At 72.1% G+C, this 113,337-nt stretch carries 114 protein-coding genes, 1 tRNA gene and 1 other RNA gene (1 of these 116 only partly in view); 47 read left to right on the forward strand and 69 right to left on the reverse strand.

The features are described from left to right. Positions 1-122: 122 nt before the first annotated feature. The 19 genes from QUG92_RS07120 to zapE form a co-directional block, all read right to left on the reverse strand. The gene (locus tag QUG92_RS07120; protein ID WP_289458403.1) at positions 123-854 is read right to left on the reverse strand and encodes a hypothetical protein; all 732 of its coding nucleotides are present in this window, start codon (positions 852-854) and stop codon (positions 123-125) included. A 26-nt stretch (positions 855-880) separates the two neighbouring features. After that, positions 881-1,006, reverse strand: coding sequence for a hypothetical protein (locus tag QUG92_RS07125; RefSeq protein WP_289458405.1), 126 nt, complete (start codon positions 1,004-1,006; stop codon positions 881-883). 125 nt (positions 1,007-1,131) lie between these two features. Next, positions 1,132-1,629: a hypothetical protein gene (locus tag QUG92_RS07130; protein ID WP_289458406.1), complete on the reverse strand. Its 498-nt coding sequence runs from the start codon at positions 1,627-1,629 to the stop codon at positions 1,132-1,134. Positions 1,630-1,809: 180 nt separating this feature from the next. Continuing rightward, positions 1,810-2,166 carry a hypothetical protein gene (locus QUG92_RS07135; protein WP_289458408.1) on the reverse strand — a complete coding sequence of 119 codons (357 nt, stop codon included), beginning with the start codon at positions 2,164-2,166 and terminating at the stop codon, positions 1,810-1,812. 70 nt (positions 2,167-2,236) lie between these two features. Continuing rightward, positions 2,237-2,590: a hypothetical protein gene (locus tag QUG92_RS07140; RefSeq protein ID WP_289458410.1), complete on the reverse strand. Its 354-nt coding sequence runs from the start codon at positions 2,588-2,590 to the stop codon at positions 2,237-2,239. A 26-nt stretch (positions 2,591-2,616) separates the two neighbouring features. Further along, positions 2,617-3,132: a hypothetical protein gene (locus QUG92_RS07145; protein ID WP_289458412.1), complete on the reverse strand. Its 516-nt coding sequence runs from the start codon at positions 3,130-3,132 to the stop codon at positions 2,617-2,619. 24 nt (positions 3,133-3,156) lie between these two features. Continuing rightward, the gene (locus QUG92_RS07150) at positions 3,157-3,630 is read right to left on the reverse strand and encodes a hypothetical protein (RefSeq protein WP_289458414.1); all 474 of its coding nucleotides are present in this window, start codon (positions 3,628-3,630) and stop codon (positions 3,157-3,159) included. Further along, a complete protein-coding gene (locus QUG92_RS07155) occupies positions 3,627-3,755 on the reverse strand; it encodes a hypothetical protein (protein ID WP_259346158.1) in 129 nt (42 codons plus the stop codon). Before QUG92_RS07155 ends, QUG92_RS07150 begins: the two co-directional genes overlap by 4 nt. A 246-nt stretch (positions 3,756-4,001) precedes the next feature. Then, the gene (locus tag QUG92_RS07160; RefSeq protein WP_182046747.1) at positions 4,002-4,490 is read right to left on the reverse strand and encodes a hypothetical protein; all 489 of its coding nucleotides are present in this window, start codon (positions 4,488-4,490) and stop codon (positions 4,002-4,004) included. A gap of 249 nt (positions 4,491-4,739) precedes the next feature. After that, on the reverse strand, positions 4,740-5,489 hold the full coding sequence (locus tag QUG92_RS07165; RefSeq protein ID WP_182046748.1) for a hypothetical protein: 750 nt from the start codon (positions 5,487-5,489) through the stop codon (positions 4,740-4,742). Between the two features lie 499 nt (positions 5,490-5,988). Then, complete coding sequence (locus QUG92_RS07170; RefSeq protein ID WP_289458418.1) at positions 5,989-6,846, reverse strand: hypothetical protein; 858 nt, start codon at positions 6,844-6,846, stop codon at positions 5,989-5,991. 89 nt (positions 6,847-6,935) lie between these two features. After that, positions 6,936-7,283: a hypothetical protein gene (locus QUG92_RS07175; protein ID WP_182046750.1), complete on the reverse strand. Its 348-nt coding sequence runs from the start codon at positions 7,281-7,283 to the stop codon at positions 6,936-6,938. A 160-nt stretch (positions 7,284-7,443) separates the two neighbouring features. Further along, positions 7,444-7,962 carry a hypothetical protein gene (locus QUG92_RS07180; RefSeq protein ID WP_289458420.1) on the reverse strand — a complete coding sequence of 173 codons (519 nt, stop codon included), beginning with the start codon at positions 7,960-7,962 and terminating at the stop codon, positions 7,444-7,446. Continuing rightward, positions 7,959-10,169 (reverse strand): hypothetical protein, encoded by a 2,211-nt coding sequence (locus QUG92_RS07185; protein ID WP_289458422.1) that lies wholly within the window; start codon positions 10,167-10,169, stop codon positions 7,959-7,961. The genes QUG92_RS07180 and QUG92_RS07185 overlap by 4 nt, the downstream gene beginning before the upstream one ends. Beyond that, on the reverse strand, positions 10,166-10,525 hold the full coding sequence (locus tag QUG92_RS07190; RefSeq protein WP_289458423.1) for a DUF6507 family protein: 360 nt from the start codon (positions 10,523-10,525) through the stop codon (positions 10,166-10,168). Before QUG92_RS07190 ends, QUG92_RS07185 begins: the two co-directional genes overlap by 4 nt. Before the next feature lie 55 nt (positions 10,526-10,580). Continuing rightward, complete coding sequence (locus QUG92_RS07195; protein WP_289458425.1) at positions 10,581-10,958, reverse strand: hypothetical protein; 378 nt, start codon at positions 10,956-10,958, stop codon at positions 10,581-10,583. Further along, a complete protein-coding gene (locus tag QUG92_RS07200; protein ID WP_289458427.1) occupies positions 10,955-12,010 on the reverse strand; it encodes a DUF6177 family protein in 1,056 nt (351 codons plus the stop codon). The genes QUG92_RS07195 and QUG92_RS07200 overlap by 4 nt, the downstream gene beginning before the upstream one ends. Positions 12,011-12,106: 96 nt before the next feature. Continuing rightward, positions 12,107-13,381, reverse strand: coding sequence for an ammonium transporter (locus QUG92_RS07205; protein WP_289458429.1), 1,275 nt, complete (start codon positions 13,379-13,381; stop codon positions 12,107-12,109). A 210-nt stretch (positions 13,382-13,591) separates the two neighbouring features. After that, complete coding sequence (gene zapE, locus QUG92_RS07210; protein WP_182046767.1) at positions 13,592-14,542, reverse strand: cell division protein ZapE; 951 nt, start codon at positions 14,540-14,542, stop codon at positions 13,592-13,594. A 182-nt stretch (positions 14,543-14,724) separates the two neighbouring features. Between zapE and QUG92_RS07215 the strand changes: the two genes are divergently transcribed. After that, on the forward strand, positions 14,725-15,636 hold the full coding sequence (locus tag QUG92_RS07215) for a sulfurtransferase (RefSeq protein ID WP_289458431.1): 912 nt from the start codon (positions 14,725-14,727) through the stop codon (positions 15,634-15,636). Further along, positions 15,633-16,082 carry a SufE family protein gene (locus QUG92_RS07220; protein WP_289458433.1) on the forward strand — a complete coding sequence of 150 codons (450 nt, stop codon included), beginning with the start codon at positions 15,633-15,635 and terminating at the stop codon, positions 16,080-16,082. Before QUG92_RS07215 ends, QUG92_RS07220 begins: the two co-directional genes overlap by 4 nt. 67 nt (positions 16,083-16,149) lie before the next feature. Here QUG92_RS07220 and QUG92_RS07225 read toward each other — a convergent pair whose 3' ends face one another. Then, on the reverse strand, positions 16,150-17,373 hold the full coding sequence (locus tag QUG92_RS07225; protein WP_289458435.1) for an alpha/beta fold hydrolase: 1,224 nt from the start codon (positions 17,371-17,373) through the stop codon (positions 16,150-16,152). Positions 17,374-17,396: 23 nt separating this feature from the next. Here QUG92_RS07225 and QUG92_RS07230 point away from each other — a divergent pair, with 23 nt between their 5' ends. The 4 genes from QUG92_RS07230 to QUG92_RS07245 all read left to right on the forward strand — a co-directional run bounded on the left by QUG92_RS07230 (position 17,397) and on the right by QUG92_RS07245 (position 22,689). Then, positions 17,397-17,978: a DUF3000 domain-containing protein gene (locus QUG92_RS07230; RefSeq protein WP_069711016.1), complete on the forward strand. Its 582-nt coding sequence runs from the start codon at positions 17,397-17,399 to the stop codon at positions 17,976-17,978. Beyond that, positions 17,975-19,210: an HRDC domain-containing protein gene (locus tag QUG92_RS07235; RefSeq protein WP_069711017.1), complete on the forward strand. Its 1,236-nt coding sequence runs from the start codon at positions 17,975-17,977 to the stop codon at positions 19,208-19,210. Before QUG92_RS07230 ends, QUG92_RS07235 begins: the two co-directional genes overlap by 4 nt. 126 nt (positions 19,211-19,336) lie before the next feature. Further along, the gene (locus QUG92_RS07240) at positions 19,337-20,548 is read left to right on the forward strand and encodes a thiolase family protein (RefSeq protein WP_289458442.1); all 1,212 of its coding nucleotides are present in this window, start codon (positions 19,337-19,339) and stop codon (positions 20,546-20,548) included. A 2-nt stretch (positions 20,549-20,550) separates the two neighbouring features. Further along, positions 20,551-22,689: a 3-hydroxyacyl-CoA dehydrogenase NAD-binding domain-containing protein gene (locus QUG92_RS07245; RefSeq protein WP_289458445.1), complete on the forward strand. Its 2,139-nt coding sequence runs from the start codon at positions 20,551-20,553 to the stop codon at positions 22,687-22,689. Between the two features lie 127 nt (positions 22,690-22,816). Here the strand turns inward: QUG92_RS07245 and dxs are convergent, their stop codons facing one another. The 5 genes from dxs to dut form a co-directional block, all read right to left on the reverse strand. Then, positions 22,817-24,751, reverse strand: a complete 1,935-nt coding sequence (gene dxs, locus QUG92_RS07250) for a 1-deoxy-D-xylulose-5-phosphate synthase (RefSeq protein WP_289458446.1) — start codon at positions 24,749-24,751, stop codon at positions 22,817-22,819. Positions 24,752-24,882: 131 nt separating this feature from the next. After that, the gene (locus QUG92_RS07255) at positions 24,883-27,738 is read right to left on the reverse strand and encodes an aconitate hydratase (RefSeq protein ID WP_289458449.1); all 2,856 of its coding nucleotides are present in this window, start codon (positions 27,736-27,738) and stop codon (positions 24,883-24,885) included. 128 nt (positions 27,739-27,866) lie between these two features. Continuing rightward, on the reverse strand, positions 27,867-28,670 hold the full coding sequence (locus tag QUG92_RS07260) for a DUF3159 domain-containing protein (RefSeq protein ID WP_259346159.1): 804 nt from the start codon (positions 28,668-28,670) through the stop codon (positions 27,867-27,869). Between the two features lie 44 nt (positions 28,671-28,714). Then, entirely contained in the window at positions 28,715-29,437 is a 723-nt protein-coding gene (locus QUG92_RS07265) for a DUF3710 domain-containing protein (RefSeq protein ID WP_289458452.1), read from the reverse strand. Next, positions 29,434-29,925: a dUTP diphosphatase gene (gene dut, locus QUG92_RS07270; RefSeq protein ID WP_069711023.1), complete on the reverse strand. Its 492-nt coding sequence runs from the start codon at positions 29,923-29,925 to the stop codon at positions 29,434-29,436. The genes QUG92_RS07265 and dut overlap by 4 nt, the downstream gene beginning before the upstream one ends. A 79-nt stretch (positions 29,926-30,004) precedes the next feature. Here dut and QUG92_RS07275 point away from each other — a divergent pair, with 79 nt between their 5' ends. Continuing rightward, positions 30,005-30,436: a DUF3093 domain-containing protein gene (locus QUG92_RS07275; protein ID WP_289458455.1), complete on the forward strand. Its 432-nt coding sequence runs from the start codon at positions 30,005-30,007 to the stop codon at positions 30,434-30,436. 144 nt (positions 30,437-30,580) lie between these two features. Here QUG92_RS07275 and QUG92_RS07280 read toward each other — a convergent pair whose 3' ends face one another. After that, complete coding sequence (locus tag QUG92_RS07280; protein ID WP_069711407.1) at positions 30,581-30,883, reverse strand: DUF4193 domain-containing protein; 303 nt, start codon at positions 30,881-30,883, stop codon at positions 30,581-30,583. 312 nt (positions 30,884-31,195) lie between these two features. On the opposite strand from QUG92_RS07280, the gene sepH reads away from it, so the two are divergent. Continuing rightward, positions 31,196-32,215, forward strand: a complete 1,020-nt coding sequence (sepH, locus tag QUG92_RS07285) for a septation protein SepH (protein ID WP_069711025.1) — start codon at positions 31,196-31,198, stop codon at positions 32,213-32,215. A gap of 96 nt (positions 32,216-32,311) precedes the next feature. Here the strand turns inward: sepH and QUG92_RS07290 are convergent, their stop codons facing one another. Further along, positions 32,312-33,478, reverse strand: a complete 1,167-nt coding sequence (locus tag QUG92_RS07290; protein WP_289458461.1) for an alkaline phosphatase family protein — start codon at positions 33,476-33,478, stop codon at positions 32,312-32,314. A 25-nt stretch (positions 33,479-33,503) separates the two neighbouring features. On the opposite strand from QUG92_RS07290, the gene QUG92_RS07295 reads away from it, so the two are divergent. After that, entirely contained in the window at positions 33,504-35,990 is a 2,487-nt protein-coding gene (locus QUG92_RS07295) for a DNA gyrase/topoisomerase IV subunit A (protein WP_182047543.1), read from the forward strand. 136 nt (positions 35,991-36,126) lie between these two features. Here the strand turns inward: QUG92_RS07295 and QUG92_RS07300 are convergent, their stop codons facing one another. Further along, positions 36,127-38,244 carry a DNA gyrase/topoisomerase IV subunit B gene (locus tag QUG92_RS07300; RefSeq protein WP_289458464.1) on the reverse strand — a complete coding sequence of 706 codons (2,118 nt, stop codon included), beginning with the start codon at positions 38,242-38,244 and terminating at the stop codon, positions 36,127-36,129. A gap of 179 nt (positions 38,245-38,423) precedes the next feature. Between QUG92_RS07300 and QUG92_RS07305 the strand changes: the two genes are divergently transcribed. Beyond that, positions 38,424-38,648: a DUF7455 domain-containing protein gene (locus QUG92_RS07305; protein ID WP_069711029.1), complete on the forward strand. Its 225-nt coding sequence runs from the start codon at positions 38,424-38,426 to the stop codon at positions 38,646-38,648. An 85-nt stretch (positions 38,649-38,733) separates the two neighbouring features. Here QUG92_RS07305 and QUG92_RS07310 read toward each other — a convergent pair whose 3' ends face one another. From QUG92_RS07310 to QUG92_RS07330, 5 genes are all read right to left on the reverse strand, one after another. Next, on the reverse strand, positions 38,734-39,507 hold the full coding sequence (locus QUG92_RS07310; protein ID WP_289458466.1) for a type 1 glutamine amidotransferase: 774 nt from the start codon (positions 39,505-39,507) through the stop codon (positions 38,734-38,736). Next, complete coding sequence (locus QUG92_RS07315; RefSeq protein WP_289458468.1) at positions 39,504-40,763, reverse strand: MurT ligase domain-containing protein; 1,260 nt, start codon at positions 40,761-40,763, stop codon at positions 39,504-39,506. The genes QUG92_RS07310 and QUG92_RS07315 overlap by 4 nt, the downstream gene beginning before the upstream one ends. A 6-nt stretch (positions 40,764-40,769) precedes the next feature. Beyond that, on the reverse strand, positions 40,770-42,077 hold the full coding sequence (locus tag QUG92_RS07320) for an RNA polymerase sigma factor (protein ID WP_182047539.1): 1,308 nt from the start codon (positions 42,075-42,077) through the stop codon (positions 40,770-40,772). A 191-nt stretch (positions 42,078-42,268) separates the two neighbouring features. Then, on the reverse strand, positions 42,269-43,594 hold the full coding sequence (locus tag QUG92_RS07325) for an MFS transporter (RefSeq protein ID WP_289458470.1): 1,326 nt from the start codon (positions 43,592-43,594) through the stop codon (positions 42,269-42,271). Positions 43,595-43,707: 113 nt separating this feature from the next. Continuing rightward, positions 43,708-44,631 (reverse strand): proteasome assembly chaperone family protein, encoded by a 924-nt coding sequence (locus QUG92_RS07330; protein ID WP_069711034.1) that lies wholly within the window; start codon positions 44,629-44,631, stop codon positions 43,708-43,710. A gap of 83 nt (positions 44,632-44,714) precedes the next feature. Here QUG92_RS07330 and QUG92_RS07335 point away from each other — a divergent pair, with 83 nt between their 5' ends. The 3 genes from QUG92_RS07335 (at position 44,715) to sucB (ending at position 49,322) form a co-directional block, all read left to right on the forward strand. After that, entirely contained in the window at positions 44,715-46,196 is a 1,482-nt protein-coding gene (locus QUG92_RS07335; protein WP_289458474.1) for a leucyl aminopeptidase, read from the forward strand. 152 nt (positions 46,197-46,348) lie between these two features. Next, entirely contained in the window at positions 46,349-47,722 is a 1,374-nt protein-coding gene (gene lpdA, locus QUG92_RS07340; protein WP_289458479.1) for a dihydrolipoyl dehydrogenase, read from the forward strand. Positions 47,723-47,795: 73 nt separating this feature from the next. Next, positions 47,796-49,322, forward strand: coding sequence for a 2-oxoglutarate dehydrogenase, E2 component, dihydrolipoamide succinyltransferase (sucB, locus tag QUG92_RS07345; RefSeq protein ID WP_289458481.1), 1,527 nt, complete (start codon positions 47,796-47,798; stop codon positions 49,320-49,322). Positions 49,323-49,424: 102 nt separating this feature from the next. Here sucB and QUG92_RS07350 read toward each other — a convergent pair whose 3' ends face one another. Next, a complete protein-coding gene (locus QUG92_RS07350; RefSeq protein ID WP_289458483.1) occupies positions 49,425-50,324 on the reverse strand; it encodes a hypothetical protein in 900 nt (299 codons plus the stop codon). 127 nt (positions 50,325-50,451) lie between these two features. On the opposite strand from QUG92_RS07350, the gene QUG92_RS07355 reads away from it, so the two are divergent. Beyond that, complete coding sequence (locus QUG92_RS07355; protein WP_289458484.1) at positions 50,452-51,165, forward strand: DUF4191 family protein; 714 nt, start codon at positions 50,452-50,454, stop codon at positions 51,163-51,165. A 308-nt stretch (positions 51,166-51,473) separates the two neighbouring features. Here the strand turns inward: QUG92_RS07355 and QUG92_RS07360 are convergent, their stop codons facing one another. Then, a complete protein-coding gene (locus QUG92_RS07360) occupies positions 51,474-51,944 on the reverse strand; it encodes an RDD family protein (protein ID WP_182047532.1) in 471 nt (156 codons plus the stop codon). A gap of 141 nt (positions 51,945-52,085) precedes the next feature. Here QUG92_RS07360 and glnA (QUG92_RS07365) point away from each other — a divergent pair, with 141 nt between their 5' ends. Next, positions 52,086-53,510: a type I glutamate--ammonia ligase gene (gene glnA, locus QUG92_RS07365; RefSeq protein WP_069711041.1), complete on the forward strand. Its 1,425-nt coding sequence runs from the start codon at positions 52,086-52,088 to the stop codon at positions 53,508-53,510. Between the two features lie 401 nt (positions 53,511-53,911). Here the strand turns inward: glnA (QUG92_RS07365) and QUG92_RS07370 are convergent, their stop codons facing one another. The 6 genes from QUG92_RS07370 to QUG92_RS07395 all read right to left on the reverse strand — a co-directional run bounded on the left by QUG92_RS07370 (position 53,912) and on the right by QUG92_RS07395 (position 63,549). Continuing rightward, on the reverse strand, positions 53,912-55,333 hold the full coding sequence (locus QUG92_RS07370; RefSeq protein ID WP_289458485.1) for a UDP-glucose dehydrogenase family protein: 1,422 nt from the start codon (positions 55,331-55,333) through the stop codon (positions 53,912-53,914). Beyond that, positions 55,330-56,910, reverse strand: coding sequence for a glycoside hydrolase family 26 protein (locus QUG92_RS07375; RefSeq protein WP_289458486.1), 1,581 nt, complete (start codon positions 56,908-56,910; stop codon positions 55,330-55,332). Before QUG92_RS07375 ends, QUG92_RS07370 begins: the two co-directional genes overlap by 4 nt. Continuing rightward, positions 56,903-58,474, reverse strand: coding sequence for a glycosyltransferase family 2 protein (locus QUG92_RS07380; protein ID WP_182047663.1), 1,572 nt, complete (start codon positions 58,472-58,474; stop codon positions 56,903-56,905). Before QUG92_RS07380 ends, QUG92_RS07375 begins: the two co-directional genes overlap by 8 nt. A 526-nt stretch (positions 58,475-59,000) precedes the next feature. Next, positions 59,001-61,973 (reverse strand): bifunctional [glutamine synthetase] adenylyltransferase/[glutamine synthetase]-adenylyl-L-tyrosine phosphorylase, encoded by a 2,973-nt coding sequence (locus QUG92_RS07385; protein ID WP_289458487.1) that lies wholly within the window; start codon positions 61,971-61,973, stop codon positions 59,001-59,003. A 22-nt stretch (positions 61,974-61,995) separates the two neighbouring features. Continuing rightward, positions 61,996-63,333, reverse strand: a complete 1,338-nt coding sequence (gene glnA / locus QUG92_RS07390) for a type I glutamate--ammonia ligase (RefSeq protein ID WP_182047659.1) — start codon at positions 63,331-63,333, stop codon at positions 61,996-61,998. A gap of 36 nt (positions 63,334-63,369) precedes the next feature. After that, positions 63,370-63,549: an SPOR domain-containing protein gene (locus tag QUG92_RS07395; protein ID WP_069711047.1), complete on the reverse strand. Its 180-nt coding sequence runs from the start codon at positions 63,547-63,549 to the stop codon at positions 63,370-63,372. Positions 63,550-63,830: 281 nt separating this feature from the next. On the opposite strand from QUG92_RS07395, the gene map reads away from it, so the two are divergent. The 3 genes from map (at position 63,831) to rnpB (ending at position 66,039) form a co-directional block, all read left to right on the forward strand. After that, positions 63,831-64,694 carry a type I methionyl aminopeptidase gene (gene map / locus QUG92_RS07400; RefSeq protein ID WP_289458488.1) on the forward strand — a complete coding sequence of 288 codons (864 nt, stop codon included), beginning with the start codon at positions 63,831-63,833 and terminating at the stop codon, positions 64,692-64,694. A gap of 29 nt (positions 64,695-64,723) precedes the next feature. Then, a complete protein-coding gene (gene ppgK / locus QUG92_RS07405; RefSeq protein ID WP_069711048.1) occupies positions 64,724-65,473 on the forward strand; it encodes a polyphosphate--glucose phosphotransferase in 750 nt (249 codons plus the stop codon). 211 nt (positions 65,474-65,684) lie between these two features. Then, positions 65,685-66,039, forward strand: an RNA gene (gene rnpB / locus QUG92_RS07410) — RNase P RNA component class A. A gap of 143 nt (positions 66,040-66,182) precedes the next feature. Here rnpB and QUG92_RS07415 read toward each other — a convergent pair. The 10 genes from QUG92_RS07415 to QUG92_RS07460 all read right to left on the reverse strand — a co-directional run bounded on the left by QUG92_RS07415 (position 66,183) and on the right by QUG92_RS07460 (position 76,399). Continuing rightward, complete coding sequence (locus QUG92_RS07415) at positions 66,183-66,917, reverse strand: zinc ribbon domain-containing protein (RefSeq protein ID WP_182047655.1); 735 nt, start codon at positions 66,915-66,917, stop codon at positions 66,183-66,185. Next, positions 66,914-67,801: a Nif3-like dinuclear metal center hexameric protein gene (locus tag QUG92_RS07420; protein WP_289458490.1), complete on the reverse strand. Its 888-nt coding sequence runs from the start codon at positions 67,799-67,801 to the stop codon at positions 66,914-66,916. Before QUG92_RS07420 ends, QUG92_RS07415 begins: the two co-directional genes overlap by 4 nt. A gap of 53 nt (positions 67,802-67,854) precedes the next feature. Further along, a complete protein-coding gene (locus QUG92_RS07425; protein WP_289458491.1) occupies positions 67,855-68,892 on the reverse strand; it encodes a hypothetical protein in 1,038 nt (345 codons plus the stop codon). A 106-nt stretch (positions 68,893-68,998) separates the two neighbouring features. Next, positions 68,999-69,577, reverse strand: coding sequence for an RBBP9/YdeN family alpha/beta hydrolase (locus QUG92_RS07430; RefSeq protein ID WP_289458492.1), 579 nt, complete (start codon positions 69,575-69,577; stop codon positions 68,999-69,001). A gap of 27 nt (positions 69,578-69,604) precedes the next feature. Beyond that, on the reverse strand, positions 69,605-70,570 hold the full coding sequence (locus QUG92_RS07435) for a helix-turn-helix transcriptional regulator (RefSeq protein ID WP_289458493.1): 966 nt from the start codon (positions 70,568-70,570) through the stop codon (positions 69,605-69,607). 126 nt (positions 70,571-70,696) lie between these two features. Continuing rightward, positions 70,697-71,110, reverse strand: a complete 414-nt coding sequence (locus QUG92_RS07440) for an ATP-binding protein (protein WP_083263638.1) — start codon at positions 71,108-71,110, stop codon at positions 70,697-70,699. After that, positions 71,107-71,445, reverse strand: a complete 339-nt coding sequence (locus tag QUG92_RS07445; RefSeq protein WP_069711054.1) for an STAS domain-containing protein — start codon at positions 71,443-71,445, stop codon at positions 71,107-71,109. The genes QUG92_RS07440 and QUG92_RS07445 overlap by 4 nt, the downstream gene beginning before the upstream one ends. A gap of 57 nt (positions 71,446-71,502) precedes the next feature. Further along, entirely contained in the window at positions 71,503-72,717 is a 1,215-nt protein-coding gene (locus QUG92_RS07450; RefSeq protein WP_289458499.1) for a multidrug effflux MFS transporter, read from the reverse strand. 143 nt (positions 72,718-72,860) lie between these two features. Further along, positions 72,861-75,512 carry a phosphoenolpyruvate carboxylase gene (locus QUG92_RS07455; RefSeq protein WP_289458501.1) on the reverse strand — a complete coding sequence of 884 codons (2,652 nt, stop codon included), beginning with the start codon at positions 75,510-75,512 and terminating at the stop codon, positions 72,861-72,863. A 188-nt stretch (positions 75,513-75,700) separates the two neighbouring features. After that, positions 75,701-76,399 carry a biliverdin-producing heme oxygenase gene (locus QUG92_RS07460; RefSeq protein ID WP_289458503.1) on the reverse strand — a complete coding sequence of 233 codons (699 nt, stop codon included), beginning with the start codon at positions 76,397-76,399 and terminating at the stop codon, positions 75,701-75,703. Positions 76,400-76,457: 58 nt separating this feature from the next. Between QUG92_RS07460 and QUG92_RS07465 the strand changes: the two genes are divergently transcribed. Beyond that, positions 76,458-77,303 (forward strand): siderophore-interacting protein, encoded by an 846-nt coding sequence (locus tag QUG92_RS07465; protein WP_289458504.1) that lies wholly within the window; start codon positions 76,458-76,460, stop codon positions 77,301-77,303. A gap of 50 nt (positions 77,304-77,353) precedes the next feature. Then, entirely contained in the window at positions 77,354-77,935 is a 582-nt protein-coding gene (locus tag QUG92_RS07470) for a GIY-YIG nuclease family protein (protein ID WP_411469377.1), read from the forward strand. Between the two features lie 57 nt (positions 77,936-77,992). Here QUG92_RS07470 and QUG92_RS07475 read toward each other — a convergent pair whose 3' ends face one another. The 5 genes from QUG92_RS07475 to QUG92_RS07495 form a co-directional block, all read right to left on the reverse strand. Further along, positions 77,993-79,582 (reverse strand): GMC family oxidoreductase, encoded by a 1,590-nt coding sequence (locus tag QUG92_RS07475; protein ID WP_289458506.1) that lies wholly within the window; start codon positions 79,580-79,582, stop codon positions 77,993-77,995. Beyond that, on the reverse strand, positions 79,579-80,919 hold the full coding sequence (locus QUG92_RS07480) for an alpha/beta fold hydrolase (RefSeq protein ID WP_289458508.1): 1,341 nt from the start codon (positions 80,917-80,919) through the stop codon (positions 79,579-79,581). Before QUG92_RS07480 ends, QUG92_RS07475 begins: the two co-directional genes overlap by 4 nt. Before the next feature lie 73 nt (positions 80,920-80,992). Then, positions 80,993-81,988, reverse strand: a complete 996-nt coding sequence (locus tag QUG92_RS07485; protein ID WP_289458510.1) for a putative endonuclease domain-containing protein — start codon at positions 81,986-81,988, stop codon at positions 80,993-80,995. 44 nt (positions 81,989-82,032) lie between these two features. Continuing rightward, positions 82,033-82,284, reverse strand: a complete 252-nt coding sequence (locus QUG92_RS07490; RefSeq protein ID WP_289458513.1) for a DUF4287 domain-containing protein — start codon at positions 82,282-82,284, stop codon at positions 82,033-82,035. Positions 82,285-82,311: 27 nt separating this feature from the next. After that, the gene (locus tag QUG92_RS07495) at positions 82,312-83,796 is read right to left on the reverse strand and encodes a reverse transcriptase family protein (RefSeq protein WP_289458516.1); all 1,485 of its coding nucleotides are present in this window, start codon (positions 83,794-83,796) and stop codon (positions 82,312-82,314) included. 282 nt (positions 83,797-84,078) lie between these two features. Between QUG92_RS07495 and QUG92_RS07500 the strand changes: the two genes are divergently transcribed. Next, entirely contained in the window at positions 84,079-84,603 is a 525-nt protein-coding gene (locus tag QUG92_RS07500; RefSeq protein WP_182047222.1) for a heme-degrading domain-containing protein, read from the forward strand. Between the two features lie 77 nt (positions 84,604-84,680). Here the strand turns inward: QUG92_RS07500 and QUG92_RS07505 are convergent, their stop codons facing one another. After that, on the reverse strand, positions 84,681-85,643 hold the full coding sequence (locus QUG92_RS07505) for an SDR family NAD(P)-dependent oxidoreductase (protein ID WP_182047223.1): 963 nt from the start codon (positions 85,641-85,643) through the stop codon (positions 84,681-84,683). Between the two features lie 153 nt (positions 85,644-85,796). Here QUG92_RS07505 and QUG92_RS07510 point away from each other — a divergent pair, with 153 nt between their 5' ends. The 3 genes from QUG92_RS07510 to QUG92_RS07520 all read left to right on the forward strand — a co-directional run bounded on the left by QUG92_RS07510 (position 85,797) and on the right by QUG92_RS07520 (position 88,499). Further along, entirely contained in the window at positions 85,797-86,060 is a 264-nt protein-coding gene (locus tag QUG92_RS07510) for a hypothetical protein (RefSeq protein ID WP_069711065.1), read from the forward strand. A 136-nt stretch (positions 86,061-86,196) separates the two neighbouring features. Further along, complete coding sequence (locus tag QUG92_RS07515) at positions 86,197-87,507, forward strand: PP2C family protein-serine/threonine phosphatase (RefSeq protein WP_289458520.1); 1,311 nt, start codon at positions 86,197-86,199, stop codon at positions 87,505-87,507. A gap of 104 nt (positions 87,508-87,611) precedes the next feature. After that, the gene (locus QUG92_RS07520; protein WP_182047225.1) at positions 87,612-88,499 is read left to right on the forward strand and encodes a glycoside hydrolase family 16 protein; all 888 of its coding nucleotides are present in this window, start codon (positions 87,612-87,614) and stop codon (positions 88,497-88,499) included. Positions 88,500-88,550: 51 nt separating this feature from the next. Here the strand turns inward: QUG92_RS07520 and QUG92_RS07525 are convergent, their stop codons facing one another. After that, positions 88,551-88,760 carry a hypothetical protein gene (locus QUG92_RS07525; RefSeq protein ID WP_182047226.1) on the reverse strand — a complete coding sequence of 70 codons (210 nt, stop codon included), beginning with the start codon at positions 88,758-88,760 and terminating at the stop codon, positions 88,551-88,553. 68 nt (positions 88,761-88,828) lie between these two features. Then, on the reverse strand, positions 88,829-89,170 hold the full coding sequence (locus tag QUG92_RS07530; RefSeq protein WP_289458525.1) for a DUF3140 domain-containing protein: 342 nt from the start codon (positions 89,168-89,170) through the stop codon (positions 88,829-88,831). A gap of 150 nt (positions 89,171-89,320) precedes the next feature. On the opposite strand from QUG92_RS07530, the gene QUG92_RS07535 reads away from it, so the two are divergent. From QUG92_RS07535 to QUG92_RS07545, 3 genes are all read left to right on the forward strand, one after another. Next, positions 89,321-90,544 carry a zinc-dependent alcohol dehydrogenase gene (locus QUG92_RS07535; RefSeq protein WP_289458526.1) on the forward strand — a complete coding sequence of 408 codons (1,224 nt, stop codon included), beginning with the start codon at positions 89,321-89,323 and terminating at the stop codon, positions 90,542-90,544. Further along, positions 90,541-91,449 carry an SDR family oxidoreductase gene (locus tag QUG92_RS07540; RefSeq protein ID WP_289458528.1) on the forward strand — a complete coding sequence of 303 codons (909 nt, stop codon included), beginning with the start codon at positions 90,541-90,543 and terminating at the stop codon, positions 91,447-91,449. The genes QUG92_RS07535 and QUG92_RS07540 overlap by 4 nt, the downstream gene beginning before the upstream one ends. Positions 91,450-91,510: 61 nt before the next feature. Then, the gene (locus tag QUG92_RS07545) at positions 91,511-91,651 is read left to right on the forward strand and encodes a hypothetical protein (protein ID WP_189319506.1); all 141 of its coding nucleotides are present in this window, start codon (positions 91,511-91,513) and stop codon (positions 91,649-91,651) included. Between the two features lie 89 nt (positions 91,652-91,740). On the opposite strand, the gene QUG92_RS07550 is transcribed toward QUG92_RS07545, so the two are convergent. After that, a complete protein-coding gene (locus QUG92_RS07550; RefSeq protein WP_289458533.1) occupies positions 91,741-92,157 on the reverse strand; it encodes a VOC family protein in 417 nt (138 codons plus the stop codon). A 229-nt stretch (positions 92,158-92,386) separates the two neighbouring features. On the opposite strand from QUG92_RS07550, the gene QUG92_RS07555 reads away from it, so the two are divergent. Beyond that, on the forward strand, positions 92,387-92,542 hold the full coding sequence (locus QUG92_RS07555; RefSeq protein ID WP_182047232.1) for a hypothetical protein: 156 nt from the start codon (positions 92,387-92,389) through the stop codon (positions 92,540-92,542). 10 nt (positions 92,543-92,552) lie between these two features. On the opposite strand, the gene QUG92_RS07560 is transcribed toward QUG92_RS07555, so the two are convergent. Then, positions 92,553-92,681 carry a hypothetical protein gene (locus QUG92_RS07560; protein WP_259346207.1) on the reverse strand — a complete coding sequence of 43 codons (129 nt, stop codon included), beginning with the start codon at positions 92,679-92,681 and terminating at the stop codon, positions 92,553-92,555. Positions 92,682-92,951: 270 nt separating this feature from the next. Here QUG92_RS07560 and QUG92_RS07565 point away from each other — a divergent pair, with 270 nt between their 5' ends. From QUG92_RS07565 to QUG92_RS07580, 4 genes are all read left to right on the forward strand, one after another. Next, on the forward strand, positions 92,952-93,509 hold the full coding sequence (locus QUG92_RS07565; RefSeq protein WP_182047233.1) for an RNA polymerase sigma factor: 558 nt from the start codon (positions 92,952-92,954) through the stop codon (positions 93,507-93,509). Beyond that, positions 93,506-94,084: an Asp23/Gls24 family envelope stress response protein gene (locus tag QUG92_RS07570; protein ID WP_289458535.1), complete on the forward strand. Its 579-nt coding sequence runs from the start codon at positions 93,506-93,508 to the stop codon at positions 94,082-94,084. Before QUG92_RS07565 ends, QUG92_RS07570 begins: the two co-directional genes overlap by 4 nt. Positions 94,085-94,143: 59 nt before the next feature. Beyond that, complete coding sequence (locus QUG92_RS07575; protein WP_289458537.1) at positions 94,144-94,497, forward strand: hypothetical protein; 354 nt, start codon at positions 94,144-94,146, stop codon at positions 94,495-94,497. 147 nt (positions 94,498-94,644) lie between these two features. Further along, positions 94,645-95,457 carry a phosphatase PAP2 family protein gene (locus QUG92_RS07580; protein WP_182047236.1) on the forward strand — a complete coding sequence of 271 codons (813 nt, stop codon included), beginning with the start codon at positions 94,645-94,647 and terminating at the stop codon, positions 95,455-95,457. 19 nt (positions 95,458-95,476) lie between these two features. On the opposite strand, the gene QUG92_RS07585 is transcribed toward QUG92_RS07580, so the two are convergent. Then, a complete protein-coding gene (locus QUG92_RS07585) occupies positions 95,477-95,863 on the reverse strand; it encodes an isochorismatase family protein (protein WP_289458539.1) in 387 nt (128 codons plus the stop codon). Between the two features lie 435 nt (positions 95,864-96,298). Here QUG92_RS07585 and QUG92_RS07590 point away from each other — a divergent pair, with 435 nt between their 5' ends. Further along, entirely contained in the window at positions 96,299-97,039 is a 741-nt protein-coding gene (locus tag QUG92_RS07590) for an SDR family oxidoreductase (protein WP_289458541.1), read from the forward strand. Between the two features lie 42 nt (positions 97,040-97,081). On the opposite strand, the gene QUG92_RS07595 is transcribed toward QUG92_RS07590, so the two are convergent. Both QUG92_RS07595 and QUG92_RS07600 read right to left on the reverse strand, forming a co-directional pair. Beyond that, positions 97,082-97,573, reverse strand: coding sequence for a hypothetical protein (locus QUG92_RS07595; protein WP_289458543.1), 492 nt, complete (start codon positions 97,571-97,573; stop codon positions 97,082-97,084). Continuing rightward, positions 97,573-98,286, reverse strand: a complete 714-nt coding sequence (locus QUG92_RS07600; protein ID WP_289458545.1) for a TetR/AcrR family transcriptional regulator — start codon at positions 98,284-98,286, stop codon at positions 97,573-97,575. The genes QUG92_RS07595 and QUG92_RS07600 overlap by 1 nt, the downstream gene beginning before the upstream one ends. Before the next feature lie 76 nt (positions 98,287-98,362). Between QUG92_RS07600 and QUG92_RS07605 the strand changes: the two genes are divergently transcribed. Next, positions 98,363-98,686 (forward strand): putative quinol monooxygenase, encoded by a 324-nt coding sequence (locus tag QUG92_RS07605; RefSeq protein ID WP_289458548.1) that lies wholly within the window; start codon positions 98,363-98,365, stop codon positions 98,684-98,686. 57 nt (positions 98,687-98,743) lie between these two features. On the opposite strand, the gene QUG92_RS07610 is transcribed toward QUG92_RS07605, so the two are convergent. Further along, a tRNA-Val gene (locus tag QUG92_RS07610) sits at positions 98,744-98,816 on the reverse strand. Between the two features lie 134 nt (positions 98,817-98,950). On the opposite strand from QUG92_RS07610, the gene QUG92_RS07615 reads away from it, so the two are divergent. After that, entirely contained in the window at positions 98,951-99,124 is a 174-nt protein-coding gene (locus QUG92_RS07615; RefSeq protein WP_289458550.1) for a hypothetical protein, read from the forward strand. 9 nt (positions 99,125-99,133) lie between these two features. Here the strand turns inward: QUG92_RS07615 and QUG92_RS07620 are convergent, their stop codons facing one another. Continuing rightward, positions 99,134-100,729, reverse strand: a complete 1,596-nt coding sequence (locus QUG92_RS07620) for a long-chain-fatty-acid--CoA ligase (protein ID WP_289458551.1) — start codon at positions 100,727-100,729, stop codon at positions 99,134-99,136. 462 nt (positions 100,730-101,191) lie between these two features. Between QUG92_RS07620 and QUG92_RS07625 the strand changes: the two genes are divergently transcribed. From QUG92_RS07625 to QUG92_RS07635, 3 genes are all read left to right on the forward strand, one after another. After that, a complete protein-coding gene (locus QUG92_RS07625) occupies positions 101,192-101,755 on the forward strand; it encodes a MarR family winged helix-turn-helix transcriptional regulator (RefSeq protein ID WP_289458553.1) in 564 nt (187 codons plus the stop codon). A gap of 80 nt (positions 101,756-101,835) precedes the next feature. Next, positions 101,836-101,985, forward strand: coding sequence for a hypothetical protein (locus QUG92_RS07630; RefSeq protein WP_182047243.1), 150 nt, complete (start codon positions 101,836-101,838; stop codon positions 101,983-101,985). Between the two features lie 5 nt (positions 101,986-101,990). Next, positions 101,991-102,149, forward strand: coding sequence for a hypothetical protein (locus tag QUG92_RS07635; RefSeq protein ID WP_182047244.1), 159 nt, complete (start codon positions 101,991-101,993; stop codon positions 102,147-102,149). A 65-nt stretch (positions 102,150-102,214) separates the two neighbouring features. Here QUG92_RS07635 and QUG92_RS07640 read toward each other — a convergent pair whose 3' ends face one another. Then, the gene (locus tag QUG92_RS07640) at positions 102,215-103,981 is read right to left on the reverse strand and encodes an AMP-binding protein (protein WP_289458557.1); all 1,767 of its coding nucleotides are present in this window, start codon (positions 103,979-103,981) and stop codon (positions 102,215-102,217) included. A 70-nt stretch (positions 103,982-104,051) separates the two neighbouring features. Between QUG92_RS07640 and QUG92_RS07645 the strand changes: the two genes are divergently transcribed. The 8 genes from QUG92_RS07645 (at position 104,052) to QUG92_RS07680 (ending at position 110,896) form a co-directional block, all read left to right on the forward strand. After that, entirely contained in the window at positions 104,052-104,624 is a 573-nt protein-coding gene (locus tag QUG92_RS07645) for a hypothetical protein (protein ID WP_289458559.1), read from the forward strand. 57 nt (positions 104,625-104,681) lie between these two features. Beyond that, positions 104,682-105,692, forward strand: a complete 1,011-nt coding sequence (locus tag QUG92_RS07650; RefSeq protein ID WP_289458561.1) for an aldo/keto reductase — start codon at positions 104,682-104,684, stop codon at positions 105,690-105,692. After that, the gene (locus QUG92_RS07655; RefSeq protein WP_182047248.1) at positions 105,689-106,282 is read left to right on the forward strand and encodes a hypothetical protein; all 594 of its coding nucleotides are present in this window, start codon (positions 105,689-105,691) and stop codon (positions 106,280-106,282) included. Before QUG92_RS07650 ends, QUG92_RS07655 begins: the two co-directional genes overlap by 4 nt. Positions 106,283-106,332: 50 nt before the next feature. Continuing rightward, complete coding sequence (locus tag QUG92_RS07660) at positions 106,333-106,710, forward strand: holo-ACP synthase (protein WP_182047249.1); 378 nt, start codon at positions 106,333-106,335, stop codon at positions 106,708-106,710. Between the two features lie 91 nt (positions 106,711-106,801). Next, positions 106,802-107,089, forward strand: a complete 288-nt coding sequence (locus QUG92_RS07665) for an acyl carrier protein (RefSeq protein ID WP_220456241.1) — start codon at positions 106,802-106,804, stop codon at positions 107,087-107,089. Continuing rightward, a complete protein-coding gene (locus QUG92_RS07670) occupies positions 107,086-108,360 on the forward strand; it encodes an acyl-CoA dehydrogenase family protein (RefSeq protein ID WP_289458565.1) in 1,275 nt (424 codons plus the stop codon). Before QUG92_RS07665 ends, QUG92_RS07670 begins: the two co-directional genes overlap by 4 nt. Next, positions 108,357-109,319 carry an amino acid--[acyl-carrier-protein] ligase gene (locus QUG92_RS07675; RefSeq protein WP_220456243.1) on the forward strand — a complete coding sequence of 321 codons (963 nt, stop codon included), beginning with the start codon at positions 108,357-108,359 and terminating at the stop codon, positions 109,317-109,319. The genes QUG92_RS07670 and QUG92_RS07675 overlap by 4 nt, the downstream gene beginning before the upstream one ends. After that, positions 109,316-110,896: an alpha/beta hydrolase gene (locus tag QUG92_RS07680; protein ID WP_289458568.1), complete on the forward strand. Its 1,581-nt coding sequence runs from the start codon at positions 109,316-109,318 to the stop codon at positions 110,894-110,896. The genes QUG92_RS07675 and QUG92_RS07680 overlap by 4 nt, the downstream gene beginning before the upstream one ends. Positions 110,897-110,945: 49 nt before the next feature. Here the strand turns inward: QUG92_RS07680 and QUG92_RS07685 are convergent, their stop codons facing one another. After that, positions 110,946-111,878, reverse strand: coding sequence for an alpha/beta fold hydrolase (locus QUG92_RS07685; RefSeq protein ID WP_289458570.1), 933 nt, complete (start codon positions 111,876-111,878; stop codon positions 110,946-110,948). Positions 111,879-111,955: 77 nt separating this feature from the next. Further along, positions 111,956-112,444 (reverse strand): peroxiredoxin, encoded by a 489-nt coding sequence (locus QUG92_RS07690; protein WP_069711086.1) that lies wholly within the window; start codon positions 112,442-112,444, stop codon positions 111,956-111,958. 239 nt (positions 112,445-112,683) lie between these two features. Here QUG92_RS07690 and aceE point away from each other — a divergent pair, with 239 nt between their 5' ends. Continuing rightward, positions 112,684-113,337: the start of a pyruvate dehydrogenase (acetyl-transferring), homodimeric type gene (aceE, locus tag QUG92_RS07695; protein ID WP_182047252.1), read on the forward strand. Its footprint extends 2,091 nt past the window's final position; only the first 654 of its 2,745 coding nucleotides appear in the window; its start codon is at positions 112,684-112,686; its stop codon lies beyond the right edge, outside the window.

The following is a 113,337-nucleotide window of genomic DNA, read 5'->3' on the forward strand; positions in this document are numbered from 1 at the left end:
CCGGGCCCCCCCCCCCCCGCGGGCGCCCCCCCCGGGGTGCGCCGGCCCCCCCCCGGGCGCCGGGGGGGGGGGGGGGGGGGCGCCCCCCCCCCCCGCCTCCCGTCCGTCCGGGCTCCGCGTCGTCATCGACGACGGGACCGGGTCACTTCTCCGGATGCTCTGACGATCATGGCGACGAGGTCGCGCAGGCCCGTCGCAGTCGCGGCACCGACCACCTCGACCCAGGTGCCCCCGTCCGACTCGGTGGTCCGCACGAGCTCCGACGTCGACACGTCACGCGCAGCGAGGTACGTCACGACCCCCAGTTCGATCGACAGCTCCAGATCGAGGAACACGTCCTCCGCCTCCGCCAGGAAGACACCCGCCGTGTCCGGCTCCCAGATGGCGACGAGTTCCCGGAGGACCGCGATCCCTCGGTCCTCGGCGAAGAAGCCGGTTCCGACCAGCTCGTCGGAGAACGTCTGCGACACCGAGACGCTGAGTCGGTTTCCGGCCGAGAACCGGGACCGAGTCGCAGCGAAGCGACCCACCACCCGTCCCGAGAGTGTGGCGCCAGGATCGGTCTCGAGTCGAACGGAGTACCCGTCATGCGGGAGCGGAGCGCCGTCCTCGTTCCGCGAGACACCCAGCTCGAGCGCCGAGACCAGTGCCGTGTCCGCCAGGTCCGGCACGGTCCCGAGCGCGTTCCCGTCGGGGTCGACGACCGCGAGTGATCGACCGAACGGCGCGTGCAACCTCCGGACGACGGCCTCCGTCGCCCGGAGCTTCGCACCGACGGCATCGAGTCCCTCACCCCTCGGTCCCCAGCTGAGCCGCAACAACAACTCCCCACCGAACGGGAGCGCCTCGGTCATGCTTCGTCCTTCCACGCGGTGGGTCGTCATCGAGCGATGCCGAGGCCACCGGCGTCTTCGATGGCGTCCGCGATCGCCACGATGTCGGCGGCGGCGGGCTCGAGTTCATCGCTGCCGACGTCGACGGTGAGCCACGTTCCACCGTCGGCCACGGCCGCTCTCGCCGATGTGCGGAGGTCGATCGAGGAGAGCAAGGAAGTGTGGTCACCGCGGAAGAAGTTGGTCAGCCCGACGAGGGTCGCGAACCCTCGCTGACTCCGGTTCGCGTTCCGGACGGTCACCTGCGCCAGGTCGGCACGCCAGAGCTCGACGAGTCGCCGAAGGACCTCGCCGTGGTGCTCACCGTAGCTCTGCCGGAGATCCATCGACGCCCCGGGCTGCACCGCCCGGAGCGCACGGCCACCTCGTTCACGATGTACTCGCTCACGGTCGCGCCGACGTGCAACCGCATCGAAGCGCCGACCGATCCGACGAGCTTCCCGACCAGGGACACGCTGTACCCGTCCCGCGGGAACGGCTGTCCGTCCGCGTTCCGAGTGACCCCGCGGTGGATCAGGAGGCTCACCTCGTCGTCGGTGAGATCCCCGACGAACGCCCCGTCCGCCTCCTCCGACGACGGGTCCAGGAGCTTCCACGGACCGGCGAACGGCGCGCCGCAGCACGCCAGGACCGCCAGCGTCTCCCGCAGGGCCCCGACCGCGTCGTTCGGCTCGGACGGTCGGGTTCCCCACTGCACGCGCATGGCAGGCTGCTGCGTGGTCCAGATCGAGGTCACGGCGCTCCAGGTGTGGTCGAGGTCGTCCGGTCGAACACGGAGGGTACTCGAGCTGGGCGACGCGACCCAGCGCTTCGGGTCGGCCCTGCGTCGGTCGAAGTGCTCCGGGACCGCGTCTCGTCGACGCCCGCCTCGCTCCTGCGACTTCGACCAGTCGGGACTCCCAGTGGACGGGACGGCTCAGACGGAACGATCTGGCGCGTCGAAGCGTCGCGTCAGGACCGCCTCCGACAGGCGTCGGAAGAATTCTCGGCCGCTCAGACCGAGGTGCCGCTCCGGGTCGAGGTTGACGCCGAGCTTCACGAGGATCGCAGAGAAGTCATCCTCACGCGCCCCCGGATGCAACACCGTGTCGACCTCATCCTGGATGGCCGTCGCCGTTCCTTGCGAGAGCCCCTCGAGTGCATCGTCGAGCGCCTCGACGGCATTGCTGTAGTCCGACTGCCAGCTCGAGTACAGGGCGCCCGGAAGCCACCCGGCGAGGGCGGGAAGGGCGCGCCGCAGTCCGGAGGCATCAAGATCCTTCACCGGTGCCACGGCTCTCCTCCTCGATCGATGGATACGCGGACCCGACGAAGAACACCTGTGGCGTGCCGGGGGTTCCGTGTCAGTCAACGTGCTTCAGCATCGCGCCGTGTTCCAGTTGCCCCACCCGTTCGCCGATCTGCGCAAGCATCTGCCGTCCGCCGCTCGGCCCCTGATCGGATCGGTAGTTCGCGTTCATCCGGTGGAGGAAGGAGTTGATGTCCTCGTCCTGAGCATCGTCGATGTCGAGCGAGCGGTACTCACTCGCCATGACGGCGAACTCGTCGCGTGAGAACCCGTCGAGGTAGAAGTCAAGGTAGTCAGCCACCGACGAGTAGTCGTCCCACCAGAACGGGAACAGATTCTCGATGAACCCACCGATCAAGGGGATGCGGTTGCCGTAGTTGGAAAAATTGATCTCGTTGAGTAGTCGCATGTGGACGCCGTTGCACCAATCGTTCGTCAGGCCGGCACAACGTTTGCAACCTCTTGAGTTGCAAGCTGGTCGACCAGATGCATCAGCACAAGGATGTTCTGTCGAAACACATCGTCTTCCTTGAGTACCGCGCTGGATGGTCGGCTCTCATCGGATCGTAGCGACGCCGGTTCCTCCACGAGGCCAGCGGCTGATGCATCACGCAGAAGTCGCATCAGTTGACTTGCTCGCGTCGAGCCGATGAGGTCGCTGCTGACGCCTTCTGCAACGACGTCACTCTCGAGAAGGGGCTGGCTGTCGTCGCCGATGACCTGGATCACGTCACGCACCATGTCGCGGACGATGTTCCAGTTCGGGCTCTCCGCCAGTGGCGCAAGGGTCTCAGTCCATCGGTCCCGGAAGCCGATCGGGGCTGATCCGAGTCGTTCGACGAGCCATGCGGGGGTGTGAGACGCAGCCCTTGGATGCATCGAGAGATCTTCGCGGAGCTCCGCCTTCTCGACCGGAAGTGACTCGAGGAGGTTCCCCTCGATGTCGATCAACAGCGGCCAACGCGGCTCGTCGTCCTAGACGAACTCGAACCGGTAGGCGCCGGTCGGTTCGAGTCGGAGGACACCGGTGAACCACGCGCCGCGCTCCTTCTCGGTCATTGCCTCACGCAGCGCGCTCCACGCCTCGAATTCGGCAAGGTCAGCCGGCGGGCCATGCATGACGGTTCCCGCGGTTTCGACCGCACGTTCGACCCGAGCGGTGACGCCGAGGCTGACGAACACGCTCGTCGCTCTCCTCCAACCCGTCTCCAACCGGTCGAATGTGAGGATCGCAAGCGTATTTTGCAATTCGTAGTAGTCCGCTGATGAACTCAATCGGCCAAACCTCCGGTGCGCGTCGCCGCCTCGCAGGAGCCCCGCGGGGTCCTCGGTCAGCAGCCGTCTCATCTCGTCCTCGATCCGACCAACCTCAACAGGTGGACAGTGTATGCGCGCTGAATGGTCAAGATGATCCCGGTGGCGAACCGCCGAAGCCGTCGAGACGATCAAGCGGTGTCTTCAGTCAGGTCGAAGATCAGCCGCGCGAACACGCGTCCACTCATGTGCAGCTCTGACTCGATCCAGAGGTCCGCTCCCGACGACTCGAGGAAGTGCTCGACCTGCGAGTCAGTCACATCGCTCGCGAGCAATTAAGCGGCTTCCTCGTGCACCAACTGCCTGTCTGAATCTCCGTATCGCGACAGGTCCGCTTCCAGAGCCTCGCGAGCGCTGTCGAAGTCGTCGCGCCAGTCAGTGTGGAAAACGGCGTTCAGGAGATTCCTCAGAGCGGGCGCTCCGCGCTTCACCTCCGCATTGGTCAATTCTCGAGGCTTCATGCTCATCCTCCTGCTCCCGACATCGGTCAAACGCTGGCCCGCGACTCATCCGTGTTCGACACGGAGGTCCCCAGCGGCCCAGATGCGCTGGATCTCAGCGCCGAGCTGTCCGAACCGTCGCCGGGCTCGCTCTGGCAGATCGACCTCGATCCGAGCGTTGAACGGATCCGCCACGAAGTCAAGAGCGAACTCATTCGGCTTGTGCAGCGTGGTCTGGAAGGTGGCACCAGCTGTGATGACCGCTCGAAGGAAAGTCCCACTCTCGAACTCGGAGACCAAGGAGAGGGCAGATCCACGAGCGGGTTCCGCCACGCCATCGACCCGGTAGGGCGAGGCGGCGATCACCCCTCCCCAGGATCGTGCATCCGCGCCGAGGATCGTTCGGTCGTGAACAGTCCAGGTGTTGTTGAAGGAGGGAAACGCCTCGAGCACCGCGGCCGAAGTCTGGACGATGCGAGCGGCTATGGCATCAGCTGATTCAGCTCGAGCATCCCATTCCGCGACGAGCAGCCAACCACTGACGTCGATCACCACAGTCACCTTCCTTCGACACTCAGCTGCCCCGGTCAGACTCCCCGAAGTGTTGAGTCAGGACCCGATTGCACGTCTTCGGAGGAACTCCTGCCAGTCATCCCGAACTTCCGCCTGGGAGCCCTCCCGATACCGAGCGAAGCACCTCAGTGAAGCACTTTTGCCCCCTCGCACCCCGAGCACCCGCAACTTCGACGTGAATCGAGGTCGATCCAACTCGGACGGTCCTCTTGGCGATACCGCCAGTCAAGGTCAGTGAGCCGGAACGACGTTCCCGAGCTCCTGAGCCGCTAGCGACAGAAGGGGCTGGAACAAGGCGTCGAACCGTTCTCGGAATGCTTCGTCAGCCAGGAGTGCGTTCCGTGTCTTCGTGGATGATTCGCTCGACGCCTCTGGGAGGTTCGGGACGAGCCCCAGACCAGTCGCGTCTCGGTACAGCCTCTCGATCTGGCCGACGGTCGTCGAGGCGGCCAACTCACTGGACACAACCTCCGCAACTTGATCCGCTCCGACCGCTACTCCGCGATCATCGGTGCCGGCTTGTACCGCATCTCGTAGCATGTCCCTCACGATCAGCCAGTTTGGGTGGTCCGCGAGTGCGCGGAACTCCTCGAGCCAGGTGTCAGCGAAGCGCAACCCGGTGGGCACCAGTCTTTCCCCGAGCCACGAGGGAATGAATTCGGCAGTGCGCGGATACCGCTGGAGATCCTCGCGAAACTGCGACGTTTCAACGCGCTCGCTCTTGACGATGTTGCCGTCGAGGTCGACTTCCACGGGCCAGGAAGGTTCCGAGTCCCAGTCGAACTCGAACCGGTAAGCGCCGGTCTGTTCGAGGTGAAGACGTCCACTGAACCAGGCTCCATGTGAATCGTCCGCCATGAGTTCACGGAGATCAATCCACGCCTGGTACTCCGTCAGGTCCGCAGGGGGCGAGTACACCAATGACGTCTCGCGAAGTACAGCACGCTGCAATCTGGAAGTGACACCGACGTCCACGAACACAGAAGTCGCTCTGGACCATCCAGGGTGTAGGCGGTCGAAGGTGATGATCGCAAGTCGATTCTGCAGATCGTGAAGTTCAGTGAACGAGCTCACTCCCAGCCCCCAGCCTTCCCCGACGCCTCGAACGAGGCAGGATTCTTGGTGATGACCTGCCGCCGACTGTCCGCGGCGTGGCGGCTTCAGCTCACCAAGAATACGGCGGCCCTCCCTGGCTGTGGCAGCGTCCGGTCGCGGTGCACCAGCCATCACGGCGGGTTCCCGGAGCTCACTGAAGGAACGCACCGCTGCGCGCTGAGAACGCGACTCAATCAAGTGCAACCCGATGCTCTACGGCGCTCGATCTGCGCTGAAGCCCCGCACCGAGTTGCTCGAAGCGCTCCCGCGCCTGCTCTTGTCGCCCATCTCGAGTGCGATGGCCTTCCTGATGAGGACCTGCTACGAAGGGTCACTGACTGTCACTGACCTGAGATCGAGGGCTCGGCGTCACGCCGCAACCTCCTCACGCGTGATCGGTCTCCGCCGAGACGACGACGCGTCGCTCGAAGGCCGTGAGGGCCTCGAGTGCATCACGAACCACCTCGACTTCGGCAGCGGTGTTCTGATTCTCGAACAGCATCTCGCGCGCGTTGCCGGAAAGCTCGATACCGGATGTGTCCGGTTCACGCTGATAGATGACGCTGGACCGAACCGCCGCTGCCATGGAGAGAAAGCGCCTCGCATCGACTCCGTTGAGGACATCCTGCAACAGACCATCTGCCAGCTCGTCATCCTCGAGGAGATCGAGTTCATCATCGAGAATTGCATCACTGATCAGACGCTTGACACCCTCGGCGACGACAAGCCAATCCTCGTTCTCCTGCATAGCGCGAAGCTCGTCCGGCCAGACGTCATCTCGGAACACGGGACGCGGCGCAGCCTGAAGGTTCGCCATCCACACCGGAGTCATGCGCGCTTCACGAGGATACCTGCGCAAGTCGTCGAGCAAAGCGGAACGCTCAACGTCTCGCCCGTTGTGGATCGTCCCCTCTGGGTCGACCGCAACCGGCCAAACGGGTCGTTCGTCCCAGTCGAAGTCCATGCTGTAATGCCCGTTGCTGGAAACACGCAGATGCCCGGTCATCCACGCGCCACGCTCCGGGCCTGACATCACCTCACGGAGATACCCCCATGCTCGGTACAGCTCGAACGCAGGTGCCGGCCGTCGCACGGACTGGCCGTCGGAGGTCAGGAGAATGCCGTTGAGTTGCTGCGTGTTCGCTACTTCCACGAAGACATCGCAGCACGACGACCATCCTTGGCCGAGCGTGCGAAGAGTGAGCGAAGCCACCGCGTTCTGTGCCGCGATTTCGGCTTCCAATTTCCCCAAAACCGCCTCCGTTCAACAACTCAAAAGTCGGTTGTTGCTGATCACGCTCACCTCGGGCTCATCCCCACGCCCACCCCAGGTCACCCGCGATGCAGCGGAGCGATGAGAACTGCCACCCAGATGACCGCGGTGTCCATGCGCAGGGGCAGGTCCGGCTCTGCCTGGAGCATTCGACGAATCGGGCGCTTGATGTTCGTAGATGACGTCAAGCTCACCGTGGATCCATGCTGAGCGACCAGATCCGCTCCGAACGGCGAACCGCCACCCGCGGTCGCAACGACGTATGCGCCGTGGTCGCCGAGCAGTCGATCTTCGCCTCCATCAATGAGCTCTTCCAACGGCGAACGCACGCGTTCGCTCCGAGGCACGACGTCACTGATGATCGATTCGGCATGGACGGTACGTCCCGAGTCCTCGGTATCGAGCACGGACGATCTGTTGAAGAGCACAACCGGCCAGACCTTCGTTGCGCATCGCCGTCTCGTGCGAGACGTGGGTGGAGATCCTGACCATCTGCGGTCCTCCGCCCCGTTGGTTCCCCGCTGGCACGGCTCTCCTCTCAGACCGCGTGTACGAGCGGGGCACAACTCAGGTCAGCAACTCTCCGCTGGCGCGATCAGTCAGCCGGACGTCCGTAGCGTTCCAGAAGTCGCTGATCGACCGAGCACACGAAGCGAAATTACTGTACTCGAACGGTTCCCCGTCGATGATCGGTGGCTCGCCGAGCGTCGCGGCCAAGAAGTCCATCGTCACGCTGTTCGTTGCACTTCTTCTACTTTCATGAGTAGCGCCAGCTCGCACGCGTATCATCGCATGGACGCCGCGAACGGTCGGCGAAATCAGCGCAAAGCTGATGCCTCTAGTTGGATCTGGCGCTCCACTGGTGCGGACGACGCTCGCGGTCACGAACGACGAGAACTCCGGAGAGAGCAGTTCGACCGTCCTCTGGGCACTACTTGCATGCCACGTGCCGCGGAATTCTCCGAAAGCGGAAATGAAGCGTTCACAGGTCTGGAAGGTTGCTTGCACGATGCTGTCGACGGAGTCACCTCGCGCTGCCCATCGAAGGCTCGCGTGCCAACCCGAAACATCAACCATGTCAGTCACCAGCCCTTGAATCCATCCGGGATCGGACGATATTCCACCATGATACCATCATATTCAGACGCCAAGCGAGCGAATTGCGTGGCAACGTCGCGGTCCCTGGTGAACACCCAGCGGAGAACCGCATCAGGTTCGGCCATTGCGTCGAGCTTGTTGGCCGCGGAATCCAGCCAATCTTCAATGATCTTGGCGCGCCGCTCCGGGTTCATCGACTCCAACCAGGAGTAATTACCCTTCACCTCGATGTACTGAGGTCGTCCATCGACGACCTCGAATCCGTCGAATTCCAGGTCTCTCGCGCCGGAAGGATTCGGGACCATGTACTCAGGAATGTGTCCATCCGGGAGCGGCTGTACGCCGGTTGCCCACTCCTGATCCAACGCGCCTGGGCCACCCGCGGTTCTCGTGCTTGCCGCCCAACGACCGTAGTTCGATCCTTCACCGGCGCCGATCACCGGTTGTTCGAGCCGCGCCGTATCCGGTGGGCGGAAGCCGGACCGTTCATAGATCGCGTCAGATCGCGCAGCCCGTTCTGCTGCTGTCAGAGATTGCTCCGTCGGGACGCCATGCGCCGAGTGAGCGGACGGCGGGCCATCCGAGGACACGTGCTGGTCGGGCAAAGCGTCACTGCCTGTGTCCGCGGATCCTCGAGCTGCTGCGCTTTCAGCCGTCGAGCCGACGACGTGGCCGGAGCCGCGGTCGTGGCCGAGCACCTCGTGGGCCTGCGCGTTCGAGTGCTCGCCGTGAGGCTCGTGTTCAGCGCCTCCCCCGCCCTCCACCCGATCCGCCACCGAGTGCAACCAGTGCGACCCCGGCTCCGGGTGCCCCACCTCGATGTGCGGCCGCCCGATCCCGACGCCGAACCCGTCCGGCGTCGCCATCGCGTGCTCCACGCTGACCTTCACCGTCGGGATGTTGTCCCCGAGCCCCCGGAGCGCGTCCGCGAAGCTCCCCTGCCCCCGCGACACCAGGTCGCCGAGGCCGTCGAGCGCCCGACCGGGGATCGCCGACAGGGCGTCCCCGACCCGGACCATCGTCGTCCCCGCCGCCGCGATCTTCGACCCGAAGGCCGCGAGTCGGCTGCCGTCCGCCGCCATGGCCGCGACGCGCGACCCCACCGCGGCGACCTTCGCGCCGGCACCGATCTCGCCGGCACCTGGGATGAACAGCGTCCCGATGTTGAACGCGGCACCACCGGCGGCGTGAGCGGGGTCGTCCCGCCAGTCCTCCGGCGAACCGACGAAGCCCTCGACGATCGCCTGCTGCTTCGCCGTGATGCCCTGCGCGGTCTCGCGCACCACGTCGGGCAGGACGCCCGGCGGCAGTGTGGCCGCGAGGATCAACGGCGGGCTGCCCATCAGCGCGAGCGCCCCGAGCGACTCGGCGAACCCGAGCCACGACTGCCCGGCCCACTCGCCGTCGCCCCACTCGCCGGTCTGCGAGTTGTAGCCGATCAGCCCACCGAGGCCCTCGACGGTCCCCACGGCAGCGTCACCGACGCCGGAGTTGAACGACTCCTGGCACGACTGGTCGCCGCGGCCGGTGCTCCCCCACGGCATCGGCTCGTTCGCCTTGACGGCCGCCGTGTAGTCGACGGCCTGCACCTCGGCGATGCACATGTCGGTCCGGAGCCCGTTGATCGCGTTGACGCAGTCGGTCGAGGCCTGCGAGAGCTTCGTCTCCTGCTCGGCGACCTTCGTGAGCAGTTCGTTGTTCTCGTCGACGTAGGGCGTGTACTCGTCCCAGCGCAGGTGCACGTCGTCGAGGATCTCGCCGAAGTGCTGCACCAGGCCGACGGGTCCCTGGTTCGCCGGGTGCTCGGGGTCCCACGGCCCGACCGTCTTGCCCTGCAGCGCCTTCGCCACGAAGGTCTCGGCCTCGGCCTTGAGCTCGACGAGCCGTCGCGCGATCGGGGCGACCACGGTGGCGTAGTCGCTGATCGCGGTCGACACCTTCTGCATGGTCCCGGCCAGCGCAGCGGTGTCGGTCTCGACGCCGTCCATGACGGCGAGGAGCTCGGCCGAGTCCGGCGTCGTGTAGCTGCCACCGAGGCCGGCCCACGCGGTCTTCACCTCGGATCCGCGCGTCTGCACGTCGGTGCCGGCGGTCGCGAAGGCGGTGCCGGCCGCGTCGACCTGCTCGGGCTTGATGTTCGCGCCGGGGATCGCGTCCGGGTCGATCAGGCCGTCGGCGCGGCACTGCCCGGTCATGCGCCGTCCCCGAGGTCGACACCGGCGAAGTCGCCCGTACTGGAGGCGCGGATCGCGTTGGCCTGCGCCGTCGCGGCCATCTCCTCGTCACCCTGGTAGTACGCCATGGTCGCGTTGGCAGCGCCGGCCAGACCGGCGGTGATGTGGTTGCCGACGCGCTGCAGCAGCGCCGTGTGGCTCTCGATCAGGGCGGCGACCGCTCCGGCGACCGCCTGGTCGTCACCGACCGCGGTCGTCAGTGCCGCGTGGGCATCGGCCAGCCCGTCGAACGCGGTCGACAGGTTCGTCGCCGCCGTCTCGGTACCCGCGAGCGTCGTCTGCACGCCCGCCGGGTCGATCTGCCAGCCGTTCCCCATCGCTCCCCCTCGTTCCGTGGTCCCGTCGTCCCGCGACGCGCCGTGTCGATCCTCGTCAGTCTCCGACGGCGGACCGTGACACCGCCAGGCCCCCGGCCGCAGCGGCGACGTCCCGCACGATCCGCTCGGCCGCCACTCGGGACGGGTCCTGGGCGGCCGTGTGGACCGACGTCCACCATACCGGCTCGTCACCCCCGAACAAGGGGGTGCCGGTCGAGTGCGTCCCGAGCAGCCGTGCGGCATCGACGGTTCGCACGAGCTCGCGGGACTGGAACAGGGTGAGGAGCACGACCCCGTCGTCGGCCACGAGCTGCAGGGCGTCACCCTCCCAGAGCTGGCGGATGCCGATCGCCGGGTCCTCGCCGGCCGCTGCCGCGACGACCACCGCGGCGTCGACGTGCCGTGGCGAGAGCACGACCCACTCGGCGCTCATCGTCGGTCCCCGAAGCCGAGCATCTCGACGGCACGCGGCCCGAGCGCGTCCCCGAGCTGCGCGAGCCGCCGCCACCGGGCCTCTGCGTCGGCGCCGCGCGACAGCACCACCCCGGACCGCACGTCGTCCGGGGTGGGGTCGAGCACCAGCGACGGGACCCGGGCCGGTCCGACCGCCCGCGCACCGGTGGGGAGCGTCCGGGGATCGATGCCGAGGTCCCGCACCGCTGCGGCCCCGACGACGGCGCCGAGCGGCACCGGCAGCGGGAGCTGGTGGGCGGACACGGTGGCGTCGGGGTGTCCGCTCGTCCGCCAGGCGGTGCCGAGCAGCACCCGCTGTCGCTGGGCGAGGTCCGCGAGCACCGTGGGGATGTCGTCGTCGGTGGGCAGCCCGTCCGACGGGGCGGGTCGCGGCAGCACGAGCCGCGTCTCCTCGGTCACGCCGGTGGCCGAGCGTTCGATGCGGAGCTGCACGGACGCGACTCCGCCGGTGGTGGGTGCCACGGCGACCAGGCGTGTCGGTCGGGGTGCCCGGCGGCGGGCGAAGGCGGTGACCTCGGCAACGCTCCAGGCGAGCGTGGCGGGCTCCACGGTGCCCCAGGCCTCGGGGCAGACGTCGGCGAGGCCGGCGAGCAGGAGTTCCGCGGTCCGCCCGAGGGTCGCGGCCTCCGATGCCGGGTGGTGCACCGAGACGAGCGCCTCGACCCACGGCACCGCGCCCGGCCCGATGGCCGCCGAGCGGGTGACCGTCTGCGGCGCGAGCATCGCGGTGGCGACGTCGTCCGCCACGACGTCCGACCCGGCCGCACGGTACCGGTCCCCCTCGCGGACGACCCAGGTCGACGCCGTGCGGCGGAGCATCACGGACATCGCGGCGGTGAGCCGGGACGACCCGGGCGTGAGCAGCACGGCGACGACCCCGGCGCGGCGGGCCTCGAGGAGGAGTCCGGTCCGCTCGCTCGAGCACTCGACCACCGCGGCGTCCGTCTCGTGCACGACGAACCCGGGACCGACCGCGTCGACGAGCGGGTGCGCGAGGGTGACGTCGTCCACGGCGCCACCCTACCGAGCACCCGCCCGCCGCCCCCGCACGACGACGGGCCCCGCGCTGGTGTGCGCGGGGCCCGTCGTCGTGCGGGGTGGACGGTGCTAGCGGACCGCGACCGGGGTCTCGTCGCGCTCCTCGTAGAGGACGTAGCCCTCCTCACCGTGGACGGCGGTGTCGATGCCGGCGACCTCGTCCTCGGTCTTGACGCGGAAGCCGATGGTCTTCTCGATCGCGAACCCGATCACGAAGGCCAGGACGAACGAGTACACGAGGACGGCCGCGGCGGCGACGGCCTGCTTGCCGAGCTGCTCGAACGATCCCGAGTAGATGAGGCCGGTGCCGTCGGCGAAGATGCCGAGGTAGAGCGTGCCGAAGATGCCGCCGACCAGGTGGACGCCCACGACGTCGAGCGAGTCGTCGAAGCCGAGCTTGTACTTCCAGTCGATCGCGAAGCAGCAGACGATGCCCGCGAGGAAGCCGAGCAGGATGCCCCAGCCCGGGGTCAGCGCGGCGCAGGCCGGGGTGATGGCGACCAGACCGGTGACCGCACCCGAGGCGGCGCCGACCGAGGTGGCCTTGCCGTCCTTGATCTTCTCGATGAGCAGCCAGCCGAGGATCGCGGCGGCCGGGGCGGCGAGGGTGTTCACCCAGGCGAGCGCAGCGACGCCGTCGGCAGCGCCCTCTGAACCTGCGTTGAAGCCGAACCAGCCGAACCAGAGGATCGCGGCGCCGAGCAGGACGAAGGGCGGGTTGTGCGGCTTGTGCGCGCCCTTGGCGAAGCCGACGCGCTTGCCGAGGACGATCGCCAGCGCCAGACCGGCGGCTCCGGCGTTGATGTGGACCGCGGTGCCACCGGCGAAGTCGATGACGCCCCAGGTCGCGAACATGCCCGAGGTCAGGTTGAAGACCCACGACGCGACGGGGAAGTAGACGACGGTGACCCAGACGCCCGCGAAGACCATCCAGGCGCCGAACTTCGCGCGGTCGGCGATGGCACCGGAGATCAGGGCGACGGTGATGATCGCGAAGGTGGCCTGGAAGCCGACGAAGGCCATCGACGGGTACGCGGCGTTGATGGTCGACGCCTGCGACTCCTCGAACGCCTGACCGAGGCCGATCTGGTTCCAGTCGATGCTGAAGAAGCCGACGATGCCCGCGACGTTCGTGCCGGCGCCGTGGTTGGCGAACGCGATCGCGTAGCCGTAGAGCACCCACAGGACGCCGACCAGGGCGATGGCCCCGAAGGACATCATCATCATGCTGATGACGGACTTGGCCTTCACCAGGCCGCCGTAGAAGAAGGCCAGGCCCGGTGTCATGAACAACACCAGCGCCGCCATGATCAACACGAATGCCGTGTTGCCCTGATCAAGCATCTGTTCACCTCTCGCGATTGCAGTGCGGCTCTCGGGACCGCCCTCGGGTGTTCAGAGTCTGGCGACGTGAGGTTTCGCGAGGGAGCACGAAGTGTTTCGCGGGTGTAACGCGACGGGTCCCCGTGTAAACGGTGTGTTTCGGGGAGCCGGGAACGGGCGGACGGGAGGCGCGGTGCGGGCCCGCCGCGCGCCTCCCGTCCGTCGCGCGGTTCAGTCGGCGGCGCGGGAGAGCGCGACCACGCGCGACGCGGCCCGCAGGTACTTCTTGCGGTACCCGCCGTCGAGCATCGCCTGCGGGTACACCTGGTCGAGCGGCGTGCCTGACGCGACGATGCGCACCTGCGCGTCGTAGAGGCGGTCGACCAGTGCGACCCAGCGGAGCGCGTCGGTCTGGTCGGTGAACGCCTGCACGTCGGTCAGCCCCACCGCGTCGAGCCCGTCGACCAGCGCGACGTACTTCGAGGGGTGCACGCTCGCCAGGTGGCCGACGACCGCGCGGAAGTCGTCGAGTGTCGTGGCGCCGGCCGGCAGTCCGGCGACGACGTCGTCGACCACACGTGCCGACTCGTCGACCGCTCGTCGGCGGAAGTCGAGGCCGTCGATGCGCATGGTGTCGAACCGGTCCGACATCGCCTGGATCTCGCGGAGGAAGTCCTGGGCGGCGAAGCGGCCCTCGCCGAGCGCTCCCGGCGGCGTGTTCGACGTGGCGGCGAACCGGGTCCCCGTCTCGGAGAGCTCCTTGATGAGGCGCGTCATCACCATCGTGTCGCCCGGGTCGTCGAGCTCGAACTCGTCGATGCAGACGAGCGACGTCCCGCGGAGCAGGTCGACGGTGCCCTGGAACCCGAGCGCGCCGACCAGGGCGGTGTACTCGATGAACGTGCCGAACGTCTTGCGTGACGGCTCCGCGTGGTAGGCCGCCGCGAGCAGGTGGGTCTTGCCGACACCGAACCCGCCGTCCAGGTAGACGCCCGAGCGCGTCGGCTGGACCGGCTCGCGCCGCCGGCCGAACAGCCCGCGCTTCGCCGGCTCGGGGCGGGTCGCGACGAACCGCTCGACGGCGTCGCGCACGTCCGCCTGCGACGGGTACTCCGGATCGGGTCGGTAGCTGGCGAACGACGCGTCGGCGAACTGCGGCGGCGGCACGAGCGCAGCGGCCATCTGCTGCGGGGTGACCTGCGGGTCGCGGTCGACGAGGTGAGCGGGCAACGGGTCCTCCGGAGGGAAGCAAGTCGGCGGGTGTCACGTTGCAGGAGTCGAACGGCACGTCCGCGTACCGTTGCCCACAGGCACCGACGACCGATCCTAGTCCGGTGCAGACGCACCCCCTGGAGGTACCCCCGATGACCGCACCGGTCGACCCGTCCGAGAAGTTCGCCGCCTACGCCCACCCGGAGCGCCTGGTGTCGACCGAGTGGCTCCAGGAGCAGCTCGACGCCGGGGTCGGCTCCCCGGACCTGGTGGTCGTCGAGTCCGACGAGGACGTCCTGCTCTACGAGACGGGCCACGTCCCCGGTGCGGTGAAGATCGACTGGCACACCGACCTCAACGACCCCGTCCAGCGGGACTACATCGACGGCGAGGCCTTCGCGGCGCTCGTCGGCGGCAAGGGCATCGGCCGCGACACCACGGTCGTCATCTACGGCGACAAGAACAACTGGTGGGCCGCCTACGCCCTCTGGGTCTTCACGCTGTTCGGCCACGAGGACGTCCGCCTGCTCGACGGCGGCCGGGCGAAGTGGATCGCCGAGGACCGCGCGCTCACCACCGACCGCACCGAGGTGACCCCGGTCGAGTACCCCGTCGTGGAGCGCCGCGACGAGCAGGTCCGCGCGTTCAAGGAGGACGTGCTCGACCACCTCGGCAAGCCGCTCATCGACGTGCGGAGCGCTCCGGAGTACTCCGGTGAGCGCACCACCGCGCCGGACTACCCGGAGGAGGGTGCCCTCCGCGCCGGCCACGTGCCGACCGCCGTGAACATCCCCTGGGCGACCGCGGCCGCCACCGACGGCACGTTCAGGACGCGCGACGAGCTCGACGCCGTGTACCGCGAGGGTGCCGGCATCGGCGACGCCGACGAGGTGATCGCGTACTGCCGCATCGGCGAGCGTTCCAGCCACACCTGGTTCGTCCTGCAGCACCTGCTCGGCTACGAGAACGTCCGGAACTACGACGGCTCGTGGACCGAGTGGGGCAGCGCCGTGCGCGTGCCGATCGCGGTCGGGACCGAGCCGGGGACCGTGCCCGCCCGATGAGCGAGGAACTCCCCCAGGCCCTCGCCGAGATCCGCGACGACTTCCTCGAGCTGTCCCAGCAGGACCGGCTCCAGCTGCTGCTCGAGTTCTCCGACGAGCTCCCCGCGCTGCCCGAGCGCCTGCAGGGGCACGAGGACGAGCTCGAGCGCGTCGAGGAGTGCCAGTCCCCCGTCTTCATCACGGTGACGGTGGGTGCGGACGGCGACGCTCCCGACGTCGTCCGGATGCACGCGACGGCACCCCGCGAGGCGCCCACCACCCGGGGCTTCGCGTCGATCCTCGCGCAGGGGCTGTCCGGGCTGACGGCGCCCGAGGTCCTCGCGGTCCCGGTGGACTACCCGCTGACGCTCGGGCTCACCGAGGCGGTCAGTCCGCTGCGGATCCGGGGCATGGTCGGCATGCTCGGCCGGGTGCAGCGACAGGTGCAGGCGGCCGCCGCGGCCTGAGACGCAGCACCGGACGGGAGGCGCGTGGCGGGTCCGCCACGCGCCTCCCGTCCGTCCAGCGTGCCGGCTACCGGGCGCTGGTCGCGTCCGTCGGCTGCACCACCTCGGTCAGCCACGCGAGGATGCGGGCGTCGAACCAGTCCGCGTCGTGGTTCCAGAGCTTCGTGTGCCGCGCGGTCGTCTGGACCTCGAGCCGGACGATGTCGGGACGGACCCGCGCGAGCTCGTGCGACGCCGAGGACGGCACGAACCCGTCGTCGTCGCTGTGCAGGATCAGGATGGGAACCGTCAGCTCGTCCGCGCGGGCGACCATGTCGAGCTCGCGGAGGTCGACCGGCTGCTCGAGGCCGACCACGCGGTGCAGGACCGGGGTCCGGAGGAGCCGCTGCGCGACCTTCCGGACGGGTCGCGGCAGCTTGAGCACCCGGCTCTGCGACTTGAGCACCTCGTGCCAGTCGACGACGGCCGACTCGAGGACGACCCCGTCGACCATCCCGGCGAAGCGCGAGCGGACGAGGGTCTGCAGCACGACCGCACCGCCCATCGACCACCCCATGAGCACGACGCTCCGGGCGTTGCGGGCGGCGAGCCAGCGGAGCACGGCGTCGACGTCCTCCCACTCGGTGGTGCCGAGCCCGTAGCGGCCGTCGGAGCTCCGCGGTGCCACACCGTCGTTCCGCCACGACGCGAGCACGACCGAGTACCCGGCGGCGCGGAAGACGGGCACGGCGCGGATGGTCTCGGCGCGGGTGACACCGCGGCCGTGCACGAGGACGGCCCACGGGGCGTCGGGGTCGTCGGCACGGACGATCCAGGCCGGCGAGGGGCCGTTCGGGGTGGGGACGTCGACGTCCTCGACGGGCACGTCGAGCTCGCCGGGGTTCAGGTAGAACCAGCCGCCCCAGCGTCCCCGTCGAGCGGTGGTCGGGTCGCCGGCGTCGACGGCGATGATGCGCCGCGTGACGGTCGTCTCGGTCGTGCCGAGGACCTCGCCGATCCGCATGTGCCCGGTCCCGCCGCCGAACCACAGGCTGTAGCGGCCCTGGAGTTCGGTGTCGGCGGTGCGTTCGAGGGTCACGGTCATCCGGTCCGGGTCGACCGCGTGGATCGGGACCCGTTCGGCGCGCTTCCGGTCGGGGGTGACGACGGCCCGGGCGACGGCGGCGACGAACCCGCCCACCACGGCGGTGCCGATCGCGGCGGCGGCGACCCCCGCCCCGAGTGCGACGAGGCCCGCCGATCGCACGGCTTCCTGGGCGACGTCCTCGGCGGGTCGCGCTGATCGGGACATGGTGCGGAGCCTAGTCTGCAAGCGTGTCCGAATCCGCTGAGCCCGAGGCCTTCGCGCGACTGCGCGCGCTGGTCGCGTCGGGCGGCACCCGCACCGAGACGACGGTGACCGAGATCCCCTCGCCCTCGCGGATCGCGCCGCACTCGATCGCCCTGGCCGCGGACGTCTCCGGTGCGGTGCACGGCATCGACTCCGACCTCGGCACCGGCCGGTTCATCGCGCTGTACGACCCCGCAGAACCCGAGGGGTGGGGCGGCGCGTTCCGCGTGGTGACCTTCGCCCAGGCACCGCTCGAGCCGGAGATCGGCGTCGACGAGTTCGTCGCGGACGTCACGTGGAGCTGGCTCGTCGACGCCCTCGAGGCACACGGGGCCAGCTACGACCGGGCGTCGGGCACGGCGACCAAGATCATCTCGCGCGGCTACGGCGACCTCGCCGCCCAGGGCGACGGCGCACAGCTGGAGCTCCGGGCGTCCTGGACGCCCCGTGACGAGGACCTCACCGCGCACGTCGAGGCCTGGGAGGAGATCGTCGCGATGCTCGCGGGGCTCCCGCCGGCGTCGGACGGCGTGACGCTGCTGGCCCCGAGGAGGACCACGAAGTGACCGACCCCGCCGATCCCGCGTTCGAGGACGCGCACGACGCCGTCCACGTGATCGAGGACCGCGACGAGTACCTCGAGGCGGTCGCCGCGATCGCCGCCGGCCACGGCCCGGTCGCCGTCGACGCCGAACGCGCCAGCGGCTACCGCTACTCGCAGCGCGCCTACCTCATCCAGGTCTTCCGCCGCGGTGCCGGCGCCTTCCTCTTCGACCCGATCGCGATCGGCGACTTCGCCGAGCTGCAGGACGCCGTCGTCGACGAGGAGTGGCTGTTCCACGCCGCCTCGCAGGACCTGCCCTGCCTGCAGGAGGTCGGTCTCGTGCCGACCCGGATCTTCGACACCGAGCTGGGCGCCCGCATCGCCGGCTTCCCCCGCGTCGGACTCGGTGCCGTCGTCGAGCAGCTGCTCGGCATCACGCTCGCGAAGGCGCACTCCGCCGCCGACTGGTCGACCCGTCCGCTCCCCCAGGCCTGGCTCGTCTACGCCGCGCTCGACGTGGAGCTGCTGCCGGACCTCCGCGACGCCCTCGCCGCCGTGCTCGACGCCGCCGGCAAGTCCCGGATCGCATCGGAGGAGTTCGCCGCCGTGCTCGGTCGCGCCCCGAAGCCGCCGAAGGCCGAGCCCTGGCGTCGGCTGTCCGGCATGCACGCGCTGCGCGGTGCACGGGCGCTGGCGATCGCCCGCTCCCTGTGGCTCGCCCGCGACGCGTACGCGCGCGAGGTCGACATCGCCCCCGGTCGGCTCGTGCCGGACTCGGCGATCGTCGCGGCCGCGGCGGCCGCCCCGACGTCGCGGTCGGAACTCGGCGCGGTGAAGGCGTTCACCGGGCGCGCGAGCCGGTCGGAGCTCGACCGGTGGTGGGCCGCCGTCGACGAGGGTCGGACGACCGAGGACCTGCCGAAGCTCCGCGGGACCGGCGAGGCCACGCTCCCGCCGCCCCGCGCCTGGGCCGACCGCAACCCCGACGCGGACCGCCGGTACAAGGCCGCCCGTGCCGCCGTCGTCACCCGTGCCGAGGAGCTCGACCTGCCCGTCGAGAACCTGCTCACGCCGGAGACCCTCCGCGTGGTGTCGTGGGAGCCGCCGACGCCGATCGCGACCGAGACCGTCGGCGCCGCGCTCGCGTCGCACGACGCCCGTCCGTGGCAGGTCGAGGAGACGGCGTCGATCATCGCGCACGCCTTTGTCGACGCCGGACAGCAGCCTGCTGCCGAGAGCAACACCGGCTCGTAGGAACACCCCAACGGGCATGCGTCCGTCCAGCCTCCGGGCATAGCGTCTCCGGTGTCGCCGGGCGCTGCCCGGCCGGTCGGGGCGGAACGCGTCCCGACCCGATCGAAGTGGATCTGGAGGCCCCGATTGCCCAAGGCATCAGACGTCGTGTTCGTGGACGGTGTCCGCACCCCGTTCGGACGAGCCGGTGAGAAGGGGGTGTTCTGGAAGACCCGCGCGGACGACCTCGCGGTCCACGCGATGCGCGGCCTGCTCGACCGGAACAGCCAGCTCGACGGTGCGGCGGTGGACGACGTCGCCGTCGCCGCCACCACCCAGCAGGGCGACCAGGGCCTGACCCTCGGCCGGACCGTCGGCATGCTCGCCGGGCTGCCGAAGTCGGTCCCCGGCTACGCGATCGACCGCATGTGCGCCGGTGCGATGACGAGCGTCACCACCCTCGCCGGCGCCATCGCCTTCGGTGCCGCGGACGTCGCGATCGCCGGCGGCGTCGAGCACATGGGCCGACACCCGATGGGCTTCGGCGCCGACGTCAACCCCCGGTTCATCGCCGAGCGCATGGTGGCGGGCGACGCCCTCGTCATGGGCAGCACCGCCGAGCGACTGCACGACCGCTTCCCCGCCATCACGAAGGACCGCACGGACGCCTTCGCCGTCCAGTCGCAGCAGCGTTACGCCGCCGCGTGGGCGGCCGGCAAGCTCCAGCCCGACGTGGTGCCGGTCGAGGTGAACACCGGCGAGGGCTGGGACATCGTCGCGAAGGACGAGCCGCCGCGACCGGGCACCACCCTGGAGGCACTGGCCGGCCTGAAGACGCCGTTCCGGCCCCACGGACGGGTCACCGCGGGCAACGCAGCCGGTCTGAACGACGGTGCCACCATGAGCCTGCTCGCGTCCGAGGACGGCGCGAAGCAGCACGGCCTGCCGACCAAGATGCGCATGGTCTCGTTCGCCTTCGCCGGCGTCGAGCCCGAGGTCATGGGCGTGGGCCCCGTCCCCGCGACCGACAAGGCGCTGCGCAAGGCGGGCCTGACGATCGACGACATCGGCCTGTTCGAGATCAACGAGGCGTTCGCCGTGCAGGTGCTCGCCTTCCTCGACAACTACGGCATCGCGCAGGACTCCCCGAACGTCAACGCCTGGGGCGGCGCGATCGCCGTCGGGCACCCGCTCGCGTCGAGCGGCGTCCGGCTGATGAACCAGCTCGCGGCGCAGTTCGCCGAGCGTCCGGACGTCCGGTACGGCATCACGACGATGTGCATCGGGCTCGGTCAGGGCGGCACCGTGATCTGGGAGAACCCGAACTTCAGCAAGAGCGCGGCACGGAAGGCGGCCTGACGATGACCACCACTGCGATCGACCAGCTGACCGCCCTGAGCGAGGACGAGGTCGTCACCCACTCCTACGTGAAGCACGTGGCGCTGCCGTCCGGCGGCACCCTGGCGCTCATCACGCTCGACAACGGCAAGGACTTCAAGCGCCCGTCGACGCTCGGCCCGCGGACCATGCGCGAGCTGTCCGACGTGCTCGACACCCTGCGCGCGGCGGCGTCCACCGGCAGCATCCAGGCGGTCGCGATCACCGGCAAGGAGTACTGCTTCGCCGCCGGCGCCGACCTGTCGCAGGCGGCCGCGCTGCCCTCCCGCGAGGTCGCGCACGAGCTCGGGTCCCTCGGGCACGCGACCCTCCGCAAGCTGACCGACCTCGGTGTGCCGTCGTTCGCGTTCGTGAACGGCATCGCGCTCGGCGGCGGCCTGGAGATCGCCCTGCACTGCACGTACCGCGTCTTCTCGTCGGCGGCGCAGGGCATCGGGCTGCCCGAGGTCTTCCTCGGCATCATCCCCGGCTGGGGCGGTGCCACGCTGCTCCCCCGACTGATCGGTCCGGAGAAGGCCCTCCGGGTCATCGTCGAGAACCCGCTCAAGAACAACCGTCTGATGGACGGCCCCGCCGCGGTCGAGATCGGCATCGGTGACGCGCTCATCCCGTCCGTGACCTTCCTGCCGTCGGCGGTGGCGTGGGCCGACGGCGTCGTGTCCGGTCGCACCAAGGTCGTCCGGAAGAACGAGCCCGGCATGATCGAGAAGGCCGCGTGGGGCACCGTCGTCAAGGTCGCCCGGTCGCAGGTCGCGTCGAAGATCGGCACCGTCCCGAAGTCGCCGTTCCGCGCCCTCGACCTCGTCGCCGCGGCGAGGTCGGGGTCGCTCGACGACCGCTACGCCGACGAGGACGACGCCCTGGCCGACCTGCTCGCCGGCGACCAGTTCGCCGCGTCGATGTACGCGTTCGACCTCGTGCAGAAGCGTGCGAAGAAGCCGGTCGGTGCTCCCGAGGGCGTCGAGGCGAAGAAGATCACGAAGGTCGGGGTCCTCGGTGCCGGTCTCATGGCGTCGCAGTTCGCGCTGCTGTTCGCCCGTCGCCTCGGCGTCCCCGTCGTCATCACCGACGTCGACCAGTCGCGGGTCGACGCCGGCGTCGAGCGCATCCGGTCCTCGGTCGACGAGCTGCTCGCCAAGAAGCGGGTCTCCCCGGACGACGCCAACCGCATCAAGGCCCTCGTCAGCGGCTCGGTGTCGTACGACGCCTTCGCGGACGCCGACTGGGTGATCGAGGCCGTCTTCGAGGAGATGTCGGTCAAGCAGGACGTCCTCCGGAAGATCGAGCAGGTCATCGCACCCGACGCGATCCTCGCCACGAACACCTCGTCGCTGTCGGTGTCCGAGATGGGCTCGGTGCTGTCCGACCCGTCGCGGCTCGTCGGCTTCCACTTCTTCAACCCCGTCGCGGTGATGCCGCTGCTCGAGGTCGTGCGCCCCGCGTCGACGTCGGACGAGACGGTCGCGACCGCCCTGGCCGTCGCGAAGACGCTGAAGAAGACCGCGATCGTGACCGCCGACCAGCCCGGCTTCGTCGTCAACCGCGTGCTCGCCCGCGTGCTCGGCGAGGCGATGCGCGGCGTCGAGGAGGGCACGCCCTTCGAGACGGTCGCCGAGGGTGCGGCGCCGCTCGGCCTGCCGATGTCGCCGTTCGAGCTGCTCGAGCTCGTCGGCCTGCCGGTCGGCGCGCACGTGCTCGACTCGCACCACGCCGCGTGGCCGGAGCGCTTCTACCCGGGTGACGGACTGAAGCGGATCGCCGAGCACGGCACGATCCTGACGCGCGACAAGAAGGGCAGCGTCACCGGGTACGACCCCGCCGCCGTGAAGCTCGTCGCACCGTCGAAGAAGGACGCGAAGCCGGTCGACGCGGCGACGATGCAGCAGCGGTTCGAGGACGCGCTGGCGGACGAGGTGCACCGGATGCTCGAGGACCACGTGGTCGAGCACGTCGAGGAGATCGACCTCGGTCTGATCCTCGGCGCGGGCTACCCGTTCCTGGCCGGCGGCATCAGCCCGTACCTCGACCGCTCGGGCGCGTCCGAGCGGGTCTTCGGCGGCCGGTTCCACGACCCAGCGATCGTCGGCCCCGCCTCGCGCTAGCGCGGCCCTGCGGGGTCCCCGCACAACGGGAAGCACCTCGCGCCACGGAGTTCCGTGGCGCGAGGTGCTTTCCGTTGTGCTGCAGCACGCCGAACCACGCGCCGAACCGAGCGACGGCCACCGCCACTCAGCGGTCCGCCGACTCCCGCGTCCGCGCCGGCTTCGCCTGGGGCAGCTTCGTCCCGACCACCTGGTCGATCACGTCGCGCGCGATGGCCTGCGCCGTCAGCCCGACGTCCGCCAGGATCTCGGAGCGCGAGGCGTGGTCGATGAACTCGTCCGGCAGCCCCAGCTCGTTCACCCCGGTGTCGACCCCCGCCGCGCGGAGGTCCTGCCGCAGTCGGGTACCCACGCCGCCGACGCGGACGCCGTCCTCGACGGTGATGACGAGCCGGTGCTCGCGCGACAGGTCGATGAGCGACGCGGGGATCGGCACGACCCATCGCGGGTCCACCACGGTGACGCCGATGCCCTGCGCCTCGAGCAGTGCGGCGGCCTCGAGGGCGACCTGCACCATCGAGCCGACGGCGACGAACAGCACGTCGGGTTCCTGCCCCTCGGCGGGGTCCCGCAGGACGTCCACGCCGTCGTGCAGCCGTCGGAGCGCCGGGACGTCCGGCCCGACCGACCCCTTCGACCAGCGGAGCACGGTCGGGGCGTCGTCGACGGCGACGGCCTCGCCGAGTTCCTCGCGCAGCGTCGGCGCGTCACGCGGCGCCGCGATCCGGATGCCCGGGACGACCTGCAGCAGCGCGAGGTCCCACATGCCGTGGTGCGACGGCCCGTCCGGCCCGGTGATGCCCGCGCGGTCGAGCACGAACGTCACGCCGGCACGGTGGAGCGCCACGTCCATGAGCACCTGGTCGAACGCCCGGTTCAGGAAGGTCGCGTACAGCGCCACGACGGGGTGCAGCCCGCCGTAGGCCAGCCCGGCGGCCGAGGTCACGGCGTGCTGCTCGGCGATCCCCACGTCGATGACCCGGGACGGGAACCGCTCCTGGAACCGGTGGAGGCCGGTCGGACGGAGCATCGCCGCCGTGATCGCCACGATGCGCGGGTCCGCTGCACCGAGGTCGGCGAGCGAGGACGCGAACACCGACGTCCACGACGGCCCCGCGGAGACGTCGAGCGACTCGCCGGTCTCGGGGTCGATGTGCCCGACGGCGTGGAACTGGTCCGCCTGGTCACGGAGCGCGGGCTCGAAGCCGTGGCCCTTCTCGGTGATGGCGTGCACGATCGTCGGCGCACCGTAGGCCTTGGCCTGGCGCAGCGCAGCCTCCATCGCGCGCTCGTCGTGACCGTTCACCGGACCGATGTACTTGATGTCGAGGTTCGAGTACAGCGCCTCGTTGTTCGTGAAGCGCGAGAGGAAGCCGTGCATGCCACCGCGGAGCCCGCGGTAGAACGCCCGGCCCGGCGCCCCGAAGTGCGACGCGACGGCCTGGGACTTCTCGAACAACGCGCGGTACTCACGACGCGTGCGGACCGAGCTGAGGAACCGCGCCATGCCGCCGATGGTCGGTGCGTAGGAGCGCCCGTTGTCGTTGACGACGATCACGAGCCGACGGTCGTTGCCGTCGGAGATGTTGTTGAGCGCCTCCCACGTCATGCCGCCGGTGAGTGCGCCGTCCCCGACGACGGCGACCACGGTGCGGTCGTCCTGCCCGGTCTGCCGGAAGGCGCGCGAGATTCCGTCCGCCCAGGACAGCGACGACGACGCGTGCGACGACTCGACGATGTCGTGCTCCGACTCGCTGCGCTGCGGGTAGCCGGCGAGCCCGCCGCGCTCCCGGAGGTGCGAGAAGTCCTGCCGCCCGGTGACGAGCTTGTGCACGTACGACTGGTGCCCGGTGTCGAAGACGAACGGGTCGTGCGGGGAGTCGAACACCCGGTGCATCGCGAGCGTCAGCTCGACGACGCCGAGGTTCGGCCCGAGGTGCCCACCGGTCTTCGCGACCTCGGCGACCAGGAACCGGCGGATCTCGGCGGCGAGCTCGGTCATCTGCGCGTCCGACAGACGCTTGAGGTCGCGCGGCGAGGAGATGCTGCTCAGCAGGCTCACGGGCGCTCCTTTCGTGGGGCAGGCCCCCACCCTAGCCGCGCAACCAGGACACGGACGGGAGGCGCGGTGCCAGCGGGCACCGCGCCTCCCGTCCGTGTCTCGGTCGCGTCAGCGACCCGTGCTCACGTCGCTCAGACGAGCGAACGGAGCACGTACTGCAGGATGCCGCCGTTGCGGTAGTAGTCGGCCTCACCAGGAGTGTCGATGCGGACGACCGCGTCGAACTCCACGGTCTGCTTGCCCGCCGGCGAGTGCTCGCTCGGCTCGGCCGTGACGTGCACGGTCTTCGGCGTGCGGCCCTCGTTCAGCTCGGTGAGCCCCGAGATCGAGACGACCTCGGTGCCGTCGAGGCCGAGCGACTCGACCGTCTCGCCCGCCGGGAACTGCAGCGGGACGACGCCCATGCCGATGAGGTTCGAGCGGTGGATGCGCTCGAAGCTCTCGGTGATGACCGCCTTGACGCCGAGCAGGTTCGTGCCCTTCGCCGCCCAGTCACGGGACGAGCCGGAGCCGTACTCCTTGCCGCCGAAGATGACGAGCGGGATGCCCTGCTCCTGGTAGTGCTGCGACGCGTCGTAGATGAACGACTGCTCGCCGTCGGGCGTCGTGAAGTCACGGGTGTACCCGCCCTCGACGCCGGCGCCGTCGTTCGCGGAGGCCAGCAGCTGGTTGCGCAGGCGGATGTTCGCGAACGTGCCGCGGATCATCACCTCGTGGTTGCCGCGACGCGAGCCGTAGGAGTTGAAGTCCTTCCGGTCGACGCCGTGCTCGGCGAGGTACTGCCCGGCGGGGCTGTCCGCCTTGATCGACCCGGCCGGCGAGATGTGGTCGGTGGTGACCGAGTCGCCGAGCTTCGCCAGCACGCGGGCGCCGGAGATGTCCGACACCGCGTCCGGCTGCATCGTCATGCCCTCGAAGTACGGGGGCTTCCGCACGTAGGTCGACTCGGTGTCCCACTCGAAGGTGTCGCCCGTCGGGGTCGGCAGGTTCTTCCAGCGGTCGTCGCCCTCGAACACGGAGCCGTACTCGTGGGTGAACATCTCGGTGTCGATCGACGTGTCGATGACGTCCTGCACCTCGGCCGCGTCGGGCCAGATGTCCTGCAGGTAGACGTCCTTGCCGTCCTGGTCGGTGCCCAGGGCGTCCTTGTCGAAGTCGAAGTGCATCGACCCGGCCAGGGCGTAGGCGATGACCAGCGGCGGGGACGCCAGGTAGTTCATCTTCACGTCGGGGTTGATGCGGCCCTCGAAGTTGCGGTTGCCCGAGAGCACCGCGGTGACGGCGAGGTCGTTGTCCTGCACGGCCTGCGAGATCTCCTCGGGCAGTGGACCCGAGTTGCCGATGCACGTCGTGCAGCCGTAACCGACCGTGTAGAAGCCGAGGTCCTCGAGGTAGCTGGTGAGCCCGGCCTTCTCGTAGTAGTCGGTGACGACCTTCGAGCCCGGCGCCAGGGTCGTCTTGACCCACGGCTTGGCCTTGAGGCCCTTCTTCGCGGCGTTCCGCGCGAGGATGCCGGCGGCCATCATCACCGAGGGGTTCGACGTGTTCGTGCACGACGTGATCGCCGCGATCGCGACGGCACCGTGGTCGATCGTGAAGGGGTCGCCGTCGGCGACGGAGACCGACGTCGGCTTCGACACCGTGCCCGGGGCGCTCGACGCGTGCAGCGGGACCTCGGACGGCGGGGCGTCCTGCAGGTCGTCGACCGCGTGCTCGTCGCCGGGTGCGGCCGCGACCGGGTCCGACGCCGGGAAGGTGTCGGCGACGGCCTTGTCCTCGTGCGTGTGATCGATGCTCGCGTAGTTGGCGAGGTCGACCTCGAACTGGTCCTTCGCCTTCGAGAGCTCGATGCGGTCCTGCGGGCGCTTCGGACCCGAGATCGACGGCACGACCGTCGAGAGGTCGAGCTCCAAGTACTCCGAGTAGGCGGGCTCGACCGACGGGTCGTGCCACAGGCCCTGGGCCTTGCTGTACGCCTCGACGAGGGCGATCTGGTCCTCGGTGCGGCCGGTCAGGCGGAGGTAGTCGAGCGTGACGCCGTCGACCGGGAAGATCGCGGCGGTCGACCCGAACTCCGGGGACATGTTGCCGATGGTCGCGCGGTTCGCCAGCGGGACCTCGGAGACGCCCTCGCCGTAGAACTCGACGAACTTGCCGACCACGCCGTGCTTGCGGAGCTCCTGCGTGATGGTGAGCACGACGTCGGTCGCGGTCACGCCGGCCGGGATCGACCCGGACAGCTTGAAGCCGACGACCTTCGGGATGAGCATCGACACGGGCTGGCCGAGCATCGCGGCCTCGGCCTCGATGCCGCCGACGCCCCAGCCGAGCACGCCGAGACCGTTCACCATCGTCGTGTGCGAGTCGGTGCCGACGAGGGTGTCCGGGTACGCGTACAGCTCGCCGTCGAACTCGCGCGTGTACGTGACCTTCGCCAGGTACTCGATGTTGACCTGGTGGACGATGCCGGTGCCCGGCGGGACGACCTTGAAGTCCTCGAACGCGGTCTGGCCCCAGCGGAGGAACTGGTAGCGCTCCCCGTTGCGCTCGTACTCGAGGTCCGTGTTGCGCTGCAGTGCGTCCTCGCGACCGAAGAGGTCGGCGATGACGGAGTGGTCGATGACCATCTCGGCCGGCGACAGCGGGTTGATCTTGTTCGGGTCGCCGCCGATCTCGGCCATCGCCTCGCGCATGGTGGCGAGGTCGACGATGCACGGGACGCCGGTGAAGTCCTGCATGACCACGCGGGCCGGCGAGAACTGGATCTCGGTGTCCGGCTCGGCCTCGGGCCGCCACGAGCCGAGCGCCCGGATCTGCTCCTCGGTGACGTTCGCGCCGTCCTCGGTGCGGAGCAGGTTCTCGAGCAGCACCTTCAGGCTGTACGGGAGCTTCTCGTGCCCGGGCACGGTGTCGATCCGGTGGATCGCGTAGTCGACACCCCCAACCGACAGTGTGTCCTTCGAGCCGAAGCTGTTGACTGCAGCCACTGTGCCGCCTCCCTGGTGATCGGTGTGCCCTCATCCTCGTGGGCCGCGGAACGTCCCACCAGCAAGGCAAACCTAATCCCGGCCGCGTCGGAGCGTCGCCGGGAAAGTGTCTCGATGTCGAGACAACCCTACACCGCGGCGGTGTCCTCACGCCGCACGAACACCGTGCGGACGAGTAGCCAGGTGACCCAGAGCACGGCGGCGTAGAGCGGCACGCCGAGGACGAGCTTCACCGCGGCGAGCAGTTCGACCTGGGCGGTCAAGTACAGCGGCACCTCGACGGCCAGTCGCAGCGCGAAGAGCCCCACCCAGACCCACGTGGCGACGGTCAGCACGCGGCGCTTCGTGGGGTCCGCGCGCCAGTCCACGTGCGAGCCGTCCTCGTCCGCCGGCAGCAGGAAGCCGACCACGACGCCGATGAGGGGCCAGCGGACCGCGAGGCTCACCAGGAGGCCGACCAGCCACACCGAGTTGATGACGATGCCGGGGATGAAGTTGGTCTCGGCACGGCCGGTGAACAGTGCGAGCGCCGCGGAGACGACCACACCGGCGATGCCCGCGAAGGACATCGTGAGCGACTGCCGCTGCAGCAGGCGGAGCACGACGAACACCAGGCCGACGACGACCGGGATCACGACGCTCGGCACGAGCTCCTTCGTGATCGCGTAGACGACCAGGAAGGCGAACCCGGGGAGGACCGACTCGGCGAGGCCGCGCACACCGCCGACGGCGCCGAGCAGGGCCCGGCCGGACGGCGCCTCCCCCGGGGCGACCCGTGCGATCCCGGCGTTCTGCACCGCGGCGCGGAACTGTGCCGAGAACGACGGCGCGACCTCGGGCTCAGGAGCCGGCTCCCGTGGCGACGTCGGGACGTGACCGGGGGTCTCGTCGGTCGCGTCTGCGCGACGCGGGGTGTCGTCGTGGTCCGGCACCGTGCCTCCAGGCCGTGTCGAGTCGAGCGGGGACGTACCGGGCGTCAGACGGCGGACTGCGTCGACTTCGGCATGTGCAGCGGGATGAGGTCGCGGGGCGGCATCGGCGTGGTGCCGCGCACCACGACCACGCTGCGGAACAGCTCCTCGATCTCGGCGGCGTCGTCGGGCTGCTCGGCGGCCTTGCCGGCGATCACGCCGCGCAGGAACCACCGGGGGCCGTCGACGCCGACGAACCGCGCCGCCCGGGCGCCGTCGGTCGAGCCGGAGCCGTCGGTGACGACCGGGACGAGCGCGCGGAGCTCGGGGCCGAACGGCCCGTCGACCTCCTCGACGCGGCCGCCCTGCCGCTCGATCTGGTCCGCGATCTGCGCGCGGATCTCGTGCCAGAGGCCGGTCGACCGCGGGGCGGCGAACGGCTGGACCTGCAGCGTCGACTCGTCGTAGTCGAGCCCGACCGCGACGACGCGCTGCGAGCCCTCCTCGACCTCGAGGCGCAGGTGCAGGCCCTCGCGGGGGAGCACCTTCACGCCGCCCAGGTCGACGTAGGGACGGACCAGGTTCGCCTCGGTCTCGTCGTGGGGGCCGTTCTCGGCCCGGTCGCTCGGGGCGGACTTGTCCGTCGGGGCGACGGCGTCCACCTCGTCGAGGTCGGCGTCGGCGTCGGTCGCGATGTCGACCTCCGGCGTCGTCTCCGCGATCTCGGCGTCGTCGACGACGGCGTCCGCCACCTCGACCTCGTCCCGCTTGCGTCGGCCGAACTTCATGCGTCCGTTCCTTCCTGGAAGTCGTCGGCGGCGCCGTACAGGGCACCACCCCGGTCACCGTAGCCCGAGGACCCGAACCCGCCCTCACCGCGCACGCTGTCCGGCAGTGCCTCGACGCGCGTGTACGTGACGCGGGGCACCGGCATCACGATCAGCTGCGCGATGCGGTCGCCGGTCCGGACCTCGTACGCCTCGGCGGCGTCGGTGTTGAGCAGCGCGACCCCGATCTCGCCGCGGTAGCCCGCGTCGACGGTGCCCGGCGCGTTCACGATCGTGATGCCGTGCTTCGCCGCGAGCCCGCTGCGGGGGACGACGAACCCGGCGTACCCCTCGGGCAGCGCGATCCGCAGGCCCGTGCCGACCAGGCGACGCTCGCCCGGCTGCAGCACGAACGACTCGGTGGAGACGAGGTCGGCACCGGCGTCCCCGGGGTGGGCGTGGCCGGGAGCGTTCTCCCCGGTCCAGAGCACGTCGACTGGTTCGGTCACGAGACACGAGGGTAGTGCAGCCGTGACCGTTCCGTGACCTCGGACCGGCGAGGGCGGGATGTCGTGGTGGGATGGAGGGGTGACCGTGTACCGCGAACGACTCTGGGCCCCGCCCGCCCTGTACCTGGCGACGGCGCTCGTCATCCCCGCGAGCCTGCTCGTGTTCCTGCCCATCAGCGTCCTCGCCGGGGTGCTCGTGGCGATCGGGATGTACGCCGGCGTGCTCGTCCTGCTCTGGGCGCTCGCCCCCACCATCGAGGTCACGGACACCGAGTTCCGCGCCGGCAGGGCGCACCTCCCCCGCGCGCTCGTCGGCGAGGCCGCTGCCTACTCCGGCGCAGCGGCCACGGACCAGCGCGGGCCGGCGCTCGACGCCCGCGCGTGGACGCTCTTCCGCGGCTACGTCCGGGGCGTCGTGCGCGTCGAGGTCGCGGACCCCGCGGACCCGACGCCGTACTGGCTGGTGAGCGCGCGGAACCCCCAGGCGGTCGTGGACGCGCTGCGTTCCTGACGTCGGCTCGCGCCCGTCGCGTCGCCCGAGGGGCGGCCGGGAGGCGCGGCGCACGCCCGCCACGCCCGTTCCTCCCCAGGACGGCCCGGCACGCGGATCGGCCCGCCACCCTCGACGGGTGACGGGCCGTTCGTGATCGCGTGCCTAGAGCGAGGCGCACTCCGCGCAGACGGGGCCGAGCTTCGACTCGTGGTCGAGCTGCGAGCGGTGCTTCACGAGGAAGCACTCGACGCAGGTGAACTCGTCGACCTGCGGGGGCAGCACGACGACGTCGAGGTCGACGTCGCTGAGGTCCTGTCCGGCGAGCTCGAAGCTGCCGGGGTTGTCCGAATCATCGTCGACGACCCCCGACATCTTGTCGGGCACGCGCTCCTTGAGGGCCTCGATCGACTCCGAGTCCGTGGAGGAGTCGTCGGTCTTCCTGGGGGCGTCGTAATCGGTGGCCATGCCCATCCGTTTCTCGTGTCGAGAGGTCGTCGCCGGTGATCGGCGGCGACAGTTTGCACCACGACCCGCGAGAGCGCAAACCGAACGCCGTGCGGGATCGTCAGGCGCTGCAACCCGTCGCTCACCACGGACATTCCCGCACGCCGGGCACGCTCCCGGGCGTCCCGGTACGTCCCGGTGCGACCCGCTCGGGCACTCGTCCTCCCGGGAGTCCGCGGCACGCCCGTGCGCCTCCGCGGGAACGGGCGCGCCCGGCTGCATACTCCTGCAAGGTACGAGCACGACCGTACGCAACGCTCGGGAGGCGCAACCATGCAAGACGTGAGAGTCATCGGGGTCGAGTCCGGGGCACTCCTGCTCGCGACCGACGGCGGCACCGAGTTCCGGTTGCCGGTCACCGCGTCGCTGTCGAGCCAGGTGCGCCAGGCGAACCCCGACGCCGGTCCGCACAAGCGCGTGTCCCCGAAGGACGTGCAGGCTCGCATCCGGGGCGGTGCGGACGCCGCCGACGTGGCCGCCGCGCTCGACGTCGACGTCGAGTACGTCCGACGCTTCGAGGGTCCCGTGCTCGCCGAGCGCGCGTTCGTCCTCGACGCTGCGCGCCGGGTCCCGGTGACGCCGGCCGACGACGAGTCCCCCGACACCTTCGGCGCGGCCATCGAGGCCAAGCTCGAGTCCGGCGACGCCCGGTCGGTCGCGTGGGGCTCGTGGAAGGACCCCGAGCAGGGCTGGCAGGTGCGCGTCCGCTACACCGCGTCCGAGGTCGAGCACGACGCGCAGTGGCTGTTCGACCCGAAGACGTCGACGCTCGTGCCCGACAACGGCGACGCCCACCGGCTCTCGCACACCGAGGACGAGGGCATCGCGCCGCGCCTCCGCGCCGTCGAGAACGACCACCAGGACACCGACGGCACGCGGTTCGACTCGGGCGCGTTCCGCGTCGAGCAGGACGACCACGACGCCGTCGAGCCCGAGGTGCAGGACCGTCCGCTCCGTGCGCCGCTCCCCCGCATCGGCGCCGCGCCGGTCGAGGAGCGCTCGCCCGGCAACGAGACCGCCGACCTGCTCGAGGCCCTCCGGCGTCGTCGCGGCGAACGTGAGGCCGCGTCCTTCACGGAGCAGCAGGACGAACCGCGCGGTACCTCCATCAGCGTCGTCGACGTCCCGCTGCAGGGATGGGACGCCTCCCCCGCCTCCGCTCCCGAGCAGGAGGACCGCCCGACGTCGGCCCCCGGGTCCGAGAACCGTCCGGAGCGCAAGAAGCGCAACCGCCGCTCGATGCCGAGCTGGGACGAGATCGTCTTCGGCACCCGCCCGGAGGACCCCGCCTGATCCGCTCCCTCCCGAGCCGCGCCCGTCGGACGGGAGGCCCGGTGCAGCCCCGCAGCGCTCGTCGCGCTGCGGGGCTGCACCCGTTCCGGCGCCGGGTCAGCCCGCGAAGGCACCCGCCAGTCGCAGGGGTACGAACACCTCGTCGTCGGTCAGGGCGCCGTGCTGTCCGATCATCCGCTTCGGCTCCTTCCGCGGGTCGAGCTCGCGGTCGTCGTTGAACGCCCACGACCCCCGCGCGACCACCACCACGTCACCGATGCGCGGGAGCACGCGGTCGTCGACGGCGCCGAACCAGCCCGCTGCGACCGCCTCGTCGCGGCTCGCGACGTACGCCTTCTTGCCGTAGCGCGTGCGCCAGGCCGCCACGAGTGCGGGGACGTCGGTGCCCGGCCGGACGGCGAGCTGCCGGCAGCGCGGGTCCCCGGCGATCGCGACGACGTCGACGAGCAGCGCCGGGTCCATCGCGATGTTCGCCTCCGGCGGCACGTCGAGCACGCCGTGGTCGGCCGTGACGAGGATCCCGACGTCCGGGCCGCTGCGTGCCGCGAGCCGGGCGAGCTCGCCGTCGAGCTGCTCGAGCGCCGCGGTCCACCGGTCGGACTCCCAGCCGCGCTTGTGGCCGATCGAGTCGAGCTCGGGCACGTAGAGGTACACGAGCGACCGGCCCGCGGCGGTCTCGGCCAGCGCGGCATCCACCCGCTGCGGGATGCTGTCCGCCGCCGCGTACCGGGCACCGCCGAGCACGTTCGCGGTCATGCCGGACGACTCGTACCGCGCCGGGCCGACGACGACGGGCTCGACGCCCAGCGCCGCCGCCTCGGTGAAGACGGTGCTCGCGAGCAGCCACCCGGCGGGCACCTCGTCGTCCCACCCGCTGAGCAGGTTGACCACCCGCTCGGTGCCGGGCTCCCAGCCGCTGTAGCCCACCACGCCGTGCGTGCCGGGCGAGCGACCGGTGGTCAGCGTGCTCAGGGCCGCGGCGGTCGTCGTGGGGAAGCCGCTCCGCAGGCGCTTCAGCGTGCCGCCGCCCGTGGCGGCGGTGAGCCAGCGCGCGTGGCCGGCGCGGGCCGACAGTGCCGACGAGCCGAGGCCGTCGACCAGCACGACGACGACGGAACGGGCGGGGCGGAGCGCGATCCGAGCCTCCCGTCCGGTGGCACGCAACCAGGCGTCGTCGGCGGCGCCGAGCGCGACGAGGCAACTCGGGAGCACGTCGGCGAGGTTCGCGGTGGCGTCGGGGGCGCTCGGTACGCTGGGGGGCACCCCACGATCCTCCCAGAAAGGTCCCATGGCACGCACGGAAGCAGTCGGCCTGCCCGACGGTGAGCGCATCGAGGACGTCGACGTCTCCGAGGAGATGCAGGGTTCGTTCCTCGAGTACGCGTACTCCGTCATCTACTCGCGGGCCCTGCCGGACGCGCGCGACGGCCTGAAGCCGGTGCAGCGTCGCATCCTGTACCAGATGGCCGAGATGGGACTGCGGCCGGACCGGGGGCACGTGAAGAGCGCCCGCGTCACGGGCGAGGTCATGGGCAAGCTGCACCCGCACGGCGACAGCGCGATCTACGACGCCCTGGTGCGCATGGCGCAGTCGTTCACGATGCGCGTGCCGCTCGTCGACGGACACGGCAACTTCGGGTCGCTCGACGACGGGCCCGCAGCCGCGCGGTACACCGAAGCGCGACTCGCCGAGCCGTCGATGGCGATGACCGAGGGCCTGGGCGAGGACGTCGTCGACTTCGTCCCGAACTACGACAACCAGATCATGCAGCCGGGCGTGCTGCCCGCGGCGTTCCCGAACCTGCTCGTCAACGGCGCGTCCGGCATCGCGGTCGGGATGGCGACGAACATGGCGCCGCACAACCTCGGCGAGGTCGTCGAGGCGGCGAAGCACCTGCTGATGAACCCGCAGGCGACGCTCGACGAGCTGATGGAGTTCGTCCCGGGTCCCGACCTGCCCTCCGGCGGCACGATCGTCGGGCTCTCCGGGGTCCGCGACGCCTACGCCACCGGCCGCGGTTCCTTCCGCACGCGCGCCAAGGTGAGCATCGAGAACCTCACGCCGCGCAAGGTCGGCCTCGTCGTCACCGAGCTGCCGTACCTCGTCGGACCCGAGCGGGTGATCGAGAAGATCAAGGACGGCGTCCAGGCGAAGAAGCTCGTCGGGATCTCCGACGTGAACGACCTCACCGACCGGAACCACGGGCTCCGGCTCGTCATCGGCATCAAGTCCGGCTTCAACCCGTCGGCCGTGCTCGAGCAGCTGTACAAGCACACCCCGCTCGAGGACGGCTTCGGCATCAACAACGTCGCCCTCGTCGACGGCTCGCCCCGGACGCTCGGGCTGCGGGAGCTGCTCGACGTCTACGTGCGGCACCGTCTCGCCGTCGTCACGCGCCGCTCCGAGTACCGCCTGGCACGACGGCGCGAGCGACTGCACCTGGTCGAGGGGCTCCTCGTCGCCATCCTCGACATCGACGAGGTCATCGAGGTCATCCGGTCCTCCGACGACTCCGAGGCGGCGCGCACACGACTGCAGGACGTCTTCGACCTCTCCGAGGTGCAGGCCGAGTACATCCTCGAGCTGCGGCTCCGACGCCTGACGAAGTTCTCGCGCCTCGAGCTCGAGGGCGAGCGCGACCAGTTGCTCGCGGACATCGCCGCGCTCGAGGAACTGCTCGCCTCCGACGACCGGCTGCGTGCCCAGGTGGCCCTCGAGCTGACCGAGGTGTCCGACCGCTTCGCGACCCCGCGTCGCACCCTGCTCACCGAGGCCGACGCGCCGGTGAAGGGCGGGCGGAAGGCCGCCGTCGACCCCGAGTCGCTGCAGATCGCGGACGCCCCGTGCCGCGTGCTGCTCTCCACCACGGGCCGACTCGTGCGGGTCGACGTCCCGGACACCGACCTCGGCATCGTCCGCGTCCCTCAGCGCTCCAAGCACGACGCCGTCCGCTCGACGGTGCTGTCGACGGTGCGCGGGCAGGTCGGCGCGCTGACGTCCACCGGGCGCGTGCTCCGCTTCTCCCCCGTCGACGTCCCCGCCGTCCCGCCCGCCTCGGTCCGGCTGGATGCCGGGGTCCGGGTGGGGGACTACCTCGGCATCACGCGGACCGAGACGGTCGTCGCACTCGTCGACCTGTCGACCGGCGCCGCGGACTCCGTCGCGATCGGCACCGCGCAGGGCACCGTCAAGCGCGTCGCCACGGGCGCCTGGCCGGACAAGGACGAGTTCGTCGCGATCGGCCTGAAGCCGAAGGACACCGTCGTCGGGGCCGCGCAGGCTCCCGAGTCCGACGACCTCGTCTTCATCACGTCGAACGCGCAGCTGTTGCGGTTCCCGGCGTCGGGCGTCCGTCCCCAGGGCCTGCCCGCGGGCGGCGTCGCCGGGGTCTCGCTGGCCTCGGGCGCCACGGTGATCTGGTTCGGGTCCGTCGCCCGCTCGGACGACGCCGTGGTCGCGACCGTGTCGACGGCCTCGGGTGCCCTGCCCGGAACGGACGCTGGTCGCGCGAAGGTGTCCGCGTTCTCCGAGTTCCCGGCGAAGGGCCGCGCGACCCAGGGCGTCCGGGCGCACGCGTTCCTCAAGGGCGAGGACGGGCTGACCGTGGCGTGGGCCGGCATCGCACCGCCGCACGCGGTCGGGGTCGACGGAGCCGCACGGACGCTGCCGGACTGGCTCTCGAAGCGCGACGGGTCGGGGGCGCCGCTCGAGGCCGTGATCGACTCCATCGGCGGGAGCGCCGCGGCGCTCGACGGGACCGCGGGCGAGGCGTAGGCGCGCCCGGGCGGACATCCGCTCGGACGCCAGCCTGCTGCTCAGGACACCCTCGAGTCCGCGAGACGCACCGCAGTCCGCGAGACGCCGTCCGATTCGGCGGCGTCTCGGCGCGAGAGCGGCGTCTCGGGCCGCGCTACGCGTCGATGCGGTCGCGGTCGAGGCCCTCGCCGGCGAGGATGAACTCCTTGCGCGGCGCGACGTCGTTCCCCATGAGGAGTTCGAAGACCTTCGCGGCACCCTCGGCGTCGGTGACGTTCACCCGGCGGAGCGTCCGGTGCGTGCGGTCCATCGTCGTCTCCGCGAGCTGGTCGGCGTCCATCTCCCCCAGGCCCTTGTACCGCTGGATCGGCTCCTGGTACTTCTTGCCCTGCTTCGCGAGCTTCTTCAGCACGGCCTGCAGTTCGGCCTCCGAGTAGGTGTACAGCGTGTCGTTCGGCTTGCCGCGGTTGACGACGACCACCCGGTGCAGCGGCGGGACGGCGGCGAACACCCGGCCCTGCTCGATCATCGGCCGCATGTACCGGAAGAACAGCGTGAGCAGCAGCGTGCGGATGTGGGCGCCGTCGACGTCGGCGTCCGACATGATGATGACCTTGCCGTAGCGCGCCTGGTCGATCTCGAACGAGCGGCCGGAGCCGGCGCCGATCACCTGGATGATCGAGGCGCACTCGGCGTTGGACAGCATGTCCGACACCGACGCCTTCTGCACGTTGAGGATCTTGCCGCGGATCGGCAGCAGCGCCTGGTACTCGCTGTTGCGGGCGAGCTTGGCGGTCCCGAGCGCGGAGTCGCCCTCGACGATGAAGAGCTCGGTGCCCTCGGCGTCCTGCTTGCGGCAGTCCGCGAGCTTCGTCGGCAACGAGGAGTTCTCGAGCGCGTTCTTCCGGCGCTGGGTCTCCTTGTGCGCCCGGGCCGAGATGCGGGTCTTCATCTCCGCGACGACCTTCTCGAGCAGCGTGGCGGCCTGCGCCTTCTCGGTGCGCTGCGTCGAGGTCAGGATCTCGGTGAGTCGCTTCGACACCACCTGGTCGACGATCTTCCGGACCGCGGGCGTGCCGAGGACCTCCTTCGTCTGCCCCTCGAACTGCGGCTCGGGCAGGCGGACGGTCAGCACGGCCGTGAGCCCGGCGAGCACGTCGTCCTTCTCGAGCTTGTCCTGACCGACCTTGAGCTTCCGCGCGTTCGCCTCGACCTGGGTGCGGACGGCCTTCACGAGCCCCGACTCGAAGCCGGTCAGGTGCGTGCCGCCCTTCGGGGTCGCGATGATGTTCACGAAGCTGCGCTCGATGGTCTCGTAGCCGCTGCCCCAGCGCAGCGCGATGTCGACCTGGCACTCGCGGTCGACCGAGGTCGACACCATGTGGCCCTTGTCGTCGAGCATCGGCACGGTCTCGGTGAACGTCCCCGTGCCCTCGATCCGCCAGACGTCGGTCACAGCGGTGTCGACGGCGAGGTGCTCGACGAACTCGCTGATGCCGCCCTCGTAGCGGAAGCGCTCGATGACGGGTCCGGACTCGACGGGCGCGCCCGTGGCGACCGCCCGTGCGGCGGCGGCCTCGATCGACGAGGGCCGCTCGTCGGTGATGGTGATGCCGAGGCCCGGCACCAGGAACGCGGTCTGGCGCGCGCGGCTCACCAGGTCGGTGGTGCTGAACTTCGCGTCCGCGGTGAAGATCTGCCGGTCGGCCCAGTAGCGGATGCGGGACCCGGTGACGCCCCGCTTCACCTTGCCGACGACGCGCAGTTCGCTGCCGGACGTGAACGGGGAGAACGGTGCGTCCGGGCCGTCACCGGCGAACGTGCCGGGCTCACCACGGTGGAACGACATGGCGTAGGTCTTGCCGCCGCGGTCGACCTCCACGTCGAGCCGCTCGGACAGCGCGTTCACCACCGAGGCGCCCACACCGTGCAGGCCACCGGACGCGGCGTACGACCCGGAGCCGAACTTCCCGCCCGCGTGGAGCTTCGTGAAGACGACCTCGACACCGGTCAGCCCGGTCTTCGGCTCGACGTCGACCGGGATACCCCGGGCGGTGTCGCGGACCTCGACCGAACCGTCGTCGTGCAGGACGACACCGATCTCGTCGCCGTGGCCGGCGAGGGCCTCGTCGACGGAGTTGTCGATGATCTCCCACAGGCAGTGCATGAGCCCCCGCGAGTCGGTGGACCCGATGTACATGCCGGGACGCTTCCGGACCGCCTCGAGTCCCTCGAGGACGGAGAGGTGGCGTGCGGAGTAGTCGGAGCTCACCTGCCGATGGTACCGACGGGCACCGACAGCCTCGGCCCCGGTGAGCGGCGCGCCTCGGACTGGGGACAACCGCTCCGCGGTCAGCGAAACAGGCCGCCCCGGATGCACGTCTCCCAGCCACCTCGTGTTCAAATGAGTGCACGAAGCGCCACCACCTGCGATCCGTGAGGAGCACAGCAATGACCCAGACCGTGCAGGACCTCTCCATCGACGAGACCAGCAGCCACCAGCTCACCGCTGCTGACCGCTGCGACAGCTGCGGAGCGCAGGCCTACATCCGCGCCACCATGGCCAGTGGCGAGCTCTACTTCTGCGCTCACCACGGCGCCGAGTTCAAGGACAAGCTCGCGGCGACCGCCATCGAGTGGCACGACGAGAGCAGCCGACTCCACGAGTCGAAGTAGTCGTCACCCGACGAACGGACGGGAGGCGCGGTGCCAGCTGCCACCGCGCCTCCCGTCCGTTCGTGGTCGGATGTCGACCGCAGGATCAGGCGATCCGCTTGAACGCCTTGTCGACGTAGCGGTCGATCGTCGCGCGCGCCTCGCGCGCGTACCGGTCGACGGTGGCCGTCCGCTCCGCGTCCGGCTGGTACGCGCGGTCGAGCCGCGCAGTGGCCGCAGCGAGGACCGCGTCGGTCAGCTGCGGGTTGAGCGGCAGGATCGGGCCCTGCGTGTGCGTGCCGAACGAGGTGCCGACGATCGCGCCCTCGACCGGGGCCCCGGCCTGGTTGCCGCCGCCGGACACGACGTCGGCGAAGGGCTCGACGCCGGCGCCGAGCTCGATGCGGGTGGCGTGGTCCTCGAACCCCGCGAGGCGCGTCGACGCACCGCCGAGCAGCGGGTACCGCGTGTCGAGCACGAAGTAGTTGACCCGTCGCTCAGCGCCGCGGACGGCACGCGCGTCGAACACCCCGAAGCCCGCCACCGGCGCGCCCTCGGTCGGCACGACCTCGTTCGTCGCCAGGTCGAACCCGCCGCCGACCGCGACGACCGGGACACCGGCGGCTGCGAGGTCGCGGACCGCACCGCCGACGCGCGTGACGTCGGCGCCGAGCGAACGCATGGCGCTGAGCGGGCCGTTGCCGACGACGACCACGTCCGCCGTCGTGGGCACCGGGTCGCCCGGCGCGTACTCGACCACCTCGGTGGCGATGTCCGCGGCCTCGGCACGGCGGACGAGCGCCGCGACGTTGCCGCGGTCGCCCGAGACGCCCATCTGGCGCGGGTAGACGTGCAGGATGGTCAACCGGTCGGCGGTCATGCCGTCTTCTCCATGTCGCCGTGGCCGAGGGCCTTGCGGGCGATCATCATGATCTCGTAGTTGACGATGAAGTTCTTCGTGCCGCTCGTCGTCGCACCGAGACCCTGCATGTGCCTGATGGCGGCCTCGACGTCGGGCTCCACGCGGCCGATGCGGACACCGGCGTGCTCGAGCGCGATCGCGATCTGCCAGGCCTTGTCGCCCGAGACGACGTCGACGTGGTCGAGCTTCGAGAAGTCGATGTCGTAGATCCACGAGATGTCCGGCGTGCCCTCGTCGATCGCCATGAGGACCTGCTCCGGGTGGTCCGGCAGGGCATCGAGGTTGAGCTGCAGGCTCGCGGCGTTCTTGAACATCGTGAACTCGGCGGACTCGCCCGCGATGGGCAGCCGCTCACCGCGGCCGTACGCCGGCTTCATCGTGCCGAACGCCCTCGTGACGGCGTCCGCGCGGAACTGCGCTCCGAGCGCGGCACTCGCGGTGGCCGTCGCGGCGGCGGCGTCGACCGCGTAGTGCAGCCCCCGCGCCGGCAGGCGGACCGGGATGTCCGTCCCGTCGAACCGCACGGTCGCACCGTCGCCGGTGTTCGTCACGACCTCGGACTCGGCCGGGTTCGGTTCCCCCGCGGTGCGGTCGAAGTCGTCGGCGTTCTGCAGGCCGTTCGGGGCGGCGGCCACGACCTCGGCACTCGCGCCGAAGCGGAGCACGCGCTGGCCGGAGCGACCGACGTACGCGTCGAGGAACTGGTCGTCGCGGTTCGTGATGACGTTCGCGGTCGACAGCGCAGCGGTGTCGAGCATCATCGTCGCGACGCGCTCGGTCTCGAAGAACCGGTAGAGCTGGTCGACCTGGACGTTGAGCATCGTCACCGTCGACGGCGACAGGATCCCGGCGAGCTCGACCGCGAAGGCCTCGTCGACCTCGAGGATGCCGATGTCCGCCTTGAGCCGACCGGTCAGCGACACCTCGGACAGGAGCGCCGAGGCGATGCCCTGCGGCAGGTTGGCACCCGAGGGGTTCGTGAAGACGCGGAGGCCGTGCGCCCGGACGATGTCCGAGATCATGTGCGTCGTCGTGGACTTGCCGTTCGACCCGAGCACGAAGACGACGCCGTTCGGGAACTGCTTCGTCACGTGCTGCAGGAAGTCCGGCACGAGCTTCAGGACGATGTAGCCCGGGTAGGCGGATCCACCGCCCCGCGCTCGTGCGAGGGCGCGGAGGATCCGCCCGACCAGGATCGGGACGAGGAAGCGCATGCCGACTTACTCGAGGTAGTCGCGGAGCGACTGCGACCGGGACGGGTGGCGGAGCTTCGCCATCGTCTTCGACTCGATCTGGCGGATGCGCTCGCGCGTCACGCCGAACGTGTCACCGATCTGGTCGAGGGTCTTCGGCTGGCCGTCACCGAGGCCGAAGCGCATGCGGATGACGCCCGCCTCGCGCTCGGACAGGGAGTCGAGCAGGCTCTCGAGCTGCTTCTGCAGCATCGTGAAGCCCACCGCGTCGGCCGGCACGACCGCCTCGGTGTCCTCGATCAGGTCGCCGAACTCCGAGTCGCCGTCCTCACCCAGCGGGGTGTGGAGCGAGATTGGCTCGCGACCGTACTTCTGGACCTCGACGACCTTCTCCGGGGTCATGTCGAGCTCGCGGGCGAGCTCTTCCGGCGTGGGCTCGCGACCGAGGTCCTGGAGCATCTGGCGCTGCACGCGGGCGAGCTTGTTGATGACCTCGACCATGTGCACCGGGATGCGGATGGTGCGGGCCTGGTCGGCCATCGCGCGGGTGATCGCCTGACGGATCCACCACGTGGCGTAGGTCGAGAACTTGAAGCCCTTGGTGTAGTCGAACTTCTCGACCGCACGGATCAGGCCCAGGTTGCCCTCCTGGATGAGGTCCAGGAACTGCATGCCGCGGCCGGTGTACCGCTTCGCGAGCGAGACGACGAGACGGAGGTTCGCGCCGAGCAGGTGCGACTTCGCGCGCTGACCGTCACGGGCGACCCAGCGGAGCTCGCGCTCCTCGGGCTTCGACAGACCGGTCGAGTGCTGGAGCTTGTCCTCCGCGAACAGGCCGGCCTCGATGCGCATCGCGAGCTCGACCTCCTGCTCGGCGTTGAGCAGCGCGACCTTGCCGATCTGCTTGAGGTAGTCCTTCACCGGGTCGGCGGTCGCACCCGTGATGGTGGTCGAGTAGACCGGTGCCTCGTCGTCGTCGGACTGCGAGATGACGAGCGCGCCCGCGGCGACCGCAGCGGCGGCGTCCGGCTTCGCGGTCTTGTCCTCGGTGTCGTCCGTCGTGTCCTCGGCGTCGGTGTCGTCGGGGGTCTCGACGGCGTCGTCGGCGGGCTCGGCGGCCGCGTCGTCCTCGTCCTCGTCGTCGTCCTGCTTCTTCGCGCGGGTCGACGCCTTCTTCGGTGCGGCCTTCTTCGCGGCGGTGGTCTTCGCTGCGGTGGTCCTCGTGGCGCGCTTCTTCGGCGCAGCCTTCCCCTCGGCCGCGTCGGCGTCGTCCGCCGCGACGGCCTCGGGCTCGTTGTCCTTCGTGGGATCGATCGTCGTGCTCCGGGCAGCCATGCGATCACCTCTCTCGTCATGCCACGTTCGTGGGGTCGTGGCCTCCCTCGCCGCCCAGGGCCTGGGCCGCAGTCCCCCGCGTCGTCAGGTCCTACCGTTCCGGGCAGCATGAGGACCCATGTCAAGTCCCCCGACTTCCACGGCGCGGTGCAGTGCCGTGGAGATCCGGGGCCCGATGGGTCCGTCCTCCATTATTGCACGGCCTTCTTCCGCAGGCGCGCAACCAGTGCAACCCAGAGCGGGCCCACCCGTATTCCGTCCTGCGCGTGCATGTCCCGCCGGGTCCGCCGGCGGGCGAGCAGGAGCATCACGACGCCGAGACCGACCACGACGTACTGCACCGTCAGCGCCACGCGGAAGTTCTCCCAGTCGAAGACCGTCCGCCCGGTCGCCCCGGAGACGACGTCGAGCAGGGTGCCGATGAGGAACATCATCACGAAGGCCGCGAGGAAGCCGCCGACGTTCACCACGCCGTTCGCCGAACCGAGGGACCCGACGGGGTTGAAGCTCCGCGCGAAGTCGAAGCCGACGAGCGACCCGGGCCCGCCGACGCCCATCGCGAGCACGAGGAGCACGAGCAGCCACGTCGGCGGGTGCCCGGGCCAGAGCAGCACGGCCGTCCAGACGACCCCGAGCGCCAGGACGATGCCGAGCACCAGGTTCGATCGGCGGAGCGGGAAGCGCGCGCAGAGCACGCCGAGCACCGGGCCGGCGACGAATCCCGTGACGACGATCACCGTGAGGAACCCGGCCGCCTCGCTCGGGGTGTAGCCGAGACCACGGAGCATCGGGACGCCCCAGAGCAGGGAGAACACCGTGCCCGAGGACTGCGTGACGTAGTGCGACCAGAACCCGAGCTGCGTGCCGGGGCGCCGGAGCGCGTGCCCGAACGTGTGGAACGCGCCGCGCCACGAGTGCGGGAGGGGCAGCGGGATCGTGTCGGTGCGGACCGGCACCGGACCGTTCCGCACGAAGGCCACCGCGAGCAGCAGGCCCACCAGGCTCGCGGCCGCCGCGACGCCGAAGGCCGGCGTCCACCCCGCCGTGTGCAGGAGCACGGCGAACGGGAAGGCCGAGAGGATCTGGCCGACCTGGCCGAGGTTGCCCGTCCACTGCGAGATCTGCGGCAGGATCCGGCCGCTGAACCACATCGGCACGAGCCGGATGACCGAGATGAACGTCATGGCGTCACCGGCACCGACGAGCACCCGTCCCGCGATCGCCGGTCCGATCGTCGGCGAGAAGGCCACGACGGCCTGCCCGACCACGAGGAGGGCGGCCCCGAGGAGCACGAGCTTCCGCGGCCCGACACGGTCGAGCGCGATGCCGACGGGGATCTGCAGACCGGCGTAGACGGCGATCTGCACGACGGCGAGCGTCGACAGGACCGCCGCGGAGACCGCGAAGCGGTCCTGCGCGTCGACCCCGGAGACGCCGAGGGACGAGCGCTGCACCACGGCGAGGACGTAGGCGAGCACCGCGACGCCCCAGACGAGGAAGGCACGGCGGGAGTTCACCCGACCAGGCTAGCGACGTGCGCACCGCGCCCGGACCGACCTGTGGAGGACGCGGCGTGCGGGGCGGACGGTGGATCAGCCTCCCGGCCGCGACCGGTGCCGGCGACGCGCCGTCAGTCCGTGGGGGCGTCCCCGTCGGGTCGACGGTCGGCGAGGAAGCGTTCCAGCTCCGCGGCGATCGCGTCGGCCGTCGGGACCTGCCCGTCGACACCGGTCAGCGGCGACGCGACCGCGTTGCCCTCCATGTAGGTGTCGTGCCGTTCCTCGAGCACGGCGACCAGGCGCTGCAGCTCGGGGTTGCCGGCGACCTGCTCGTCGACGCGCGTGCGGAACTCGCGGTCGGCCTCGCGCAGGGCGTCGGTCGGGAAGATCAGGCCCGTGGCGGCCGAGATGCTCGACAGGCCCGTGACGGCGGCGTCCGGGAACTCGGTGTCGCCGAGGTAGTGCGGCACGAGGAGGACGAGCCCGGTGACCTGCTCGCCGAGCTGCGTCAGCCGGTGCTCGACGAGGTGCAGGACGTTCGCGGGAGCCTGCGTCTCGGGCTTCCACACGCTCATCTGCTCGACGAGGTCGGCCCGGGTGCCGGACACGGTCAGGTTGATCGTCCGGGTGTGCGGCACGGGCATCGGGATGGACTGCAACCACGTCGTGTCCGCCACGCCGAGGTCGTCGGCGAGCCCGGTGACGGCGTCGACGAAGCGGTTCCACTGGAAGTCCGGCTCGTACCCGGTGAGGAACAGGAACGGCTGCCCGAGCTCGTCGCGCACGAGGTGCAGTGCGAGGCGAGGGGGCTCGACCGCCGTGATGTGGTCGTGCTCGAAGGTGATCACCGGTCGCCGTGCGCGCCAGTCGAGGAGCACGTCGGGGTCGAACTCGGCGACCAGCTCGTGGTCGAGCCCGTCGAGGATGGACGACGTCACCTGCGCGACCGCGGACCCGGCGTCCACGAAGCCGGTCAGGCCCGCGACCAGGTGCAGCCCCGCCGGGACGGTCGGTGCGCCGACGGCGACGGTGTACAGGTCCTCAGGGTGGTCCACGTCCCCATGCTAGGCGGCGCCCCCGACCGTCCCGTGCGCGGTCCCGACGCTCTCGGCGAACACGTGCTGGATAGGCTTGCCGCATGGTCCGACCGACGCTCTCCACCACCTCCACGACCCCCTCCGACGTCGACGCCGACGTCCTCGTGCTCGGCGTCCGCGCCGGCACCGACGGTGCCGCGCCCGCGATCGCGCCGAGCGCGGCGGGCACCCCCGACGCGCTCGCCGACCTCGACCTCGGCTCGATCGGCGTCACCGGCGCGAAGGACCAGCTCGTCCGGCTCCCCGGCACCGGCGTCGCCGCGGCCGGCATCGCGCTGGTCGGCCTCGGGTCGGCCCTCGACGCCGCCGCCGTGCGCGCCGCCGCGGGCAGCGCCGTCCGCCAGCTCCCCCAGGTGTCGTCCATCGCCCTCGCGCTGCCGACCGACTCGGCCGAGCTCGTCGAGGCGGCACTCGAGGGCGCCGCACTCGGTGCGTACGCGTTCACCCGCCACAAGGGCGCCGGCACGACCGGCCCGACCCGGGGCGACCAGCGGATCGAGGTCGTCGCGCCCGCCGACACCGCGGCGGACGCGACCGTCCGCCCGGCGATCGTCGCCGACGCCGCGGCGCTCGTGCGCGACCTGGTCAACACCGCCGCCGGCGACCTCGGCCCCGCTGACGTCGCCGACGTCGCCGTGGCCCAGGCCGAGGGCCTCCCCCTCACCGTCGAGGTCCTCGACGAGCACCAGCTCGACGAGCAGGGCTTCGGCGGCATCGCCGGGGTCGGCCGCGGTTCCGAGCGCCCGCCGCGCCTGGTCGTCGTCCGCTACGAGCCGGCGTCCGCGAGCAGGCACCTCGCCCTGGTCGGCAAGGGGATCACGTTCGACTCGGGCGGCCTCTCGCTCAAGCCCGCCGCGTCGATGCTCGGCATGAAGACCGACATGACCGGCGCCGCGACCGTGCTCGCCGCGACGATCGCCGCGGCCCGCCTCGGGCTCGACACGCGCGTCACGGCCTGGCTCTGCCTCGCCGAGAACATGCCCTCCGGGTCCGCGACCCGTCCCGGTGACGTCCTGACGCTGAAGAACGGCAAGACCGTCGAGGTCACGAACACCGACGCCGAGGGCCGGCTCGTCCTCGGCGACGGCATGGCCGCGGCCTCGCTCGAGCAGCCCGACGCGATCGTCGACGTCGCGACGCTGACCGGCGCGCAGGTCGTCGCACTCGGCGACCGCACCACCGGCCTGATGGGCAGCGACGACCTCGTCGCACGGGTCCGGGCGGTGGCCGACGCCGCCGCCGAGCCGATCTGGCCGATGCCGCTGCCCGAGGAGCTCGACGCACGGCTCGCCAGCGACGTCGCCGACATGGTGAACGCGACCGTCGGCAACCCCGCCGGCGGGATGCTCCTGGCCGGCAAGTTCCTCGAGCGGTTCGTCGGCGAGGGCATCGAGTGGGCGCACCTCGACATCGCCGGCCCGTCCGAGCACAAGGGCGGCGGCTACGGCTGGCTCGGCAAGGGTGCCACCGGCGTCATGGTGCGCACGCTCGTCGGACTCGCAGAAGAGCTCCAGTCCAGGTAGTAGGTTGGACCCGGCGGGCTGCGCACCGACGCGCTCCCGCCGGAACCAGCGGGACGGGACCGGAACCATGCGGTCCGACCGTCGGACGCCGCCGCCGCGGTGTCCAGCGGGGTCCGACCCGGGCCCCGACACGCACGAGGGAGTTGCACCAGGTGACGGAACAGACTTACGACGTCGTGGTCCTCGGTGGCGGTAGTGGTGGCTACGCGGCCGCGCTCCGGGCCGCCGAGCTCGGCATGAGCGTCGCGCTCATCGAGGGAGACAAGCTCGGGGGCACCTGCCTGCACCGCGGCTGCATCCCGACCAAGGCGCTGCTGCACGCCGCCGAGGTCGCCGACGCCACCCGCGACGCCGAGCAGTACGGCGTCATCGCCGAGTTCGCCGGCGTCGAGGTGCCCAAGGTCATCGACTACCAGCAGGGCGTCATCAACTCGAAGTACAAGGGCCTGCAGGGCCTGGTCAAGGCGCGCGGCATCACCGTCGTCCAGGGCTGGGGCCGCCTGACCTCGCAGAACACCGTGCAGGTCGGCGACCAGACGGTCACCGGTCGCAACGTCGTGCTGGCCACCGGCTCGTACTCGAAGTCCCTGCCGGGCCTCGAGATCGGCGGCCGCGTGATCACGTCCGAGACCGCGCTCAAGATGGACTACGTCCCGAACAAGGTCGTCATCCTCGGCGGCGGCGTCATCGGTGTCGAGTTCGCCAGCGTCTGGAAGTCCTTCGGCGCCGAGGTCACCATCGTCGAGGGCCTCCCCCACCTCATCCCCGCCGAGGACGAGTCGATGTCGAAGCAGCTCGAGCGCGCGTTCCGCAAGCGCGGCATCGAGTTCTCGCTCGGCATCCGGTTCGACCACGTCGACCAGCACGAGAACGGCGTGGTCGTCACGCTCGAGGACGGCAAGACCTTCGAGGGCGACGTCCTCCTCGTCGCGGTCGGCCGCGGCCCGCTCACGCAGAACATGGGCTTCGACGAGGTCGGCGTGGCGATGGACCGCGGGTTCGTCACCACGGACGAGCGCCTCGCCACGAACCTGCCGAACGTCTACGCGGTCGGCGACATCGTCCCCGGTCTGCAGCTCGCGCACCGCGGCTTCCAGCAGGGCATCTTCGTCGCCGAGGAGATCGCGGGCCTGAACCCGGTCGTCATCTCCGACACGAACATCCCGAAGGTCACCTACTCCGACCCGGAGGTCGCCTCCGTCGGGCTGTCCCAGGCCAAGGCCGAGGAGCAGTACGGCAGCGACAAGGTCGACACCTACGAGTACAACCTCGCCGGCAACGGCCGCAGCCACATCATCGGCACCTCGGGCGCCGTCAAGGTGGTCCGCGTCATCGACGGCCCGGTCGTCGGTGTGAGCATGATCGGCGCGCGCGTCGGCGAGCTCATCGGGGAGGCGCAGCTCGCCGTCAACTGGGAGGCACACCCGGAGGACGTCGCGCCGCTCGTCCACGCGCACCCGACGCAGAACGAGGCACTGGGCGAGGCCTTCCTCCACCTCGCGGGCAAGCCGCTGCACGCGCTGTGACCACCACGGCACCCGTGCGCACCGAGACAATGACCACCACCACCACAGCAACCCGCGAACAGGAGCCCACCCGATGAGCGAATCCGTCAACCTCCCGGCGCTCGGCGAGAGCGTCACCGAGGGCACGGTGACCCGATGGCTGAAGAACGTCGGTGACCGCGTCGAGGTCGACGAGCCGCTGCTCGAGGTCTCGACCGACAAGGTCGACACCGAGATCCCGTCGCCGATCGCCGGCACCGTCGAGGAGATCCTCGTCCAGGAGGACGAGACCGTCGAGGTCGGGACGCCGCTCGTGAAGATCGGCGACGGTTCCGGTTCGGGTTCCGACTCCGGTTCGTCCGACGGCCAGGCAGCCGACCAGGGCGCCGACGAGGCAGCAGCCGACTCGAGCGAGCCCGAGACGGCACCGAGCACCGAGCAGCCCGAGGAGCAGAAGGCTCCGGAGCCGCAGCAGGCCGACCCGGCGCCCGGTGGTCAGACCCAGCCCGCCGCCCCGCAGGCGCCGTCGGCTCCCCCGGTCCCGCAGGCCGCTCCGGTCCCGCCGCCCGCCGCCGTGCCGGCAGCGGTCCCCGCTCCGGCTCCGGCCGCTGCCCCGGCTCCGGCCGCTGCTCCGGCCCCGGCTGCTGCACCCGCGGCGTCCGGCGCGAACGCCTCGGCGTCCGTTCCGACGCCCAACCAGGACGCCTCGGCGACCGGCTACGTGACGCCCCTCGTCCGCAAGCTGGCGAACGAGCAGGGTGTCGACCTGTCGACCGTCACCGGCACGGGTGTCGGTGGGCGGATCCGCAAGGAGGACGTGCTCGCCGCCGCCGAGCAGGCGAAGTCCGCGGGTGCTCCGGCCCCCGCCGCCGCGCAGTCCGGCCCGTTCGTCGCCGAGACCTCGCCGCTCCGCGGGACGCGCGAGAAGATGTCGCGCCTCCGCAAGGTCGTCGCCGAGCGTGCCGTGCAGTCGATGACCTCGACCGCGCAGCTCACCAGCGTCGTCGAGGTCGACGTGACCAAGGTCGCGCAGTTCCGTGACTCGAACAAGGCCGCCTTCCAGGAGCAGACCGGCTCGAAGCTGAGCTTCATGCCGTTCTTCGCCCTCGCGGCGTCCGAGGCGCTCAAGGCCCACCCGAAGATCAACTCCACGGTCGAGGGCGACGAGATCGTCTACCCGGACCACGAGAACGTCGCGATCGCGGTGGACACCGAGCGCGGCCTGCTCACCCCGGTGATCAAGGACGCGTCGGGCCTGTCGCTCGCCGACTTCTCGAAGGCGATCGCCGACCTGGCCGAGCGCACGCGCAACAACCAGCTCAAGCCCGACGAGCTCGCGGGCGGCACGTTCACGCTGACCAACACCGGTTCGCGCGGCGCGCTGTTCGACACGCCCGTCGTGTTCCTGCCGCAGTCGGCGATCCTCGGCACGGGCATCGTCACGAAGCGCCCGGCGGTCGTCAAGGTCGACGGGCAGGAGGCGATCGCCATCCGTTCGTTCGTCTACCTCGCGCTGTCGTACGACCACCGGATCATCGACGGCGCCGACGCGTCGCGGTACCTCGTCGCGGTGAAGAACCGCCTCGAGGAGGGCAACTTCGGCCCGAACCTCGGCTACTGAGTCGACGGTCCGATCCACACCGGACGGCCCCGGTCCCGCGCAGGGACCGGGGCCGTCCGGCGTTCCGGGAGGGAGCACCGGGTCGGCCGGTCTCCACGTCGGTCAGCGGACACCGACCGCAGCGGCGACCAGCCCGCCGGTCACCAGGGTCCCGACGAGCGCGATCCGGACCGGCAGCCGGCGGGTGCTCCCGACCGGGATCCCCCGTTCGACGAGGTCGCGAGCGAGGGCGACGAGCGCAGCCCCGGCGGCGGTGCCCACGGCGGTGCTCGCTGCCGCGGCCCGCGCGTCCTGCCCGGGGGCGGTCGTCGCTCCGTCGTCGAAGGTCGCTCCGTCGTCGAAGAGCGCACCGAGCGGCCGCGTCCACCGCACCGGCCGCGGTGGTGACGCCGCGAGCACGAGTGCGAGTGCGGCGCGCACGTCGTCCGCACCACCGTCGACCGCGGCGTCGAGGACGGGATCGAGGACCTCCCGGACCGGAGTGCGCGCGTCGACGCGGTCCCACACCGTCCGCGCGGCCAGCACGAGCTGCCGCGACCCGTCCGCGTCCCGCGGCGAACGAGTCGGTCGGCCCACCGGTACCGTCACCGACTCGGCCGGCGTGGTGCCCGACGCCGAGTCGTCGCGGCAGGGAGCCACCGCGCCGGGCGGACGATCGGCGACGAGCACGGCGCCGGCCTCGTCCACGCCGATCTCCTCGACGGAGAGCGCGCCGAGCTCGAGGGCCCCGGCCCGTGCTCGGGCGGCCAGCTGCAGCAGTGGCACGGTGAGCGTCACCGCGACACCCTCGGTCGGGGTGCCGACGACGTCGAGCGCCTCGTCGAGGGCACGCACGGGCGGACGGAGCACCTCGACCGCCGGGTGGCCGCTCGGACAGCGCCCGGCCCGGAGCACGGGCACGAGGTGGGCGCCGCACCCCGCGGACCGGTCGGCGAGCCACCGCGCGAAGGCGGGCGGGTCCGAGGCACCGCACCAGTGGTCGGTGGAGTCGATCGTGGTCACGGTGACCAGCGTGACGGGGCCGGAGCGGGCCTCCCGTCCGCACGAGCGGACCTGTGGAGGGGCGTGTTCGCCCACAGCCTGAGCAGCGGCGGTCTGCGGCGGATGACCGAGGCCGTATCCTGGTCGCATGGCACGCAGCACTCCCCAAGCGCCCAAGGCGAAGGAGCCGGGTCGTCTCAAGCAGATGTACCAGGTCTTCACCATGACCCGTCGGGCCGACCCGAAGTCCGTCTGGTGGTTCCTGCTGGCGTTCGTCGGCCCCGTCGTCCTCGGCGTCCTGCTCGCCCTGCTCCTGCCGGGTCAGAACTGGCTCGCGATCACGCTGTGGATCCTCGCCGGCGTCCTGCTCGGTGTGCTGCTGTTCCTCATCGTCCTCGGTCGGCTCGCCGAGCGCGCCGCCTACTCCCAGATCGCCGGACAGCCCGGTGCCGTCGGCGCGGTGCTCTCGAACTCCCTGCGTCGGCAGTGGCGGTCGAGCGAGATGCCCGTCGCCGTCCACGGCCGGTCGCAGGCCGCGGTCTACCGCGCGGTCGGCACGCCGGGCGTCATCCTGATCACCGAGGGGCAGCGTGGCAACCTCAAGCGCCAGGTCGACGAGGAGCGCCGCAAGGTGCAGCGCATCGTCCCGAACGTCCCGGTGCACGTCGTGCACGTGGACGACGACGCGGACGGCGTGACCCTGCACAAGCTGCCGAAGGCGATGAACCAGTACAAGAAGGCGCTGAACCGGAACGAGGTCCTGGCGGTCGCGAACCGACTCGACTCGATGACCCACGGTCCCGCCGCGGCGATCCCGAAGGGCATGGACCCGATGCGTGCGCGGGCCGGGCGTCCGCGCTGATCCGCGTTCCCCTCTGCCGAGCGACGCCCCCGACCGTGCCAGGTCGGGGGCGTCGTCGTGTGCGGGCTCCCGAGTGCCGCCGTCGGTCGTGCGCGTGCATCTTTCGACATCCCGCGCGTCGATCGACGGGTGCGGTGTCGGATCATGCGCGCGCAGAGGATGCACGGGCATCTTCCGACATCACACGCGTCGATCGACTGGTGCGATGTCGAAGAGCGCGCGAGTCCCAGCCGCGCAAGTCCCCGCCGCGCGAGCCCGACCGCGCGAGCCCCGGCCACGCGCAGCCCGCCGCCGCGGCCCCCGCCGGGTCAGCGCCGGACGAGCACCGTCCCGGCGATGCGGTCGTGCGCCCCGCGGCTGTCGCGGTCGATGATGAGCGCGGGGACGACCAAGCAGAGCAGGACCGTCCGGACGACCGGCCGCCACACCCCGACGTAGCCCCCGCGGATCGGGACGACCCGCAGGCCGACGCAGACGTGGCCGAACGACCCCGACAGCAGGCAGATGAACAGCACCTGCAGCGCTGCGAAGATCGCGAGCTGGATCCAGGTGTGCGCGATGTCGCCCGAGCCCTCGAGCGGTGACCACACCCCTGTGACGAACGCGACGAGGTCGGCGAGGGCGCCGTCGATCAGCAGCGCGACGACCCGGCGACCGATGCGCCCGACGCTCCGCGGGCCCTCCTCGGGGAGCCCCAGGTCCTTGCCCGGCCAGCCGTCCGGGTGCTCCCCGCTCGGGTGTGCGGAGGACGCGGAGGGCGGGATGGTGCTGCGGGCCATGCCCCCAGGGTAGGCGACCGCACCGACGTAACACGCCCGAAACAATGCAGTCATGTCCGGGAAACCCGGTGTCAATAGCCTCGTCGGAGGTGCACCTGCGGCATCCATCGACATCACCTACCCCCCAGGAGATCGACACACATGTTCAGCGATTCCTCCGAGGTCCTGGCCTTCATCAAGGACACGGACGTCAAGTTCCTCGACATCCGATTCACCGACCTGCCCGGTGTGCAGCAGCACTTCAACATCCCGGCGTCCACGGTCGACGAGGACTTCTTCTCGGTCGGACAGCTCTTCGACGGCTCCTCGATCCGCGGCTTCGCGTCGATCCACGAGTCGGACATGCAGCTCATCCCTGACGTGACGACCGCCTACATCGACCAGTTCCGCGCCGAGCGCACGCTGATCATGGTCTTCGACATCTACAACCCGCGGAACGGCGAGATCTACGGTCGCGACCCGCGTCAGGTGGCGAAGAAGGCCGAGAAGTACCTCGCGTCGACCGGCATCGCGGACACCGCGTTCTTCGCCCCCGAGGCCGAGTTCTACATCTTCGACGACGTCCGCTACTCGGTCACGCAGAACAAGTCGTTCTACTCCGTCGACTCGGAGGAGGGCGCCTGGAACACCGGCCGCGAGGAAGAGGGCGGGAACCTCGCCAACAAGACCCCGTACAAGGGCGGCTACTTCCCGGTCTCCCCCGTCGACAAGACGGCGGACCTGCGCGACGACATCACCCTGAAGCTGATCGAGGCGGGCTTCACGCTCGAGCGCTCGCACCACGAGGTGGGCACCGGCGGCCAGCAGGAGATCAACTACAAGTTCGACACGATGGTCCACGCCGCGGACGACATCCTGAAGTTCAAGTACATCGTCAAGAACACGGCCGACCAGTGGGGCAAGGTCGCCACGTTCATGCCGAAGCCGCTCTTCGGTGACAACGGCTCGGGCATGCACACGCACCAGTCGCTGTGGAACGACGGCAAGCCGCTGTTCTACGACGAGAACGGCTACGGCGGACTGTCCGACACCGCGCGCTGGTACATCGGCGGCCTGCTGAAGCACGCCCCGGCGCTGCTCGCCTTCACGAACCCGTCGATCAACTCGTACCACCGCCTGGTCAAGGGCTTCGAGGCGCCGGTCAACCTGGTCTACTCGGCCGGCAACCGCTCGGCGGCGATCCGCATCCCGATCACGGGCACCAACCCGAAGGCCAAGCGCATCGAGTTCCGCGCGCCGGACGCCTCGGGCAACCCGTACCTCGCCTTCGCCGCGCAGCTCATGGCGGGCCTCGACGGCATCCAGAACCGCATCGAGCCGCACGAGCCGGTCGACAAGGACCTGTACGAGCTCCCCCCGGAGGAGGCCAAGGGCATCCCGCAGGTGCCGGGCTCCCTCGACGAGGCGCTCGAGGCGCTCGAGGCGGACCACGAGTTCCTCACGAAGGGCAACGTCTTCACCGAGGACCTCATCCAGACCTGGATCGACTACAAGCGCGAGAACGAGATCCTCCCGCTGGCGCAGCGCCCGCACCCGTTCGAGTACGAGCTCTACTTCGGCGTCTGATCCCCGCTGAGCACGAAGGGCCCCGCACCGTCTCGGTGCGGGGCCCTTCCGCGTGCGGCGGGGCGGTGCAGGTGACGGCCTGGAGGCCCGGTGCCGGTCCGGCGGACCGGCACCGGGCCTCCAGGCGGTCGCCGCACCCGCCTGCCCGATCCTTCCCAGGACGGTTGCGATGGCTGGCAGGAACGGGCGTACCCGGTCGGAACGAACGACCAGGTACGCCCGGAACGACCAGGTACGCCCGGGACGACCAGGTACGACCAGGTACGCCCGGGACGACCAGGTACGCCCGGAACGACCAGGTACGCCCGGGCCCACCCGGCGCGACCGCTGCCGCCCCGCGGGCACGGAGACGGGGCCCGCGCCGCCCCCGGCACGGACCCCGTCTCGCACGGACGCGACGACTACCGCGCTGTCACCAGCACGTCGTTCGCCCCCGCGGCTACGCTCACGGGCGCACCCGTGACCGGCGTGGGCCGCCCCAGGGAACGGACGGACCACCCCGCTTCCACCCAGTCGGCGACCGGGAGGCAGTTGCGGGCGTCGATCACGGTCCGGCGCCCGACGAGGGCTCCGAGCGCCGTCGGCGACGCCTGCACGATGTCGTCCCACTCGGTGAGGACGAGGACGACGTCGGCACCCTCGACCGCGTCCTCCTTCGACGCCGCGTAGGACAGCGTCGGGAAGGAGCGCCGGGCCGTCTCGTTCGCCTCCGGGTCCCAGAGCGTGACCTGGGCACCCCGGAGGTGCAGCGCGGCGGCCACGTTGAGGGCCGGCGAGTCGCGCACGTCGTCCGTGAGCGGCTTGAACGCGGCACCGATGACGGCGACGCGACGGTTGAGCACCGAGCCGCCGAGCGCCTCGATGGTCATGTCGATGACGCGCTCGCGCTGCCCCATGTTGATCTCGTCGACCTGCTGCATGAGGCCGACGACCCGACCGGCACCGATCTCGTTCGCACGGTGCATGAGCGCCCGGATGTCCTTCGGCAGGCAGCCGCCCCCGAAGCCGAGGCCGGCGTCGAGGAACTTCCGGCCGATGCGGACGTCGTGCCCGAGCGCGTCGGCGAGCGTCGTGACGTCCGCGCCGGTGATCGCGCACATCTCGGAGATCGCGTTGATGAACGAGATCTTCGTGGCGAGGAAGGCGTTCGCACTGACCTTCACGAGCTCCGCGGTGGCGAGGTCCGTCGTGATGACCGGTGTGCCCTCGGCGATCGGTGCCGCGTAGACCTCGCGCATGACGGCGTCCGCGGCGGCGGAGGCACCGCCCCAGACGAGCCGGTCCGGGTGCAGGGTGTCGTCGACGGCCTTGCCCTCGCGGAGGAACTCGGGGTTCCAGACGAGCTCGGCGGCGATGCCCGACGGCGTGAACTCGCGGACGATGCCGCGGAGCCGTTCGGCGGTGCCGACCGGGACGGTCGACTTGCCGACGATGAGACCGGGGTGTGTGAGGTGCTCGGCGACACCGCGGGTGGCGGCCTCGACGTAGGACAGGTTCGCGGCGTGCGACCCGGCCTTCTGCGGGGTGCCGACGCAGACGAAGTGGACGTCGGCTGCCGCGACCGCCTCGGCGATGTCGGCGGTGAACCGGAGCTTCCCGGTCGCGACGTGCTTCGTGATGAGCTCGGGCAGGCCCGGCTCGTAGAAGGGGACCTCGCCGGCGGACAGCGCCGCCAGCTTGGCCGGATCGACGTCGACGCCGATGGTGTCTAAGCCCATCTCGGCCATGGCGGCCGCGTGGGTGGCGCCGAGGTAGCCGGTGCCGATGACGGAGATGACGGGGGCCGGGCGCACGTCGGCGCCGTCCTGCTGCTGTTCGCTCACTGTTCCTTCACTTCCTGGAGGTCGTACCCGATGTCGTCGCGCCGGATCCCCGTGCTGAACGCCGCGAGGCTGTCCTTGCGGGAGTTCAGGCGCCAGTCGTTGGTCGCGCGCTTGCCGTCCGTGACCGAGGTCGCCACCTCGCTGAAGTACGCGAAGCCGATGACGTCGTCGTTCGCGGGGTCGGCCAGGGCGGCGAAGAGCGAGGTGAACCACGCCGCCTTCTGCGACTCCGACACGGCGGTGCCGGACTCGGTCGCACCGATCTCGTTGAGCACGATCGGCTTGCCGGGCGCGATCTGCCGGAGCTGCCCGAGGGTGGCGTCGAACGTCTTGGCGAAGGTCGCCGGGTCGCCGGCGTTCCGGTAGTAGCCGCTCATGCCGACCCAGTCGACGTACTGCGCGCCGGGGTAGTACTTCGCCGTGTAGTCGACGGTGCGGTAGGTGTCGCTGCCGAGGTCGTCGATGCGCGTCGGCGACCAGTTCCAGATGACCTCGTCGTTGGCGCCGTTCGCCTCGAAGACCTGCCAGACGTGCTGCCACATCTGTCGGTACGTGCCCGGGGCGTTCTGCGGCCGCTCCACCTTCGACGGGTTGAAGGGCTGCTCGGACCAGTTGTACCAGGCGCCGTTCATCTCGTGGTCGAGGCGGATGACGATCGGCTGTCCGTTCGCCTTCACGGCCTGCGCGTACTTCGTGAGGTAGGCGTCGAAGTCACCGTCGATGACGTCCTGGTTCGAGTACCCGGGCACGTTCGGCTTGTCGTTGCCGACGTTCAGCGGCTTGGTCTCCCAGGTCATCATCGGGAGTCGGCCGTTCGCCCACGAACGCTGCACGGCGCTCGCGTTGAAGTCCTGGTCGAAGCCCTGGAAGAACCCGACCATGTTCGAGGCCTTGCCGACCTGCTGCTGGACCTCGTCGTACTCGGCCCAGTTGAAGGGCGCCTGCGCCGTGTAGAGGCCGTACCACCGGGCCTGCTGCGCGAGGACCTCGGCCTTGGTGGGGGCGGCGGGGAGCGTCGGGGACGGGTCCTTCGACGGACCACCGTTGCCGGTGCCGACCGGGTGCGTCGACCCGGACCCGTTCGACCCGGCGGCTGCACCGTGGTCCACGGCAGAACCGGTGCTGCCACCGTTCGTGCCGCTGCCCCCGCCACTCGTGCCGCCACCCCCGCCGTCGGCCCCGCTCTTGCCGGCGAAGCCCTCGGCACGGCTCTTCGCGGCACCGAGCTGCGACTGCAGCGACGCGAGCTGGGCCTTGAGCGTCGTGATCTGGTCGCTCCGGGAACCGGACTGCGCGTCGGTCGACTCGAGCTTGCCCTCGAGCTCCCAGATGCGCTGCTGGGCGGCGTCGAGCTTCGCCGTGAGCTCAGCGGCGGTGGGCTGCGCCGCCTGCTTCTTCGGGGTGACCCCGAGGGCGGTCTGGACGGCGGAGGACACCGGGCCGCTGGGCGAGACCCAGACGGTCCAGGTGATGAGGCCGAGCACGAGGACGATCGCGGTCGTGCCGATCGCGGTCCGTCGGGCGTGCTTGCTGGACTGTGCCCACCAGGTGCTGGTGGACCGGATGAGGTCAGACAATGAGGAACGCCTCCAGGGCGAAGATCGCGAACCCGATGAGGTACGGGATCGCCGCGTAGGGGTTGAGGCGACGACGTGCCGTCGTCGGAGCCGGGCGGGCCGCGGGTGCAGCCGAGGCCGCGACGGCCGCCGAGCGCCGCGTGGCGAGCACCGTGGCGGTCGAGTTCGTGGTGGCGTCGGGTCCGAAGAGCTCGTCGAACGCCCGGTCGGCGGCGGCCTGGTCGGTCCGGCCCTGCTCGCCGAGGTCCACCGGGCTCACCGGCGGTGCGCCGAGTGCGGCGGGCTGCACGGCGTCGGCGGGGTCCTCCTGCACCGGACCGCCGGCGTACGCCCCGGCACGGGTGCCCCAGCCGGACGCGTGCGCCAGGCGGAAGAAGCCGATGAGCCGGATCGGCATGAGGAAGAACGTCGACACGATGATGAACATCGGCAGGCGGAAGAAGTCGCTCGGCTTCTCGGCCAGGTGGCGCATCTGTCGGATCGCCATGCTCAGCACGCTCGAGACGACCATCAGGCCGGCGACGTAGACGAAGCCCGTCGAGAAGCCGTACTGCTGCAGGATGCCCTGGTACAGGTTCTCGCCCTGCCCGGTGACCGCCCGGTAGATCCAGCCGGCGATCACGCCGAAGAGCATGAACGGCAGGATGATGTCGGTCAGGAAGAAGACCGCCAGGATCGGCGCGTGGCCGAGCATCCAGGGCAGCATCCGGAGCGTGTTGTACTGCGAGCCACGCGCCCAGCGCAGCTGCTGCTTGAACAGCTTCTTCACCTGCAGCGGAGCGTCCGTGTACACCAGCGAGGTGTACTGGTAGACGGTCCGGTACCCCTCCTTGAGCGTCAGGTTCGTCAGGGTCCGGTCGTCGGACACCTCGAGGAAGACACCCATGAACTCCTCGTGCATGAACCGGTCCATGACGCGGGCCAGGATGCTGCGGCGGAACGCGATGGTCCGTCCGGGCAGGCAGCCGATCTGCCCGAGCACGCTCTGCGCGGGCATCGAGTAGAGCGCCCGGGAGTTCTCGAGCCAGTCCGCCCAGCGGGTGATCCAGGAGCGGGTCGGCTCGAGGATGCGCTGCCGGGTGGTCACGCCCCCGACGGACTCGTCGGCGAACGGCTTGAGCAGCTCGTCGAGCGTGCCGGGCGTCCAGACCGTGTCCGAGTCGACGAGGATCGTGATGTCGCCGTTCGACATCTCGGTCCCGACCTTCACGGCGTTGCGCTTGCCGGGGATCGGGGTGTGGGTCCAGCGGACGAGCGGGGCGAACTCGTCGCAGACCCCTTCCAGCGCCTCGTTGCGGGCGCCGTTGATGACGACGATGATCTCGCCCGGACGCTGCTCGACCATGCGGCCGATCACGTCACGGAAGAGGTCGAGCGGCTCGTCCACGACGGGGACGACCACGCTGGTCGTCCCGACGAAGGTGCCGGTGTAGGGGCGGTAGCGGGCCGACAGGATGACCTTGAGCAGCCAGAGCAACCAGATCACCGCGGAGTACACGGCGAACAGGTAGAACTCGGGGTGCCCTTCGACCATCTGCCGGATCTGCAGAATGAAGGTGAACATCGATCCCTGCTTCAACGTTCGAGGTGGGGATTCCGCTTCATCGAGGAACCAGTGGTCGGTTCGGGTGAGGCAATTGAGACAGAAGCCGGGCACCGGCGCAACGCGCCCCTCGTGCGGGGGTACCGTCGCTTCGTTCCGGGGTACAACACTGTCCTCCACCGGCGGTCGCGAGCGTGTCCGCACTGCTGCTGACAGCAGCAGTGCGGACCGGACGGTGGCTCGCGACGCCGCTCGCGGTCGGTCGAGCGGCCGGGAGGCACGACCGCACCACCCGGGGAAAGCCCTGTTCAGGAGATGGTGCGGTCCGCGCGGCGCTCGCTCAGCGCGCGTCCGTCGCCGCGCCGGACCACCCTGTGCCCCCGCTGAACGGAGACATCCCGCGGGGGACCCACCGGGGTACGCAGTCTCGGCGACCGGGGTACGGATCCGCCCGCGCGGAAGTCGCTACTGACGACATGTCATCTTCGCGTGCTCCGCGTCGTCCCGGGCGTGTCGCCGCGGGGTACCGACCGTCGGGGCAGCCTCGTCAGGCGCCGTAGAACTCGCGCTCGAACACCTGCCGAGCACGCCGCGTGACGCCCAGGTAGTCCTCCTCGAGCAGCGAGGCGGACCCGGGCGGGTACTCCAGGAGGCGAGCGATGCCCTCGAGCTGGACCCGGTCCACGGGCAGGACGTCGGTCGTCCGCCCGGACCAGAGCACGAGCGCGCTCCGGGTGCGGGAGGCGAAGCGCCAGGCGGCCTCGAGCCGCTCGGCGTCCTCGGGGGCGACGAGGTCGGCCGCGGTGGCGGCGTGGAGGGCCTCGAGGGTCGACGTCGTCCGGAGGCCCGGGACGGTCGTGGCGTGCTGCAGCTGCAGGAGCTGGACGAACCACTCGACGTCGCTCAGCGAGCCGCGCCCGAGCTTGAGGTGCCGGGCGGGGTCGGCGCCGCGGGGCAGCCGTTCGGACTCGACGCGCGCCTTGATCCGGCGGACCTCACGGACCTCGCGGTCGTCGATGTGCTCCGGGTACCGGGTGCGGTCGGCCAGGTGCTCGAAGTCCCGCAGGAGCCGGTCGTCGCCGACGGCACCGCGGGCACGGAGGAGCGCCTGCGCCTCCCACGTCAACGACCACCGCGCGTAGTAGGCGCCGTACGACTCGAGCGTCCGCACCACGGGACCGTTCTTCCCCTCCGGACGCAGGTCGATGTCGAGCTCGAACGGGTGGACGGCGTCGTCGGTCAGCCGCGACAGCTCACGGACGATCCGCTGCGCCGCCCGCGAGGCCTGCTCGGACTCGAGGCCCTCCGGTGCCCGGTACACGTAGAGCACGTCCGCGTCGGAGCCGAAGCCGAGCTCCCGGCCGCCGAACCGACCCATCGCGACGATGCCGAACGCGAGTCCCTCGGGAGCGTCCCGTCGCGCGAGGGTGAGCGCTCCGGTCAGGGTGGCCTCGGAGACGTCGGACAGCGCCGGACCGAGCGCGTCCACGTCGAGGTGTCCCAGGACCGCGGCCATGCCGAGCCGGAGCGTCTCGCGACGTCGGGCGGACCGCACGAGCGCAGCGGCACCGTCGACGTCGTCGCCGTGCCGGGCGGTCGTCGCGGCGTGCTCGGCGAGCAGCGACGCCAGCGGGCGGGGCCGGAGGAGCGCCTCCGGCTCGTCGAGCCACGCGACGGCCTCCGGGAAGCGCTCGAGGAGCCCGGCGAGGAACGCGGACTCGGACAGCACGGTCGTCAGCGAGTGCGCCGCGCCGGAGGAGTCGCGGAGCATGCGGAGGAACCAGCTCGACTCCCCCAGGGTGTCGCTCAGGCGCCGGAACGCGAGCAGGGCGCGGTCCGGAGCCGGCCCCTCGGCCATCCAGCGCAGCAGCACCGGGAGCAGGTTGCGCTGGATCGCGGCCCGTCGACTCGTGCCCTGCGTGAGCGCGCGGATGTGCCCGAGCGCGCCCGAGGGGTCCGCGAAGCCGATCGCGCCGAGTCGGTCGGCCGCCTGGTCGCTCGTCAGCACGATCTCGCCGTCCGTCGCCGCCACGGCGGAGAGCAGCGGACGGTAGAACAGCCGCTCGTGCAGCCCCCGGACCTCGAGCTTCACCCCGCGCCAGCGCTGCTCGAGCGCGACGGCGGAGGTCGCGAGGCCGGTCGAGCGCGCGAGGATCCGGAGCTCGTCGGGGTCGTCCGGCATGAGGTGGGTGCGCTGCAGGCGCCGGAGCTGGATGCGGTGCTCGAGCAGGCGCAGCAGGGCGTAGTCCGGCCCGAACCGGGCGGCCTCGGGCCGGCCGACGTACCCGGCGGCCGCGAGGGCGTCCATCGCCTCGAGCGTCGACCGCACCCGCACCGTCTCGTCGTCGCGCCCGTGCACGAGCTGCAGCAGCTGCACCGTGAACTCGACGTCCCGCAGCCCGCCGGGCCCGAGCTTGAGCTGCCGGTCGACCTCGGCGTCCGGGATGTGCTCGGTGACGCGCTCCCGCATCCGCTGCACCGACTCGACGAACCCGGGCCGCCCGGCCGAGGTCCACACGAACGTGGCCACCGCGGCGGCGTACCGCTCCCCCAGGTCGCGGCTGCCGGCGATGGGACGCGCCTTCAGCAGCGCCTGGAACTCCCACCCCTTCGCCCACCGCTCGTAGTACGCGACGTGCGAGTCGAGCGTGCGGACGAGCGCGCCGTCCTTGCCCTCCGGCCGGAGGTTCGCGTCCACCTCCCACAGTGCGGGCTCCGCCGCGAGGTCGGTGATCGCGTGCGTCGCCGCGATCGCCAGGCGCGTCGCGATGAGCACGGCACGATCGGTGCCGACGCCCGTGTCGGCCGCGTCGTCGCGCGTCGGTTCGGTGACGAAGATGACGTCGACGTCGCTGACGTAGTTGAGCTCGCGGGCGCCGGCCTTGCCCATCGCGATCACGGCCAGGGGCGTCGCCGCCACGTCGGCGGCCGGGAAGGGCACCTCGCGGCGCGCCACGTCCACCGCGGCCTCGAGCGCGGCACCGGCGAGGTCGGCGAGACCGGCCGCGACGGCGGGGAACGCGGCCGTGGGGGCCGGGTGGAGCACGTCGAACAGCGCGATCTGCGCGAGGTGTCGCCGGTAGCGCACGCGCAGGCGGAGCCGGGCGTCCTCCCCGGTGGCGCCGTCGACGGCCTCGGCCAACGACGCGGTGTACTCGTCCTGCGTCCACGGCGGGGTGACCGAGTCGAGCAGCAGCGCGATCTCCGCGGGCCGACGGTGCAGGAACTCCCCCAGCCCGACCGAGGCCCCGAGCAGGCGGACGAGCCGCTCGGTCGCGGCCTCGTCGGCCAGGACGGGGCGGAGCTCATCCGGCGCGCGGTCGAGGAGCCGTTCCAGCAGGCGCAGCGCGCCGTCCGGGTCGGCCGTCGACTCCCACAGTGCCGGGGCGTCCGCGACCGGCACCCGCCCGACGGGGCCGGTGCGTGCCTCCAGTCCGGCGATCCGTTCGAGGCTCTCCGACAGCTCCGCGAAGCCCAGGCGGGCCAACTCGGAACGGGACGTCCGCGTCCGACCGGTCATGTGGTGCGCTCCGGGCGTGCTGCTAGAGCGCGCCGAGGTTGGTGTTCAGCTCGAACGGCGTGACCTGGTCGCGGTACGCCTTCCACTCCTGCCGCTTGTTGAGCAGCACGAAGTTGAAGACCTGCTCGCCGAGCGTCTCGGCGACGAGCTCGGAGTCCTCCATCAGGCCGAGGGCGTGGTCGAGGCTCGCCGGGAGCTGCTTGTAGCCGAGGGCCTTGCGCTCGGCGTCTGACAGGCTCCAGACGTTGTCCTCGGCCTCCGGCGGGAGCTCGTAGCCCTCGTCGATGCCCTTGAGACCAGCGGCCAGCAGGAGCGAGTAGGCCAGGTACGGGTTGGCCGCGGAGTCGATGCCGCGGTACTCGACCCGAGCCGACTGGCCCTTGTTCGGCTTGTACAGCGGGACGCGGACGAGCGCCGAGCGGTTGTTGTGGCCCCAGGTCACGAACGACGGGGCCTCGTCGCCGCCCCAGAGCCGCTTGTACGAGTTGACGAACTGGTTCGTCACCGCGGTGATCTCGGGGGCGTGGCGCAGCACCCCGGCGATGAAGTGCTTTGCGGTCTGCGAGAGCTGGTACTCGCCGCCCGCCTCGTAGAAGGCGTTCTGGTCGCCCTCGAACAGCGACACGTGCGTGTGCATGCCCGAGCCCGGCTGGCCGGAGAGCGGCTTCGGCATGAAGGTGGCGTAGACGCCCTGCTCGATCGCGACCTCCTTCACCACCGTGCGGAAGGTCATGATGTTGTCCGCCATGGTGAGGGCGTCGGCGTAGCGCAGGTCGATCTCGTTCTGCCCGGGACCGGCCTCGTGGTGGGAGAACTCGACCGAGATGCCGAGGTCCTCGAGCATCCGCACGGACCGTCGGCGGAAGTCGTGCGCGCTGCCGCCGGGGACGTTGTCGAAGTAACCGGCCTGGTCGACGGGCTGCGGTCCGCCGTCCTTCCAGTCGCGGCTCTTCAGGAGGTAGAACTCGATCTCCGGGTGCGTGTAGAACGTGAAGCCGCGGTCGCTCGCCTTGGCCAGCGTGCGCTTCAGGACGTTCCGCGGATCGGCGACGGCGGGCTGCCCGTCCGGCGTCGTGATGTCGCAGAACATGCGCGCGGTCGGGTCGATCTCGCCTCGCCACGGCAGGATCTGGAACGTCGAGGGGTCCGGGTGCGCGAGCACGTCGGCCTCGTAGCTGCGGGTCAGGCCCTCGATCGCGGAGCCGTCGAACCCGATGCCCTCCGCGAAGGCACCCTCGACCTCGGCCGGGGCGATCGCGACGGACTTCAGCGTGCCGATGACGTCGGTGAACCAGAGTCGGATGAACTTGATGCCCCGCTCCTCGATGGTGCGGAGCACGAAGTCCGTCTGCTTGTCCATGGACGCCCTTTCCGTGGTGCTGCTGGGGCCTCCAGCCTATTGGTCCCCGTCGTCCCAGCGCTCGTTGTTCGCCTTGATGCGGTCCAGGGCGTGTTGCGCCTCGTCACGCGTCGCGAACGGGCCGATGCGGTCGCGCTGCGGGGACTGCGGGCCCTGCTCGACCTGCCCGGTCTTGTCGTTGAACCACCACTGGGACTCGATGCGTTCGTCGCTCATGGCGCCACCGTACCCACGGGCGCCGGGCCACGCCCGGGCGCGCTGCGCGCTGGGCCGAGGCTCGCGCTGGCGGACAGGTTCGCGCGTCGGGGTCGCGAGTCTCGTCCGCGGGGCCGAGCCTCGTGTGCGCCCCGCGCCCGACGCGACGGCCTGGAGGCCCGGTGCCGGCCCGCCGGGCGCGCACCGGTCCTCCAGGCGGTCGCCCTGCGGCGGAGCCGGGCCGAGCCTCGTGTACCCGCCCTCGCGACAGGCTCGTGCCGCACCCGGTTAGAGTGGTCGCCATGCCCCGGGACGCACACGGACACCTGACCGCCGGCCGGATCTCCCCCCAGCGCCCCGTCCCGAAGGACATCGAGCGCCCCGAGTACGTCGGGCGCGCCGAGCCGCACGAGCACGGTCTCGGCGACACCTACACGCCCGACGAGGTCGAGCGGATCCGGGCGGCCGGCCGCATCGCCTCGCGGGCGATCGACGCCGTGGGCGAGGCGATCCGTCCGGGCGTCACCACCGACGAGCTCGACCGCATCGGCCACGAGTACGTCGTGTCGCACGGCGCCTACCCCTCGACGCTCGGCTACCGCGGGTACCCGAAGTCGCTGTGCTCGAGCCTCAACGAGGTCATCTGCCACGGCATCCCGGACGACACCGTGCTGCAGGAGGGCGACCTGGTCAACATCGACGTCACCGCCTTCAAGGACGGGATGCACGGCGACACGAACCGCACGTTCGTCGTCGGCGAGGCATCGCAGGAGGTGCAGGACCTGGTCGACCGCACGCGGCTCGCGCTCGAGCGCGGCATCAAGGCGGTCGCCCCGGGCCGCCAGGTCAACGTCATCGGCCGCGCCATCGAGGCCTACGCCAAGCGCTTCGGCTACGGCGTCGTGCGGGACTACACCGGGCACGGAGTCGGGCGGGCCTTCCACTCCGGCCTGATCATCCCCCACTACGACGCACCCCAGTACGACACCGTCATCGAGCCCGGCATGGTGTTCACCATCGAGCCGATGCTCACCCTCGGCGGCATCGACGCGGACATCTGGTCGGACGACTGGACCGTCAGCACCCGCGACAAGTCGTGGACCGCACAGTTCGAACACACCCTCGTCGTCACCGAGCGCGGCGCGGAGCTCCTCACCGTCTCCTGACGGACCTCCTCCCCCAGAAAGGCACACCCATGACCACCCTCGCAGTCGGCGTCGACATCGGCGGTACGGGCATCAAGGGCGCGATCGTCGACGTCACCACCGGCGAACTCCAGACCGACCGGATCAAGAAGGCCACCCCCGAGGGCGGCAAGCCCCACGACATCGTCGCCGTGGCGAAGTCGATCCTCGACGAGCTCGCCCCCGCCGCCGACGTGCCGGTGGGCGTCTGCTTCCCCGCGATCGTCCGCGACGGCAAGACCATGTCGGCGGCGAACGTGTCGAAGAAGTGGATCGGCTTCGAGGCCGAGGCGCTCTTCGAGAAGGAGCTCGGCCGCTCCATCCACTTCGTCAACGACGCCGACGCCGCCGGGTTCGCCGAGCAGCAGTTCGGTGCGGCGAAGGGCAAGGACGGGCTCGTCGTTGTCACGACGCTCGGCACCGGGATCGGCACCGCGCTCATCAACGACGGCGTGCTCATCGTGAACTCCGAGCTCGGGCACCTCGAGATCGACGGGCACGACGCCGAGTCCCGCGCGTCGTTCGCCGCCAAGGAACGCGACGACCTGTCGTGGAAGCACTGGGCGAAGCGGCTGCAGAAGTACTACTCGACGCTCGAGGCGCTGCTCTCCCCGGAGCTCTTCGTGGTGGGCGGCGGCGTGTCGAAGCACCACGAGGAGTTCCTCCCGCTGCTCGACCTGCAGGCCGAGATCATCCCGGCGACCCTCCGGAACAACGCCGGCATCATCGGCGCCGCGACCCTGGCGGCCACCAGCAGGTAGTCCGGTCCGGCCCTGCGGCGACGGGTCGTCCTTCCACACCCTCGACGCGCCCGGCCTCCGTCGCCGAGGTTCCACGACCCGCCGCGGTCGTCCCGTCGCGGATCCGGGGAGACAGACCGCGCGGCCCGAGATGCCGACATCGTGGAACCTCGGGAAGCTGCGGCCCAGGCGCACTCGCGCCCCGGACTGCCGGTACAATCGCTGGTGCGAACGGGTCGGTGAGACGGTCGCGTCACTCCCCCGGGAGTGCCGAGGAACGTCCGGGCTCCACAGAGCAGGGCGGTGGGTAACACCCACCCGGAGCAATCCGCGAGACAGTGCCACAGAAAGCAGACCGCCGGCGGCGACGTCGGTAAGGGTGAAACGGTGGTGTAAGAGACCACCAGGGGTCCGGGTGACCGGATCCGCTCGGTAAACCTCGCCCGGAGCAAGGTCAGACAGAGGACGACGAGGCTGCTCGCTGAGTCCTCGGGTGGACCGCTGGAGGCCGGCGGCAACGTCGGTCCGAGAGAGATGGCCGTCACCGCGAGAGCGGGACAGAACCCGGCGTACGGCCGGCCCGTTCGCACCACACGCCCACCGCGGGTCTCGCGCATCCGCAGCGAGACTCCGCAGCGAGATCGGCGCCTCGGCGTGCGCAGGCGCGCGTAGACGGACGGGAGGCGCGGTGCCAGCCGGCACCGCGCCTCCCGTCCGTCGTGTGGTCGCGCTACAGGCCGGACTCGGCCGTCCGCACCAGGATCGCGTCGCTGTCCGGGCAGAGCACGACGTCGTCGGGCGCCGCCTGCCGGATCGTCTGCAGGTCGGAGTTCGTGAGCGTCACGCCCGACGCCGTCGACACGCCACCCTGCAGCAGCGACGCGCCGAAGCCGTAGCGGTCCCGCTGCCGGTCGTAGAGCGCCAGCAGGTCCGCGGGCACCTTCGCCGCGACGCTCGCGCGGCTCTGCACCGCGGCGTCCCGGTCGGCCTGCACCCGGGCGATCTCGGCGTCGCGCTCCCCCACGAGCGTGGTGCGGTCGGCCTCGACGCGGGCGAGCTCCGCCTCGATGTCCCCGACGCGGGCGCGGTGCACGTCGAGCTGCTCCATGACCTCGAGCTCGGCGGTCTCGAGGTCGCCGATGCGCCGACGCAGCGACTCCATCTCGCTCTGCAGTCCGGCGACGTCCTTGGCGTTCGACGCGTTCTGCAGCATCGTCGTGTCGCGCTCGATGCGGGCCTGCGCGGTCGCGGTGTCGGACTCGAGCCGTGCGAGGTCACGCTCGGCGTCCTCCACCTGGCCGGTCGCGGCGGCCAGCTGCGCACGGAGCGACGCCGCGGCGGTGCCGAGCTCGGTGAGCCGGTCGCCCTTCTGCAGCGCGGTGATGCGGTGCGTCAGCCGCGTCACGTCGTTGTCGAGGCGCTGGAGGTCGAGGAGGACGACCTGGTCCTCGGGTGCTGCCTTCACGGTCGGTCTCCTTCGGGGGCGGGTGCGGACGCCGGCTCGGCGTCCGCTGCGGTCGGGCTGGCGGGTCCGGCTGCCGGCAGGACGGCGAAGTCCCAGGGGTCGGTGCGGAGGTCGCTGACGGTCACGCGGACACCCGTCGCGCGACGGAGCTGCTCGGCGGCCACGTCGAGCCACAGCCACTCGGTCGCCCAGTGCGACGTGTCGACGAGCGCCGGGCCGTCCGCGAGCAGGGCCTGCTCGCGGAACTCCGAGGCGGGGTGGTGCCGGAGGTCGCTCGTGACGTAGACGTCGGCGGCGCGGACGGCCGGGTTGCCGAGCAGGGAGTCGCCGGCACCGGCGCAGAGGGCGACCGTGCGGACCGGACGGTCGAAGTCGCCGGAGACCCGGACGCCCGTCGCGGTGGGTGGCAGGAGGTCGACGAGCGTGCGGGCGAGGGCACCGAGGGTCGTACCGGCCGGCAGCACACCGACGCGGCCGATGCCCGTCGCGGCGTCCTGCCCCGGCTCGAGGGGCCGCTGCTCGGTGAGACCGAGCCGGTCGGCCAGCACCGCGGAGGTGCCCGTGGTCACGACGTCGGCGTTCGTGTGCGCGGCGAGCAGGGCGGTACCACCCCGGACCAGGGTGGCGAGCACGCGGCCCTTCGCGGTCGTCTCGTCGATGGTCGTCACCCCGCGGAGCAGCAGCGGGTGGTGCGTCAGGAGCAGGTCCGCTCCGAGCGCCACGGCCTCGTCGGCGGTGGCCGGCACGGCGTCGACGGCGAGGTGCACGTGCTCGATCGGCTGGTCCGGGTGCCCGGACACGAGCCCGACGGCGTCCCAGGATTCGGCGCCGGCGGCGGGCCACAGGTCCTCGGTGACGGCCTGGAGTTCGCGGAGCGTCGGCATCCCGTCAGTCTACCGAGCCGTCGGCAGCGTGCGGTCCGGCAGCGTGCGGTCCGTCAGCGACGGCCGAACAGGGCACGCAGACGCGCGACGAGTCGTGTCCACCACCCGCCGTCGGCCGAGGCGTCGACGGGTGCGTCGCCCGCCGTGGCGTCGCGCTCGACCGGGAGCGAGACCGCCTCCGGCAGCACGACCGGGGTGCTCGCCGTCGTGCCGGCGTGCGCCGTGAGGGCAGCGGCGAACGCGGCACGGTCGATGACGGTCGGTCCGGTCGCGGGCTGCACGAGCGGGGTGGGGCGCGTCGACGCGGAGACCGGCGGGCCGGCCTGGAGGGACAGCGCCGGTCGCACCGGCTCGTCACGCACCGGGGCGGTCACCTCGGCGCCGGTGGCGGTCACGGTGCGTCGGGTCGTGCTGGCTGCGGTCGTCGCGGGCGCGGTCGCGGCGGGTGCGGGCACCGCGGTCCGCGTCGCACGGGCGGCCGCCGCGTCGCGGACGGGCGTCGGCAGCGGGCCGGTGGCCGCACGACGGGCGGCGGCGCGCTCGCGTCGCTCGGCCTCGTCGGCGGCGTCGGCGAGCAGGTCGGCGAAGACGGCACGGGCGAAGGCGCGGGCGGCCTGCACCTCGGCGTCGTCGAGGTCGGCGACCGTGGTCTCCCAGGCGGCGAGTCGGGCGAGGTCCTCGTCACGGCGGCGGACCTCGTCCTCCAGCAGGACGATGCGCTCGATCGTGGTGCGGCCGCTCGACGCGGCGACCTCGACGGCGAGGTCCTCGAAGCGCAGGGCGATCCGGGCCGGGGGTTCGGGGAACGCGGGGGCGCACGCGGCGACGTGACGGGCACGGTCACGACGGCGGAACGCGGTGGCGTCCGTGCTGGTGGCGGTCGCCGACGGGGTCGCCGGCGACTCGACGACCGGCGACGCGGCGGTCTCGTCAGCGGGCACCACCGGCCGCTGCACGGGACCCGTGACCGGCGGCACCACGAGGTCCGCCAGGTAGGGCGACCGGGTGGCCGGGACGTCCCGGAGCCACTCCTCGAGCTCGCGCCCGAAGGGGTCCACGAGGGGGGTGCGCGCGCCGGGCTGGGTCTCCATGTGACGCAGGATAGATTTCACGGGCTGGCGAGGGTGGGAGATCCGCGGTGTGTCGCGCATCCCGCCGCACTGTACGTGACGTGTCGGTCCGGACGTGAGCGGCGTGTCAGCGTCCCACGGCGTCGCGGACGAACCCGTCGAGGAGCCGTCGTCCCTCCGGCCACGCCCCGACGCCGCTCGCCACGTTGACGTGCTGCCGCTCCCCCACCCGGAGCACCCGGGCACCGAGCGTGGACGCGAAGGCCGTGGCCCGCTCCGCCGAGCAGTACGGGTCGTCCTCGCTCACGACGAGGGCCGTCGGCGTCGTGACCGCGCCGCCGGGTGGCCCGAAGCCCCGTGCGGCGTCGGGGAAGGCCGGAGCGGTCGGGTCGGGCGGTGCGACCAGGAACGCGCCGGCGGCCCCACCGTCGTCGTGCGCGGTGAGCCAGCGGGCGGCAGCGAGCACCCCGAGGCTGTGCGCGACGAGCACCGGAGGGCGGGCGCACGCGGCGACCGCGTCCGAGATCGCCCGGTCCCAGTCGTCCGGGTCCGGCGCCGACCACGACGCGGGAGCGATGCGGACGGCCTCCGGTCCGCGGTCGTCCTGCCAGCGTGACTGCCAGTGCTCCGGGTCCGAGTCCCAGATGCCCGGCACGACGACCCACGGGTACCGGTCGGCGGCGTGCTCGTGCTCGTGCTCGTGCATCCGGGCAGCGTAGCGGGACGTGCCGCGTCAGCCGTGCAGGGTGTCGCGGGGGTACTCGCCGAAGCGCTGGTGGTACGCCGCCGAGAAGCGTCCGAGGTGCGCGAAGCCCCACCGCACGGCGACGGAGGCGATCGTCAGCTGGCCCGGGCTGCCCGCGACGAGCTCCTCGCGCACGCGGTCCATGCGGATGCCGCGGAGCATCGCGTTCGGTGCCGTGCCGACCTGGCGCTGGAACGCCTGCTGGAGCCCACGGACGCTCAGCCCGACGTGCTCCGCGACGTCCGTCGTGGTGATGGGCGTGTGCGCGTACGCGTGCATGTACTCGACCGCCTCGCGCACGCGGCTGGTGGCCCCCTGCGGCACGGGCGACTCCGGCGCGAGCTGCTGGTGCGGGAAGGTGTGGAGCATCGCGAGCGCCGTCTCACGGGCGATCTCGGCGAGCAGGAGCGGGGACGGCTCGGCGGGGCCGAGCACGACGCGGGCGGCACGGGCGACCTGGGCGTTCCACCCACGGAGGTCCTCGGTGCGCGGGCGCTGGGCGTGGTCGAACACGAGCGGGCCGGCCTGGCCGCCGTGTTCCTCGGCGGCGACGCGCTCGAGGAAGCGCCGGTCGAAGTGCACGAGGTTCTGCCGGATGTCCTCGAGCTCGAAGACGAACGGCCGGCCGCTCGGGAACACCACGGGCGTGCCGGGCGCGAAGGTCACGTCGTCGCGACCCACGTCCACGGTGCCGCCGCCGTCGGTCGTCCACATCACGACGTACTCGTCGCCGGCGGTGGCCTGCCCGGTGGCCTTCGCGTCGAAGTGCGTCGTCCGCAGGGACATCGAGCCGTCCCCGACCATGCGGAACCGGTACGCGAAGGAGCGCTCCGTGTTCGCCCCGTTGAAGTGCGCACCCTCGTAGGCGTCGGAGAAGAGGTCGAGCGCCGCGCCGAGGTCGGTACCGGACGCCTCGTAGCGCAGTCGTGGGTCCGCGCGGGTCTCGGTGCTCATCAGGGTGAGCGTGTCACCCCGACCGGTCCGGGGCACGGTCGGCTCCGCAGGGTGCGCGGAACGGCTGCCGGAGTGCGTGAACCGGATGGTCGTCCACCCCCGCACGGGGTGCACGTCCGTGCCGTCTCAGTGCCGTCCGCGCCGGACGACCCACTGGTTGCGCCCGTCGACCCGCTCGTAGCGCAGGTCGTCGACGACCATCTGCACGAGCGCGAGTCCGCGTCCGCCCTCCGCCATGGCGTCCGGCAGGTGCGCGGCGGACGGGTCGACCGACACGGGGACGCCGTCGTCCACCATCGTCACGACGACGTCGTCGGGCCGGACGGCGAACCGCATGGAGCACGCGATGCGGCTGCCGGCCGCACCGTGCTCGATGACGTTCGACGCGAGCTCGACGAGGGCGAGTTCGAGCGCCATGCGGTCCTCGACGGACAGGTCCGGCTCGCGGTCCCACACCGAGGACAGGAAGGCGTGCACCGCCGTCACGTCCTCGGGCGGGCAGGCGAGATCGAGCACGTGCTCGCCCATGGTGACGGTCATCCCCAGTTCGTGACCGCGGCGTCCCCGTCGGGGTACGTCCGCAGGATCTTGTCGATGTTGGACAGCTTGAGGACCATCTGGACCTGCTCGGAGGGCGCCGCGATGCGCAGGTCCCCGCCGGCCTGGCGCGCGGTCTTCAGGCAACCGACCAGCGCGCCGAGCCCGGACGAGTCCATGAACTCGACGCCGGAGAGCTCGACGACGAGTCGTGCCCGGCCGCCGCCGACCACCTTCGCCACGGTCTCGCGGAACGCGCCCGCGCTGACCATGTTCAGCCGGCCGCTGCACTCCAGCACGGCCGTGTCGTCCGTTGCCTCGTGTACGACGATGTCCATGCAGGTGCCTCCTCGGTCCGGAACGGGTGCACGTTGCAACCTACCGGGTCGGTGCCCTCAGGCGGAACGGCCCCGCCGCGTCGCGACGAGCTGGACCACCACGGCCGCCGCGATGAGGGTGGCCATCACGGCCCCCATCGCGGTCGCGGTGCCGCCGAGCGCACCCGCGAGTGGCGTCCCGAGGCCGCCGAGCCCGAAGGTCAGCCCGCCCTGCAGCGCCGCCGCCGTGCCCGGGTGCGCCGCGCCGACCGCCTGGGTCCGCGTCATCGCCGCCGGCAGCACGAAGCCCCACGCGCCGGTGACGACGGCCAGTGCGCACCAGACCGCCACGGGGCCGGTGCCGGCCACGGCGAAGACCAGGACGGCCGCGCTCCCCATCGCACCGACGACCAGACCGGCCGTCAGGAGCGTGTCCTCGGAGAACCGCCCGACGACCCTCCGGAACACCAGCGTCGTGACGATCATCATCGACGCGTTCGTCGCGAACACGAGCGTGTAGAGCTGCTCCGAGAACCCGTACTGCCGCTGGAACACGAACGAACTCGTCGCGATGTAGGCGAAGAACCCGATCGTCGAGAGCACGCCGGTGAGCACGTACGCCCGGAAGCGCCCGATCGCCATGAGGTCGCGGATGCGTCGGCCGTTCGCCCGGAACCCGGTGCCCCCGCGCGCCGTCGCGGGCAGGGTCTCGCCGAAGCGGAGCGCCACGGCCGCGGTGAACACGGCACCGAGCACCGCGAGCACGACGAACATGAGCCGCCACGAGCCGACGGTCAGGACGGCTCCCCCGGCGAGCGGGGCGACCACCGGTCCGATCGCGTTGATCGCGGCGAGCGTGCCGAACACCTTCGCGGTGCGCGGCCCCGTCGTCGTGTCGGACACCATCGCACGTCCCGCGACGGACCCGGCGGCGCCCGCCAGGCCCTGCACCACCCGCGCCACGACGAGGGTGGTCGCGTCGGGCGCGAGGGCGCAGCCGACCGAGGCCAGGGCGAACCCGGCGGTGCCGACGAGCAGCAGCGGGCGCCGGCCGATGCCGTCGCTCACGGGGCCGGCGAGCAGCTGTCCGACCGCGAACGCGACGAGGAACGCGGTGAGCGAGAGCTGCACGACGCCGGGCGACGTCCCCAGCTCGCGCGCGATGGTCGGCAGCGCCGGGATGTACATGTCGGTCGCGAAGGGCGAGACGCCGACGATGAGCGCGAGCGGGACGATCGGCGGCAGCACGCCACCGGTCGCGGGTCGGCCGGTCCGTTCGCGCTCCGTCGTCACGAACGCAACGCTACGCGTCCGCGAATCGATTCGACAGGACCCTCACCGTGGTCGCACAGGACGGGAGGCGCGACGCCCGCCGGCACCGCGCCTCCCGTCCGGCACCGGGTCGCGATCGCGACCCGTCGGGACAGCCCGTCGGATCAGCCCGTGTTCTGCAGGCCGGCGGCGATCCCGTTGACCGTCAGGAGCAGCAACCGGTGGTCGCCGTCCGTCGGGTCGGTGCTGCCGCTGGTCCGGATCGACCGGAGCGCTCGGAGCTGCAGGTGCGACAGTGCGTCGACGTACGGGCTGCGGAGCCGGACGGCGCGGGCGAGCACCGGCCGGTCCTCGAGCACGTCGCTGCCGCCGGAGACCCGGAGCACCCAGTCGCGGGTGCGGAGCATCTCGTCGAGGACCTTCGCCGCGAGGTCGTCGCGGTCGGCGAGCTCGAGGTACCGGCGGGCGATCTGCTCGTCGGTCTTGGCGAGGGACATCTCGACGTTCTTGATCATCGCGCCGAACAGGGGCCACTCGGCGTACGCGGCACGGAGGACCTCGACGTCGCCGACGGCCTCGAGCGCGGAGCCCAGGCCGTACCAGCCGGCGAGGTTGATGCGCGCCTGCGTCCACGAGAACACCCACGGGATGGCGCGGAGGTCCTCGAGGGACTCGACGCTCAGGCCGCGACGGGCCGGCCGGGAGCCGAGCGGCAGCAGCCCGATCTCCTCCATCGGCGTCACGCGGGCGAACCACGGCGCGAAGCCGTCGGCCTTGACCAGGTCGTAGAACGCCTGCCGGGAGACGTCGTCGAGCTGCTGTGCGAGCTCGGCGAACCGGGTGGCGGCGACCGCCGTCCGGTCCTCGTTCGACGGCGACGACGCGAAGAGCGTCGCCGAGGCCATCTGCTCGAGGTGCCGCGCGGCGATGTCCTGGTCGCCGTACTGGGCGAAGATGACCTCGCCCTGCTCGGTGAGCTTCAGGCGCCCGTCGATCGACCCCGGCGGCTGCGCGAGCACCGCCTCGTTCGCGGGTCCGCCACCACGGCCGAGCGAACCGCCGCGTCCGTGGAAGAGCGTGAGCTCGACGTCGTTGTCCCGCGCCCAGTCGGCGATCCGCGCCTGGGCGTCGTAGAGCGCGAGGTTCGCCGACACCGGGCCGACGTCCTTCGACGAGTCCGAGTACCCGAGCATGACCTCGAGTCGCCGCCCGGTCGCCGCGAGCCGGCGCTGGAACGGCTCGGTGCGGACGGCCTCGTCGAGGATGTCGACGCTCGCGTGCAGGTCGGCGAAGGTCTCGAAGAGCGGGATGACGTCGAGCACGGGCGCCGCGTCGCCGCACGCCGCCGTCGCCAGCTCGTGCACGTTCGCCAGGTCGGCGGCGGACTGCGTGAAGGACACGATGTACCGGTGCGCCGACCGCACGCCGTAGCGCTGCTGCAGGTCCGCGACGGTGCGGAACACCGCGAGGACCTCCTCGGTCGTGTCGCTGAGCGGCTCCCCCGAGCGGATCTCGGCGAGGGCGGTGCGGTGGACCTGCGAGTGCTGGCGGACCTCGAGCTCGGCCAGGTGGAAGCCGAACGTCTCGACCTGCCACACGAGGTTCTGGAGCTCGCCGTTCGCGGTGCGGGCGGCACCGGCCGCGACGAGCGAGGCCTGGATGACCCGGAGGTCGGCGAGCAGTTCCTCGGGACCGCCGTACGCCAGACCGTCCTTCCCGCGGCGGGTCGCACGGATCCGCGCGGCCACGAAGAGCAGCGCCCGCCGGTGGGTCTCGTTCGGCGCTCGCACGCCGATGCGCTCGGCGATGCCCGGGTCGAGCGCCTCCTGCGCGGCGACCAGCGCCTGGAGCCCGGCGTCGGCCGGGGTCTCGGCGGCGTCGAGGGTCAGTGCGGCGCCGATGCGGGTGGCCGCGCGCGACAGGCCGAGCAGGATGTGCTCCGCCGCGATGTCGGCGGCCTGCCGGGTCACGGCCGCGGTGACGTGCGGGTTGCCGTCGCGGTCGCCGCCGATCCACGTGCCGAAGCGCACGAAGGCGGGAGCGGTCACCGGCGCCCGGCCGGCGTCGTCGCCGAGCAGCCGGTCGTCGAGCAGGCGGTAGACCTGCGGCACGATCTCGAACAGCGTCTGGTCGAAGACGCTCATCGCGGTGCGGACCTCGTCGAGCGGGGTCGGTCGCGTGGTCCGCAGCGGCGAGGTGCGCAGGAGCGTCGTGATCTCCTCGAGCAGGCGCCGCTCGTTCTCGGCGCGCGCGGTCGCGTTGCGGGTGTGGTCGCGCTCGTCGATCAGGTCGGTGATGCGGCGCACGGCCGTGGTGACCGCACGGCGGCGGGCCTCGGTCGGGTGCGCGGTGAGCACCGGGTGGAAGCGCAGGTCGGCCAGGCGCGCGGCGGCCTCGTCGGCACCGACCTGCTCGACGAGCGAGGCGTAGGTGGCGGGGAACGAGTCGCCGGCGAGACCGCCGTCGTCGCCGCGGGCCCGGAGCACGCGGACGCGGTGGTGCTCCTCGGCCAGGTTCGTGAGGTGGAAGTAGGTCGTGAACGCCTGCGCCACGGCCTCGGCCCGCTCCGCGGACATCTCGGCGACGATGGCCTCGGCCCGGGCGGCACCCTCGGCGTCGGACCCCTCGTAGGCGCCGATGACCGCGGCCCGCAGGCTCTCGACGTCGTGGAGCAGCTCGTCGCCACCGGTCTCCCGCAGCACCCGCCCGAGCAGGTTGCCGAGGTACCGGACGTCCGCGCGCAGGTCGCTGTCGACCGCTCCGCTGACGTCGTCCCGTGCGCGCCCGTGGCGCGTCGATCCGTCGATCGCCGTCATGGGTTCCTCTCACGTTGCGCCGGGACCGCGTCCCGGGTCCCCAGCACTGTACCGGCGCACGACGGCACGTGACGACGACCGTCCGGACGGACCACTGCAGGGGTGGACGCCGGGGCCGCGACGTGTGCGCAGGAGCACCCCTGCACGGCGCGCACACGTCACGGCCCCGACGGGTCGGGGGACCGCCGTCAGGCGAGGAGGGGGTGCGCCGCGCCGCCGAGCGCCGCGGTCGGGGACGCCGGTCGACGCAGCGACGCCACGAGCGCCCGGTCGAGGCGCGCGGCCAGGTCGACCTCGGCGAGCACGGCCTCGCGTTCCGCCGCGGTCCAGGGCGCGGCGTCGAGCTGGGCGCCGTAGGTGTCCTCGAACGCCGCGGGGTCGGCGACCTGGTCGAAGATCGTGAAGAGCACGCCGTTCGTGTCGAAGCCGAACCGCTCCTCGAGCAGCCGCGCGAGCGTCGGTCCACCGGACAGGTCCCCGAGGTACCGCGTGTAGTGGTGCGCCACGAATCCGCCCGGGGAGGTCGCGGCAACCTCGTTCAGCCGGCGGACGTACGCCGTCGTCGCGGCCGTCGGGCAGCAGAGCTCGGACCAGTCGGGCCCGACGAGGTACTCGAGGTCGGCGCGGATCGCGGGCATCCGGGTGAGCTGGGTCGTCACGAAGGGTGCGGCGACCGGGTGGTCGGCCATCCGCTCGGCGGCGCGCTCGAGCGCGTCGTACACGACGGCGTACTGTCCGAGCAGGTCGGCGTAGTCCGCGACGTCGCAGTCCCCCGCCAGCAGGTCGTGCGCCCCGCCCGCCCAGGCGGAGGCACCGGCGGTCGCGCCCGCACCGGTGCGGGACCGCCGCCGCAGCAGCTCGGAGAACGGCGTCACGGTCGGACTCATGAGGTGAGGCTAACCTCAGTTGCTGAGAAGGTCGAGCACCGGAAGAGGAAGCCCCACGATGAGCCCGAGCCCCAAGCGCACCCAGCACGTCTTCGTCGTCGACCGGACGGAACGGATCACCCCGCACACGGTGCGCGTGCACCTCGGCGGTCCGGCCTTCCGCGACTTCGTCGACGGCGCCGACCCGGACCGGCTCGCCGCCACCGACAAGTACGTCAAGCTCCTGCTCGCTCCGCCCGCGAGCGGCCTCGTGCCGCCGTACGACCTCGACGCGCTGCGGGCCGACCTGCCGAAGCACGAGCGTCCGGCCCGCCGCACCTACACCGTGCGGTCGGTGGACCACGAGGCGGGCACGATCGCGATCGACTTCGTCGTGCACGGCGACGAGGGCCTCGCCGGTCCGTGGGCGGTGGCGGCCCGGCCCGGCGACCTGCTCGCGCTCTCCGGTCCCGGCGGCGGGTACACCCCGGCCACCGACCCCGACGTCACCCACGTGCTGCTCGGCGACGACAGCGCGCTGCCGGCGATCGGTGCGGCCCTCGCGGCGATGCACGAGGACGCCACCGGGGTCGCGCTCGTCGAGGTCGCCTCCGCGGCCGACGAGCAGCCGCTCGTCCACCCGGCCGGTGTCGACCTGCGGTGGCTGCACCGCGACGCCACCGGCGCGGAGCCGGGCACGCTCCTGCTGGCGGCGGCCGAGGCGCTGCCCCGCGCCTCCCGGCCGGTGCAGGTCTTCGCGCACGGTGAGCGCACGGCGGTCAAGGCGATCCGGCGGCTCCTGCAGGACGACTGGAGTCTCGAGAAGGCGGACCTGTCCCTGTCCGCGTACTGGGCGCTCGGTCGCGCCGAGGACCGGTTCCAGGAGGAGAAGCGCGAGCCGGTCGGGGTGATCTTCGCCGACTGAGCGGACGGGAGGCACGGGTCGCGTCGGTGGTGCCCGCTAGCGTCCGGCGCGTGGTCACCCCTCCCTCCGTCCCCGCCTGCTGCGTCCCGGGGTGCGACGCACCGTCCGCCGACGGCTTCGCCGCGGTCCTGCCGCTCTGCGGCGGCCACGTCGCGCTCGTGACGGACACGGCGGCCGAGCAGGTCGGCACCGAGGACGCCCTGCCGGGACCCTGCCCGGTCTGCGGGTCGCGGCTCGGTGTCCGCTGGCCGACCGCGACGACCTGCGCGACCTGCGAGTGGCCGTGGGGCGACGTGCCGGACGGCGAGCTGCCCCCGCCGCGCGTCGACGTCGTGTACTACCTGCGGCAGCGGGACGACTTCGGCGACCGCGTCAAGATCGGGACGACCGCGAACCCCCGGCAGCGGCTCGCCGCGGTGCCGCACCAGGAACTCCTGGCGTTCGAACGCGGCGACCGACGGGTCGAACGCCGCCGGCACGCCGTGTTCGCCACGGACCGGTACCCGCGGACGGAGTGGTTCCGGACGACGCCGGCGCTGCTGGCGCACGTCGCGACCGTGGCGGCCGGGGTCGAGGACCCGTGGGCGCTGCACGCGCGGTGGACGAGCGAGGCGCTCGCACTGCGCGGCTGAGGCCCGCGCGCAGCCGCGGTCGGGCGACGGGCGACGGTGTGCGCCGCCCGTCTGCCCTCAGGCGGCGACGGCGACCGACCGGGCCCGGTCGGCCGCGGGGTCGTCGCGGAGGAACCGGTCGGCCGTCCGGAGCGAGAGCGCCATGATCGTCAGCGCCGGGTTCGCGATGACGGCACTCGGGAACACCGAGTTGTCGCAGACCCAGAGGTTCGGGACGTCCCACGAGCGCCCGGCCGGGTCGACGACGGACGAGCCGGCGTCCGTCCCCATGCGCGCGGTGCCGATCGTGTGCGCGGTGCGTTCGAGGACACGGACGTCCGTGCCACCCGCCGCCTCGACGATCGCGCTCATGGTCCGGACGGCGTGCGCCCGGATCGCCTCCTCGTTGGACCCGGGCGAGAACGTCACCCGGGCTCGCGGGACCCCGTGCTCGTCGAGCTCGTCGGAGAGCACGAGCCGGTTGTCGTCGTACGGCAGGCACTCGGCGTTGATGCCGACCCCGGCCATCCGCGGGTAGTCGCGCATCGCCCGGACGAGCTCGGCGCCCCGCAGTGACCCGCCGCGGACGAGCGTGGTCGCGAAGGTCAGGGGCTGCACCCCGAGGCTCTGGATGAGGTAGCCCCCGGCGAAGTCGGCGTCGGCCGGCCGGACGAAGTCCTCGGTGATGATCGACGACGGGTACCCGCGGTACGAGCGCATCGACTCGTCGAAGGTCGCCCAGACCTGGGTCGCCCCGTGCGCCGTGAAGTTCCGGCCGACCTGACCGCTGCTGTTCGCGAGTCCGGTGTGCAGGAGCAGCCGCGGCGTCTCGACACCACCGGCTGCGAGGACGAGCGACCGGCAGCGCTGACGCCGTTCGCGGCCGTCACGGGTGTAGAGCACCGCGCACACCTTGCCGTCGGCGTCGAGCTCGATGCCGTGCACGAAGGACTCCGGTCGGATCTCCGCGCCGAAGGCCACGGCGGCGGGCAGGTAGGTCGTGTCCATCGAGACCTTGGCGCCGTTCCGGCAGCCCTGGTGGCAGGACCCGCACGACACGCAGGCCTGACGGAGACCGTGGTGCTCCTGGTGCCGGTCCTCGGTGGTGAGGCCGACGGGGGCGTCCGTCGCCGTGATGCCGAGCGCGGCGGTCCCGCGCATCATCATGTCCGACGACGCGTTCCGCGGCGGCGGACCCATCCGGTACCGACGGGACGGGTCCCAGGGGTAGTGCTCGGGCCCGGCGACGCCGACCTCGTGCTCGACGCGCTCGATGTACCCGGTGAGCTCGGCGTGGTCGATCGGCCAGTCCTCGCCCTGCCCGCTCTCGGTGCGCAGCCGCAGGTCGTGGACGCTGGGCCGCGGGGTGAACGCGCCCCAGTGCAGGGTCGAGCCGCCCACGCCGGTGCCGCTGTTGTTCGGTCCGAAGGCCGTCGGCGTCGCGCCGCCGCTGATCCGCTCGTCCATCCAGTTGATGTCGGCGGGGGCCTCGACCTCGTCCGGGGTGTGGTCCCCCGGCTCGGTGTTGCGACCGGCCTCGAAGGCGACCGCCGTCAGGCCCTCGCGGGCGAGTCGGGCCAGGAGCGGTGCGCCGCCGGCACCGGTCCCGACCACGACCACGTCGACGACCTCGTCGTCCTGGTAGCGCCGCTGTGCGTCGAGTCTCATCGTGCTGCTCCCTCGGGTTCCCATGCTTCCCGTTGCCCGGCACCGAGCACCTGGAAGCCCTGCTTGCGGACGCCGTCGCCACCGTTGGCGAAGCCGTCGTAGTCGATCTCGGACATGGTCGCGGGGTGGGCGAGCCACTGCTTGACCAGGTCCACGCTCGCGTCCTCGAACCACGCGCGGAGCTGCTCGGCGTCGAGTGCGCCGTCCGAGCGGTACCGACCGGCGGCGACGTCCTCGAGCGCATCGGCCAGGGCGTCGGACCCGGCCGCCGGTGCGAGCACGTCGAGGGCCGCGCGGTACGCCTCGACGTCGGTCGGCATCCCGTCCGGCCGCCACCCGTCGCCCTGGCCCGCGGCCAGCTGCGCGTCGACCCGCAGCGCCAGGTCGACCTCGTGCTCCCCCGGCTGCGGGACGACGATCCGGGCGACCGCGCGGAGCGTGTCGAGCTGCTGCTGGTCGAGCGCGTCCGGGGCCGCGGCCGGGTCGTCGGCGAGGGACCGGACGGCGAGCAGCCCGCGGGTCCGGGCGCTCACGCGCGGTGAGGCGATCACGCGGGCGTTGTCAGCGGGCACGACCGGGGCGTGCGCGACGCGCCGGGTCCAGAAGTCGCGGACGATCGCGGCCACCTCGACCGGACGCTCCCACGGCAGCAGGTGTGCGGCACCGGCGACCTCGTGCAGTTCGGCGGCGGGCCAGTGCGGCAGGGTCAGCCGGCGCTGGGCGTCGGCGGCGAGGTCCCCGTCCTCGGCTCCGGCCAGCACGAGCGTCGGTACGGGGTTCGGTGCGGCCGTGGCCGACCAGTCCTCGCGGCTGCCGCGGAGCAGCCAGTCGCGCCAGGCGCGGGGGTCGGTCCGGCGGACGTCCTGCACGGCCTGCTCGTGGCGGTCGGGCGGCAGCACCTCGGCGGTGTTCGCGTCGACGAACTCGGCGGCGTGGTCCTGCTCGATCGGGCCGTGCTCGGCCCACGCGAGCATCGACGCGCGGCGCTCCTCGGCCATCGGCTCCGGCGCGAGGGGCGACGGGGCCAGGAGCACGACGGCGCGCAGCCCGAACAGGCCGTTCGCGCCGGAGACGGTCCGGTCGGCGACGACCGTGGCGACCTTCCCGCCCATCGAGTGCCCGACGAGCACCCACTCCGTGGCGCCGCTGGCACCGATCGCACGCTCGACCCGCACGGCCATCTCCTCGACGGTCGTGCCGCCCGAGGCGGGGCTCCGCCCGAACCCCGGCAGGTCGATGCCGACGAGGTCGAGGTCACCGGCGAGCTCCGAGCGGAGGAGCGCGAACTCCTCGGAACTGGAGCCCAGCGCGTGCAGGCAGAAGGCGGTCGCTGTCATGCTTCGTTCCTACCGTCCGCGGAACGCGGGACCCAGCGAACCTGTACCCCGGCGATGTACCCCGACGTGGTCGTCACCGTGCGTACGCGTCCACGAAGAGCGGACCGCGGAGCTCGCGCAGGGTGTCGACGAGCCGCTCGATCGTGCCCCGGGAGATCCCGGACACCTCGAGGTCGTACGGCCCGAGCGCCGGCAGGCGGCCGGTCCGGATCCGGACGACCTCCCACCCGACGGCACGGACGGCACGGTCCTTCCGCCGGTCGGTGTCCTGCCGCGGACCGACGTGCTCCAGACCGTGACGACCGGTGCTGTCGTACTCGATCGCGACCCGCAGCTCGGGCAGCACGATGTCCGGCCAGGCCTCGACGTGGTCGAAGACCGGACGGTCGAGCCGGATCGCGGTGTGGTCGAAGGTCAGCGCGAACCGCTCCTGCAGCGCGGCGCGGAGGTCCGCCTCGACCGCCGAGGCCGTCGCGGGCGCGCACCGGCTCGTGAACGACTCCCCCGAGGGTAGCCGAGGGGTCTTCGGGCAGATCGTCCGCGGGACCGGCTGCGCGGCCCGACCGCTCCGCGACCGACCGGGACGGGCGCGAGCGCTGGCGACCGCTCCGCTGGGCACGGCACCGGCGCTCGGGAGCCCGGCACCCGGGGCCGCTCCGCGCGCCGGGGCAGCGGGGAGCGTCTGCCGCCCGCGGACCCGCTCGGCGCGCTGCGGTGCCGGGACCGCGCTCGGCCAGTCCGCCGGCAGCACCGGCCAACGACGCGGGGTGGCCTGCAGCTGGCACTCCGGGCACCAGACCGACCGCCGCCGCTCACGCCCGGGGCGCGACCGCTGCTCGGCCGGCGTCGCGACGAAGACGTGGCCGACGTCGCACTCCCAGGTCAGCAGGACCTCGGCGAGCGGCGGGACCTGGGTGAGCACGACGCCGTGGTTCCGGTCGGGGTGGTACTGGCGGACGAGCACCGGGTACGACGCCCACGCCGAACGGAACTCACCGACCGCGTACGGCACCGCCGTGCCGCGGGACCACTGCCTCCGCCGCCACCACGCCTCCACGGGTTCGACCACGGCACCACGCTAGGCAGCGCCACCGACAACCCGGCAGCGGGGCGTCAGGACCCGAGGGCGTTCCGGACGTACCCGACCACGGCGTTGGCGTGTCCGTGGCCGAACCCGTGCTCGTCCTTGAGCCAGGCCACCACCTCCATGTGGCGGTGGTCGTCGAGCCGGTCGGCCACCAGGTCGAGCCACTCCTGCACGGGGCGGCCGTACGTCTTCTCGATGCTCGGGAAGTACGAGGCGGGCCCCTTCGGCTTCGCCCCGTCCGCCGGGAGTGCCGGAGCGGGAACGCGGTGCGTCGTCATGCGGGTCACGGTAGTCGTCCGCGCGCGTCACCAGCGGATGCGGTCGAACTCCTCGCGCAGGCGTCGCGCTCGCCCCGGGTGGACCTGCTCGACCCACCCGATCCGCCCGAGCAGGTGCGCGCGGAAGTCCGGGTGGCCCGTCCGGTCCTGCGACGCAGGCCCGTGCACGGCGGCGTTGTGCAGCAGCGCGTGCAGCCGGTCGACCTCACGCCGGCCCGGGGACGGTCGGTCGTTGACGACCACGCCCGTGACGGACTGCCGGCTCCCCCGACGCCGGACCCGCGACTTGTGCGGGGCGAGGCGGTACCCCTGGTCGTCGACGATGCGGCCGACGCCACGGAGGAAGGCCTCGGGCCGCGCCGCGAGCCGGTCGCCGCCGCTGAAGGTCAGGTCGTCGGCGTACCGCGTGTAGACCGCGTCGCTCGCCGCCGCCCACCCGGCGAGCCGGGCGTCGAGGTGCCGGAGCGCGGTGTTGGCGAGCGCCGGCGAGGTGGGCGCGCCCTGGGGCAGGTGGGCGACCGCCAGCGACCGACGGAGTGCCGCGCGGTCCTCGGGACTGCCGCCCGGGGGCATGCCGGTCAGCACGTGCGGCGGGACCCGGTGCGTGCAGAGCCCGGTGAGGACGTGCGCGAGCGGTTCCGCGAAGCCCGCTGCCCGGAAGACGCCGTACACGGTCGGCGCGGTGACGCTCGCGAAGAAGGAGGTGAGGTCCGCGGTGACGACGACCTGCTGCCCGGTGTGCACCGCGGCGCCGGTCACCACGCTCCGGCCGGGCACGAACCCGTGTGCGGCGTCGTGCACCGGCAGGGCGACCAGCAGCTCGTCGAGGACGGTCCGCTGGGTCCGCTGGAGCAGGTCCATCGGCTTCTCGAGCAGCCGCGGGACCCGACCGGGACGCACCACCCACCCGTACCGGAAGTGGTGGAGCGGGCTCGACGGCCCCGCGTGCCGGTTCCAGGCCCGCGTGTCGGCGAGCCAGAGCAGCCGGCCGAGCGTGACCCCGAGCGCCCGGGCCAGCTCCGGCAGGGTGTCGACGAGCAGGGGGCTGGCGGTGTCCGGACGGGCCCGGACGGCGGTGGCACGACGGGCGAGCACCCGCACCGGACGACGCGCGGCGCGAGCGCGGTGCAGTTCGGCGAGCCGGGCATCGTCGGCGAGCACGGCGGCGAGCTGCCGCGGTGCGTCCTCCGGCGGCCGCGGGTACGTGCGGAGGGCCGCGTCGACCGCGAGCCCGACGACGGCGCGCTCGACCCCGAGCACCGCCCATCCGGCGGCGGTCAGTTCGTCGGGCGCCCACCGCTCGGCGGTGAGGAACGCGTCGGCGAGCGCCGTGGCGACCTCGGCGAGGGGCGTGGGGTTCCCGGGGGACCCGTCGGTGCCTCCGTGCGGCGTCGCGCGCGGAGCGCGCCGTCCCGCTCGGGGCGTGTCGTCCTGCTGGTCCTGCGTGCCCCGGGGTGCCCCCGGAGAGGTCGACGCGTCACGCGCGCCGGCCGCCTCCCCCGGGAACTCCACGCGCTCACCCTACGGCGACGGACCGACGGACGGGAGGCTCGGGGCGGGGCCGGCACGCGCCTCCCGTCCGGCGGTCGTGGACCACACCCACGGGCGGCCGGCCGAGCGGGCAGGACACGCCGCGCGTGGTCCGCCGAGCGGGCGCGACCCGTCGTCACCCGTCGCCGACCGTGACGGATGCGGCTCGGTGACGCGGCACCGGGCCCGGCGACACAGCACCCGACCGGGTGCCGCGGCCCGGTAGCGTGACGGACGACACCGACGTCCCCCGTGAGGAGCACCATGTCCGATCCCACCGGCGCCCGGTACCGCGACCTGCGGACCGAGGAGAAGCTCGCCGTCCTGCTCGCGGAGGAACGCGAGCTCGACCTCGACGCGTTCGACCTCGACGAGGCCTGGGCGGTGGGGTCCTGGCTCCGCGCGACCGCCCTCGACCGCGGCCTCGGCGTGGCCGTCGCGGTGTCCTTCGGGGAGCAGCGGGTCTTCCACGCGGCGACGCCCGGGTCGGGCGCGGTGAACGATGCCTGGCTCGACCGGAAGTTCCGGGTGGTGCGGCACTTCGCGCACGCGACGCTCACGGTGCGGACGCAGTACGAGGCGGGCGGGTCGACGTTCGACGAGGCGGCGGCCCTCGACCCGCGGCGCTACCAGGCGGCCGGCGGCGGCTTCCCGCTGGTGGTGCGCGGGAACCTCATCGGCGCGGTCGGGGTCAGCGGCCTCGAGATGCACGACGACCACGCGCTCGTGGTCGAGGCCCTGCGCGCGCACCTGGCGCAGGGCGGTCGGCGCGCGACCACCGGCTACTGACGGCGCGGCCCGACCGCAGACGGACGGGAGGCGCGGTGCGGGTCTGCACCGCGCCTCCGGTCCGTCCGGTGGGTGGGTCAGCGACGCGGGCGGCCCAGCATGGCCGTGCCGACGACCGCGGCGATGCCCGCCCAGACCAGGGGCCGGGTGACCCGGCGACGCTTCGCGACCCAGCCACCGTCGGTGGCGTTGCCGGCGTCGGCCGGGGCGTAGAGGTTCCCGTCCGTGGGGGCGCCCCTGCCGCGCAGGGCGAAGGTCTCGACCATGGGCTTCGTGATCTTGTGGAACAGCCCCGGGAACACGTACTGCAGCGGCACGAGGGACGCCTGGATGCGCCCCACGAAGCGGTAGCGCTTCGGGTGCAGGGCGGCCTGCACGACGGCCTTCCCGGCGCGCTCGACGGAGACCGTCGGCGGCAGCGGGTGCGAGTTCTTGCCGGTGTAGTTGGCGCCGTTCTGGTAGATCGGCGTGTCGATCGTCGAGGGCAGCAGGGCGGTGAACTCGATGTCGGTGCCGGCGAACTCGTCGCCGAGGACGTCGACCAGGCCGAGGGCGGCGTGCTTGCTCGTGACGTACGCCGACTGGTACGGCGCCGAGAGCAGCGACTGGATCGACCCGACGAGCACGTACGTGCCCTTCCCGCGCTGCTTCCAGTGCGGCAGGAGCGCGGTGATCGCGTGGAGGTGTCCGTAGAGGTTCGTGTCGACGACGCGCTTGAACGCCTTCGTCGGGGTCTGCTCGAAGAGCCCGTAGATGAACAGTGCGGCGTTGCCGACGAAGACGTCGATGCGGCCGAACCGGGTGGTCGTGGTGGCGACGAGGTCCTTGACGGCGTGCTCGTCGGCGACGTCGGTGGGGATCGCGATCGCCTCGGCGCCGAGCTTCCGGCACTCGGCGGCGGCGGCCTCGAGGGACTCGTGCCCGCGTGCGGCGAGCACGAGGGTGGCGCCCTGCCGGGCGAACTCGTGGGCGGCGGCCCTCCCGATGCCGCTCGATGCTCCGGTGACGACGACGATCTTCCCGCGGAAGCGCTTTGACATGTCCTCGTTGCTACCCGGTGGCGGCTGCGGTCTCCCCCAGGACGGCGGGTGCCCGGGCTCCCGCCCGCGGTGTCGGCTCCGGTGTCGGCCGCGCTGTCGGCCGCTGACCGCAGGCTCTTCCGGACGACGTCGTGCAGGTGCGACGATGGGCCCATGCCGAAGGACGAGCTCACCGTCGAGGAAGCCACGGCGATCGCCGAGCACGCCCGCTCCGGCTCGCTGCCGCTCGAGGACCCCGAGGTCCGGAGGGTGGTCGAGCAGGCGAACCGCACCCTCGTCCGCGCGCAGATGTGGGGCGAGGACCGCAGCCCGAAGCTCCGTCGGCGCCGCCGGTGGCTCGCGGTCGGGGCCCTCGTGATGGTGCTCGTCTGGGTCGCCGGGCTGCTCGTCCCGCTCGCCCTCCGCCTCGGGCTCTGACGCGGGCTCTGACGCGCTCCCGCGCCGTGGACGACGTCTTGCTGCGACGATCCGTCCTGGACAGCGAGCGCGGCGGCGCGCCCGGCCCTCGGAGTGGGGTTGCTCCCGCGGGCCGCACCGAGGTTGACTCGATTCCGTGACGAGCACCGCGGACCGCCCGTCGTCGACGCGCACGTGGACGACCACCGTCCGCGACGACACGGGTCCGATCGTCCTCGCGGGCATCCGGACGTCCTGGGCCCCGCTGGCGAAGCAGACGCTCATCACCGCGCTCGTCGTCGGGGCGGCCGTCGCGAGCAGCCTGTCGCCCTGGCTCCTCGTGACCTCGGCACCCTGGATGTGGACCGGTGTCGCGATCGCCGTCGCCGCCCTCGCGGCCGCAGCGGTGCCGGCGCGGTGGCCCGGCACCATGCGCCTGGAGCTCCTCGTCCCCGCGCTCGACTTCTTCGCCATCGGCCTGCTCCGGTACGGCACCGGCGACAGCCGGTCGGTCTTCACCACCATCGTGGTGCTCCCGCTCATCTGGGTCGCCGCGAACCCCGGCCGGTGGAACGTCCTCTGGCCGGTGCTCGGGACCGCCGGGGCACTCCTGCTGCCGTACCTCATCGCACCGACGGAGGCGCAGGGCAGCGAGTTCGTCCGCCTGTTCACCGTGGTGATCGTCTTCGGCGCGACCGCCGCCGTGACGAACGAGCTCGCGCGCCAGGCGAGCCTGCAGCTCGCCGCGGTGCAGCGCCGTCGCCGCGTGGCCGAGGGCGAGATCGACCGGGCCGCCCTGGTGCAGCAGTCGCTCCTGCCGACGACGACCGCCGGCCTGCCGGACGAGGTCCGCGCGGTGGGCGTCTGCATCCCGGCGCGGACCGTCGGCGGCGACTTCTACGACTGGTTCGCGACCCCCGGCGGTGCCGCGTTCACCCTCGGGGACGTCATGGGCAAGGGCGTGGGCGCCGGCATGATCGCCGCGGCCGTGCGCTCGCTCATCCGGAGCACCGTCGACGAGACCGACCCCGCCGTCGCGGTCCGCCGTGCCGCGACCGGCCTCGCCACGGGCGCCGCCGACCTCACCAGCGGCCAGTTCACCACGTGCTTCCACGTCCGCGTCGACCGCGACGGCCACGCCCGCTGGGTGGACGCCGGGCACGGGCTCACCCTCCTCCGGGGTGCCGACGGCAGCGTCCGACCGCTCCGGTCCGGACACCTGCCGATCGGTGTCGGCACGAGCTGGACGGCGGAGGACACGTTGCTCGTGCCGGGTGACGTCATCGTCGCCGTCAGCGACGGCGTGCTCGACCTGTTCGGCGGCGACCTCGACTCGCTCGACCGCTTCGAGGCGTGGGTCGCCGAGCGTCCCGATCCCCAGCAGGTCGTCGCCGGCATCGCCGACCTGGCCCACGCCGGCGAGCACCCGGACGACGTCACGGTGCTCTGCGTCGCCTACCGGCCCTGACCGCGGCCGCGTGCCCCCCGAACTGCGGACTGGCGGTGGCGCGCCCGGCGGGTGATGATCCAGTGCCCCGTCCGTTGGCGGGTCCGCCGACCCGGGACGACCTGATGACGAACGACCCCACGCCCGCGCACGACGACGCACCCTCGGTCCACCGCGACGACCTCGGCCGACGCCGCTTCCTGACGCTCGGCCTGACCGGCGCCGCCGCTGCGACCGCCGCCGCCGGTACCGTCCTCGGCGCCGGCGCACCCGCCGAGGCCGCCACGAGCGGTGGCACGCTGCTCGCCGCCGACGAGTTCGACGGCGCCGCGGGCAGCGCTCCGAACCCGGGGATCTGGCGCTTCGACACCGGCGCCGGGGGCTGGGGCAACGCCGAGCTGCAGACCTACACCGACTCCCGTCGCAACAGCGCCCTCGACGGCGCCGGCAACCTCGTCGTCACCGCCCGCCGCGAGGCCGACGGCTCGTACACCTCCGCCCGTCTGAAGACCGAGGGCACGTTCACCGCGCAGTACGGCCGCATCGAGGCGCGCATCCGGATCCCGCGGGGCCAGGGCCTGTGGCCGGCGTTCTGGATGCTCGGTGCCGACATCGGCCAGGTCGGTTGGCCCGCGTGCGGCGAGATCGACGTCATGGAGAACGTCGGGTACGAGCCAGCCGTGGTCCACGGGACGGTGCACGGCCCCGGGTACTCCGGGGCGCAGGGGCTGACGGCGTCGTACACGCAGCCGAACGGTGCTGCCTTCGCGGACGACTTCCACGTCTACGGAGTCGACTGGCGCCCCGGCTCCGTCACGTGGACGGTCGACGGCGTCGCCCGTCGGACGGTCACCCGCGCCGACGTCGGGTCGGCGCCGTGGGTGTTCGACAAGCCGTTCTTCGTGGTGCTGAACGTCGCGGTCGGTGGCACCTGGCCGGGGTCGCCGGACGCGACCACCCGGTTCCCGCAGCAGATGACCGTCGACTGGGTGCGCGTCTGGCAGCAGTCCTGACGGACGGGAGGCGCGGGGCCACACCGCCACGCGCCTCCCGTCCGACGGCGGTCAGCGACGGGTGCGGGCCAGCAGCCAGAGGTAGGTCGCGTGCCCGACCAGGGCCAGACCGAAGAAGACCGCGCCGACCGCGTAGACCCGGTCGAGTTCGCCCTGCCCGATGACGAGCATCACCACGCAGAACAGCACGGCGGCCGCGAGCACACCCACCTGGATCGTCGACCAGATGCGACGGAAGCGGGGCATGCCGGAGTCGTCCACGGACCCATTCTGCCGCAGGCCGCCCGGGGTCACTCCTCGGACTCACCCCGCGGGCTCACTCCCCGGGATCACTTCTCGGGGTCGTGGCCCCAGTTCATGAGCGACCAGCGCCACTTCGAGTCGTGGGAGTCGCCCTTCGGCTCCTGCTTCGCGTGCCGCGCCACGTACCCGACGACCTTCCGCATGTGCGCGTAGTCGTCGTCCGTGTAGTCGCCCTGCTTCTTCTCGAGGATGGCGACGATGTGCCGCCCGCTCTCGTGCCCGGTGGACTCGCCGCCGCCGTCCGGCTTCTGCCCGACCTCCTTCGACCCGTCGGTGTCGAGCCACTCCTTCAGCTGGGACGCGGTCATGTTGACGGCGTCGGCGAAGTCGTCGCGGGTCTGCTCCTCGTCGTGCTGGTCGTCGCTCATGCGCGTCAGCGAACGCGCCGCGCCTGGGCGGGTCCGCAGCACCCGCTGTCCCCCGGTGCGGTGCGCAGACCGGACGGCGCTCCGCGCGCGTCCAGGGCCGTGCGCGTTGTGTGTCCCCCGAACACCCCACGACAGGAAAGCGAGAGCGACATGCGCGCAGTGGTCTGGCACGGCATCGGGGACATCCGTCTCGACGAGGTCCCGGAACCCACCATCCAGCACCCGGAGGACGCGATCGTCCGGATCACCCGCAGTGCGATCTGCGGCACCGACCTGCACTTCGTGCGCGGCACCATGGCGCCGATGCAGGAGGGCACGATCCTCGGGCACGAGGCCGTCGGCGTCGTCACCCAGGTCGGCGACGCCGTGCGTGGCTTCTCCGCCGGCGACCGCGTCGTCATCAACTCGACCATCTCCTGCGGCGCCTGCCGGTACTGCCGGATGGGCAAGACCGCGCAGTGCGACGTGGCGAACCCGAACGGTCCCCAGGCGGGCACGAGCTTCTTCGGCGGCCCCGAGTCGACCGGTCCGGTGAACGGCCTGCAGGCCGAGTTCGTCCGCGTGCCCTACGCCCGCAACACGATGCACCCGCTGCCCGAGAACGTCAGCGACGAGCAGGCGATCCTGCTCTCCGACATCTTCCCGACCGGGTGGTTCGGCGCCGAGCTCGCCGGTGTCACCCGCGGTGACGTCGTCGTCGTGTTCGGTGCCGGCATCGTCGGCCAGTTCGCCGCCGCGTCGGCGTACAAGCTCGGCGCCGCGCGCGTCATCGTCGTCGACGGTGAGGAGACCCGTCTCGCCGCCGCGCTCGCGCAGCACTGCGAGGTGGTCGACTACAACCGCGAGGACCCGGTGCAGGCGATCATGGACCTCACCAACGGCATCGGTGCGGACGCCGTGATCGACGCCGTCGGCGTGGACGCCGAGCGCCCGAAGCGAGGCCCGGCCGCGGTCTCCGAGGAGCAGGCCCGGCAGTTCGACGCCGAGGTGCAGCAGGTCGCGCCCGACGCGTCCCCGGACGGCTTCGGCGAGCAGCAGCAGTGGAAGCCCGGCGACGGCCCGTCGCAGGTCGCGCAGTGGGCGGTCGCCTCGGTCGCGAAGTACGGCCGCATCGGCATCATCGGCGTCTACGGTCCGACCGCGCAGTCGTACCCGATCGGCGAGGCGATGAACAAGAACCTGACGATCCGGATGGGCAACTGCGACCACCACTCGGTGACGCCGCCGCTCATCGACCTGGTGGCGTCGGGCCAGTTCGACCCGACCGCGCTCATCACCGAGCACGAGCCGATCGGCTCGGCGATCGAGGCGTACGAGGCCTTCGACCGCCGCGAGCCCGGCTGGGTCAAGGTGGAGCTGGAGGCGACCCGATGAGCACCTCGCCGGTCGACCAGTACGCCTTCGGCGACCCCCGGAGCCGCTACCCCGACGTCTCCCCCGAGCCGCAGACGCAGGAGGAACCGGGGCTGCAGTCGCAGATGACCCCGGTGCCCGACCTGGGCGAGTCCAGCTACCGCGGGACCGGGCGGCTCGAGGGCCGCAAGGCCGTGATCACCGGAGCGGACTCGGGCATCGGCGCCGCCGTGGCGATCGCCTTCGCCCGCGAGGGTGCCGACGTCGTCCTGGCCTACCTGCCCGAGGAGCAGTCCGACGCCGACCACGTCATCGAGCAGATCGAGGCCGCGGGTCGCAAGGCCGTCGCCGTCCCCGGGGACCTCCGCGACAAGGCGTACGCCGGGCAGCTCGTCGAGCGCGCCGTCGCCGAGCTCGGCGGGATCGACGCCCTCGTCAGCGTCGCCGGCAAGCAGCGCTGGCAGCCGGACCTGCTCGACATCACGGACGAGCAGTTCGAGGCGACCTTCGACGTCAACGTCTTCGGCCTGTTCCGCCTCGTGAAGGCCGCGCTGCCGCACCTGCAGCCGGGCTCGACCGTCACCACGACGGCGTCCATGGAGGCGTACCAGCCCGCTCCGGACCGCCTCGACTACGCGGCGTCGAAGGGCGCGATCAACAACTTCTCGAAGGGCCTGTCGCAGCTGCTCGTCGAGCGCGGGATCCGCGTCAACATCGTCGCCCCGGGCCCGACGTGGACCGTCCTGCAGCCGAGCGGCGGCGTCGACCCGGAGTCACTCCCCGAGTTCGGCAGCAGCGAGTCCCCCATGGGCCGTGCCGCCCAGCCCGCCGAGCTCGCCCCGGCGTACGTGTTCCTCGCCTCGCAGGAGTCGAGCTTCGTCGCCGGGGAGACCCTCAACGTCAACGGCGGCATGGTCACGCCGTGATCGGGAATGCCGGACGGCCGTCCGGTGTCGAACTGTCCACACCACATGCGAAGGAGCACTCATGAGCCTCGACCTCCACGAGGGGACCGGCGTCGACACCGAGCGGCACTGCGTCCCGACCAGCACCCTGAAGGCGCTGCACGACGACCAGCAGGAGCCGGCCTTCGGCCGCTGGCTGGGCCAGATCAACGGACACCGGTGATCTGATGCTCCACGGCACGCCCAGGGCGTGACGACGGACGGGAGGCGCGGTGCCGGCTGGCACCGCGCCTCCCGTCCGTCCGAGGTCGGTCAGCCCGCGGCGCCGCTGATGTTGACGAGCCAGGTGACGCCGAAGCGGTCGGTGAGCATCCCGAAGGTGTCGCCCCACGGAGCCTTCGTCAGCGGCTCGATGACGGTCGCGCCCTCGGCCAGCCCGTTCCAGTAGCCGGTCAGGAGTTCCTCGTCGTCGCCGCTGAGCGACACCGAGATGCGGCTCTCGGTCGGCGTGGGCATGCTCGCCGGAGCGTCCGAGGCCATGAGCAGCAGGCCGGCATCGGTCTGGATCTGCCCGTGCATCACCTTGTCGGCGTCCGCGGGGTCCTGCGACATCCCGCCCTCGGCGAAGGTCATCGACTTCAGCTCGCCGCCGAGGACGCCGTGGTAGAAGTCGAGCGCCTCGCGCGCCTGGTCACGGAAGCCGAGGTAGGGGTTCAGGAAGACGGACACGGGTGCTCCTTCGGGTCGGGCGGACTCCGCCGTCCGCGTCGGGACGAGCATGGCAGACGGCCGTGCCCCGTGGTGGTCGGCCCTCCTGCGACGGTCGGACGCGTGAAGTGGACGTGCACCGGCGGGACCGGCCGGTACCCGTGACCGCGGTACGGCACGGCGGACACCGGGACAGTCTGGACGGAGCCGTCCGACCGGACGGACCACCGACGAGGGACGGAGACGACCCGTGCGACCGAACCTCGCCGCCCTGCACGCCGAGCCCCGGGAGTGGCACCGTCGCGGCCTCCGGCACCCTGACGAGATCGCGTCGATGGTGCACGCGCGGCTGCTCGCCGACCTGCCCGCCGACCCGTGCTACCGCGACTTCTTCGTCACGTCGTGAGCGTGGGTCGTCAGAGATCCCGGAGCATCCGACCCGCCACGGCGTCGTTCCAGGACGTCGTCGCACCGGCCTCGGCGGCGATGTGCATGCCGACGTGTCCGGCGTCGAGTCCACAGCGCCACCGGTCGAAGACGCTCATGCACAGGGACCGGCCCGACCGGGTGGGTGGGACGACCGGCGCGTCCGGAGGCGGACCGGCGGGCTCGTCGTGCGGTGGTGCGGTCGGGGGTGTGGCGGTGGTCTCGTCGTGCATGTCACCAGTGGGACGTCCCGCGACGCCGATGTGTCACGAACCAGGCCCGTCGACCGCGCCCGGACGCGGACGCGGACGCGGACGCGCGCTGCCGTCGCGGTGCATGCTCGGAGTGGACCGGCCCGTCGGCCGGCGCTCGACGGACGGAAGGCGGCGATGAGCGGCGGAGGACCCCTGCAGGACGCCTCGGACGCGACGCTCGTCGCCCGTGCGTCCGACGGTGACGTCCCCGCGTTCGAGGTGCTCGCCCGGCGCCACGGTCCGCTCATGCGCGTGTACGCGGAGCAGGTGCTCGGCTCGAACGACGAGGCCGACGACGTCGTGCAGGAGTCGTTCCTGACCGGTTGGCGGAAGCTCGGGGACCTCGAGGACCCGGGGCGCTTCCGACCGTGGATGGTGCAGATCGTCACCCGACGAGCGCTCGACCGGCTGCGGCGCCGTCGACACCACGACGACCTCGACGCGGTCGAGCGGCCCGCCGACCCGCGACTGACGCCGGAGCGTACCGTCGAGACCAGGATGCAGCTCGACGCGATGTGGGCGGCACTGGAGCGGATGCCGGTCGACCAGCGACGGTGCTGGCTCCTGCGGGAGACCGCCGGGCACAGCTACCAGCAGATCGCCGAGGAACTCGAGCTCCCGACCTCGACCGTGCGGGGGCTCCTCGCCCGGGCACGACGGTTCCTCTCCGCGGAGATGGAGGGATGGCGATGACGGACGACGACCTCCCCGTGCCCGACGACGACCTCGACGGACACACCATGGAGGAGCTCGCGGACTACCTCGACCGCGGCCGGACGCCCGTCGACCCGTCCATCGAGGGCTCCGCCGCCTGCCGACTCGCCATGGCCGGCATGCAGCGGCTCCGCGAACTCTCGGTCGGTGCCCTCGAGCGGCGCGCCGACTCCGAGCGCGACCGGGAGTCCGGTTGGGTCGACCGACTCCTCGACGCCATCCGGGCGGAGGTCCGCCCCGGCCGTGACGTGCCCGTGGCGCACCCGGATCCCCGACTGCGGCTCGCGCTGACCGAGGCGGCCGTCCGCGGGCTCGTCCGCCGGGCCGGCGACACGATGGGCGGCGTCGTGATGGGCCGCTGCGTCCTCGAGGGCGACCTCGAGCAGCCCGGTGCCACCGTGCGGATCGACGTGACCGCCGGCCTTGCCTACGGTGAGCCGGCGGAGCCCACCGCCGACCGGCTCCGTCGGACCGTCACCGAGACCGTGGAGCGGCACACGGGACTGGTCGTCGAGGCCGTCGACGTCCGCTTCGACGACGTGTACCTGCCCTGACCCGGCGACCCTGAGACCCCGACCGACCCTGACCCGAGTACCGACCCTGAGGAGTGCGGATGGACGACGAAGCGCTCGCGCGCACCCTGACCGAGGCCGTCCGGGGGGTGCCCGGCGTCACCGGGGTCTACTCGGCACGTCCGCTCGTGGCCGCCGCCGGGGCGGTCGCGGAGGCCGTCGCACCGGCGCTGACGCTCCCGGAACCGGACGTCCTGGTCGACGTCGACCGCGGTGGCGGACGCGTGCACGTCAGAGCCGGCATCGCCGTCTCCGGCGAGCTCCCGGCCTGCGACACGCTCCGCGTGGTGGGCGAGCGTCTGCGCGACGCGCTGGACGCGGCGGTCCGGCCGTCGGCGGACCTGGTCAGCGTCACCGTCCGGCTCGTCGAGGACCCGGTGCGACCGGCGTCCTGACCGGTCGTCGCACCGGGGAGGGCGGTGACCCGGTGGCGGACGGGAGGCGCGGTGCGGGCCCGCGCCGTTCCTCCCGTCCGGCGGGTGGGGACGCGGTCGTCGTCGGCTTCCTGACCGTCAGCGACGGCACCGGGCCAGGATGGCGTCGTGACGGACTCCGGTACCCCCTCCCCCGACCGCACGGTTCCCCACGACCGTCGTCTCGGTCGGCGCGACCTGACCGAATGGCGGTCCCGTGCCGGGCAGCGGCTGGCCGCCCGACACCGCGGGCTCGCACAGCGGGTCGGAGCCCACCGCGCGCTCGTGGTCACGCTCGCGGTCGGCGGTGGGATCGCCCTGGCGGCGACGGCGGGTGCGGCGTGGATCTACGACGGCGTGACCGGGCGCGACGGCATCGCGAGCCTGGACCGTCCGGTGCTCGAGCAGGCGAAGCGGCTCCGCTCCCCCGCCGTCGACGGTACCGCCGCCGTCATCGCGCGCGTGTTCGGTCCGGTCTCGATGCCGGTGCTGGCCGTCGCTTCGGCGGTGGCGTTCGCCGTCCGGGAGCGCCGCGCGAGCCCGGTGACGCTGCTCGTCGCCGCGGGCGCGGGCTCGCTCGCGATGACCCTGCTCGGCAAGGACCGCATCAAGCGGAACCGGCCCCGCCGCCGCGACGCCGTCCCGCCCTACGAGCGCTCCCCGTCCTTCCCGTCCGGCCACACGCTGAACACCACGACGATCGTCGGTGTCATCGCCTACCTGCTGGCGCTTCGGCAGGAACGCACCGGGCCCCAGGTCGCACTGGCCGGGGCCGCCGCCGGGACCGCCGTGACGGTCGGGCTGTCACGGGTCCTGCTCGGGGCGCACTGGTTCACGGACGTCGCCGTCGGTTGGGTCACCGGCAGCGGGTGGTTGTCGCTGCTGATCACGAGCCACCGGCTCTTCCTGAGTGCGCAGGACGACGACACGGTCGGGGACTGACCGGAGACGGGTCCAGCGATCAGTGGACGGCCTCCAGGGCCACCTGGTCGTGCAGCTCGGCTGCGGAGCGGTGCCCCGGGTAGCGGAGGCCGGCGAAGTACGTGTTCGTGTGTGCCACGACCTGCTCGCCGGAGATGACGACACCGTCGTGCGCTGTGTCGGTCGTGGTGTGCGCGTCCGACACGAGGGTGACGTCGTACCCCCGGACCGCCGCAGACCGGGTGGTGGTCCGGATGCAGTGGTCGCTCTGTGCTCCGGCCACCACGAGACGCTGGACGCCGAGGGCCTGCAGGACCTCCGCCAGGTCGGTCGCCGCGAAGGCGTCGCGGTACTCCTTCCGGACGAGCGGCTCGTCCGCCCGACGAGGTGTGCGGTCCGTCGGAGGACTCCGTCCACGTCGAAGCACCCCCGGACGACTCCGGCCTGCAGATCGATGACGAGGACCGCGCTGGTTGCCGACACGGGGACGACCTCGCAGCCGGCCGCATCGTCCGCGCGGGCGTTCGGTCGCTCGGTCGCTCGGTCGCTCGGCCCCGAGGGGTGTGGTGCCGGCTGTCCCGGCACGACCGGAGCGGTCGCGCCGGTCGGGTGCGACACCGGCACCACAGAACCGTCCTACCGGACGACGGACCGGTGCCTCGCCGGTCTACCCGACGACTGGGGTAGACCGGCGCGTTCCTGTGGCGAGCGCCCGCCGTGCCTCGAGCAGCGGGCAGCGGGGTATCCGGCGATGCCATGAGAGGGGTCCTGGCACCCCCTGGATCAGCAGGGCGCTCCCGGAGACAGCGTCCCTCCGGCACGATCAGTGCTGACCCCGACCGCCCGGAGAGAGCAGACCACCATGGACACCACCGCCCGCACCGTCCTCGTCGTCGGAGGGACCTCGGGCATCGGCCTGGGGCTCGCACGCCGCTTCGCCGACGCCGGCTCGACCGTCGTCGTCGGCGGGCGCGACACCACCCGCGTCCTCGACCTCGAGACCGTCGTCGTCGACGTGACCGATCCCGCTTCGGTCGACCGGGCTCGCGACGAGGTCCTCGCGGCGCACCCCGACCTCGACCTCGTCGTGACGATGTCGGGCGTGATGCTGCTCGAGGACCTCCGCGACCCCGCCCACGTCGACGCGGCGGAGGCGACGATCGCGGTGAACGTCCTCGGGACGATCCGCGTCCTCGACGCCTTCACCCCGCACCTCGTCGGCAGGGGGCGCGGCGACTTCATCACCGTCACCTCGGGGATCGCGTTCATGCCGTTCCCCCTGATGGCCACCTACGGCGCGTCGAAGGCGGCGGTCCACTCGTACTCCGTCTCGCTCCGCGCCCAGCTGGCCGGGACCGGCGTCCGTGTCACCGAGCTCGTGCCCCCGGCCGTGGCCACCGCAGGGCAGGAGCAGCTCAACCCGGCGGCGCTGCCGCTCGAGGCGTACCTCGACGAGGTGATGGGCATCCTCGCCGAGGACCCGTCACCGGACGAGGTCGTCGTCGAGCGGGCGCAGGCACTGCGCTGGGCAGAGCGCGACGGCACCTGGGACGAGCTCCTCGAGCAGCGGTCGCAGGCGCTCCGCACCCTGCCCGGCCGCTGACCGTCGGCAGCGGTCACGCGACGGACCAGCGGCCGCTCGCAGCTAGCGGGTCCGCCGCTCGCCGCGGTCCGGATCGGACCCGCGTGACCAGCGGCTGGCCTGCCAGACGGTGTTCCCACCGACGAGCGCGAGCATGACGACCAGGACCAGCACGAACACCGCCGGATGCCACTCGTGGTGCTCGACGAGTTCCCACGTCTCCTTGACCGCGATGAACGTCCCGCCGATCGCGACGACGAACCATCCGGTCGCCTTGCGGATGAACCGCTCGCGGTGCTCTCGCTGCTGCGGCGACAGCACCGCGAGCACCGTGCGGTGGTACGCGATGCTCCGGCGTCGCCGGAGGACGAGCATGACCGGGGGCAGGAACCACCACCACGGCGACGGCGGTGGTGGCGGTGCGACCGGCGAACCGGGGTCGGCGCCGGCCTGGTCGGCGTCCTCCTCGCGCAGTTCGAGCACGCCCTGGTACAGCGGACCGGCGACCAGGAGCCAGGCTCCGAGGAAGCCGCTCCAGGCGATGAACGTCTCCATCAGGACCCCGTCCCCCGGTCCGTGTCCTCACCGGTCGCCGCGCCGCGACGGAGCGCGCCGAGCCCGGTGAGGATGATCTCGATCCCCGCCTCGAACTGCTGCCGGTCGTCGTGATCGACCAGCTGCTGCTCGATCCGGACGAGGAACGGGTACCGTCCGCCGTCGGGCCGGACCAGCGGCGACGCCGAGGACGCGATGACCCCCGACCGACCCCCTCCGGCCGGGTCGAGGCCCTGACCGGCGTCGTACTGGCTCGCGACGCCGAGGACGTGGTGCACGAGCGCGGACGCGGCGTCGAACTGCGCCGGCTCCGGCACGCCGAGCGCCGTGACATCGGAGCCGAGGCGGTCGAAGAGCTGCAGCACGGCCGGCTGCCACGGCGCTGCGACCAACTGCGACCCCAGCCACGGACGGGCGGTGATCGCATCGAAGACGCCGACGGTGACCGAGCGGATGCTCGCGGCGGGATCGGCGCTCCCGGCCGCTGCGAGGACCTCGGTCATCGCCGCTGAGGCCGCTGTCGACAGCAGCACGCCCTTGTTCGCGACGTGGTGGTACAGCGCACCGGCACCCGTCGCCAGGTGTGCCGCGAGGGCGCGGAACGTCAGGGCGCCGGCGCCGCCGTCGTCGAGGATCTCGATCGCCGCGTCGACGATCCCGGCCTTCGTCAGCGCATCAGACCTGCGCTGCGGTCGCTGTCCCACGTCCGTCACGGCACCATCTTGACACATCTTGGAACATCGTTCCATACTTCTGGAACACCGTTCCAACCAACATCGGAGGACCACCGTGGCATTCGCAGATCAGCCCTCGTACATCATCAAGATGCGTGCCAAGCCCGGCATGGCGGACCGTCTGTTCCACCTCGCGACGGTCGGGATGGAGAAGTCCGGATCCTCCGACCGGTTCATCATGCTGCGCGAGGACGACGACCCGGACGTGCTCTGGAACATCGAGGTCTTCCGTTCGGTCGAGGCGAAGGACGGCTACGAGAACAGCCCGATGGCCGACGAGCTCCGCGACGAGATCATCGACCTCCTCGCCGAACCGCCGGTGCGCATCGCGGCACACCCGTACTCGGCGATCCCGTCACTGCCGGGCGACGCCGAGTAGCCCTCGACCACGCGGCAGGACAGCTGGAACGTCGCGCAGGGCCAGCCCTTGCTCCGGTGGGCCCTGCCGGGATCGAACCGACGACATCCACGGTGTAAACGTGGCGCTCTACCAGCTGAGCTAAAGGCCCCTGCTGTCGATCCTAGAGGGTCCCCCGGCCCGCGGCCCCCGGCCTTCGACACCGGACCGGTCCTGTCCTGGGCCGCGTCCGCGATCTGGCTGCGAGCGACCGCGGGCGCCGAGGGCGGCGCGGACTTCGGACCGATGTGGCTCGTCCTGGCCGCCCTGTCCACCGGTGTCCCGGGACTCGCGTTCCTCGCCGTCGCCGCAGCCGCGATCAGTCGTGACCGCCAACGCGACCGCGGCAGCGACCGCAACCGCAACCGCGGTAGCGCCCGCGACCGCGCGCACCGGTCGCCCGACGGCGCCGGACGCTGACCCGACCCCTCAGCCGAACCGCTCGACGAGCTCCCGCTTGAGCACCTTCCCGCTCGGCCCCAGCGGCAGCGCGTCCACGACGTGCACGATGCGCGGGTACTTGTACACCGCGATCTCGTCCGCGACGAAGCGGACGAGCTCCTCCGGGGTCACGGTGGCGTCGGGACGGAGCACGACCGCTGCGGCGACCTCCTGGCCGTGCACCTCGTGCGGGACACCGAACACGGCCGCCATGGTGACGTCCGGGTGCGTGGCGAGGACCTCCTCGACCTGCCGCGGGTACACGTTGTAGCCGTTGCGGATGATCATGTCCTTCGTGCGGTCGACGATCGTCAGGTAGCCGTCGTCGTCCTTCGTCCCGAGGTCCCCGGTCCGGAACCAGCCGTCCACGATCGCGGCGGCGGTGGCGTCCGGCCGGTTGAGGTATCCGTTCATCAGGTTGTGCCCCCGGATGACGAGCTCGCCGATCTCCCCGCGCGGCAGCAGCACCACGTGGTCGGCGTCCTCCGGGTCGGCGATCTCGATGTCGACGCCCCAGATCGGGGTGCCGATGGTGCCGGGTCGGGGCGCGGTGCCCACGTGGTTGAACGACGCGACCGGTGAGGTCTCGGTGAGGCCGTACCCCTCGTGCACCGGGGCGTCGAAGACCTCCTGGAAGCGTTCGAGGACGGCGAGGGGCAGCGACGCGCCGCCGGAGATGGCGTAGCGCAGCCGCGGGCGGGCCTCGGTGCGGGTCGCTGCGTCGAGGAGCGCGATGTACATGGTCGGCACGCCCATGAAGATCGCCGTGTCGTGCTCGACCATCGCCGCCAGGGCGGCGTCGCCGTCGAACTTCGGCAGCATGACGATCGTGGCCCCGGCGCGGAAGCCGGTGTTCATCGTGCAGGTCTGGCCGAACGTGTGGAAGAGCGGCAGCGCTCCGAGCAGGACGTCGCCCCGGCGCATGTCGAAGGTGGTGAGGAGGCTCGTGTTCACCTGCTCGAGCAGCGCGAAGTGCGAGCCCTCGGCACCCTTCGGCTGTCCCGTCGTGCCGCTCGTGTAGAGGATCGTCGCGGTGTCGAACGGGTGCCGCGGGACGTAGGTGGTCAGCGGCTCGCTCGTCGCGGCGAGGGCCTCCAGGCGGTCCGGACCGTCGTCGGTGTCGGCCGGCGCGAGCACGCTGAGGAGGTCGACCCCGGCGAGCTCGGCACCGGCACCGCCCTCGCCGAGGAGCGGGGCGGCGCACACCATGAGCGCGGCGCCGCTGTCCTGCAGCACGAACTCGATCTCACGACGCTTGAGCAGCGCGTGCACCGGCACGACGACGGCTCCGAGCGCGAGCACGGCGTAGTAGACCCGGGCGAAGTCGGTCACGTTCGGCACGAGCATCGCGACACGGTCGCCCTCGCCGATGCCACGGGCACGCAGCGCCCCGGCGTACGCGAGGGTCTCGCGCCACAGCGCGGCGTAGGTCGTCCGACGGTCGCCGACCACGACGGCGACGTCGTCGGGGAACCGCGCGGCGGACTCGGCGAGGATCGCGGCGACCGAGGCCGTGGCCTGCGTCGTCCGTGTGCCGTCGTCGGCTCCGGTGGCGGGGTGGCTGCTGGTGGTGGTGCTGGTCATGCCGGCCTTCCGTCTCCCGTGACGAGTACTCCTCAGTGAGCCTACGACCCGCGACGGCGAGCGGTCCGGGACGCGCCGGAGCGCCCCTGCGACGGGGGTGGTGGCCCGCCGGACCACACCCGATCCGGTGCGTCCTGCGGCTGAAGGGGCGCGATGTCGGCGACATCGTGTTCAATCGGGGTGTCGCGGTACGGGTCAGGTGCCACGGCGCCGGCGGTCGGTCTGTGTTCGGGTCACGGATCGGCCGCCGCCCCGTTCGACGCCTCCGGTGGGCGCGCGTCGCCCACGGGACGGGAGGCACGGGGCGGGGCCCGCCACGCGCCTCCCGTCCGCCGCCCGCGCACCCCCGCGGCCGCGTTCGAGCAATCGTCTGTACCCCGACGCGTGGTCCCCATCGCGAGGCACGCTCGGTACGGTCCGACCCAGACGGGACGAGGACCCGACGGGACGAGGAGGTGTGCGATGACCGAGGACGGCACGCACGGGACGTCGGGGTACTGGTACCCCGACCGGCAGGAGCAGGCCGGGGTCGGACTGCTCTCGCTCATGCGGCGGTACCGCGCGGCCGAGGTGTCCATGCGCGAACGCAAGCGGCGCTCGATGCGGATGAACGCGACCGACATGGAGGCCGTGCGCTTCCTGCTGCGCGCCGGCGAGCAAGGGCGACCGGTGCGGCCCGGCGACCTCACGGCCCACCTCGGCATCACGTCGGCGTCCACGACCGCGGTCGTGAAGCGGCTCGTGGCCTCCGGGCACGCCGAACGCCGCGCCGACCCCGCCGACGGCCGCGGTGCGCTGCTCGTCGCCACGGTCCGCAGCGACGACGAGGTCCGCTCCGAGCTGACCGACGTGCACGCCCGGATGATCGCCGCGGCGGACCGGCTGTCACCGCAGACCGTCGCCGAGATGAGCGCCTTCCTGACCGAGATGATCACCGTCATGGAGGCCGACGCCCCCTCGGTCGAGGCCGACGGCGCCGACCGACCTCGCCCGATGTCCGAGATGCGTACGCATCCACATCAGTAGTTAGACAAACTAGAGAAACCGGAGCAAGCTGGTGCCAGTCGCCGAACGGTGACGACCGACGTCACGGGAAAGGGCCGGCCATGAGCACCATCGACGCAACACACTCGCAGTTCTCCGAGGTCCGGGAGACAGCGCGTGGCCGCCTGCTCGCCGTCGTGGCGACCAGCCTCGGGATCGTCGCCGTCACCGTGGCCACCGCCGCCGTAACCGTCGTGACGCTGGGGGCCTGAGCGCGATGAGCATCCGCGACCTCCACGAGCTCCAGCGCAACCCGCACGAGTGGCACCGCCGCGGTCTGCGGCACCCCGACGAGATCGACGCCCTCGTGCACCACCGCACGCACGGCGACGTCCCGCCCGAGCCGACCTACGGCGACTTCTTCCGCGCCGCCTGAGGCGCCACCGACGCCTGACGGACGACCGCCGGCCGTCCAGCCGCCTTCCGGAGCCCGCCCACCGTTCAGTCGGTGTGCGGGCTCCGCTGCGTCGCCCGACGGCCGACGGCGCGGAGCTCGGGGAACTGCTCGTCCCGCCACTCCCCCTCGACCCGGGTGCCGGCGGTCGCCGCCTGCTCCTCGCGCTCGCGGAGCTCGACCCGCCGGATCTTGCCGGAGATCGTCTTGGGCAGGGGGCCGAACTCGACGCGGCGGACGCGGGCGTACGCCGGCAGCGCGGTGCGCGCGTGCTCGAGCACCGCGCGGGCGGTGTCCGCGGTCGGCTCCCACCCGGCCGCGAGCGTCACGTACGCCTTGACGACGTTGAGCCGCGCCTCGTCCGGAGCGGGCACCACGGCGCTCTCCGCCACGGCGTCGTGCCGAAGCAGTGCGCTCTCCACCTCGAACGGCGAGACCTTGTAGTCCGACGACTTGAAGACGTCGTCCGTGCGGCCGATGAACGTGAGCTGGCCGTCGGCGTCCCGGCTCGCGACGTCGCCGGTGCGGAAGAAGCCCTCGCGCATCGCGTCGGCGGTGCGGCCGGGGTCGCCGAGGTAGCCGGCCATCAGGTTCGTCGGCCGCTCGGTGAGGTCGAGGCACACCTCGCCCTCCTCGCCGGCACGTCCGGTCACCGGGTCGAGCAGCGTGACGGTGACGCCGGGGAGCGGCCGACCCATCGCGCCGGGGGTCACCGGAGCGCCGGGCACGTTGCCGACGATCGCGGTCGTCTCCGTCTGCCCGTAGCCGTCGCGGATCGTCAGTCCCCACGCCGCCTGCACGCGTGCGATCACCTCGGGGTTGAGCGGCTCCCCCGCTGACACGACCTCGCGCAGGGCCCGCGGCTTCGGCCCGAGGTCGGCCTGCAGCATCATGCGCCACGCGGTCGGCGGCGCGCAGAACGTGTCCACGCCGGCCTCCTCGAGCTGCGCGAGCAGCCCGGCGGGGTCGAACCGTGGGGTGTCGTACACGAAGACGGTCGCCTCGGCGATCCACGGAGCGAAGAAGCAGCTCCAGGCGTGCTTGCCCCAGCCGGGCGAGCTGATCGCGAGGTGGACGTCGCCGGGCCGGAGGCCGAGCCAGTGCATCGTGCTGAGGTGCCCGACGGGGTAGGAGACCTGGGAGTGGACGACCATCTTCGGCTTCGAGGTCGTGCCGGAGGTGAAGTAGACCAGGCACGGGTCGCCGGTGGAGGTGGTGACCACCGGTCGGGCCTCGCCTTCCGGTGCCGGGTCGCCGAGGTCGTCGGGGTAGGTCGTCCAGCCGTCCGCGGCGCCCCCGACCACGATGCGGGACGGCGCCCCCGTGACACCGTCGAACTTCGGCGTCTCGCCGTGGTTCGTGACGACGTGGGCCACGCCGCCGCGGTCGATCCGGTCCTGCAGGTCGGCGGTGTCGAGCATGGTCGAGGTCGGCAGGATCACGGCGCCGAGCTTCATGACCGCGAGCATCGTCTCCCAGAGCTCGAGCTGGTTGCCGAGCATGAGCAGCACGTGGTCGCCCTTCCGCACCCCGAGCCGGTCGAGGTGCACGGCGAGGCGGTCGGACCGCGCCGCCATCTGGGCGTAGGTCGTCCGGGAGCCGCCGTCCTCGTCGACGATCCACAGCGCCACGCGGTCGTTCCCGCGCGCGATCACGTCGAACCAGTCCGTCGCCCAGTTGAACGTGTCGCCGAGGTCGGGCCACCGGAAGGCGCGGCGGGCCTCCTCGGCGCGGACCGGGTCGCGCTCGTCGAGGACGGCGAGCAGCTCGTCGCGGGCGGCGCGGTAGACCTGGGTCGGGTTCGAGGAGGGCACCGGTCGATCATGCCGGATCGACGGCGGACGTGCAGCGTGCGGTCGTCGGGAGCGCGTAGCGTCGCTCCTCGTGGACAGGGTCGGTGTGGTGGACGAGGCGGGTCGCCTGCGCCTGCTCGGCAGCGCGGTCGCGGGCGCGGCCTTCGGGGTCGTGCTCGCCGTGCTCGTCGCTTCGTCGTGGGCCACGACGACCACGGGCCTCGTCGTCGGGGTCGGCGTCCCCGCGGCCGTGCTCGGCGGCGCCGTGGGCGTCTGGACACAGCTGCGCTCCTGGCGCGCGGCGGGTGGCTACGAGCACGCCGTCGCCGTGCAGCGCTGGGTCGCCGAGGGGCGGGTCCCGCTCGGCGTCCCCGCCGAGGAGTGGGTCCCGGCCCTGCAGGCCCAGGCGGACCGCGAGGGCGCGGGGTGGGGCAAGGTCGTGCTCTGCGTCCTCTGGACCGCGATGACGCTGTCGATGGCCGACCAACACGGACCGGTCCTGACGACGCTGCTCGCCGCGCTCTGGATCGGCATGGGGACCTGGTCGGTCGCGTGGGTCATCCCCCGCGCCCGAGCGGCACGGGCGCTCCTCCAGCGCGCGGGCGCCGCCCTGCCCGGCCCCGTCGAACCCGGGCCGGTCGAGCCCGGCTCCGTCGACCGCTGACGGCGGCGGACGGACAGGCCGGGGAAGCGCACCACCCCGGTGACTACGCTCGGTCCCATGCAGAGTCGCACCCTCGGCCGTACCGGCCGCACCGTGTCCGTCGTCGGCCTCGGCACCTGGCAGTTCGGCGGTGACTGGGGCCCCGTCAGCGAGCAGGACGCGAACGCCGTGATGGACGCCGCCGTCGAGGCCGGCACCACGCTCTTCGACACCGCCGACGTGTACGGCGACGGCCGGAGCGAGCAGCTCATCGGGGCGTGGCGGCAGGCGAACCCGGACGTCCCGCTCACGGTCACGACGAAGATGGGCCGCCGAGCCGACCAGGTCCTGTCGAACTACGTCGCCGCGAACTTCCGCGAGTGGGTGGACCGGTCCCGGCGGAACCTGCAGCAGGACACGCTCGACCTCGTCCAGCTGCACTGCCCGCCGACGCCGGTCTTCGAGGACGACGCCGTGTACGACGCGCTCGACGCGCTCGTCGCCGACGGATCGGTCGCCGCCTACGGCGTCTCCGTCGAGACCGCCGACCAGGCGCTCACCGCGATCGCCCGCCCGCACGTCGCGAGCGTGCAGGTCATCCTCAACGCCTTCCGCCTCAAGCCGCTGGACCGCGTGCTGCCGGCCGCACGGGAGGCGGGGGTCGGCATCCTCGCGCGCGTCCCGCTGGCATCGGGGCTGCTCTCCGGCAAGTACACGACCGACACCACGTTCAGCGAGGGCGACCACCGCAACTACAACCGGCACGGCGAGGCCTTCGACCAGGGCGAGACCTTCAGCGGCGTCGACTTCGAGGACGGCGTGCAGGCGGCACAGGCCTTCGCGGCTGCGCTCCCCGAGGGGGTCTCGGTGCCGCAGGCAGCCCTCGCGTGGATCGTCGCGCAGGACGGCGTGACCGCGGCGATCCCGGGCGCCCGCAACCCGGAGCAGGCCCGATCGAACGCCGCGGCCGCCGACCTCGTCGACGGCGGTGCGCTCGACGGCAGCCCACTCGACCTCGGCGCGCTCGACGCCACCGTGCACGAGCTCTACGACCGGTGGTTCCGGGCCACGGTGCACGACAAGTGGTGAGCGCCCGACCGCCGCGCAGCGCGCGCACGACGGCACCACGCGGTGTCGTCGTGACGCTCGTCGCGGCGGTGGCGGTCGTCCTGCTCGCCCTCTGCACGGCGCCCGCGACGGGGACGACCCGCACCGCGCCTCCCTGGCCGGCGCCCACCGACCTCGAGACGCGGGCCGAGGCGGCGGGGCTGCGGAACGTCTGGGGCGAGCCGCTGGCGGAGCACGTGCACACCCACCTGACGGTGCTCGACGGTGCGACCCCGGTCACGGTCCCCGGTGACGTCGGCCACTCGGCACGCGAGCACTTCGCCGCCGAGCTGCACACGCACGACACCTCGGGCATCCTGCACGTCGAGTCGCCCACTCGGCAGACGTTCACCCTCGGGCAGTTCTTCGACGAGTGGGACGTCTCGCTCGGCGCCGGCCACGTCGGTGGGCTGCGAGGCGAGCTGACCGTGTGGGTGGACGGCCACCGGTACCTCGGCAACCCGCGGTCGATCGAGCTGACGGACCGCCGGCAGGTCGTGCTCGCGGTGACGACGGTCGGCGAGGTCGCGCACCGGCCGGCCCCGTTCGACTGGCCGCCGCAGTACCGCTGACGGACTCAGTACCGCTGAACGGCGTCCCCGCCTCCCCGTACGCTGCCTGCATGACGACGATCCGGACCGGCACGGACCTCGCGGCGGTCGACGACGTCGTCGCGGCCGTCGCCGCCCACGGCGAGCGGTACCTGTCCCGCGTGTTCACCCCGCGGGAGCGCGCCGACGTCGGGGACGACCCCGAGCGGCTCGCCGCGCGCTTCGCCGGCAAGGAGGCCGTGCTCAAGCTCCTGCGTCCAGGGCGCGACCAGGCGGTGCCGCTGACCGACGTCGCGGTCGTGCTCGACGTGTCCGGCGCTCCGCTCGTCGAGCTGTCCGGACGGGCCGCCGAGCTGGCCGCGGCGATCGGTTGCGGTCCCGTCGCGGTGTCGTTGTCCCACGAACGGGGGCTGGCGATCGCCACCGCCGTGGCCATGTCCGAGCGCTGAACGCCGCCGCGACGGTTCTTGCGGCCCGCGTGCGGGTTCGCGCACCCGCACGGCGGTTTTCCGGGCCGCCGCGCTCCTTATGGTTGCCCACATGCACCACGAACCGACCTCCGCAGCGACCGCCGTCGCACTCGCCGCCCCGATCGCCGAGCAGGCGGTCCGCCGTGCCCTCGCCGCCCACGGACGCCTCAGCGTCGACGCGTCCACCGTGGCAGCCATCGCCGACCTCTACGCCCTCGGCCTGACCTCGCACGCGTCCGTCACCGTGATGCTCGCGGTCGAGGACGAGCTCGACGTCGAGTTCCCCGAGTCCGCGCTGCACCGCTCGACCTTCGCCACGATCGAGTCCATCACGGCTGCCGCCGAGGCCGCCGCGTGACCGCCCCGGTCACCACCGACGAGGCGGACGCCCGACCCCTCCCCCGAGCCGGAGCCGGAGCCGGAGCCGCACACGCGACCGGATCCGGACACGGCCCCGCCACCGTCGCCGACACCACGGCGAGCGCCGACCGCTTCGCCGCGCCCGCCGCCCTGGTCGCCGAGGTCGCCGCCCGGTTCGCCGAGGAGGTCGACCGCGACGCTCGTCCCCCGCGCGAGGCCATCGCCGCGATGCGGGAGCACGGCCTCCTCGCCGCAGCGGTGCCGGTGGCCCTCGGCGGTGCCGGTGCCTCGCTCGCCGAGCTCTCCGCGATCGCCACCACCCTCGGTCGCGCCTGCGCCGCCACCGGCATGGTGTTCGCGATGCACCACGGCCAGGCCATGGCGCTCTGGCGGCACGGCGGGGTCGGGCTCGGTGTCTCCGAGATGACCGAGGCCGTCCGCGGCGGTGCCCTCGTGGCGTCCTCCACCACGGAGAAGGGCATCGGCGGCGACGCCCGCCGCAGCACCTGCGCGGTCGAGGTGTCGTCCTCGGGTCGGATCCACCTGCGCAAGGACGCGCCGGTGATCTCGTACGCGACCGAGGCGGACGCCGTGTTCGTCACCGCCCGGCGCGACCCCGACGCGGCCCCCTCCGACCAGCGGCTCGTGATCTGCCTGCCCGCCGAGACCACGCTGACGCAGACGTCCACGTGGGACACGCTCGGGCTCCGCGGCACGTGCAGCAACGGCTGGGTGCTCGAGGCCGACACCCACGAGGACCGTGTGCTCCGCGACGACTACGCCACCATCTCGGCGCAGACCGTCCTGCCGGTCTCGCACGTGCTGTGGGCGTCGGTGTGGCTCGGCATCGCCGCCGACGCCGCCGACCGCGCGCGCAGGACGGTGCGCCGGCAGGCACGCGCCGCGGTGGGGACGACCCCGCCCGGCGCACTCCGGCTCGCCGAGCTCCTCGTCGAGCTGCAGACGTTCGGCGATGCCGTCCGGCACGCCGCCGAGCGGTTCGACGCGGTCGCGGACGACCCGTCGGTGCTCGAGTCCACGTCGTACGCCCTGGCGGCGAACGCGCTGAAGATCAACGCGTCCGAGCAGGTCGTCGACATCGTGACCACGGCGATGCGGATCATCGGGATCGCGGGCTTCGCGGCCAGCGGCCCGGCGAGCGTCGCCCGTCACCTCCGGGACGCCCACGGTGCCGCCGTCATGGTGAGCAACGACCGTCTCCTCCAGAACGACGCAGTACTGGCCCTCACGAGCGGAGCGATCCTGTGACCATCACCGACCCCACCACCACGACCACCGAGGGCGACAGCGCCGCCGCCCTCGCCGCCGCGCGCGCCGACCTCCGCGGTCGCCTGCTCGCCGACGGCGTGCTCATCGACCTCGGGTCCCCCGGCCTCTACGGCCGCACCGGCGTCTTCGAGCGCGTGTACGCGGCGGTCGACGCCGCGGCCGTCCGGAGCCAGGCCGACCTCGACGCCGAGGTCCTGCGCTTCCCGCCCGTCGAGCCCCTGGCCGCGTTCGAGCGGACCGACTACATCGCGTCCTTCCCGGACCTCGCCGCGTCGATCTCCGGGTTCACCGGTGACGACCGCACCCACCGCGCCCTGCTCGCGGCCCGGGAGCGCGGCGAGCGCTGGGAGACCTTCCTGCAGCCCGCCGACCTCATGCTCACGCCGGCGGTCTGCCACCCCGTGTACGGCCTGGTCGGCGACACCGTCCCCGAGGGGGGTCGCACCTTCGACATCGTCGGCGACTCCTTCCGCCGCGAGCCCTCCCTCGACCCGATGCGGCTGCAGGCGTTCCACATGCACGAGTTCGTGCACATCGGCACCCCGGCGTCGGCGAAGACGCACCGCGACGGCCGGATCCCGGGCATGCGCGCCCTGCTCGAGTCGTTCGGGCTCGCGATCGAGGTCGTGCCCGCGAACGACCCCTTCTTCGGTCGCGTCGGCCAGATGCTCGCGCGCAACCAGGTCGAGCAGGCGCTCAAGTTCGAGTTCGTCACCCCCGTGTACGGCCCGGACCACGACGCGACGGCGATCTCGTCGGCGAACCTGCACGAGGACCACTTCGGCACCTCCTTCGGACTGCGCACCGCGGACGGCGCGGTCGCCCACAGCGCCTGCATCGCCTTCGGCCTCGAGCGGATCACGATCGCACTCTTCGCGGCGCACGGCACCGACCCCGACCGCTGGACGTCCGACGTCCGTGCGGCGCTGGCGCTGTGAGCACCCACCACGGCTGGTCCGGCGCACCGGCGCTGCGCGTCGCCGTCCAGCTCCCGCGGTCGGCGCGCGCCGGCGTCGTGCTCTGCCCGCCGCTCGGGCAGGAGGGCGTGATCGCCTACCGCACGCTGCGCCTGCTGGCGGACCGCCTGGAGGCCCGTGGCGTGGCCTCGGTGCGCTACGACCCGTCCGGACGTGGGGACGCCGCCGACGACGACGCGCCCGACGCGCAGGTCCGGTCGGCACGGCACGCCGCGGCGCTCCTGCGTCGCTCCGGCGTCGACCGCGTGGCGTTCGTCGGGCTCGCGTCGGCCGCGCTCGTCGCCGCGGCGGCGGCCGACGACGAGGACGCCCTCGTCGTCTGGGACGCCCCGGCGTCGGGCCGCGCGTGGCTGCGCGGCCAGCGGGCGCTCGCCGCGATCACCATCGGCGCGGACCGCGTGGTCGACGGCGTCGAGTCCCTGGTCGGCATCGACCTCCCACCGGCCGAGCTCGCCGTCCTCGGCGCGCTCGGATTCGCGCCGCGGTCGGGTCCCACGGTCGCCGTCGTCCGACCCGGTGCCGCGGCCCCGCGGGCGCTCGGCGCCGCCGAGGTGCTCGAGGTGCCCGGGACCGCCGAGCTCCTCGACGGCACGAGCATCGACGCCCGGATCCCGGAGGCCGCGGTCGACCGGATCGCCGCCCGCCTGGACGAGTGGGCGCCCGTGTCCGCCGCCCCGACGGTGCCGCCGGCGCTCGTCGAGGTCCTCGACGTCGACGAGCGCGTCTCCGAGCGGATGGTCCGCATCGGCCCGAACGGGCTCTTCGCCATCGAGACCGTCTCGTCGGCGCAGGACGAGGACGCGCCCGTGGTGCTGCTGCACAACGGTGCCGCCGAGCACCGCACCGGCGCCGTGGACTACCAGGTCGCCCTCGCGCGCACCCTGGCCCGCGACGGTGCCCGCGTGGTGCGCGTCGACCGTCGGGGCACGGGCGAGAGCTCAGCGGTCCGGGCGGACGAGGACACCTTCCTGTTCGCGCAGGAGTGGGTCGACGACCAGCACACGGTCGTCGCCGAGCTGCGGATCCCGTCCGAACGGCTCGCGATCGTCGGCATGTGCGCCGGGGCGTGGATCGCCGGACGTGCGGTCGACGACAACCCGCGGCTCGTCGTGGAGATCAGCCCGAACGACTACCGCCGCACGCCCGCCGCGCCCGGCTCGTACGCGGAGTCCGCGCAGGCGGTGGCGGACGCCTCCCCGCTGCGCCGGGCGCTCCGCGGTCCGTACAACCGTCTCGTGCCCGCCCGGGTCCGTGATGCGATCGCCCGTCGGGGCTCGCTCGGCGGTGTCGTCGGACACCTGGCCCCGATCGTCGAGCACGGCACCGACGTGGTCGTCGTCGCCGCCCCCGAGGACATCGAGCGGTTCGAGCGCTACGGCGGTCGCCGCGCCGTCCGACGCTGGGGCGTGCGGGTCTCCGTCGTCGAGGTGCCGGACGGTGACCACGCGCTGTTCTCCCCCGCGATGCGCCGTGCCGTCGTGTCCGAGGTGCGCTCGCGGGTGGCCGCGACCTTCCCCACACGGGTGCCGGTGGGCTGAGCGTCGCGGGTGCCCTGGGCGTTGGCTCCAGGCGCAGCGTCGCCGGCGCTCAGTCGGCCGTCGCCGTGAGGAACGCGGCGACGGCCACGGGTCGCTCGACGTGGGCGAAGTGCCCGCAGTCGTCGAGCACCGCGCTGCGCACGCCGGGCAGCAGCCGTCGCAGGTCGTCGAGGTCGGACGTCCGGGCGAACACGTCGTCGCGCCCCAGGACGGCCGCGACGGGACACCGGACGCTCCGCCAGCGGTCGACGTCGTAGCCGGCGGCGGCCCGGGCGGCGGCGGTGAACAGCGCGGGGCGGAACTCGTCGACGAAGGCGGCGAGCACGCTCCGGTCGAGTCGCCGCACGTGCGCGAACACCGGCGCCGCCACGAGCGGCAGCAGGCCGGTGCGTGCGATGCCCCGGAGCAGGCCGTGTGCCGCGCTGCCGGTCACGAGCAGCCCGGCGCGCAGCAGCGTGAACGCCGGGAGCGTCCGGAGCGCGCGCCACGGGTGCCGCGACGCACGGGCGGTCGCGGTGGTGGTGCCCGAGACGAGCCCCAGGGACCGGACGCGCCGCGGGGCGACGACGGCCAGGTGCAGGCCGACGAAGGCACCCATCGAGTGGCCGACGACGTCGACGCTCGGGAGCCCGAGCGCGTCGAGCACGGCGACCAGCACACGTGCGCCGTCGTCGACGGTGAACGGCGTGCCGGGCGCCGGGGACGAGCCCCAGCCCGGCAGGTCGACGAGCACGAGCCCGCGGGCGCCGAGGCCGTCGGTGGCGGCGAGGAACGGCGTCCACGTGGTCCACGAGCCGGCGACGCCGTGCAGCAGGAGGACGGGGTCCGGCCCGGCGCGGTGGTGCACGACGACCCGGCCGACGGCCGTCGCGACCGTGGTCACGGTCAGCGACCACCTGCCGGCATCGTCCGTCACCGGCCAGGGTGCGTACGCACGGGTGGCGACGGTCTGCCGGACGGGTGCGGTGTCGGTACCGTCCACCGGGCCTCCCGTCCGTGCTCGCGGGCGCGGCTGCGCCCACCGCTCCTTCGGAGCCGGCGGCGGCGTGGAGGGGCCCGTCAGCCGACCGGGACGGGCGCGGTGCACGCCGCGAGGCGGTCGAGCGCCTCGCGGTACTCGGCCACGTCGCGCTGCAGGCCGGGCTCGGTGATGATCGAGGCCTTGATGCGGCCCTGCACGTCGATCACGAAGGTCGCGCGGGTGGCGAAGCCCTTCTTGTCGAGGAACACGCCGTACTCCTTCGACACCGCGCCGTGCGGCCAGAAGTCGGCGAGCAGCTCGAAGTCGTACCCGTGGGTGTCGGCGAAGGACCGCAGCGTCGCCTTGGAGTCGACCGAGATGCCGATGAGCTCCACGCGCTGGTCCTGGAACATCGCGATGTTGTCCTGCAGGGTGCAGAGCTCGTTCGTGCACCCCGACGAGAACGCGAGCGGGAAGAAGACGAGGGCGACCGGGCGGACGCCGCGGAAGTCGCTGAGGCGGACGTGCTCACCGAACTGGTTCGGGAGTTCGAAGTCCGGCGCGAGGGAGCCGATCTCCAGTGCCATCGGTGCGTTGCTTCTTCCTCGGGCGTGGGAGGTGCCCGTGTCACGTGCACACCCGCGGGTCACGCGTGCACGATCGGCCATCGTACGCCGCTGCCACCCGAACGCAAGTACCACCGGCGCACGGCACCATCAGCCAGCGGGTCGGTCGTGGGGCCTAAGGTGGTGTGGGCCCCAACCGGTCGTGACCCGACCACCGGTGGCCCCCATGTCCACCACCACGAGAACGAACGAGGTCAAGGGTGACGGTGAACGACCAGGACCCGCGCAGCACCGCAGGGACCGACCAGGACCCGGAGGAGACCGCAGAGTGGCGTGAGTCGCTCGACGGACTCGTCGCGACGCACGGCCACCAGCGGGCGCGCGAGATCATGCAGAGCCTGCTGAAGCGCTCGAACGAGCTGCACCTCGGCGTGCCGATGGTCCCGACGACCGACTACGTCAACACGATCGCGCCCGAGGACGAGCCGGAGTTCCCCGGTGACGAGGAACTCGAGCGCCGCTACCGCCGGTGGATCCGCTGGAACGCCGCGATCACGGTGCACCGCGCCCAGCGCCCCGGTGTCTCGGTCGGCGGCCACATCTCGACCTACGCGTCGAGCGCCGCGATGTACGAGGTCGGCTACAACCACTTCTTCCGCGCGCAGGACCACCCGTCCGGTGGCGACCAGGTGTTCTTCCAGGGCCACGCCTCCCCCGGCATGTACGCCCGCGCCTACATGGAGGGACGCCTCAGCGAGGACCAGCTCGACGGCTTCCGCCAGGAGCAGTCGCATGCCGGCGGCGGGCTGTCGTCGTACCCGCACCCGCGCCTGATGCCGCACTTCTGGCAGTTCCCGACCGTGTCGATGGGCATCGGCCCGATCAACGCGATCTACCAGGCGCAGCAGGCCAAG

The organism is Curtobacterium citri, from assembly GCF_030362955.1.
Lineage (GTDB): Bacteria > Actinomycetota > Actinomycetes > Actinomycetales > Microbacteriaceae > Curtobacterium > Curtobacterium citri.

Coding starts and splice junctions, on each gene's coding strand:
- map (WP_289458488.1), top strand. CDS start 63,831: ATGCCCCGGGACGCACACGGACACCTGACCGCCGGCCGGATCTCCCCC.
- QUG92_RS07595 (WP_289458543.1), bottom strand. CDS start 97,573: ATGGAGACGTTCATCGCCTGGAGCGGCTTCCTCGGAGCCTGGCTCCTG.
- QUG92_RS07520 (WP_182047225.1), top strand. CDS start 87,612: ATGACGAACGACCCCACGCCCGCGCACGACGACGCACCCTCGGTCCAC.
- QUG92_RS07360 (WP_182047532.1), bottom strand. CDS start 51,944: ATGGCCCGCAGCACCATCCCGCCCTCCGCGTCCTCCGCACACCCGAGC.
- QUG92_RS07195 (WP_289458425.1), bottom strand. CDS start 10,958: ATGAGCGCCGAGTGGGTCGTGCTCTCGCCACGGCACGTCGACGCCGCG.
- QUG92_RS07630 (WP_182047243.1), top strand. CDS start 101,836: ATGAGCACCATCGACGCAACACACTCGCAGTTCTCCGAGGTCCGGGAG.
- QUG92_RS07635 (WP_182047244.1), top strand. CDS start 101,991: ATGAGCATCCGCGACCTCCACGAGCTCCAGCGCAACCCGCACGAGTGG.
- QUG92_RS07615 (WP_289458550.1), top strand. CDS start 98,951: ATGTGGCTCGTCCTGGCCGCCCTGTCCACCGGTGTCCCGGGACTCGCG.
- QUG92_RS07385 (WP_289458487.1), bottom strand. CDS start 61,973: ATGACCGGTCGGACGCGGACGTCCCGTTCCGAGTTGGCCCGCCTGGGC.
- QUG92_RS07590 (WP_289458541.1), top strand. CDS start 96,299: ATGGACACCACCGCCCGCACCGTCCTCGTCGTCGGAGGGACCTCGGGC.
- QUG92_RS07570 (WP_289458535.1), top strand. CDS start 93,506: ATGACGGACGACGACCTCCCCGTGCCCGACGACGACCTCGACGGACAC.
- QUG92_RS07305 (WP_069711029.1), top strand. CDS start 38,424: ATGACCCAGACCGTGCAGGACCTCTCCATCGACGAGACCAGCAGCCAC.
- QUG92_RS07220 (WP_289458433.1), top strand. CDS start 15,633: ATGAGCGAGGAACTCCCCCAGGCCCTCGCCGAGATCCGCGACGACTTC.
- QUG92_RS07295 (WP_182047543.1), top strand. CDS start 33,504: ATGGCACGCACGGAAGCAGTCGGCCTGCCCGACGGTGAGCGCATCGAG.
- QUG92_RS07245 (WP_289458445.1), top strand. CDS start 20,551: ATGACCACCACTGCGATCGACCAGCTGACCGCCCTGAGCGAGGACGAG.
- QUG92_RS07120 (WP_289458403.1), bottom strand. CDS start 854: ATGACCGAGGCGCTCCCGTTCGGTGGGGAGTTGTTGTTGCGGCTCAGC.
- QUG92_RS07505 (WP_182047223.1), bottom strand. CDS start 85,643: ATGTCAAAGCGCTTCCGCGGGAAGATCGTCGTCGTCACCGGAGCATCG.
- QUG92_RS07575 (WP_289458537.1), top strand. CDS start 94,144: ATGGACGACGAAGCGCTCGCGCGCACCCTGACCGAGGCCGTCCGGGGG.
- QUG92_RS07335 (WP_289458474.1), top strand. CDS start 44,715: ATGGTCCGACCGACGCTCTCCACCACCTCCACGACCCCCTCCGACGTC.
- QUG92_RS07435 (WP_289458493.1), bottom strand. CDS start 70,570: ATGAGCACCGAGACCCGCGCGGACCCACGACTGCGCTACGAGGCGTCC.
- QUG92_RS07510 (WP_069711065.1), top strand. CDS start 85,797: ATGCCGAAGGACGAGCTCACCGTCGAGGAAGCCACGGCGATCGCCGAG.
- QUG92_RS07455 (WP_289458501.1), bottom strand. CDS start 75,512: ATGACGGCGATCGACGGATCGACGCGCCACGGGCGCGCACGGGACGAC.
- QUG92_RS07620 (WP_289458551.1), bottom strand. CDS start 100,729: ATGACCAGCACCACCACCAGCAGCCACCCCGCCACCGGAGCCGACGAC.
- sepH (WP_069711025.1), top strand. CDS start 31,196: ATGCAAGACGTGAGAGTCATCGGGGTCGAGTCCGGGGCACTCCTGCTC.
- QUG92_RS07420 (WP_289458490.1), bottom strand. CDS start 67,801: ATGCCGACGCTCCGCGAACTCCAGGCCGTCACCGAGGACCTGTGGCCC.
- QUG92_RS07665 (WP_220456241.1), top strand. CDS start 106,802: ATGCACCACGAACCGACCTCCGCAGCGACCGCCGTCGCACTCGCCGCC.
- QUG92_RS07205 (WP_289458429.1), bottom strand. CDS start 13,381: ATGCTTGATCAGGGCAACACGGCATTCGTGTTGATCATGGCGGCGCTG.
- QUG92_RS07460 (WP_289458503.1), bottom strand. CDS start 76,399: ATGAGTCCGACCGTGACGCCGTTCTCCGAGCTGCTGCGGCGGCGGTCC.
- QUG92_RS07430 (WP_289458492.1), bottom strand. CDS start 69,577: ATGCACGAGCACGAGCACGAGCACGCCGCCGACCGGTACCCGTGGGTC.
- QUG92_RS07320 (WP_182047539.1), bottom strand. CDS start 42,077: ATGGCTGCCCGGAGCACGACGATCGATCCCACGAAGGACAACGAGCCC.
- QUG92_RS07530 (WP_289458525.1), bottom strand. CDS start 89,170: ATGAGCGACGACCAGCACGACGAGGAGCAGACCCGCGACGACTTCGCC.
- QUG92_RS07445 (WP_069711054.1), bottom strand. CDS start 71,445: ATGGACATCGTCGTACACGAGGCAACGGACGACACGGCCGTGCTGGAG.
- QUG92_RS07190 (WP_289458423.1), bottom strand. CDS start 10,525: ATGGGGAACGGCTGGCAGATCGACCCGGCGGGCGTGCAGACGACGCTC.
- QUG92_RS07660 (WP_182047249.1), top strand. CDS start 106,333: ATGACGACGATCCGGACCGGCACGGACCTCGCGGCGGTCGACGACGTC.
- QUG92_RS07380 (WP_182047663.1), bottom strand. CDS start 58,474: ATGTTCACCTTCATTCTGCAGATCCGGCAGATGGTCGAAGGGCACCCC.
- QUG92_RS07315 (WP_289458468.1), bottom strand. CDS start 40,763: ATGCGCTTCCTCGTCCCGATCCTGGTCGGGCGGATCCTCCGCGCCCTC.
- QUG92_RS07225 (WP_289458435.1), bottom strand. CDS start 17,373: ATGTCCCGATCAGCGCGACCCGCCGAGGACGTCGCCCAGGAAGCCGTG.
- QUG92_RS07560 (WP_259346207.1), bottom strand. CDS start 92,681: ATGAGCGTCTTCGACCGGTGGCGCTGTGGACTCGACGCCGGACACGTC.
- zapE (WP_182046767.1), bottom strand. CDS start 14,542: ATGGCCGCTGCGCTCGTGCCGCCGCCGCAGTTCGCCGACGCGTCGTTC.
- ppgK (WP_069711048.1), top strand. CDS start 64,724: ATGACCACCCTCGCAGTCGGCGTCGACATCGGCGGTACGGGCATCAAG.
- QUG92_RS07565 (WP_182047233.1), top strand. CDS start 92,952: ATGAGCGGCGGAGGACCCCTGCAGGACGCCTCGGACGCGACGCTCGTC.
- QUG92_RS07310 (WP_289458466.1), bottom strand. CDS start 39,507: ATGACCGCCGACCGGTTGACCATCCTGCACGTCTACCCGCGCCAGATG.
- QUG92_RS07480 (WP_289458508.1), bottom strand. CDS start 80,919: ATGACAGCGACCGCCTTCTGCCTGCACGCGCTGGGCTCCAGTTCCGAG.
- QUG92_RS07650 (WP_289458561.1), top strand. CDS start 104,682: ATGCAGAGTCGCACCCTCGGCCGTACCGGCCGCACCGTGTCCGTCGTC.
- QUG92_RS07425 (WP_289458491.1), bottom strand. CDS start 68,892: ATGGAGACCCAGCCCGGCGCGCGCACCCCCCTCGTGGACCCCTTCGGG.
- glnA (WP_182047659.1), bottom strand. CDS start 63,333: ATGGACAAGCAGACGGACTTCGTGCTCCGCACCATCGAGGAGCGGGGC.
- QUG92_RS07540 (WP_289458528.1), top strand. CDS start 90,541: ATGAGCACCTCGCCGGTCGACCAGTACGCCTTCGGCGACCCCCGGAGC.
- QUG92_RS07355 (WP_289458484.1), top strand. CDS start 50,452: ATGGCACGCAGCACTCCCCAAGCGCCCAAGGCGAAGGAGCCGGGTCGT.
- QUG92_RS07140 (WP_289458410.1), bottom strand. CDS start 2,590: ATGCGACTACTCAACGAGATCAATTTTTCCAACTACGGCAACCGCATC.
- QUG92_RS07490 (WP_289458513.1), bottom strand. CDS start 82,284: ATGACGACGCACCGCGTTCCCGCTCCGGCACTCCCGGCGGACGGGGCG.
- QUG92_RS07690 (WP_069711086.1), bottom strand. CDS start 112,444: ATGGCACTGGAGATCGGCTCCCTCGCGCCGGACTTCGAACTCCCGAAC.
- QUG92_RS07625 (WP_289458553.1), top strand. CDS start 101,192: ATGACCGAGGACGGCACGCACGGGACGTCGGGGTACTGGTACCCCGAC.
- QUG92_RS07215 (WP_289458431.1), top strand. CDS start 14,725: ATGACCGCACCGGTCGACCCGTCCGAGAAGTTCGCCGCCTACGCCCAC.
- QUG92_RS07265 (WP_289458452.1), bottom strand. CDS start 29,437: ATGAAGTTCGGCCGACGCAAGCGGGACGAGGTCGAGGTGGCGGACGCC.
- QUG92_RS07465 (WP_289458504.1), top strand. CDS start 76,458: ATGAGCCCGAGCCCCAAGCGCACCCAGCACGTCTTCGTCGTCGACCGG.
- glnA (WP_069711041.1), top strand. CDS start 52,086: ATGTTCAGCGATTCCTCCGAGGTCCTGGCCTTCATCAAGGACACGGAC.
- QUG92_RS07545 (WP_189319506.1), top strand. CDS start 91,511: ATGAGCCTCGACCTCCACGAGGGGACCGGCGTCGACACCGAGCGGCAC.
- QUG92_RS07280 (WP_069711407.1), bottom strand. CDS start 30,883: ATGGCCACCGATTACGACGCCCCCAGGAAGACCGACGACTCCTCCACG.
- QUG92_RS07475 (WP_289458506.1), bottom strand. CDS start 79,582: ATGAGACTCGACGCACAGCGGCGCTACCAGGACGACGAGGTCGTCGAC.
- QUG92_RS07440 (WP_083263638.1), bottom strand. CDS start 71,110: ATGACCGTCACCATGGGCGAGCACGTGCTCGATCTCGCCTGCCCGCCC.
- QUG92_RS07500 (WP_182047222.1), top strand. CDS start 84,079: ATGTCCGATCCCACCGGCGCCCGGTACCGCGACCTGCGGACCGAGGAG.
- QUG92_RS07535 (WP_289458526.1), top strand. CDS start 89,321: ATGCGCGCAGTGGTCTGGCACGGCATCGGGGACATCCGTCTCGACGAG.
- sucB (WP_289458481.1), top strand. CDS start 47,796: ATGAGCGAATCCGTCAACCTCCCGGCGCTCGGCGAGAGCGTCACCGAG.
- QUG92_RS07395 (WP_069711047.1), bottom strand. CDS start 63,549: ATGAGCGACGAACGCATCGAGTCCCAGTGGTGGTTCAACGACAAGACC.
- QUG92_RS07185 (WP_289458422.1), bottom strand. CDS start 10,169: ATGACCGGGCAGTGCCGCGCCGACGGCCTGATCGACCCGGACGCGATC.